103 protein-coding genes, 3 tRNA genes and 4 pseudogenes (2 of these 110 running past the window's edge) are annotated in these 111,456 nt (G+C 59.9%); 49 read left to right on the forward strand and 61 right to left on the reverse strand.

Going from position 1 to position 111,456, the window contains the following annotated elements; genetic code table 11:
- Together ACQKEN_RS01070 and ACQKEN_RS01075 are read right to left on the reverse strand one after the other, a co-directional pair.
- A protein-coding gene (locus ACQKEN_RS01070) for a GspE/PulE family protein (RefSeq protein WP_427683033.1) crosses the window boundary here: on the reverse strand, positions 1–406 show its beginning. It extends 1,379 nt beyond the left edge of the window; 406 of the gene's 1,785 nt are visible here — the first part of the coding sequence; it begins with the start codon at positions 404–406; its stop codon lies off the left edge, out of view.
- Positions 407–518: 112 nt separating this feature from the next.
- On the reverse strand, positions 519–866 hold the full coding sequence (locus ACQKEN_RS01075) for a hypothetical protein (protein WP_427683035.1): 348 nt from the start codon (positions 864–866) through the stop codon (positions 519–521).
- Positions 867–1,013: 147 nt separating this feature from the next.
- Between ACQKEN_RS01075 and ACQKEN_RS01080 the strand changes: the two genes are divergently transcribed.
- A complete protein-coding gene (locus tag ACQKEN_RS01080) occupies positions 1,014–1,484 on the forward strand; it encodes an Lrp/AsnC family transcriptional regulator (protein WP_065987447.1) in 471 nt (156 codons plus the stop codon).
- 180 nt (positions 1,485–1,664) lie between these two features.
- Here ACQKEN_RS01080 and ACQKEN_RS01085 read toward each other — a convergent pair whose 3' ends face one another.
- Positions 1,665–3,032 (reverse strand): inorganic triphosphatase, encoded by a 1,368-nt coding sequence (locus ACQKEN_RS01085; RefSeq protein WP_427683037.1) that lies wholly within the window; start codon positions 3,030–3,032, stop codon positions 1,665–1,667.
- A 166-nt stretch (positions 3,033–3,198) separates the two neighbouring features.
- Between ACQKEN_RS01085 and argE the strand changes: the two genes are divergently transcribed.
- Together argE and argA are read left to right on the forward strand one after the other, a co-directional pair.
- A complete protein-coding gene (gene argE / locus ACQKEN_RS01090; RefSeq protein ID WP_427683039.1) occupies positions 3,199–4,347 on the forward strand; it encodes an acetylornithine deacetylase in 1,149 nt (382 codons plus the stop codon).
- A gap of 149 nt (positions 4,348–4,496) precedes the next feature.
- Complete coding sequence (gene argA / locus ACQKEN_RS01095) at positions 4,497–5,795, forward strand: amino-acid N-acetyltransferase (RefSeq protein ID WP_427683041.1); 1,299 nt, start codon at positions 4,497–4,499, stop codon at positions 5,793–5,795.
- A gap of 304 nt (positions 5,796–6,099) precedes the next feature.
- Here argA and gshA read toward each other — a convergent pair whose 3' ends face one another.
- The 3 genes from gshA to ACQKEN_RS01110 form a co-directional block, all read right to left on the reverse strand.
- Positions 6,100–7,686, reverse strand: a complete 1,587-nt coding sequence (gene gshA / locus ACQKEN_RS01100) for a glutamate--cysteine ligase (RefSeq protein ID WP_427683043.1) — start codon at positions 7,684–7,686, stop codon at positions 6,100–6,102.
- Positions 7,687–7,883: 197 nt separating this feature from the next.
- A complete protein-coding gene (locus ACQKEN_RS01105; protein WP_427683045.1) occupies positions 7,884–8,267 on the reverse strand; it encodes a PaaI family thioesterase in 384 nt (127 codons plus the stop codon).
- On the reverse strand, positions 8,267–10,591 hold the full coding sequence (locus ACQKEN_RS01110; protein ID WP_427683047.1) for a Tex family protein: 2,325 nt from the start codon (positions 10,589–10,591) through the stop codon (positions 8,267–8,269). The genes ACQKEN_RS01105 and ACQKEN_RS01110 overlap by 1 nt, the downstream gene beginning before the upstream one ends.
- 280 nt (positions 10,592–10,871) lie before the next feature.
- Between ACQKEN_RS01110 and ompR the strand changes: the two genes are divergently transcribed.
- Both ompR and ACQKEN_RS01120 read left to right on the forward strand, forming a co-directional pair.
- Positions 10,872–11,612, forward strand: coding sequence for a two-component system response regulator OmpR (ompR, locus tag ACQKEN_RS01115; protein WP_065987440.1), 741 nt, complete (start codon positions 10,872–10,874; stop codon positions 11,610–11,612).
- Between the two features lie 166 nt (positions 11,613–11,778).
- Entirely contained in the window at positions 11,779–13,092 is a 1,314-nt protein-coding gene (locus ACQKEN_RS01120) for an ATP-binding protein (RefSeq protein WP_065987439.1), read from the forward strand.
- 81 nt (positions 13,093–13,173) lie between these two features.
- On the opposite strand, the gene rimK is transcribed toward ACQKEN_RS01120, so the two are convergent.
- From rimK to ACQKEN_RS01135, 3 genes are read right to left on the reverse strand one after another with little or no spacing between them, the layout of a single operon-like run.
- On the reverse strand, positions 13,174–14,079 hold the full coding sequence (gene rimK / locus ACQKEN_RS01125) for a 30S ribosomal protein S6--L-glutamate ligase (RefSeq protein WP_133773681.1): 906 nt from the start codon (positions 14,077–14,079) through the stop codon (positions 13,174–13,176).
- Positions 14,076–14,531, reverse strand: a complete 456-nt coding sequence (locus ACQKEN_RS01130) for an ATP-dependent zinc protease family protein (RefSeq protein WP_427683777.1) — start codon at positions 14,529–14,531, stop codon at positions 14,076–14,078. The genes rimK and ACQKEN_RS01130 overlap by 4 nt, the downstream gene beginning before the upstream one ends.
- A 42-nt stretch (positions 14,532–14,573) precedes the next feature.
- The gene (locus tag ACQKEN_RS01135) at positions 14,574–15,347 is read right to left on the reverse strand and encodes an EAL domain-containing protein (protein ID WP_427683051.1); all 774 of its coding nucleotides are present in this window, start codon (positions 15,345–15,347) and stop codon (positions 14,574–14,576) included.
- Between the two features lie 119 nt (positions 15,348–15,466).
- Here ACQKEN_RS01135 and ACQKEN_RS01140 point away from each other — a divergent pair, with 119 nt between their 5' ends.
- Positions 15,467–15,868 (forward strand): RNA-binding S4 domain-containing protein, encoded by a 402-nt coding sequence (locus tag ACQKEN_RS01140; protein WP_122534069.1) that lies wholly within the window; start codon positions 15,467–15,469, stop codon positions 15,866–15,868.
- A gap of 65 nt (positions 15,869–15,933) precedes the next feature.
- Here ACQKEN_RS01140 and ACQKEN_RS01145 read toward each other — a convergent pair whose 3' ends face one another.
- Positions 15,934–16,743, reverse strand: coding sequence for a phosphatase PAP2 family protein (locus ACQKEN_RS01145; RefSeq protein WP_427683053.1), 810 nt, complete (start codon positions 16,741–16,743; stop codon positions 15,934–15,936).
- A gap of 99 nt (positions 16,744–16,842) precedes the next feature.
- On the opposite strand from ACQKEN_RS01145, the gene hslO reads away from it, so the two are divergent.
- Together hslO and ACQKEN_RS01155 are read left to right on the forward strand one after the other, a co-directional pair.
- Positions 16,843–17,745, forward strand: coding sequence for an Hsp33 family molecular chaperone HslO (gene hslO, locus ACQKEN_RS01150; protein ID WP_427683055.1), 903 nt, complete (start codon positions 16,843–16,845; stop codon positions 17,743–17,745).
- Between the two features lie 191 nt (positions 17,746–17,936).
- On the forward strand, positions 17,937–19,478 hold the full coding sequence (locus ACQKEN_RS01155; RefSeq protein WP_427683057.1) for a phosphoenolpyruvate carboxykinase: 1,542 nt from the start codon (positions 17,937–17,939) through the stop codon (positions 19,476–19,478).
- Between the two features lie 268 nt (positions 19,479–19,746).
- Here ACQKEN_RS01155 and ACQKEN_RS01160 read toward each other — a convergent pair whose 3' ends face one another.
- The 3 genes from ACQKEN_RS01160 to ACQKEN_RS01170 form a co-directional block, all read right to left on the reverse strand.
- On the reverse strand, positions 19,747–20,466 hold the full coding sequence (locus ACQKEN_RS01160) for a hypothetical protein (protein WP_427683059.1): 720 nt from the start codon (positions 20,464–20,466) through the stop codon (positions 19,747–19,749).
- A 96-nt stretch (positions 20,467–20,562) separates the two neighbouring features.
- Entirely contained in the window at positions 20,563–21,213 is a 651-nt protein-coding gene (locus ACQKEN_RS01165) for a hypothetical protein (protein ID WP_427683061.1), read from the reverse strand.
- Between the two features lie 72 nt (positions 21,214–21,285).
- A complete protein-coding gene (locus ACQKEN_RS01170; RefSeq protein ID WP_427683063.1) occupies positions 21,286–22,092 on the reverse strand; it encodes a hypothetical protein in 807 nt (268 codons plus the stop codon).
- 242 nt (positions 22,093–22,334) lie between these two features.
- Between ACQKEN_RS01170 and ACQKEN_RS01175 the strand changes: the two genes are divergently transcribed.
- Together ACQKEN_RS01175 and ACQKEN_RS01180 are read left to right on the forward strand one after the other, a co-directional pair.
- Positions 22,335–24,266 (forward strand): RecQ family ATP-dependent DNA helicase, encoded by a 1,932-nt coding sequence (locus ACQKEN_RS01175; protein ID WP_427683065.1) that lies wholly within the window; start codon positions 22,335–22,337, stop codon positions 24,264–24,266.
- Between the two features lie 53 nt (positions 24,267–24,319).
- Positions 24,320–24,748 (forward strand): acyl-CoA thioesterase, encoded by a 429-nt coding sequence (locus ACQKEN_RS01180; RefSeq protein ID WP_427683067.1) that lies wholly within the window; start codon positions 24,320–24,322, stop codon positions 24,746–24,748.
- Between the two features lie 70 nt (positions 24,749–24,818).
- Here ACQKEN_RS01180 and ACQKEN_RS01185 read toward each other — a convergent pair whose 3' ends face one another.
- The 4 genes from ACQKEN_RS01185 to ACQKEN_RS01200 all read right to left on the reverse strand — a co-directional run bounded on the left by ACQKEN_RS01185 (position 24,819) and on the right by ACQKEN_RS01200 (position 29,739).
- Positions 24,819–25,280, reverse strand: a complete 462-nt coding sequence (locus tag ACQKEN_RS01185; RefSeq protein WP_037016408.1) for a glycine zipper domain-containing protein — start codon at positions 25,278–25,280, stop codon at positions 24,819–24,821.
- 304 nt (positions 25,281–25,584) lie between these two features.
- Entirely contained in the window at positions 25,585–27,915 is a 2,331-nt protein-coding gene (locus ACQKEN_RS01190) for an FdhF/YdeP family oxidoreductase (RefSeq protein WP_427683779.1), read from the reverse strand.
- 2 nt (positions 27,916–27,917) lie between these two features.
- Positions 27,918–28,757, reverse strand: coding sequence for a formate dehydrogenase accessory sulfurtransferase FdhD (gene fdhD, locus ACQKEN_RS01195; RefSeq protein ID WP_427683068.1), 840 nt, complete (start codon positions 28,755–28,757; stop codon positions 27,918–27,920).
- A gap of 94 nt (positions 28,758–28,851) precedes the next feature.
- The gene (locus tag ACQKEN_RS01200) at positions 28,852–29,739 is read right to left on the reverse strand and encodes a LysR family transcriptional regulator (RefSeq protein ID WP_427683069.1); all 888 of its coding nucleotides are present in this window, start codon (positions 29,737–29,739) and stop codon (positions 28,852–28,854) included.
- A 172-nt stretch (positions 29,740–29,911) separates the two neighbouring features.
- On the opposite strand from ACQKEN_RS01200, the pseudogene lysM reads away from it, so the two are divergent.
- Positions 29,912–30,357, forward strand: a pseudogene (gene lysM / locus ACQKEN_RS01205) (peptidoglycan-binding protein LysM).
- A gap of 187 nt (positions 30,358–30,544) precedes the next feature.
- On the opposite strand, the gene yrfG reads toward lysM, so the two are convergent.
- Entirely contained in the window at positions 30,545–31,207 is a 663-nt protein-coding gene (gene yrfG / locus ACQKEN_RS01210; RefSeq protein WP_427683071.1) for a GMP/IMP nucleotidase, read from the reverse strand.
- A 96-nt stretch (positions 31,208–31,303) separates the two neighbouring features.
- On the opposite strand from yrfG, the gene nudE reads away from it, so the two are divergent.
- On the forward strand, positions 31,304–31,870 hold the full coding sequence (gene nudE, locus ACQKEN_RS01215; RefSeq protein ID WP_122623475.1) for an ADP compounds hydrolase NudE: 567 nt from the start codon (positions 31,304–31,306) through the stop codon (positions 31,868–31,870).
- Positions 31,867–32,709, forward strand: a complete 843-nt coding sequence (gene cysQ, locus ACQKEN_RS01220; protein ID WP_427683073.1) for a 3'(2'),5'-bisphosphate nucleotidase CysQ — start codon at positions 31,867–31,869, stop codon at positions 32,707–32,709. Before nudE ends, cysQ begins: the two co-directional genes overlap by 4 nt.
- A 164-nt stretch (positions 32,710–32,873) precedes the next feature.
- Here cysQ and ACQKEN_RS01225 read toward each other — a convergent pair whose 3' ends face one another.
- The 7 genes from ACQKEN_RS01225 to rfbB all read right to left on the reverse strand — a co-directional run bounded on the left by ACQKEN_RS01225 (position 32,874) and on the right by rfbB (position 39,982).
- Positions 32,874–33,341 carry a YiiD C-terminal domain-containing protein gene (locus ACQKEN_RS01225; RefSeq protein ID WP_427683075.1) on the reverse strand — a complete coding sequence of 156 codons (468 nt, stop codon included), beginning with the start codon at positions 33,339–33,341 and terminating at the stop codon, positions 32,874–32,876.
- A complete protein-coding gene (locus ACQKEN_RS01230) occupies positions 33,334–34,710 on the reverse strand; it encodes a sigma-54-dependent transcriptional regulator (protein ID WP_427683077.1) in 1,377 nt (458 codons plus the stop codon). Before ACQKEN_RS01230 ends, ACQKEN_RS01225 begins: the two co-directional genes overlap by 8 nt.
- Positions 34,707–36,521 carry a sensor histidine kinase gene (locus tag ACQKEN_RS01235; RefSeq protein WP_427683078.1) on the reverse strand — a complete coding sequence of 605 codons (1,815 nt, stop codon included), beginning with the start codon at positions 36,519–36,521 and terminating at the stop codon, positions 34,707–34,709. Before ACQKEN_RS01235 ends, ACQKEN_RS01230 begins: the two co-directional genes overlap by 4 nt.
- A gap of 89 nt (positions 36,522–36,610) precedes the next feature.
- The gene (rfbD, locus tag ACQKEN_RS01240) at positions 36,611–37,492 is read right to left on the reverse strand and encodes a dTDP-4-dehydrorhamnose reductase (protein WP_427683080.1); all 882 of its coding nucleotides are present in this window, start codon (positions 37,490–37,492) and stop codon (positions 36,611–36,613) included.
- Positions 37,489–38,034: a dTDP-4-dehydrorhamnose 3,5-epimerase gene (gene rfbC / locus ACQKEN_RS01245; RefSeq protein WP_427683082.1), complete on the reverse strand. Its 546-nt coding sequence runs from the start codon at positions 38,032–38,034 to the stop codon at positions 37,489–37,491. The genes rfbD and rfbC overlap by 4 nt, the downstream gene beginning before the upstream one ends.
- Positions 38,031–38,906: a glucose-1-phosphate thymidylyltransferase RfbA gene (gene rfbA, locus ACQKEN_RS01250; protein ID WP_192171323.1), complete on the reverse strand. Its 876-nt coding sequence runs from the start codon at positions 38,904–38,906 to the stop codon at positions 38,031–38,033. Before rfbA ends, rfbC begins: the two co-directional genes overlap by 4 nt.
- Complete coding sequence (gene rfbB, locus ACQKEN_RS01255; protein ID WP_133773633.1) at positions 38,903–39,982, reverse strand: dTDP-glucose 4,6-dehydratase; 1,080 nt, start codon at positions 39,980–39,982, stop codon at positions 38,903–38,905. Before rfbB ends, rfbA begins: the two co-directional genes overlap by 4 nt.
- A 296-nt stretch (positions 39,983–40,278) precedes the next feature.
- On the opposite strand from rfbB, the gene ACQKEN_RS01260 reads away from it, so the two are divergent.
- The 7 genes from ACQKEN_RS01260 to ACQKEN_RS01290 all read left to right on the forward strand — a co-directional run bounded on the left by ACQKEN_RS01260 (position 40,279) and on the right by ACQKEN_RS01290 (position 49,075).
- Complete coding sequence (locus ACQKEN_RS01260) at positions 40,279–43,197, forward strand: aminotransferase (protein WP_427683085.1); 2,919 nt, start codon at positions 40,279–40,281, stop codon at positions 43,195–43,197.
- A 162-nt stretch (positions 43,198–43,359) separates the two neighbouring features.
- A complete protein-coding gene (gene aguA / locus ACQKEN_RS01265) occupies positions 43,360–44,466 on the forward strand; it encodes an agmatine deiminase (RefSeq protein WP_133773629.1) in 1,107 nt (368 codons plus the stop codon).
- Between the two features lie 280 nt (positions 44,467–44,746).
- Positions 44,747–44,875, forward strand: coding sequence for a hypothetical protein (locus ACQKEN_RS01270; protein ID WP_427683087.1), 129 nt, complete (start codon positions 44,747–44,749; stop codon positions 44,873–44,875).
- A gap of 251 nt (positions 44,876–45,126) precedes the next feature.
- Positions 45,127–46,395, forward strand: a complete 1,269-nt coding sequence (locus ACQKEN_RS01275) for an OprD family porin (protein WP_427683089.1) — start codon at positions 45,127–45,129, stop codon at positions 46,393–46,395.
- 598 nt (positions 46,396–46,993) lie between these two features.
- Entirely contained in the window at positions 46,994–47,770 is a 777-nt protein-coding gene (locus ACQKEN_RS01280; RefSeq protein ID WP_427683090.1) for an AraC family transcriptional regulator, read from the forward strand.
- 133 nt (positions 47,771–47,903) lie between these two features.
- Positions 47,904–48,077: a DUF1427 family protein gene (locus ACQKEN_RS01285; protein ID WP_133773621.1), complete on the forward strand. Its 174-nt coding sequence runs from the start codon at positions 47,904–47,906 to the stop codon at positions 48,075–48,077.
- A gap of 38 nt (positions 48,078–48,115) precedes the next feature.
- Complete coding sequence (locus ACQKEN_RS01290; RefSeq protein ID WP_427683093.1) at positions 48,116–49,075, forward strand: quinone oxidoreductase family protein; 960 nt, start codon at positions 48,116–48,118, stop codon at positions 49,073–49,075.
- 32 nt (positions 49,076–49,107) lie between these two features.
- Here the strand turns inward: ACQKEN_RS01290 and ACQKEN_RS01295 are convergent, their stop codons facing one another.
- From ACQKEN_RS01295 to ACQKEN_RS01330, 8 genes are all read right to left on the reverse strand, one after another.
- Positions 49,108–49,857, reverse strand: a complete 750-nt coding sequence (locus ACQKEN_RS01295) for a substrate-binding periplasmic protein (RefSeq protein ID WP_427683095.1) — start codon at positions 49,855–49,857, stop codon at positions 49,108–49,110.
- A 142-nt stretch (positions 49,858–49,999) separates the two neighbouring features.
- Entirely contained in the window at positions 50,000–50,320 is a 321-nt protein-coding gene (locus ACQKEN_RS01300) for a hypothetical protein (RefSeq protein ID WP_037016364.1), read from the reverse strand.
- Positions 50,321–50,492: 172 nt separating this feature from the next.
- The gene (locus ACQKEN_RS01305; protein WP_427683781.1) at positions 50,493–50,750 is read right to left on the reverse strand and encodes a DUF6124 family protein; all 258 of its coding nucleotides are present in this window, start codon (positions 50,748–50,750) and stop codon (positions 50,493–50,495) included.
- A gap of 159 nt (positions 50,751–50,909) precedes the next feature.
- Entirely contained in the window at positions 50,910–51,758 is an 849-nt protein-coding gene (locus ACQKEN_RS01310; protein ID WP_427683097.1) for a hypothetical protein, read from the reverse strand.
- A gap of 2 nt (positions 51,759–51,760) precedes the next feature.
- Positions 51,761–51,858, reverse strand: a tRNA-OTHER gene (locus ACQKEN_RS01315).
- Positions 51,859–52,128: 270 nt separating this feature from the next.
- Positions 52,129–52,848, reverse strand: a complete 720-nt coding sequence (locus tag ACQKEN_RS01320) for a hypothetical protein (protein WP_427683099.1) — start codon at positions 52,846–52,848, stop codon at positions 52,129–52,131.
- The gene (locus ACQKEN_RS01325; RefSeq protein ID WP_427683101.1) at positions 52,832–53,437 is read right to left on the reverse strand and encodes a transglycosylase domain-containing protein; all 606 of its coding nucleotides are present in this window, start codon (positions 53,435–53,437) and stop codon (positions 52,832–52,834) included. Before ACQKEN_RS01325 ends, ACQKEN_RS01320 begins: the two co-directional genes overlap by 17 nt.
- Positions 53,438–53,774: 337 nt before the next feature.
- Complete coding sequence (locus ACQKEN_RS01330) at positions 53,775–55,205, reverse strand: IS1182 family transposase (protein ID WP_427683102.1); 1,431 nt, start codon at positions 55,203–55,205, stop codon at positions 53,775–53,777.
- A 113-nt stretch (positions 55,206–55,318) separates the two neighbouring features.
- On the opposite strand from ACQKEN_RS01330, the gene ACQKEN_RS01335 reads away from it, so the two are divergent.
- Entirely contained in the window at positions 55,319–55,780 is a 462-nt protein-coding gene (locus ACQKEN_RS01335) for an NUDIX hydrolase (RefSeq protein WP_416199807.1), read from the forward strand.
- Positions 55,781–55,853: 73 nt separating this feature from the next.
- On the opposite strand, the pseudogene ACQKEN_RS01340 reads toward ACQKEN_RS01335, so the two are convergent.
- The 9 genes and pseudogenes from ACQKEN_RS01340 to ACQKEN_RS01380 all read right to left on the reverse strand — a co-directional run bounded on the left by ACQKEN_RS01340 (position 55,854) and on the right by ACQKEN_RS01380 (position 63,103).
- Positions 55,854–56,126, reverse strand: a pseudogene (locus ACQKEN_RS01340) (hypothetical protein).
- A pseudogene (locus tag ACQKEN_RS01345) lies at positions 56,123–57,103 on the reverse strand (integrase domain-containing protein). The pseudogenes ACQKEN_RS01340 and ACQKEN_RS01345 overlap by 4 nt, the downstream one beginning before the upstream one ends.
- Before the next feature lie 508 nt (positions 57,104–57,611).
- Positions 57,612–57,902: a DUF6124 family protein gene (locus ACQKEN_RS01350; RefSeq protein ID WP_427683104.1), complete on the reverse strand. Its 291-nt coding sequence runs from the start codon at positions 57,900–57,902 to the stop codon at positions 57,612–57,614.
- Positions 57,903–58,366: 464 nt separating this feature from the next.
- Positions 58,367–58,442 (reverse strand) — tRNA-Thr (locus ACQKEN_RS01355).
- A gap of 295 nt (positions 58,443–58,737) precedes the next feature.
- Positions 58,738–59,943, reverse strand: coding sequence for a methyltransferase (locus tag ACQKEN_RS01360; protein ID WP_427683106.1), 1,206 nt, complete (start codon positions 59,941–59,943; stop codon positions 58,738–58,740).
- A gap of 156 nt (positions 59,944–60,099) precedes the next feature.
- The gene (locus tag ACQKEN_RS01365) at positions 60,100–60,789 is read right to left on the reverse strand and encodes an ABC transporter permease (RefSeq protein WP_133773605.1); all 690 of its coding nucleotides are present in this window, start codon (positions 60,787–60,789) and stop codon (positions 60,100–60,102) included.
- Positions 60,786–61,481, reverse strand: a complete 696-nt coding sequence (locus ACQKEN_RS01370; RefSeq protein ID WP_065987400.1) for an ABC transporter permease — start codon at positions 61,479–61,481, stop codon at positions 60,786–60,788. The genes ACQKEN_RS01365 and ACQKEN_RS01370 overlap by 4 nt, the downstream gene beginning before the upstream one ends.
- 67 nt (positions 61,482–61,548) lie before the next feature.
- The gene (locus ACQKEN_RS01375; protein WP_427683108.1) at positions 61,549–62,316 is read right to left on the reverse strand and encodes an ABC transporter substrate-binding protein; all 768 of its coding nucleotides are present in this window, start codon (positions 62,314–62,316) and stop codon (positions 61,549–61,551) included.
- A gap of 13 nt (positions 62,317–62,329) precedes the next feature.
- Complete coding sequence (locus ACQKEN_RS01380; protein ID WP_427683110.1) at positions 62,330–63,103, reverse strand: ABC transporter ATP-binding protein; 774 nt, start codon at positions 63,101–63,103, stop codon at positions 62,330–62,332.
- Between the two features lie 496 nt (positions 63,104–63,599).
- Here ACQKEN_RS01380 and gabP point away from each other — a divergent pair, with 496 nt between their 5' ends.
- Entirely contained in the window at positions 63,600–64,991 is a 1,392-nt protein-coding gene (gabP, locus tag ACQKEN_RS01385) for a GABA permease (RefSeq protein ID WP_427683112.1), read from the forward strand.
- A 173-nt stretch (positions 64,992–65,164) separates the two neighbouring features.
- Here gabP and ACQKEN_RS01390 read toward each other — a convergent pair whose 3' ends face one another.
- The 3 genes from ACQKEN_RS01390 to ACQKEN_RS01400 form a co-directional block, all read right to left on the reverse strand.
- On the reverse strand, positions 65,165–65,716 hold the full coding sequence (locus ACQKEN_RS01390) for a cytochrome b (protein WP_427683114.1): 552 nt from the start codon (positions 65,714–65,716) through the stop codon (positions 65,165–65,167).
- 90 nt (positions 65,717–65,806) lie between these two features.
- Positions 65,807–66,301 (reverse strand): hypothetical protein, encoded by a 495-nt coding sequence (locus tag ACQKEN_RS01395; RefSeq protein ID WP_427683116.1) that lies wholly within the window; start codon positions 66,299–66,301, stop codon positions 65,807–65,809.
- 64 nt (positions 66,302–66,365) lie between these two features.
- The gene (locus ACQKEN_RS01400; RefSeq protein ID WP_427683117.1) at positions 66,366–67,025 is read right to left on the reverse strand and encodes a hypothetical protein; all 660 of its coding nucleotides are present in this window, start codon (positions 67,023–67,025) and stop codon (positions 66,366–66,368) included.
- Positions 67,026–67,332: 307 nt separating this feature from the next.
- Here ACQKEN_RS01400 and ACQKEN_RS01405 point away from each other — a divergent pair, with 307 nt between their 5' ends.
- Positions 67,333–67,752, forward strand: a complete 420-nt coding sequence (locus ACQKEN_RS01405) for a glycine zipper domain-containing protein (RefSeq protein ID WP_427683118.1) — start codon at positions 67,333–67,335, stop codon at positions 67,750–67,752.
- 242 nt (positions 67,753–67,994) lie between these two features.
- Here ACQKEN_RS01405 and ACQKEN_RS01410 read toward each other — a convergent pair.
- The 4 genes from ACQKEN_RS01410 to ACQKEN_RS01425 form a co-directional block, all read right to left on the reverse strand.
- Positions 67,995–68,070: transfer RNA gene (locus tag ACQKEN_RS01410), tRNA-Phe, on the reverse strand.
- A 102-nt stretch (positions 68,071–68,172) separates the two neighbouring features.
- Positions 68,173–68,445 (reverse strand): oxidative damage protection protein, encoded by a 273-nt coding sequence (locus ACQKEN_RS01415; RefSeq protein ID WP_427683120.1) that lies wholly within the window; start codon positions 68,443–68,445, stop codon positions 68,173–68,175.
- Positions 68,442–69,509, reverse strand: a complete 1,068-nt coding sequence (gene mutY / locus ACQKEN_RS01420) for an A/G-specific adenine glycosylase (RefSeq protein WP_427683122.1) — start codon at positions 69,507–69,509, stop codon at positions 68,442–68,444. The genes ACQKEN_RS01415 and mutY overlap by 4 nt, the downstream gene beginning before the upstream one ends.
- A gap of 237 nt (positions 69,510–69,746) precedes the next feature.
- The gene (locus ACQKEN_RS01425; RefSeq protein WP_427683123.1) at positions 69,747–71,975 is read right to left on the reverse strand and encodes an AsmA family protein; all 2,229 of its coding nucleotides are present in this window, start codon (positions 71,973–71,975) and stop codon (positions 69,747–69,749) included.
- A gap of 330 nt (positions 71,976–72,305) precedes the next feature.
- Between ACQKEN_RS01425 and ACQKEN_RS01430 the strand changes: the two genes are divergently transcribed.
- From ACQKEN_RS01430 to ACQKEN_RS01460, 7 genes are all read left to right on the forward strand, one after another.
- On the forward strand, positions 72,306–73,967 hold the full coding sequence (locus ACQKEN_RS01430) for an OFA family MFS transporter (protein WP_122534021.1): 1,662 nt from the start codon (positions 72,306–72,308) through the stop codon (positions 73,965–73,967).
- Between the two features lie 270 nt (positions 73,968–74,237).
- Positions 74,238–74,831, forward strand: coding sequence for an imidazoleglycerol-phosphate dehydratase HisB (hisB, locus tag ACQKEN_RS01435; RefSeq protein WP_065987388.1), 594 nt, complete (start codon positions 74,238–74,240; stop codon positions 74,829–74,831).
- Positions 74,831–75,469: an imidazole glycerol phosphate synthase subunit HisH gene (hisH, locus tag ACQKEN_RS01440; RefSeq protein ID WP_427683125.1), complete on the forward strand. Its 639-nt coding sequence runs from the start codon at positions 74,831–74,833 to the stop codon at positions 75,467–75,469. The genes hisB and hisH overlap by 1 nt, the downstream gene beginning before the upstream one ends.
- Positions 75,469–75,729: a DUF2164 domain-containing protein gene (locus tag ACQKEN_RS01445; protein WP_427683127.1), complete on the forward strand. Its 261-nt coding sequence runs from the start codon at positions 75,469–75,471 to the stop codon at positions 75,727–75,729. Before hisH ends, ACQKEN_RS01445 begins: the two co-directional genes overlap by 1 nt.
- A gap of 84 nt (positions 75,730–75,813) precedes the next feature.
- Positions 75,814–76,551 carry a 1-(5-phosphoribosyl)-5-[(5-phosphoribosylamino)methylideneamino]imidazole-4-carboxamide isomerase gene (gene hisA, locus ACQKEN_RS01450; protein ID WP_427683128.1) on the forward strand — a complete coding sequence of 246 codons (738 nt, stop codon included), beginning with the start codon at positions 75,814–75,816 and terminating at the stop codon, positions 76,549–76,551.
- Between the two features lie 86 nt (positions 76,552–76,637).
- The gene (gene hisF, locus ACQKEN_RS01455) at positions 76,638–77,408 is read left to right on the forward strand and encodes an imidazole glycerol phosphate synthase subunit HisF (protein WP_427683130.1); all 771 of its coding nucleotides are present in this window, start codon (positions 76,638–76,640) and stop codon (positions 77,406–77,408) included.
- Positions 77,409–77,524: 116 nt separating this feature from the next.
- Complete coding sequence (locus tag ACQKEN_RS01460; RefSeq protein WP_427683132.1) at positions 77,525–78,280, forward strand: substrate-binding periplasmic protein; 756 nt, start codon at positions 77,525–77,527, stop codon at positions 78,278–78,280.
- 34 nt (positions 78,281–78,314) lie between these two features.
- Here ACQKEN_RS01460 and ACQKEN_RS01465 read toward each other — a convergent pair whose 3' ends face one another.
- The 4 genes from ACQKEN_RS01465 to gpmI form a co-directional block, all read right to left on the reverse strand.
- Positions 78,315–79,115, reverse strand: a complete 801-nt coding sequence (locus ACQKEN_RS01465) for a divergent polysaccharide deacetylase family protein (RefSeq protein WP_427683134.1) — start codon at positions 79,113–79,115, stop codon at positions 78,315–78,317.
- A 1-nt stretch (position 79,116) separates the two neighbouring features.
- Positions 79,117–80,448 (reverse strand): S41 family peptidase, encoded by a 1,332-nt coding sequence (locus ACQKEN_RS01470; RefSeq protein WP_427683136.1) that lies wholly within the window; start codon positions 80,446–80,448, stop codon positions 79,117–79,119.
- 30 nt (positions 80,449–80,478) lie between these two features.
- A complete protein-coding gene (locus ACQKEN_RS01475; protein ID WP_427683138.1) occupies positions 80,479–81,801 on the reverse strand; it encodes a murein hydrolase activator EnvC family protein in 1,323 nt (440 codons plus the stop codon).
- 138 nt (positions 81,802–81,939) lie between these two features.
- Positions 81,940–83,475, reverse strand: a complete 1,536-nt coding sequence (gpmI, locus tag ACQKEN_RS01480) for a 2,3-bisphosphoglycerate-independent phosphoglycerate mutase (RefSeq protein ID WP_427683140.1) — start codon at positions 83,473–83,475, stop codon at positions 81,940–81,942.
- A gap of 161 nt (positions 83,476–83,636) precedes the next feature.
- Between gpmI and ACQKEN_RS01485 the strand changes: the two genes are divergently transcribed.
- From ACQKEN_RS01485 to secB, 3 genes are all read left to right on the forward strand, one after another.
- The gene (locus ACQKEN_RS01485) at positions 83,637–84,050 is read left to right on the forward strand and encodes a rhodanese-like domain-containing protein (protein ID WP_065987378.1); all 414 of its coding nucleotides are present in this window, start codon (positions 83,637–83,639) and stop codon (positions 84,048–84,050) included.
- Between the two features lies 1 nt (position 84,051).
- Entirely contained in the window at positions 84,052–84,306 is a 255-nt protein-coding gene (gene grxC / locus ACQKEN_RS01490) for a glutaredoxin 3 (RefSeq protein WP_065987377.1), read from the forward strand.
- Positions 84,307–84,382: 76 nt separating this feature from the next.
- The gene (gene secB, locus ACQKEN_RS01495) at positions 84,383–84,877 is read left to right on the forward strand and encodes a protein-export chaperone SecB (RefSeq protein ID WP_108122750.1); all 495 of its coding nucleotides are present in this window, start codon (positions 84,383–84,385) and stop codon (positions 84,875–84,877) included.
- 77 nt (positions 84,878–84,954) lie between these two features.
- On the opposite strand, the gene ACQKEN_RS01500 is transcribed toward secB, so the two are convergent.
- The gene (locus ACQKEN_RS01500; protein ID WP_427683143.1) at positions 84,955–85,410 is read right to left on the reverse strand and encodes a tRNA (cytidine(34)-2'-O)-methyltransferase; all 456 of its coding nucleotides are present in this window, start codon (positions 85,408–85,410) and stop codon (positions 84,955–84,957) included.
- Here ACQKEN_RS01500 and ACQKEN_RS01505 point away from each other — a divergent pair.
- The gene (locus ACQKEN_RS01505) at positions 85,409–85,849 is read left to right on the forward strand and encodes a hypothetical protein (protein ID WP_427683145.1); all 441 of its coding nucleotides are present in this window, start codon (positions 85,409–85,411) and stop codon (positions 85,847–85,849) included. The genes ACQKEN_RS01500 and ACQKEN_RS01505 overlap by 2 nt on opposite strands.
- A 499-nt stretch (positions 85,850–86,348) precedes the next feature.
- On the opposite strand, the gene tauD is transcribed toward ACQKEN_RS01505, so the two are convergent.
- From tauD to tauA, 4 genes are all read right to left on the reverse strand, one after another.
- Entirely contained in the window at positions 86,349–87,182 is an 834-nt protein-coding gene (gene tauD / locus ACQKEN_RS01510; RefSeq protein ID WP_427683147.1) for a taurine dioxygenase, read from the reverse strand.
- A 67-nt stretch (positions 87,183–87,249) separates the two neighbouring features.
- Positions 87,250–88,095, reverse strand: a complete 846-nt coding sequence (tauC, locus tag ACQKEN_RS01515) for a taurine ABC transporter permease TauC (RefSeq protein WP_427683149.1) — start codon at positions 88,093–88,095, stop codon at positions 87,250–87,252.
- Entirely contained in the window at positions 88,092–88,883 is a 792-nt protein-coding gene (gene tauB, locus ACQKEN_RS01520; RefSeq protein ID WP_427683151.1) for a taurine ABC transporter ATP-binding subunit, read from the reverse strand. Before tauB ends, tauC begins: the two co-directional genes overlap by 4 nt.
- Before the next feature lie 274 nt (positions 88,884–89,157).
- The gene (gene tauA, locus ACQKEN_RS01525; RefSeq protein ID WP_427683153.1) at positions 89,158–90,135 is read right to left on the reverse strand and encodes a taurine ABC transporter substrate-binding protein; all 978 of its coding nucleotides are present in this window, start codon (positions 90,133–90,135) and stop codon (positions 89,158–89,160) included.
- A gap of 797 nt (positions 90,136–90,932) precedes the next feature.
- Between tauA and ACQKEN_RS01530 the strand changes: the two genes are divergently transcribed.
- The 6 genes from ACQKEN_RS01530 to ACQKEN_RS01555 all read left to right on the forward strand — a co-directional run bounded on the left by ACQKEN_RS01530 (position 90,933) and on the right by ACQKEN_RS01555 (position 96,398).
- On the forward strand, positions 90,933–92,318 hold the full coding sequence (locus ACQKEN_RS01530; RefSeq protein ID WP_427683155.1) for an OprD family porin: 1,386 nt from the start codon (positions 90,933–90,935) through the stop codon (positions 92,316–92,318).
- A gap of 142 nt (positions 92,319–92,460) precedes the next feature.
- Positions 92,461–93,099 (forward strand): peroxiredoxin, encoded by a 639-nt coding sequence (locus ACQKEN_RS01535; RefSeq protein WP_427683157.1) that lies wholly within the window; start codon positions 92,461–92,463, stop codon positions 93,097–93,099.
- Positions 93,100–93,543: 444 nt separating this feature from the next.
- Positions 93,544–94,509, forward strand: coding sequence for a sulfonate ABC transporter substrate-binding protein (locus ACQKEN_RS01540; protein WP_427683159.1), 966 nt, complete (start codon positions 93,544–93,546; stop codon positions 94,507–94,509).
- Between the two features lie 27 nt (positions 94,510–94,536).
- Positions 94,537–95,325, forward strand: a complete 789-nt coding sequence (gene ssuC, locus ACQKEN_RS01545) for an aliphatic sulfonate ABC transporter permease SsuC (protein ID WP_427683161.1) — start codon at positions 94,537–94,539, stop codon at positions 95,323–95,325.
- Positions 95,322–96,131: an aliphatic sulfonates ABC transporter ATP-binding protein gene (gene ssuB / locus ACQKEN_RS01550; RefSeq protein ID WP_427683163.1), complete on the forward strand. Its 810-nt coding sequence runs from the start codon at positions 95,322–95,324 to the stop codon at positions 96,129–96,131. Before ssuC ends, ssuB begins: the two co-directional genes overlap by 4 nt.
- 51 nt (positions 96,132–96,182) lie before the next feature.
- Complete coding sequence (locus ACQKEN_RS01555; protein WP_133773552.1) at positions 96,183–96,398, forward strand: TOBE domain-containing protein; 216 nt, start codon at positions 96,183–96,185, stop codon at positions 96,396–96,398.
- Between the two features lie 340 nt (positions 96,399–96,738).
- On the opposite strand, the gene ACQKEN_RS01560 is transcribed toward ACQKEN_RS01555, so the two are convergent.
- On the reverse strand, positions 96,739–97,377 hold the full coding sequence (locus ACQKEN_RS01560; RefSeq protein WP_427683165.1) for a TetR/AcrR family transcriptional regulator: 639 nt from the start codon (positions 97,375–97,377) through the stop codon (positions 96,739–96,741).
- Between the two features lie 158 nt (positions 97,378–97,535).
- Positions 97,536–98,912, reverse strand: coding sequence for a glutamine synthetase family protein (locus tag ACQKEN_RS01565; RefSeq protein WP_065987362.1), 1,377 nt, complete (start codon positions 98,910–98,912; stop codon positions 97,536–97,538).
- A gap of 351 nt (positions 98,913–99,263) precedes the next feature.
- Here ACQKEN_RS01565 and ACQKEN_RS01570 point away from each other — a divergent pair.
- From ACQKEN_RS01570 to ACQKEN_RS01605, 8 genes and pseudogenes are all read left to right on the forward strand, one after another.
- Positions 99,264–99,362, forward strand: a pseudogene (locus tag ACQKEN_RS01570) (gamma-glutamyl-gamma-aminobutyrate hydrolase family protein); the annotation flags it as partial.
- Positions 99,363–99,563: 201 nt separating this feature from the next.
- Complete coding sequence (locus ACQKEN_RS01575) at positions 99,564–100,922, forward strand: glutamine synthetase family protein (RefSeq protein ID WP_037016227.1); 1,359 nt, start codon at positions 99,564–99,566, stop codon at positions 100,920–100,922.
- A gap of 92 nt (positions 100,923–101,014) precedes the next feature.
- On the forward strand, positions 101,015–102,379 hold the full coding sequence (locus ACQKEN_RS01580) for an aspartate aminotransferase family protein (RefSeq protein ID WP_427683168.1): 1,365 nt from the start codon (positions 101,015–101,017) through the stop codon (positions 102,377–102,379).
- 72 nt (positions 102,380–102,451) lie between these two features.
- Positions 102,452–103,549, forward strand: a complete 1,098-nt coding sequence (locus ACQKEN_RS01585) for a polyamine ABC transporter substrate-binding protein (protein ID WP_369306951.1) — start codon at positions 102,452–102,454, stop codon at positions 103,547–103,549.
- A 276-nt stretch (positions 103,550–103,825) separates the two neighbouring features.
- Positions 103,826–104,920 (forward strand): polyamine ABC transporter substrate-binding protein, encoded by a 1,095-nt coding sequence (locus ACQKEN_RS01590; protein ID WP_427683170.1) that lies wholly within the window; start codon positions 103,826–103,828, stop codon positions 104,918–104,920.
- 56 nt (positions 104,921–104,976) lie between these two features.
- Entirely contained in the window at positions 104,977–106,119 is a 1,143-nt protein-coding gene (gene potA / locus ACQKEN_RS01595) for a polyamine ABC transporter ATP-binding protein (protein ID WP_074889771.1), read from the forward strand.
- Entirely contained in the window at positions 106,116–107,036 is a 921-nt protein-coding gene (locus ACQKEN_RS01600; protein WP_427683173.1) for an ABC transporter permease subunit, read from the forward strand. Before potA ends, ACQKEN_RS01600 begins: the two co-directional genes overlap by 4 nt.
- Positions 107,033–107,923 (forward strand): ABC transporter permease subunit, encoded by an 891-nt coding sequence (locus tag ACQKEN_RS01605; RefSeq protein ID WP_427683175.1) that lies wholly within the window; start codon positions 107,033–107,035, stop codon positions 107,921–107,923. The genes ACQKEN_RS01600 and ACQKEN_RS01605 overlap by 4 nt, the downstream gene beginning before the upstream one ends.
- A 406-nt stretch (positions 107,924–108,329) precedes the next feature.
- Here ACQKEN_RS01605 and ACQKEN_RS01610 read toward each other — a convergent pair whose 3' ends face one another.
- Positions 108,330–110,729, reverse strand: a complete 2,400-nt coding sequence (locus ACQKEN_RS01610; protein ID WP_427683177.1) for a penicillin acylase family protein — start codon at positions 110,727–110,729, stop codon at positions 108,330–108,332.
- A gap of 165 nt (positions 110,730–110,894) precedes the next feature.
- Between ACQKEN_RS01610 and ACQKEN_RS01615 the strand changes: the two genes are divergently transcribed.
- Positions 110,895–111,456 carry the 5' portion of an alpha/beta hydrolase gene (locus ACQKEN_RS01615; RefSeq protein WP_427683179.1) on the forward strand. 380 nt of this gene lie beyond the right edge of the window, so 562 of the gene's 942 nt are visible here — the first part of the coding sequence; it begins with the start codon at positions 110,895–110,897; the stop codon falls past the right edge of the window.

Raw genomic sequence — 111,456 nt, forward strand, 5'->3', positions numbered from 1 at the left:
CCCACGCATTCACATAGGGTTGCGCGCTGGCGATGGTCACCGCGTCGCGATCGACGTCCACCGCAAGAATCTTGTGGCGTTGGGCGAAGGCGTAGGACATCAACGGGGTCACCGCGGCAACGTTGATCTTCAGCGGGTCGATGCGCATGTACGGCTGGCCGGATTGCTCCGCCAGCCAGGCGGTCAAGGTTTCGAGGTCGAGTTTCTTGCCGGGCCGCTTGTGGTTATCGAACTGCTGGGTGGCGATGAGTTCGAGCGGGTGGGCGTGGAGATTCTGCGCGGCTCGGCGCAGCGTGAGCGCATATTCGGCGTTGTCCTGATCGAGGTATCCCTGCGCGACGAGGTCACGCAATACTTCGTTCAGATCCAGCCAGCGGTCCTGAGATGATGAGGCGAGGACGGACATGCGGGCTCCTTCGGACGAGACGACTTACTTCGGTGTTGAGCAAGAGTAGTCCCAAGCGTGCCAGTTGTTGCGCCCTGCCGGTAGCGAAGCGTTGCCAATATTTTCGGAGCACTCAACTGGCGGCGAGTGAGACGGCCTCGGTTACGACGTGTAATTCGCCCATGGGTTCAAGTTCGACCGAGCACACACTGACCATGTTGCGCATTTTTTCGCCAATCACCTGAGCGCGGTGCCACGTCATGCCGCCGACTTCGACGCTCACCATCAGCATGCCTTTCTGCTGCAAGACGCTGACCTGTTGGGGAATCAGGTACTGCATGGCGAACAGGTTGAGCAGCCTGCAGAGTACGTCAGCTTCCGCCTCGGCGAGGATTTGATAACGCGACAGGCAGTGAGCGTTTGCCACGGACCAGGCATCGTGGCGAAAAGGTGCAGGGCTGGCGGGTTCAAAATTCGGCATGGGGATCTCCTGACAATCTCGTCGTAGCAATGACGTTCAATGGCAGGAATTTTTACACGCTGAAAAAGAAATATCTGATCGAAGATACGCTGTATTAGGCTATATGAGACTTGTTTATGTGCAGCAGCCTACCTTCAGGAATTAACTATGCAAATTGAGCTTGATGCCTACGACCGGAAGATTCTGGCGCTGCTGCAGGAGGATGCGTCGCTGTCCAGCGCGCAGATCGCCGAGCAGGTCGGCCTGTCGCAGTCGCCTTGCTGGCGGCGCATTCAGAGGCTCAAGGAGGAAGGCGTGATCCGGCGGCAGGTGACACTGCTGGATCGCAAGAAGATTGGCCTTAATACACAGATTTTTGCCGAGGTAAAACTCAACGCCCACGGTCGGTCCAACTTCACCGAATTCACCGAGGCGATCCGTGGCTTTCCCGAAGTGCTGGAGTGCTATGTGCTGATGGGGTCTGTGGACTTTTTGCTGCGCATCGTCACGCCGGACATCGAAGCGTACGAGCGATTCTTCTTCGAAAAGCTCTCCCTGGTGCCGGGCATTCAGGAGGTGAATTCAACGGTCGCGCTGTCGGAGATCAAATCCACGACCAGCTTGCCGATTGGCAGATAGGGAGCCAGTTCCCGGCGGGAGCGCGTCCCACTGACACACCGCGTGCCTTTCGTAGGACTGGCTTCAGCCGGGAAGGCGTCGGTAGATACACCGCAAAACTGAGGGTGCTGCCACTCGCCTCTTCCCGGCTAAAGCCGATCCTACCAAAACAGCGTCAGCCGGTCCTATGCGTACGGCGTCTTACAACTTCAGCAATGTCTTCCACGCCCGGCTTTGCAGCACGGTGATGGTTTGCTGAACGCGGGCATCGAGGATTTCGTCGGTGATGTCCAGGTGCGCCAGTTGCTCGAGCTTGTTCAACTCGCCGTACAGGCGATCCAGCTCAGGCAGGTCAAGGGCCTGGCGGGCGTAATGCAGCCAGACCTGAATGCGCTCGATGCGCGGCAATTGCTCGGCCAGATCTTCCGGCTGCTGCTGATAGCGCGGCAGGTTCAGCGCGGTGGCTTCATCGCCCAGGAAACGCGGTACCCAGCTGCTGAGCATCGCGTGGCCCTGACGATTGCCACGGTTGTTGCGCTCGACCGTCCAGCTGCGCGCCATCAGCCAGCGCGAGGTGGTCAGCGAGAACAGGCCCCAGCGGGTGTCCTGCAGCTCTTCGATGAACTGCTCATGGGCAGCGGCGCGTACATCGCCATCTTCCTGACCGGCGAGCACCAGCGTGCGCCAGTCTTCCAGCAAGGCGTCCAGCGCGGCGCGCAGGTCATGGGTCGTTGCGCGAGGAGCGGCCTGACCGAGGCTGCCGGCCAAGGCGCGCAGCTCAGCGAGCACTTCTACCCACTCCTGCAACAAGCTCCAGTGACCGTTGAAACGGTATTGCTCGGCCAGACGCTGGCTGCTGCCGAGCAGGAACCAGGCGATGGCGCTGAAGGCGTCGTCTACCGAGAGCTCGCCATGCAGCTCAGGCGTCGGCAGTTTGATCGAATAGCTGCCGGCGTCGAACAGGCGATAGCCACGTTCGGCCTTGCTGATATCGCACGGCATCAGCGGCAGTTTCTCGGCCAGCTCTGCGGCCAGTTCCAGCAGCGCGGCAGGGTCGCCTTCGCGCAGCTCAAGCTCCAGTTCGCAGATTTCTTCCTGCTGCTTGCCGGCGACAACCTTGCCCAGGTCCAGCGCCGCTTCGATCACCACCTTGGTCTTGCCACGACCCCAGGCGATTTCCGCTTTCTCGCGGACGAAGTCAGTGGTGAACACCGGCTTGATGGTTTTCTTGTCCAGATCCGCCAGTTGCTCAGGCCAGCATTCGCCGTCGAGCTTCTTCAGGTCCAGCTTGGCCTTGGGCACATCCCAGTTGTATTCGTTTCGCTCGGACAGGCCTGCGACGCTCTGGCCGCGGGTCTTGAGGGTCTGAATGATTGCGTCGCCATCGCGGCGCAGGCGCAGCGCAACCTTGGCATGGGCCAGCTCGCGCTCGGGGGTGTCGAAGTACTGATTGAACAGCTCCAACCGCTCCCAGCCGCTCTTGTTGCGCTTCTTCAGCAACGGGTGCTCGCGCAGGGCTATGAGGGTTTCGCGGCTGACGCGGAGTTTGATTTCGGTTTCTTTCTGCATGGCCGGAGAATCCAAACGCTCTATCGCTGATAACAGGGGTCGCAGCCGGAATCGACACAGCTGCGTGGGCCGTGCAGTGTACAGGACATCAACCGCGACAGTTTATTCATGCGGGCCAATCGACCTATGATGGCTGGCGTGTCGCACCCCATCCCCGGAGTCGCCTATGCCGTTGCCGTCCATGAAAGACCAGTTCGCCGCCCTGATCGCCGCGCCGTCTGTGAGCTGTACGCAGCCTGCGCTCGACCAGTCCAATCGCGCCGTGATTGACCTGCTGGCAGGGTGGCTTGGCGATCTGGGTTTCGCCTGCGACATTCAGCACGTGAGCCCGGGCAAGTTCAATCTGCTGGCCACTTTCGGCACCGGTCCCGGCGGGCTGGTGCTGGCGGGGCACAGCGACACGGTTCCGTACGATGACGCGCTGTGGAAGACCGATCCGCTGAAGCTGACCGAGGTCGATGGCAATTGGGTAGGACTGGGCAGCTGCGACATGAAAGGCTTCTTCGCCTTGGCCATCGAAGCGCTGCAGCCCCTGCTCGATCAACCGTTCAAGCAGCCGCTGATCATTCTCGCCACCTGCGATGAAGAAAGCTCGATGGCCGGTGCCAAGGCGTTGGCTGCGGCCGGCGGTGTGCTGGGCCGCGCGGCGGTTATTGGCGAGCCGACCCGCCTCAAGCCGGTCCGCCTGCACAAGGGCGTGATGATGGAGCGCATCGAGATTCTCGGCCGCAGCGGTCACTCCTCGGACCCAAGCCTGGGGCGTAGCGCCCTGGAAGCGATGTACGACGCCATTGGCGAGCTGAAAGGCCTGCGCCGAGAATGGCAGGAGCAATACCGCAATCCGCAGTTCAGCGTGCCGCAACCGACCCTGAACTTCGGCTGCATCCATGGCGGCGACAACCCGAACCGGATCTGCGGGCAGTGCTCGCTGGAGTTCGACCTGCGCCCGCTGCCGGGCATGGACCCTGAAGTGCTGCGCGCGGCGATTCGGCAGAAGCTGCAACCCCTCGCCGAACTGCATCAGGTGCAGATCGATTACGCACCGCTGTTTTCGGAAGTGTCGCCGTTTGAAGAAAGCGCCGATGCGGAACTGGTGCGAATCGCAGAGCGTCTGACCGGTCATACGGCCGAAGCAGTGGCATTTGGCACCGAAGCGCCTTATCTTCAGCGCCTTGGTTGCGAAACCATCGTGATGGGGCCCGGTGATATTGCCTGTGCGCACCAGCCCGGTGAGTATCTTGAAATGTCACGTTTGCAGCCTACAGTGCGTCTGTTACGTCAATTGATCGAACATTACTGCCTGGCTACCCCTTGAGCGCGCCCATGCGCTGCTTGAGTCAGGGCCTGTCTCAGAATTAACCGAAAAGGAGAGTACGCGTGTTGCGATGCCTGTTCCGACGATAAAGCTCATGCCGTCTTGAGTGTTTCCACCCTTCGTCCATCCACTACAGGCTCCTTTCGGATATGCCCGATTACGTCAATTGGCTCCGCCACGCGTCTCCCTATATCAATGCCCACCGGGATTGCACCTTCGTCGTCATGCTTCCGGGCGATGGCGTCGAGCACCCGAACTTCGGCAACATCGTCCACGACCTCGTGTTGCTGCACAGCCTCGGCGTGCGCCTGGTGCTGGTTTACGGCTCCCGCCCGCAGATCGAAAGCCGCTTGCAGGCCCGTGGCCTGACGCCGCATTTCCACCACGACATGCGCGTGACCGATTTCGCCACGCTCGAATGCGTGATCGACGCCGTCGGCGCCCTGCGAATTGCCATTGAGGCGCGTTTGTCGATGGACATGGCCGCTTCGCCGATGCAGGGCTCGCGGCTACGCGTGACGGGCGGCAACTTCGTCACGGCGCGTCCGATCGGCGTCCTTGAAGGCGTCGATTTCCAGCACACCGGCGAAGTGCGCCGCATCGACCGCAAGGGCATCAGTCGTCTGCTCGACGAGCGCTCCATCGTGTTGCTCTCGCCGCTGGGGTATTCGCCCACCGGCGAGATCTTCAACCTGGCCTGCGAAGACGTGGCGACGCGCGCGGCGATTGATCTGGGGGCGGAAAAGCTGCTGCTGTTTGGCGCCGAGTCAGGCTTGCTGGACGAGCAGGGCCGATTAGTCCGTGAGCTGCGTCCACAACAGGTCCCCGCGCACCTTCAGCGCCTGGGCAGCAACTACCAGGCGGAGCTGCTGGATGCCGCGGCCCAGGCCTGTCGCGGGGGTGTGGCGCGCAGCCATATCGTCAGCTACGCCGAAGACGGCGCGCTGCTCTCCGAGCTGTTCACCCGCGCGGGCGGCGGCACGCTGGTGGCCCAGGAGCAATTCGAGCTGGTGCGCGAAGCATCGATTGGCGATGTCGGTGGGCTCATCGACCTCATCACGCCGCTGGAAGAGCAGGGCATCCTCGTGCGTCGTTCGCGGGAAGTGCTGGAGCGGGAAATCGAGCAGTTCAGCGTGGTCGAGCGCGAAGGCCTGATCATCGCCTGCGCCGCGCTGTATCCGATTGCCGATTCCGAGGCGGGTGAGTTGGCATGTCTGGCGGTGAACCCCGAGTACCGCCACGGTGGGCGCGGCGACGAGTTGCTTGAACGCATTGAAGAACGCGCCCGGGCATTGGGTCTGAAAACCCTTTTCGTCCTTACAACCCGTACGGCGCACTGGTTTCAGGAACGCGGCTTCGAGGCCAGCAGCGTTGATCGCCTGCCCAGCGCGCGCGCGTCGCTGTACAACTATCAGCGTAATTCGAAGATTTTTGAGAAGTCGATCTAAGGCGTGATGCCGGATTCAACACCGGCATCGACCCGACCCCCTGTAGGAGCGCGCTTGCCCGCGAACGCATTTCGGCTGCGACGGATCGGTTGATTGACACGCCGCCTTCGCGGGCAAGCGCTCCCGCAGCGGTCGTAGTGCACCTGTGATCAGCGTTGGATGCAAAACCTGTAGGAGTGAGCTTGCTCGCGAAGGCGGTGGGTCAGCTGCTCAGGTGCTGAACGACCGAAATCCAATGTAGGAAGGGCGTGGTACTTCCTCAGGGTTAATCGGGTCGTGTCAGTGATGACACGACCCACTTTGATCAGTTGCTGATCGCCAGAATGCTCGCCTGATACGCACCCACAAACGTATCGAAATCCACTTTCTCTTCGGTCTGTTCCAGCTCCGCTTGCTGAGCCAGGGACTCACGCGCTTTGCTCTCGAAGTGGGTCTGGTCCTCGGCGCTCAGCGGATTGCTGCGGAAATGGTCAGCGTGAACCTGTGACTGGCGCAGCGAGAAGGCCGTGAAGCCTTCCTTGTGCTCGGTCATCGCAGCCAGCACTTGTGCCGAAGGCGTCAGAGAGGCGTCCGCGACTTTCGCCCGCTGAACGTCCAGCGACTTGACGTGCTGATCCGTGCCCTGGCTGGCATCCAGCAGTTCACAGATCGGCCTGATCGTGTCCAGCATCTCGTTGGCCCAGACTTTAAGGTCGATCGTCGTGTCGTTGCGGTTCAGTTGCAGGCCGGGACGACGACCTTCCTTGACCACGGTCAGGAAGTTTGTGCTGGCGTTGCCGCACTCGTTGTTCGCCAGCTGCGGGCTGTCGTGCAGCGCGCAGTACAGAATGAACGCATCAATGAAGCGCGATTGCTGAAGGTCGATGCCGACCGGCAGGAACGGGTTGATGTCCAGGCAGCGGACTTCCACGTACTGCACGCCGCGCGCAACCAGCGCCTGAATCGGGCGTTCGCCGGAATAGGTGACGCGTTTCGGGCGAATAGTCGAGTAGTACTCGTTCTCGATCTGCAGCACATTGGTGTTGAGCTGAATCCACTCGCCATCCTTGTGCGTGCCGATTTCGACGTAAGGCGCGTAGGGCGTTGCCACCGCACGGCGCAGGCTGTCGGTGTACGTCAGCAGGTCGTTGTAGCAAGGCGTCAGGTCCGCCTGGGCATTGCTCTGGTAACCCAGATCGCTCATGCGCAGGCTGGTGGCGTAAGGCAGATACAGCGTTTCGGCGTCGAACTGCTCCAACTGATGCGAACGGCCCCGCAGGAAGCTGGCGTCCAGCGCCGGCGACGCGCCGAACAGGTACATCAGCAGCCAGCTGTAACGGCGGAAGTTGCGAATCAGGCCGATATAGCTTTCGGACTGGAAATCACGGTCATCGCCTTCGAATTTCGCGTCTTGCTTGAGCACGGGCCAGATGGCCTCGGGCAACGAGAAGTTGTAATGGATGCCGGCGATGCACTGCATGGCTTTGCCGTAACGCAGGGCAAGGCCCTGACGGTAGACGTACTTGAGCTTGCCGATGTTGGAGGTGCCGTAATAGGCGATCGGGATATCCGCTTCGGCCGGCAGCGGGCACGGCATCGAAGGGCTCCAGATGTATTCGCTGCCCAGTTTGCTGTACGCGAAGCGATGGATCTTATCCAGGCTGTCCAGCGTATCAGCAGGGTTGGCCAGAGCCGGAGTGATGAACTCCAGCAGCGACTCGGAGTAATCGGTGGTGATTTGCTCGTTGGTCAGCGCCGCGCCGAGGGTTTCGGGGTGCGGTGTTTGCGCCAGACGGCCTTCGCCCGTAACGCGCAGGCATTCGCGCTCGATGCCGTGCAAGCACTTCTCCAGAAGGGAGAGGTTGGAGTGCTCGCCAAGCAGAGTCAGGCGGCGGTTGAGAAGTTCGCTCAAGTTGGAATCCTTCACGCGTCAGTCGGCCCTATATGGGGGCGATATGGCGGTCTACAAGGGTGAAGAAAGGAACTGGCGTTTTCGCCTCGTCGATGGCCCTAACGCCGATGCCCGTCGCTGATCGTTCCTGCAAGGAAATCAGATAATTTCGACACTGCCTAACAGTGCCGAAATTAACTCATAACGCTATCGGACAGCTAGACGATCGCAAACGTGCCCTGCGCTTTGGCAACCAGCTTGTCGTTCTGGCGAACGTCAGCTTCGACCACCAGCGTTCGGCGTCCGGCATGCAGCACCGTGCCGGTGCAGATGACTTCGCCCTCGGCCACGGCGCGCATGTAGTTGATTTTGCATTCCACGGTGACGCTTTGCTTGTCGAAGCCATGGGCGCTGGAGCAGGCCAGCCCCATCGTGATGTCGACCAGACTGAACAGCGCGCCGCCATGCATCACATTGCCGCGATTGCGCAGGTGCGGCTCCAGCGGCAAGGCCACGATGGCGACACCTTCGTTCAGTTGCACCACTCTGCATCCGAGGGTCTTGAAGTAAGCGCTCTGAGTCAGTTCGTCAGGGATATCCATCAGCGCTTCTTCAATTGCTTGGCGTTGGCGAACAGCGACGCCATCGGGTTATTGCTCGGCGCCGGCGTGGAGGCTTCCTTGCGAGGGGCATTGCTTTGCTGCTGACGCGGCGCTGCTCCCGGACGGGCACCGCGAGCGCCATCAACTTTCTCGCCCGGCGTGTCGCTCATGCGCATCGACAGGCCGACGCGCTTACGCGGGATGTCCACCTCCATCACCTTGACCTTCACCACATCGCCGGCTTTGACCGCTTCACGAGGGTCCTTGATGAACTTCTCCGAAAGCGCGGAGATGTGCACCAAACCGTCCTGATGCACGCCGATATCAACGAACGCGCCGAAGTTGGTGACGTTGGTGACCACGCCTTCGAGAATCATGCCCGGCTGAAGATCCTTCAGGTCTTCAACGCCGTCCTGGAACTCAGCGGTCTTGAACCCCGGACGCGGATCGCGGCCCGGTTTTTCCAGCTCTTGAAGAATGTCAGTGACGGTCGGCAGACCGAAGGTTTCGTCGGTGAATTTCTTCGGATCGAGACGCTTCAGGAAGCCTGCGTCGCCGATCAGGGAGCGGATGTCGCGATCGGTCTGGGCGGCAATGCGCTGCACCAGGGGATAGGCCTCAGGGTGAACGGCTGACGAATCCAGCGGGTTGTCACCGTTCATGACGCGCAGAAAGCCTGCGGCCTGTTCGAAGGTTTTCTCGCCCAGACGCGGGACTTTCTTCAGCGCCGCACGGGTCTTGAACGCGCCGTTCTGGTCGCGGTGGGTAACGATATTCTGCGCCAGCGTGGTGTTAAGGCCGGAAATCCGCGCCAGCAGGGCCACGGAAGCGGTGTTCACATCCACACCGACGGCGTTCACGCAGTCCTCCACCACCGCGTCGAGGCCGCGGGCCAGCTTCAGCTGCGATACGTCATGTTGGTACTGGCCAACGCCGATGGATTTCGGGTCGATTTTTACCAGCTCGGCGAGCGGATCCTGCAGGCGGCGGGCGATGGACACGGCGCCACGGATCGAAACGTCGAGGTCCGGGAATTCCTTGGCGGCGAGTTCCGACGCCGAGTACACCGAAGCGCCGGCTTCGGAGACCATGACTTTGGTCATCTTCAGGCCTGGATACTTTTTGATCAGATCGCCGGCCAGCTTGTCGGTTTCGCGGCTGGCAGTGCCGTTACCGATCGCGATCAGGTCGACAGAATGTTTGGCGCAAAGGGCTGCCAGCACGGCGATGGTCTGATCCCACTGGTTTTTCGGCACATGGGGGTAAACGGTGGCGTAGTCCAGCAATTTGCCGGTGCTGTCGACGACGGCGACCTTGCAGCCGGTGCGCAGGCCCGGGTCAAGACCCAGCGTGGCGCGTGGCCCCGCCGGTGCGGCCAGCAACAGGTCGTGCAGGTTATGAGCGAATACGTTGATCGCTTCGGTTTCGGCACCTTCGCGCAGCTCGCCGAGCAGGTCGGTTTCAAGACTGGAGTACAGCTTGACCTTCCAGGTCCAGCGCACGACTTCGGCCAGCCACTTGTCCGCAGGGCGGTTCTGATTCTGCAGGCCGAAACGCTCGCTGATCATCATTTCGCAGGGGTGCAGCGTGCCGGGCAGTTCTTCACCGACTTTCAGCGCCGAGCTCAGGACGCCCTCGTTGCGACCCCGAAAGATCGCCAGCGCGCGGTGGGACGGCATGCTCTTGAGCGGCTCGTCGTGTTCGAAGTAATCGCGGAACTTGGCGCCTTCTTCCTCTTTACCCGGCACTACACGGGCACTGATCACGGCCTCGTGCTTGAGGAAGCTGCGCAGCTTCTCCAGCAGCGTCGCGTCTTCGGCAAAGCGCTCCATCAAAATGTATTTGGCGCCTTCGAGCACGGCCTTGACGTCGGCGAAGCCTTTTTCGGCATCGACGAACCGCGCGGCTTCGGCTTCAGGGGTAAGCGTCGGGTCGTTGAAGATCCCGTCGGCCAGCTCGCCCAGGCCGGCTTCCAGTGCGATCTGGCCTTTGGTGCGACGCTTCTGCTTGTACGGCAGGTACAAGTCTTCAAGGCGGGTCTTGGTGTCGGCAAGCTTGATATCGCGAGCCAGTTCAGGGGTCAGCTTGCCTTGCTCTTCGATGCTGGCAAGGATGCTGATGCGGCGCTCGTCGAGTTCGCGCAGGTAGCGCAGGCGCTCTTCCAGATGACGCAGTTGCGTGTCATCGAGGCTGCCAGTGACTTCCTTGCGGTAGCGAGCGATGAAAGGCACCGTGGAGCCTTCATCCAGTAGCGCGACGGCCGCTTCGACCTGTTGCGGGCGGACGCCGAGTTCCTCGGCGATGCGGCTGTTGATACTGTCCATAAAACCACCTGGCAAATGTGTGTGCATTAAATCAGCGGCTGGCGAACCGCCTTGAACGAGCGTTGCCTGACCTTGAAGGCGGCGCATTATACCCAGTGAGCCCTTAATAGGGGATTGCCCGGTCGATACGCTACTTTCAGCCCGCGCAGATGCTGTGAATTGCCCCCGGGTGACTCGACGAGAGCACCCATGTGGATTCAGGAAAAATCTGCTAACAATGCACACGGTGCGCATAACTGCAGCTACGCCATAATGCGCGCCGAGATCAAAGGAGCTTCCAATGAGCAGCACTGCACAAACGGCTGAAGGCGAGAAAATCCTCATCGTTGACGATGACCCGGGCTTGAGCAGCCTGCTAGAACGCTTTTTCAACAGCAAGGGCTATCGCGCCCGGGCTGTGCCCAACGTGGAGCAAATGGATCGGCTGCTGGCGCGCGAAGTGTTTCACCTCGTGGTGCTGGACCTGATGCTGCCGGGCGAAGACGGCCTGTCCGCCTGCCGCCGTTTGCGCGCCGCGAACAATCAAGTCCCCATCATCATGCTCACCGCCAAGGGCGACGAGCTCAGCCGCATCAAGGGCCTCGAGCTCGGCGCTGATGACTACCTCGCAAAACCTTTCAACCCTGACGAGCTGATGGCCCGCGTTCGCGCCGTGCTGCGTCGTCAATCCGCCCCCGTACCTGGCGCGCCTGCCACGGAAGACGAAACCGTCACCTTTGGCGACTACGCGCTGTCGCTCGCTACACGCGAGCTCAAGCGTGGCGACGAAGTGCACATGCTCACCACCGGTGAATTCGCCGTATTGAAGGCGCTGGTCATGCACGCCCGTGAGCCGCTGACCCGGGACAAACTGATGAACCTGGCCCGTGGCCGTGAGTGGGACGCGCTGGAGCGCTCCATCGACGTCCAGATATCCCGTCTGCGTCGTCTGATTGAAGTGGACGCTGCCAAGCCGCGTTACATTCAGACGGTCTGGGGAGTGGGTTATGTTTTCGTGCCAGACGGTGCCAACAAGCAGTAACAGCAAGTTAGACGGTAACCTGCCGGGCCTGTTTTACGCCCGCCTCCGTTAGCCAGTCACCTCGATGTTCGCGAAAGCGGCCATTGGCGTGACTGGTTTTTGCTGTGTCATGTGTTCCGCAAATTCGCGAGCCCGGCTCGCTTCCGCAAAGTGTGTAGCTGCTGTTATGAAGACACCGCTCTGGTTCCCGCAAAGTTTTTTCTCCCGCACCCTGTGGCTGGTGCTCATTGTCGTGCTGTTTTCGAAGGCGCTGACCCTTGTCTATCTGCTGATGAACGAGGATGTTCTGGTCGATCGGCAGTACAGCCACGGCGTTGCGCTCACTTTGCGGGCTTACTGGGCGGCCGATGAGAGTGACCGGCAGACCATCGCCGACGCCGCCGGGCTGATCCGCGTGGTGGGCGGCGGTGTGCCGGAAGGCGAGCAGCACTGGCCGTACTCCGAGATCTACCAGCGGCAGATGCAGGATGAGCTGGGCGCGGACACCGAAGTGCGTCTGCGTGTCCACGCGCCCCCGGCGTTGTGGGTGAGGGCGCCGAGTCTCGGCGATGGCTGGCTGAAAGTGCCGCTGTACCCGCATCCGTTGCGCGGGCAGAAGATCTGGAGCGTGTTGGGCTGGTTCCTGGCGATCGGATTGCTCTCGACGGCTTCGGCATGGATCTTCGTCAGCCAGCTCAATCAGCCGCTCAAACGCCTGGTTTTTGCCGCCCGCCAGTTAGGCCAGGGCCGTAGCGTGCGGTTGCCGGTGGGCGACACGCCCAGCGAGATAACCGAGGTCTACCGCGCGTTCAACCAGATGGCAGAAGACGTGGAGCAGGCAGGGCAGGAGCGCGAGCTGATGCTGGCCGGGGTGTCCCACGATTTGCGAACGCCGCTGACCCGGCTGCGTCTGTCACTTGAACTGATGCCGACCAATAACGAGTTCATGGAGGGCATGGTTCGCGACATCGAAGACATGGATGCCATCCTCGATCAATTCCTGGCATTCATCCGGGACGGGCGTGATGAAGAAGTCGAAGAAGTCGATCTGGTCGAGCTGGTCCACGAAGTCGTCGCCCCGTACAACAACCCGGTTGAACAGGTGCGGTTGTGCCTGGAGTCCATTCCGCCTTTCCCGTTGCGACGGGTTTCCATGAAGCGGCTGCTCAACAACCTCATTGGCAATGCGATGCACCATGCCGGTGACGGCGTTGAAGTAGCGGCCTACGTTTCCGGCGACAGCGGTGCGCCCTATGTGGTTCTGAGTGTGCTGGATCGCGGCATGGGTATCGACCCTTCGGAGCTGGAGGGCATTTTCAATCCCTTCATCCGTGGCGACCGCGCCAGAAGCGGCAAGGGGACAGGGCTTGGTTTGGCGATCGTCAAGCGAATCGCCGCGATGCACGGCGGCAATGTCGAGTTGCGTAATCGTTCGGGAGGCGGGCTGGAGGCCAGAGTTCGCCTGCCCTTGGGGTTATTGCTGCCGCGGGATGCTGATTGATTCGTTCGTGATTCTGCCTGGAGGCCTTGGGCGGGCGACGTGCTCGCGACCAACGCCTTCGTGCAGAAACGGGACTGGGCTTTAGCCCTTGCCCTTGGTGCGGGTCATGTGCGGCCCGCCGTTTTTCTCTATGTACTCGATGATTATCCCCGCGACATCCTTGCCGGTGGTGGTTTCAATGCCTTCAAGACCTGGCGATGAGTTCACCTCCATCACCAGCGGCCCGTGGTTGGAACGCAGGATGTCGACGCCCGCGACACTCAGGCCCATGACCTTGGCCGCGCGAATGGCCGTCATACGCTCTTCCGGGGTGATCTTGATCAGGCTGGCGGTGCCGCCGCGATGCAGGTTGGAGCGGAATTCCCCGGGCTTCGCCTGACGCTTCATCGACGCAATGACCTTGTCACCCACCACGAAGCAGCGGATATCGGCGCCACCGGCCTCCTTGATGTACTCCTGCACCATAATGTCCTGCTTCAGGCCCATAAAGGCCTCGATCACGGATTCAGCCGCCGTCGCGGTTTCGCACAGCACCACGCCGATACCTTGCGTCCCTTCGAGCACCTTGATCACCAGGGGTGCGCCGTTGACCATCTGAATCAGGTCAGGGATGTCATCCGGTGAGTGGGCGAAGCCGGTGACGGGCAAGCCAACGCCGCGTCGCGACAAAAGTTGCAGCGAGCGCAGCTTGTCACGGGAGCGCGCGATGGCGACGGATTCGTTGAGCGGGAACACGCCCATCATTTCAAACTGACGCAACACGGCACAGCCGTAGAAGGTCACGGAGGCGCCGATGCGGGGTATGACCGCATCAAAGCCTTCCAGGGGTTTTCCTCGGTAGTGGATCTGCGGCTTATGACTGGCAATGTTCATATAGGCGCGCAGGGTATCGACCACCACGACCTCGTGGCCGCGCTGAATGCCAGCTTCGACCAGACGACGAGTTGAATACAGACGCGGGTTTCGCGAAAGCACAGCGATCTTCATGCAGCACCTGTGGCAGAGAGATTTGAAGCCGGGAACACCGGCTTGTCCTGAATATAAGTAACGCCCGGATTGACCACCAACTGGCCATCAATCAGGGCTTTGGAACCCAGCAGCAGCCGGTAGCGCATGGCCTTGCGGCAGGCCAGCGTGAACTCCACCGGCCAGACCCGATCCCCCAGCGCCAGCGTCGTGCGAATGACGTAGCGAACCTGGGCGTGACCGTTGGAGCTTTTGATGGTTTTCATCGCCACCAGTTGTGCCTCACAGCGACGATGACGCAGCTGCACCACCGTCCCCAGATGAGCGTTGAAGCGCACCCATTTCTCACCGTCCCGTTCGAACGGCTCTATTTCTGTCGCGTGCAGGCTGGAAGTGCTGGCACCGGTGTCGATTTTCGCGCGCAGCCCGGCGACGCCCAGATGGGGCAACGCCACCCATTCGCGAAGGCCGATGACTGTTAGATGGTCAAATGTTTTCAAAGCGGTTCCGTTCGTTTACACGTTCTGCCAAGCACCGGCATCGATCTGCGCCAGCGCCTGGAATGCAGGCTTGGCGAACCAGTAGCCCTGCATGAGGTAAATGCCGCAGTCGGCGAGGAAGTCTCGTTCGCCTGCCTGTTCAATGCCTTCGGCGATCACTGTAACGTTCAGGTCCGTACACATTGTGACAATGCCGCGCACGATGGCCTGTCGTGCGGGGTCCAGATGGACGTTGCGCACCAGCGCCATGTCGAGCTTGATCAAATCAGGCTGAAAGTCGGCGAGCAGGGTCAGTCCCGAGTGCCCGGCGCCAAAATCGTCGATGGCGGTCTTGAAGCCAAACTGGCGGTATTGGCGAAGAATGTTGGTCAGGTGGCTGTTGTTGCAAATGTGCTCGGTTTCGACGGTTTCAAAGATCAGTCGGTCCAGCGGAAAGTTGTGGGCCCGGGCGGATTCCAGGGTGCTGCGAATGCACAGTTCGGGGCGATAAACCGCATTCGGCAGGAAGTTGATCGACAGGTGTTCGTCCATTCCCAGCCGGGCGGCAGTTGAAATCGCGCGGGTTCGGCACAATTGATCGAAACGGTAACGGTTGGTGTCGTCAACCCGGTTCAGCACAGACAAGGCACCCTCGCCGTTGACGCCACGTACCAACGCCTCGTGGGCAAATACCGAGTGGTCGCGGACGTCCACGATAGGCTGATAGGCAAATTCAAAGTCGAAATCCAGCGCGGAGCTTTCTTTGCAGCCCTGGCACCCACCAGTCAATGACGTTGGGAAGTCTGTCACGTCGTTCTCCTGAAGCCGGTGCTTTAGTCTTGGTGGGCAGTGTAAACGAGGGTGGCGGTTACTGCGTCCCCGGCGTGACGTAGTACGGTTTCTGACCATTACACGATTGAGGAATTCAGATGACACAGAAGTCAGACGAGGACGACAAAGTCCGTCTGGACAAATGGCTTTGGGCGGCACGCTTCTTCAAGACGCGCGCCCTGGCGAAAGCCGCCATTGAAAGCGGGAAGGTTCATTGCCGCGGCGAGCGTTGCAAGCCGGGGAAAGAGCCGCGTGTGGGGGATGAGTTGCAGATCAGAGCAGGCTTCGATGAGCGGACCGTCGTCGTCCAGGCATTGTCGATTGTCCGCCGTGGCGCGCCTGAGGCTCAGCTGCTGTACAGCGAAACGCCGGAGAGCCTTGCCAAACGCGAGCAAGCCGCCGAGATGCGCAAGGCCGGAAGCCTGGGCGTGACGACTGACGGCAGGCCGACCAAGAAGCAGCGCCGGCAATTGTTTCATTTTCGTTCGGGTGACGACTGACAATCTCGCCGCTTTCCGGGATCGTGAGTTAATCGACCCCGGACGGCTCGGTAGCGACAGGCAGCTTACAAATGAGAGCCCTGCTTCATGATGCTCAGGCATTTGAGCAGCGGCAGGCGGTTCAGCGCATTGAAGACGGGCGCGGTCAGTCGAAACAGAAATCCGGTGGCAGTGGCCACGAACGGGGTGTAGCAGCTCCAGCCCAGCGCGAGCAACGCGATCATCACGCCGCCGATGTAGTCGTCCTGCCCCCAGTGTGCGCCGGCAACCAGGCGCGGCATCATAAACAGGAACGCCAGCGCCCAGATGACCACGCGCTGGCCGACCGTACGGCTGTAGACGCTCATGAACATCGCCCAGATCAACAGCACCGAAGCGTGGTCGCCCGGGAAGCTCTGGCTGGAGCGATCCTTGAGCTGCCACTTGTCTTCAAGCCCCGGGAATATGTCGCTGAGCTTGATGGCATCAGGGATCATCATCGATGCGCTGTCATGTTGCAGCGCGCTGTGGTCGATGATCTTGGAAAACACCGTCCGGATGATCAGCAGCAGGATCAGCGTCAGCACAAAGCCAATCAGCGCGGCACGGGTTTGCAAGGATTTGAACACCCAGTCGCCCTTTATAAGCAGCGTGAGAAGAATCAGGCCGACGACAATGTCGAAGGGCCGCATGCTGGCAACCGCCCAGATCCACAGCCACGCTTTGTTTTGCTCAAGCGGGCGGTTCAGGAGGTGAAACAGGCCTTCGTCGAAGTGAGTGAAAGCCGCGTGGCCCGTGGGCCAGATCCACAGCAGTAGCAGTGCGAGCGCCACCAGATTACACAGCAAGAATTTTTTGGCGTTCCACTTGGGTTGGAACAACGCGGGATAGTCCATAAAATGCCCCCATCGGCATGACAGTGCACCAAGCGGTGCTTAAACCGCGCTTTATAGGCGGTTGTCATCATTTTGTCATCCATTCAGATACCTTCTCCTATGTCAGACTTTGCGGATACCGATTACACCCAGCGCTTCATCTTTGACGAGAGCGACGTGCGCGGCGAGCTCGTGGCCCTTGAGCGCAGCTATGCCGAGGTCCTTGCCAAACACCCGTATCCCGAGCCGGTCGCTCAGTTGCTCGGCGAAATGCTCGCCGCCGCCGCGTTGCTGGTGGGCACGCTCAAGTTCGACGGTCTTCTGGTCTTGCAGGCCCGGTCGCTGGGGCCGGTGTCGCTGCTCATGGTCGAATGCTCCAGCGAGCGGGAGCTGCGCGGCATCGCGCGCTACGACGAGACCCTGGTCAAACCGGACGCCACGCTGCTCGACCTGATGCCCGAGGGTGACCTGACCATGACCATAGACCCGCGTCAGGGCAAACGCTATCAAGGCATCGTGGGCCTGGACGGCGCCGACCTGTCGGCGTGCCTGTCCGAGTACTTTGTGATGTCGGAGCAACTGCCGACGCGCTTCTGGATCAAGGCCGACGGCAAGCGCGCGCGCGGGCTGCTGCTGCAACAGCTGCCGGCCGAGAAGCTGAAAGACCAGGAAGAGCGCGAGGCCAGTTGGCAGCACGTCAATGTGCTGGTCGACACCCTGACCGCCGAAGAACTGCTCAGCCTGACCAATGAAACCGTGTTGAAACGGCTGTTCCACGAAGACGTCGTGCGCATGTTCGACGTCCAGCCACTGGTGTTCCGTTGCAGCTGCTCGCGCGAACGTTCTGGCAATGCGCTGGTCAGTCTTGGTCTGGAAGATGCACAGCAGTTGGTGATCGAGCATCACGGTGCGGTGGAGATCGACTGCCAGTTCTGCAATCAGCGCTATCTGTTCGATGCAACCGATGTAGCGCAGCTGTTTGCAGGGGGTGGGGTAGATACCCCTTCCGATACCCGCCATTGATGTAGTGCGGGTCCTGCGCTGAAAGCTTTCCGCCCGGCCCGCTTGACTCTTCTTCATGTAGTTCTGACAGGAGGGCCCTACCTTTTTTGGGCTTTTCTGGCATAATCCGGCCACTTTTTAGCTGTAGTAGTGTTTTTTTTTCTACTACAAAACGTTTGGAGCACTCGGCCATCGAGCCGACGGGGAATCTCATGACGCAAGCCAATAACGCCGTTCACACCGATCTCAGTGTCGACGATCTGGTTAAAGAAGCCCTCAAACGCGAAGAAGGCGTGCTGTCCGATACTGGCGCACTCGTCGTGGAAACAGGCCACCGTACAGGCCGCTCGCCTGTCGACCGCTTCATCGTAGACGAACCCTCCACTCAGGCCGCGATCGCCTGGGGCCCGATCAACCGCAAGTTTCCGGCCGACAAGTTCGACGCCCTGTGGGCACGTGTCGAGGCGTTCAACGACGCCCAGGAACACTTCGTTTCCCACGTTCACGTAGGCGCAGCCGAAGACCACTACCTCGCGGTCAAGATGACCACGCAGACGGCCTGGCAGAACCTGTTCGGTCGCTGCCTGTTCATCAACCCGGCCCAGTACAACCCGGCCGGTCGTGAAGAATGGCAAGTGCTGAACGTGGCCAACTTCGAGTGCGTGCCTGAGCGTGACGGCACCAACTCCGACGGTTGCGTCATCATCAACTTCGCCCAGAAGAAGGTCCTCATTGCCGGTATGCGTTACGCCGGTGAAATGAAGAAAGCCATGTTCTCGGTGCAGAACTTCCTGCTGCCGGCGTCCGACGTGCTGCCAATGCACTGCGCAGCCAACATCGGTGAAGAAGGCGACGTGACACTGTTCTTCGGTCTGTCCGGCACCGGTAAAACCACGCTGTCCGCCGACGAGACCCGTTACCTGATTGGTGACGACGAACACGGCTGGGGCGAAGGCGTTGTCTTCAACATCGAAGGCGGTTGCTACGCCAAGTGCATCGACCTCTCCGAGAAGAACGAGCCGGTCATCTGGAAAGCTATCAAGCACGGCGCCGTGTTGGAAAACGTGGTGCTGGACGCAGCCGGTCATGCCGACTACGCCGACAGCAGCCTGACTCAGAACAGCCGCGCCGCTTACCCGCTCGAGCACGTTGAAAAGCGCTCCGAGAAGAACCTGGGCGGCGAGCCAAACGCGGTGATCTTCCTGACCTGCGACCTGACTGGCGTGCTGCCACCGGTGTCGATCCTCAGCGAAGAACAAGCGGCCTACCACTTCCTGTCGGGCTACACCGCACTGGTAGGCTCCACTGAAATGGGTTCGGGCGCCGGCATCAAGTCGACGTTCTCTACCTGCTTCGGCGCACCGTTCTTCCCGCGTCCGGCGGGCGAATACGCAGAGCTGCTGATCAAGCGCATCCGCGGTTTCGGCTCCAAGGTCTACCTGGTCAACACCGGCTGGACCGGCGGCGGCTACGGTGTCGGCAAGCGCTTCAACATTCCGACCACCCGTGGCGTCATCGCAGCCATTCAGAGCGGCGCGTTGATCGGTGCAGAAACCGAGCACCTCGACACCGTCAACCTGGACGTCCCGACTTCCGTGCCAGGCGTCGAAACCGGACTGCTCAACCCACGTAATACCTGGGCTGACAAAGCGGCGTACGACGAAGCAGCCAAAGCGCTGGCCGGTCTGTTCATCGAGAACTTCAAGAAGTTCGAAGTGAGCGATGCGATCAAGGCAGCGGGTCCGAAGCTGTAAGATCGGAACCTGCTCAAAAGAAACCGCCCTTCGGGGCGGTTTTTTGTTGGCGGGTGTTTATGCCGTCAGAAGTTTGGGGCATGTGCACGCGGCAGTCTTGACACCAATCCCTTGTAGGAGCGCGCTTGCCCGCGATCGCGGTGTATTTGTGACGAAGATGGAAGCTGACAGATTGCTATCGCGGGCAAGCGCGCTCCTACAGTAAATGCGGTTCAGTCAGCGAGTCGGGCTCTTGCCGTAGGCGAACAAGCACTGCGGACGGATAGATCTACCCATCAGCTTTCGTCGTCACCGGAAAATCCTGAGTGATGTCGAAGCTGCCCTTCGCCACAACGCTCTTCGCATTACACAACTTCGCGTCGAACCCCGGATGGCGTTCGCCGTGCTCGGCCGCGTACGCAGCGGCTTCCCGTGTGCATTCGTCGGTGGGCTGTTCAGGGGACAGCGCTGCGTTGAACTGAAACGTACCGATCAACCGGTAGCGGTCGAGCAGTTTGTTGGGAGAGCTGAGTTTCTCGATTTTGCTGAAGACGAGCTGGACGTTGCTGTTGTTGCCGCCCTTGTCCGCGTCGAAATATTGATAGTACGAACCGGTGTCGTAGGACGCGCTGTTTTCATCGTGGGCCACTTCGACGCGGCCACCCTGAAACATGATCGCTTTCTTCTCCTGATCAGGGTTGTCGAAGGAGAACCCAAGGATTGGCCCGATGCTCACCTCATTGCGGTCGCCTTCGGCTTCCTGGTCCGCGCTCAGTGTCAGCCAGTTGGAGCCAGGCAGTTTGCCGGGCAGGAAGCCAACGGCTACCTGATCCCCCGTCGCCTGGTAGTGCAGATTGAGAGCGCCGCTCACGTCCACCGTCATTGACTTCGACAAACCACGCGCGTCGGCAGTGGCCGGAGCGGGTTTATCGGCGTCGCTGTCGCCGCACCCCGCAAGCGTGGCAATCGTGGCAGCGAGCAAGAACGGCAGGTAGCGGGTGTGAATCATGGGGTCTTCCTGAAGTGATCGGCGTGAAAGCCTCTGCTTGGCGAAAGGTATGACCATGAATTCGGAGGGAGGATCGCAACGTCGCGTAAAAAGTTGCTAACCCATGGGGTTGAAGCCGCTCGCTGCGCTGCAATAGCGCTGATGGGAAACGTCATCGCCGCCTTTGCGGCACTCATTCCGGAACCAGATTTTCGCGCCTTTGCGGCACTCACGGAACTCGATTGAGCCGCGCCGCAGGTTTGCGCAGACGCTGGTGCTGTCGATCTGATTATCCAGAACCAGCCATTGTGCGGTGTACCAGCCTTTGCCGTCCCACTGCTGGACAAGCCTGGTTTCGCTGAACTGCTCATGCTGTCTGGCGACCCGCGGCTGGCCCGCTTTGAACTGTGCCATATACGCCGCAGAAACCATGCCCTGAGCTTGCGGGTTGTCGCGGGGTTGTGGGTGTTGGCCGAAGCGGCAACGCACGACGGACTCGTCAATCACGTTGCCTTCCTTGATGCAGTCCGCCAGAGGCTGCGGGACGTCCGCCCGGGATTGCGTGACAGGGCGGCGTGCTTCAAAGGGTGTTGGTTTGACCTCGACGTCGCGGAGGGCGGGAGGCGCGATCTGTTCGGGACGCCGCTCATGCAAGAAGAGGTAAGCACAGCCGGCAATGGCGACCATCAGCAGGAAAACGTTACGGTACAGCGTCGAGCCAGCAACGACGCGGCGGCGGGGCCGGAGATCGTCATCGTCAGCACTCATACGCTCGCCGCGTGTCCAGTCGTCCGGGTCATGCTTCATCCGGTCTGGCCCTTTCAACGCGATGAGGTGACATCAAGGCTGATACGTCCGCGCGGCTTCACAATATTGCGCTTGGGCCAGTTTGTTCTTGTCGCTCTTGTCTTTGGCGACGCGTTTGCTCCAGTCGCTGCACATGTCTTTGAAGTACGGCGCAGCGGCGCGGCGGCATTCGCGGTGCTCCACGCTATCGGCGAGAAAGTTCATGCACACGCTGCTGACCTCGACGTGATTGTTGTAGATGCGATAGCGGGCTTCGTAACGGTTGCGGCCGTCAATTTCACGGATGAACACACCTGCCACTTCATAGCGTCGCGCGGGCTCGGTTTTGGGCTTGGCGGCAACGGTCTTGTAGTTGGCGAGGTAGCGTTCAGAAACCATGCCCTGGGGGCGTGGGGCTTTGTAGTCAGCAGTCTGGGCCTCACCAAAACGGCAGTTTATGACGTCTTGATCAATCACATTGCCTTCTTTCAGGCAGGTGTCGAGCGGCCGTGCGCTGGCGGTTTGCGCGGCATCAGCCTTGGGTGCGATGTAAACGACTTGTTCGACGTTACGCACTTGAGCGACGGGCTGTGCCGGCTCGGGCTCGCTCACGACTTCCGGGATGGGCGGGGTGGGAATGACCGTTGCTGCCGGCTTGGGTGTGCGAAACATCTGGGCGATCAGAAAGATGATTGCGATCAGCAACGCCAGGCAGATCAAAAGGCTGCTCAACGGCCAGTTGCTTTTGCCCGATAGCACCGTGCGCCGGGCGGGGTGAGAGCCGAGCACAACGTCGAACTGGTCGGGGGCCAGTCGTTGCATGATGAGCCCGTCATCCTCGGGCTGGGGCGTGGATTGCATTGCCTCTCCTTGGCGAATCTTGGGTTGTCGAGCGGTTTGCAGTCGAACGGGGGGCCTGACGTGCAGCGCTTGAAAGCGTCGCGCGAGATTAATCGTCGCAATGACGTTTTGCCAGCACTGCGCGCGGTGTTCGTATCCGGGATGTATCCTGTCCGATATTTCTGTAATGGTTTAGGTGTATTGCGCCCGGACCCACCGCGCTATGGTTCACGCCCTTGCGACGGTCAAAGGAGTGGCAGCACATGCATCAAACCCTCGAGCAGGTTTTCGGTTATCGGCAGTTTCGCGCCGGACAAGAGGCCGCCATCAGTGCGGTGTTGGCAGGGCGGTCCGCCGCGGCGATATTTCCCACGGGTTCCGGTAAATCCCTCTGCTATCAGCTGCCGGCATTGCTGCTGCCGCATCTGACGTTGGTGGTGTCACCGCTGTTGGCGCTGATCCAAGACCAGTTGGCCTTCCTTCAGCGACACGGCATTGCGGCGGCGAGCATCGACTCGGCGCAAAGCCGCGATGACGTGGCCGATGTCATGGCCAGGGCGCGCTCCGGTGAGCTGAAAATCCTGATGATTTCCGTCGAGCGCCTGAAGAACGAGCGTTTCCGGCATTTCATCACTCAGGTGCCGATCTCCCTTCTGGTCGTGGACGAAGCGCACTGCATCTCCGAGTGGGGCCACAACTTCCGGCCCGATTACCTCAAGCTTCCTGACTACCAGCGCGAGTTCAATATCCCCCAGGCGCTGCTCCTGACCGCGACCGCGACGCCTCAAGTCATCGATGACATGCAGAGCAAGTTCGGCATCCTGCCGGACGATGTGGTGACAACCGGTTTTTATCGGCCCAACCTTACCCTGCGGGTTGAGCCCGTTGCCGGCCGGGACAAGCGCCGGCGTCTGGTGGAGTGGCTGGGAGAACGGGCCGGGCAGCCGAGCATTGTCTACGTCACGCTGCAGAAGACCGCCGAGTTCGTGGCAGCTCATCTGTCGCAGAACGGTATTCCGGCGTACGCCTACCATGCGGGCCTGCCCCACGATAAGCGCGAGTCGATCCAACGCCAGTTCATGGACGGGCGTCTGAACTGCATCGTCGCCACGATTGCTTTCGGCATGGGCATCGACAAGAGCGACATCCGCAACGTCGTGCATTTCGATTTGCCCAAATCCATCGAGAACTACAGCCAGGAAATCGGTCGTGCGGGCCGGGACGGGGCGACGTCGGAGTGTCTGGTGCTCGCCAATCGCGACAGCCTGAACGTGCTGGAGAATTTCGTGTACGGCGACACACCGGAGCAGGAAGGCATCCTCCGGGTGCTGGAAGACCTGCAAGGCGCGCGTAACGACAGTCAGTGGGAGTTTCTGCTGGCGCCCTTGTCCGACCTCAGCAACATTCGCCAACTGCCGCTCAAGACGCTGCTGGTGCAGCTGGAACTGCGCGGGATCATTGCGCCGCGCTATTCGTATTTCGCGGAATACCGGTTCAAATACCTGATCGAACCGCAGGTGTTGGTGCAACGGTTTCAGGGGGAGCGACGCGAGTTCGTGCAGGCGCTGACCGAAACATCAAGCCGGGCGCGCACCTGGGCAACCGTCAACTTCGACGCGATGTATCAGCAGTATCAGGCCGAGCGCGGGCGTGTTGTGACCGCGCTGGATTTCTTTCAGGAGAAGGGCTGGATTGAACTTGAAAGCAAGCAGATGACCGAGGTCTACAGCCTGATCGCCGCCGACTTCGACGCGCAGGCGCTGAGCGAGGAGTTGCATGACTACTTCGTCCATCACGAAAAGACCGAAGTCGCGCGCATCCACGCGATGCTCGAACTGTTCGCCAGCGAGCAGTGCCTCAGTCATCGTCTGGCTCACTACTTTGGCGACGACCGTGCGCCTGAGCATTGCGGTCATTGCTCGGTGTGCGAGGGGCATGTGGCCGTGCTCCCCGAGCCGCCAGCCCTGACGCCTTTGAGCGAGCAGGACTTCGCGGATCTGTGCAGCGAGTTCGTCGGCAAACACCTTGAAGCCCGAGGGCATGAACCGGGCGCGGAGTGCCTGACGCGGTTTCTCTGCGGGATCAGCGTGCCAATGTTTACCCGGCTAAAGGCCCGCAACATCGGCGGGTTTGCGGCGCTGGAGGCGTATCCGTATGCCGAGGTGCGTGAATGGATTCAGAGCCAGATTCAATAGCGGTCACGGATTTCATGAGCGAAAAAAACGACAGACAAACCGGAGGGAGCCACATGAACGACACCCCGCAGCGCGCCGACTACCGCCATTTCCAGCCGATCGTCACGCGCTGGCACGACAACGATGTGTACGGCCATATCAACAATGTCACCTACTACAGCTTCTTCGACAGCGCCGTGAATACCTACCTGATCGAGCAGGGCGGGCTGGATATCCATGACGGTGAGGCGGTGGGCTTTGTGGTCAGTTCGTCGTGCGACTACTTTGCGTCGATTGCCTATCCGGAGCTGATCGAGGTTGGGCTGCGGGTTGGCAAGCTCGGTAACAGCTCGGTGCAATATGAGCTGGCGGTGTTCAAGGCGGGGGAAGACGAGGCGCGGGCGGCAGGCCGCTTCGTGCATGTGTTCGTGAATCGGGCGTCCAATCAGCCGGTGCCGATCCCGTCGGGGTTGCGGCAGGCGCTTGAGCGATTGGTGATCTGAAAATGAAACCGGCCGCTTTATGGGCGGCCGGTGTTCATCGTTTCAGATGCGCGCGTCAGACTCGACGGCATCAGTCACGATGGTGCTTGCGATGACCGTACGCGTGACCGCGACCGTGTTTGTAGTCGCGGCGATCGCCACGGTAGCCGCGGCCTCGGTCGTCGTCACGGCGGCTTTCGTCGCCCATGTAGTTGCCGAGTGCGCCGCCTGCGCCGCCGCCTGCTGCGGCGCCGATCAGGCTGCCAGTGCTGCCACCGACACTGCGGCCAATCACGTTGCCGCCCGCGGCACCCAGGCCGCCGCCGATTGCGGCTTCGGTACGGTTCCGGCGGTTGGCGCCCACTGCGCCACCGGCCGCGCCGCCAAGGCCGGCACCGATTGCCGAACCTGTGCTGCCGCCGACCTGTTGGCCAACGACAGAGCCGAGTACCCCACCCAATGCGCCGCCCACGCCGGCCGTCACGTTATCGCCTGCTGAGGCAAAACCGCTGACCAGTGAGAACGACAACAACAGAATCGAGGAATACTTCATGTATGGATGCTCATAGGGATGACGCCGCGATCCTGCAAGGATGAAGAAAATGTCACAATCTAAATCCGACGAATAGCACGACCTGTATACAAAACGCTAACTTATTGTTTTGGCTTGGGAACCTAAGTCAGGTCGGCGAGTCATACGCTACTTGATAAAGGCCCGAATCTCGCGATTCGGGCCTTTTTTTGTGGCTGCGAGGAGGGTGAGCTTTCTTGCGATGAGGGTCGCCACATCCGCTAACTATCCAGCGGTTGATAGATTCCCTTCGCGAGCAAGCTCACTCCTACAGGACATGCGCAGATCAAATGATCCGCGCGGTCTCCGCATGTCGCTCCAGCTTGATTGCGACGAACTTGGACGTTGGCGTGCTGCTGCCGTCGCCCACGCTTTCCAGCGGCACCAGGGGGTTCACTTCCGGGTAGTACGCGGCAGCCTGGCCGGCCGGGATGTCGAACGGCAGCAGCGTGAAGCCTTTCACGCGACGCGTGATGTCATCGCCCCAGATCGACACGATGTCCACCTTCTGACCGGGTACGAAGCCCAGACGAATGATGTCGGCCTCGTTCACGAACATCACGTCACGCTGACCTTTCACGCCGCGATAGCGGTCGTCCAGGCCATAGATAGTGGTGTTGTACTGATCGTGAGAACGCATCGATTGCATGATCAGGTCCGGCACGATGCCTGTTCCACGCACGCTTTCGTGCACCAGATCGCTCGGCAGCACGTTCGCCTTGAAGTTGGCCCGCGCACTTGGCGTGTTCCAGCGGCGGGAGCCTGCGGCGTTGCCCAGATAGAAGCCACCCGGGTTCTTGATCTTCTCGTTGAAGTTCTGGAACGACGGAATGGTGTCGGCGATCAGGTCGCGAATACGGCTGTAGTCTGCCACCAGCCACAGCCAGTCCACCGGCTGCTTGCCCAGCGTTGCATTGGCGATGCCCGCCAGGATCGCAGGCTCGGAACGCATCTGCGGCGACAGCGGCTTGAGCTGACCGTTGGACGCATGAACCATGCTGAACGAGTCTTCAACCGTTACCGCTTGCGGGCCTTCGGCCTGGATGTCGATGTCGGTACGGCCGAAGCACGGCAGAATCAGCGCTTCCTTACCGTGGGCCAAGTGGCTGCGGTTGAGCTTGGTGCTGATCTGGACGGTCAGGTCGCAGTTGCTCAGGGCTTCGAAGGTGCGCGGGCTGTCCGGGGTTGCCTGGGCGAAGTTGCCGCCCAGACCGATAAAGACCTTCGCGCGGCCTTCCAGCATCGCGTGAATCGCTTCGACGACGTTATGGCCGTTTTCACGCGGCACCTTGAACTGGAAACGTTTCTCCAGCGCATCAAGGAAGAACGCCGGTGGACGCTCGTTGATGCCCATCGTGCGGTCGCCCTGCACGTTGCTGTGGCCGCGCACCGGGCACAGGCCTGCGCCAGGCCGGCCGATGTTGCCGCGCAGCAGCATCAGGTTGGAAACTTCCTGGATGGTCGGCACCGAATGGCGATGCTGAGTGATGCCCATCGCCCAGCACATGATCACGTTCTTGCCTTTGGCGTACATCCGCGCGGCGAGCTCGATGTCGGTCAGTGGCAGACCCGACTGCTCGACGATGAACTCCCACGAGGTGTCGTCGATGGCGGCCAGGTACTCCAGCACGCCATTGGTGTGTTCGTTGAGGAACGTGTGATCGAACACCGATGGCTCGTTGTTCGCCTGGGCTTCACGTTCCCACTGCAGCAGAAACTTGGCCATGCCGCGCAGCAGGGCCATGTCGCCGCCCAGTGCCGGACGGAAATACGCCGTGTTGGTCGGCTCGGAGCCGTTGCTGAGCATTTCCAGCGGGTGCTGAGGGTGCTGGAAACGTTCCAGGCCACGCTCTTTCAGCGGGTTGACGCACACCACTTGGGCGCCACGTTTGACCGCTTCACGCAGCGGCTCCAGCATGCGCGGGTGATTGGTGCCCGGGTTTTGGCCGAGCACGAAAATCGCGTCCGCGTGTTCGAAGTCTTCGAAGGTCACCGTGCCTTTGCCGACGCCCACGCTTTGGGACAGCGCAACACCGCTGGCCTCGTGGCACATGTTCGAGCAGTCGGGGAAGTTGTTGGTGCCGTAGGCACGCACGAACAGCTGATACAGATAGGCCGCTTCGTTGCTGGCACGGCCCGAAGTGTAGAACTCGGCCATGTTCGGGTTCGGCAGATTGTTCAGGTGCTTGGCAATCAGCGCAAAGGCGTCGTCCCAGGCAATTGGCTTGTAGCGGTCGGTCTGGGCGTCGTAGACCATTGGCTCGGTCAGACGGCCCTGATATTCCAGCCAGTAATCACTTTGTTCGAGCAGCGCGCTGACGCTGTAGCGGGCGAAGAAGGACGGGTCGACGCGGCGCTTGGTCGCTTCCCAGTTCACCGCCTTGGCGCCGTTCTCGCAGAACTTGACCATGCCGCTTTCCGGCGAATCGCCCCACGCACAGCCCGGGCAGTCGAAGCCGCCGTTCTGGTTGGTCTTGAGCATCGTGCGGATGTTCTTCAGGGCGTTGTCGCTGGTCAGCCAGAAGTGGGCGACGCTGATCAATGCGCCCCATCCGCCGGCCGGCCCTTTGTAGGGCTTGTAGCGAGGGGTCGATACTTTGTCGGCTTCTTTATGCATGCTCACGCTTGATTCTCCAACGCAGGACTGTAAACCCGCGGCGCACTGTGTTTAGGCAGATGAATGAGGTTGAGGTTGTGGCGGCGAGCCCATTGCAGCGCCAGGCCGGTCGGCGATGACAGGCTGACAAGGGTCTGAATGCCGGCACGTAATACTTTTTGAATCAGTTCGAGACTGCAGCGGCTAGTAACGATAGCCAGCCCGCCCGTGGTCGGGATGTTCTGGCGAATCAGTGCGCCGATCAGCTTGTCTAGAGCGTTATGTCGGCCGATGTCTTCACGACCTAAAAGAATTTCGCCCTTGGCGTCCATGAACATAGCGGCATGAACCGCGCCGCAGTGTTCGCCCAACGGCTGAAACTCCCCCATGCGCGCGCGCAGGCCTTTCAGCCATTCAGCGGGGGGAAGGGGCGCGCCGGGCAGGACGTTGAGCTCGGGCAATGCCTGCTCGACGGCTTCGACGCCACACAATCCGCAACCGCTGGTGCCAGCCAGTTGCCGACGCTGGGTCTTCAGGTTCCAGAAGGCACGGCTGGCGATTTCGACTTCTGCGGTCTGCGCAGAACCGCAACCACCGAGCTTGATGTCGTAGATCTCGTCCGGTGATTCAATGAGCCCGCTGCCGATGCTGAAGCCGACGATAAAGTCTTCCAGATCGCTGGGCGTGACCAGCATGACGGCCTGACTGATGCCGTTATAGGCGATCGCCAGCGCGACTTCCTCGGCAAGCACGTTGGGCTCGCTGACGTCGTGTTCGAGGTTCGAGTAGCTGTAGGACTGGCTTGCGGCGGGCGCGGGCAGTTGCTGTGCGGGCGCCGTGATATCCATGTGCTTGGCGTGCATCGGGAGTAACCGGCAGATTGATTAGGCTTAAGCCTAGGCCTCCGGTCGGATAACGTCTAATCGCTAGTACTGATGCACCGATAGATGACGTCGATCAACTCTCTTCCATCATCGTGTGATAGAGCGCCAGACAGGCTTCAGCCAGTGCCGACCGCGGCGCTGAGCGACGCATGATCAAGCCCAGCCGAGCCAGGGTCTGGGCGTCTTCGATAGGTTGCAAACGCAGATGCTCGGTGAGCGATTCCAGCCCGCCGTCCAACGGCATGATCGCGCAGCAGAAGCCGCCATGAACCGCTTGCAGCAGCTGATGGACCGCATCGGTCTGAATGATCGGCTGCGGATGGAGGCCGCGGCTGTGGAAGTTGTGATCGATGGACTGCCGAAAGTGCATGCCGCTGGTGAGCAGACCCAAGGGGAGTTCGGTGAGGCTTTCCCAGCTTGAAGTGGCTTCGGCAAAGCTGAAATAACGCTGGTCGTACATCACGCCCATACGGGTTTCGGCCAGTTGCAACGAGTCGAAGCGCTCGGAATCCAGTCGGTCCAGGTACGAAACCCCGAGGTCCAGGCGGTTGCTGGCGAGCTGATCGAGGATCTGCTCGGAGCTCAGCGATGAAAGCTCGAAGCGCATGTTTGGGTGCAGGGAATGCAGGCGTTGCAGCAGTGGCAGCGGATCGAAGTTCGAGAGCGGCACCACCCCCAGTCGCAACGTGCCGACCAGATGCCCGCGACAAGCGGCCGCTTCAGCCTGCAGACCGTCGTAGGCTGCCAGCACCGTGCGCGCCCATGCCAGAACGCGTTCGCCCGGCGCGGTGAACCCTTCGAAGCGTTGGCCGCGATTGACCAGCGGCAGATCCAGCTCTTCTTCAAGGCTGCGCAGACGCATCGACAGTGTCGGCTGCGTGATATGGCAGCGCGCAGCGGCTTGCCCGAAGTGTCGGGTCTCGTCGAGGGCGATCAGAAATTTCAGCTGTTTAATGTCCATCTTCATTCCTTGAGGCACTGGCTGGCCCGGCGAAGTCTATCGCGACCGAACGTCGAATGGCTTGAAACCTTGGGGCGCGGCATCGGGTGGCAGTTTTGTCGGGCAATGTCAGCGGATTAGATGTTGCGCGGGGAAACCACAACGACATCACAAGGACACCAAGGAGAAACCCATGAGTCTGTTCAGTTTTGTGAAGGAAGCCGGCGAGAAGCTTATCGACCGGCTCACCCCAGGAAACGCCAATGCCAGGATGAGCTGAAAAAGCACATCGAGTCTGTCGGGTTGGGCAATCCCAACGTCCATGCAACGGTCGACGGCGACAAGATTACGTTGACGGGCGAAGTCGCCAGTCAGGAAGAGAAAGAGAAGGTTGTATTGGCTGCCGGCAACATCGCCGGTGTAGGCAGTGTTGATGATCAACTGACTGTCGCCGCCGGCGCACCTGCCGTAGTTGCCGCGACGTTTGTCACTGTCCAGAAGGGCGATACGCTGAGCGCTATTTCGCTGCGCGTTTATCACGATGCCAACAAGTACCAGAAAATCTTCGACGCCAACAAGCCGATGCTGAAGGACGTCAACAAGATCTATCCAGGTCAGGTTCTGCGTATTCCTGAGTAAGGGCAGTCGTGCTAGCCGTACGGCAATCACGTCCCACTGGCCGTACGGCAATCACCGTTCGCGCTGGCCGTACGGTGATTAATTGTAGGAGCGCGCTTGCCCGCGAAAGATTTGTACATCCAATGCAGATGAGTCGGATGTACCATTTTTCGCAGGCAAGCGCGCTCCTACAGTTGTTTTGCGGTGCTTATAAGCCCTGTATCAACGACCGATAATCCTCCACGGCTTCGAATTCTTCGGTGTCCTTCGGGCCTTTGCGGCTGTCCGGCTCGCGCACGGCCAGCAAATGACCGATCCCGTATCGTCCTGCGCTGCGCAAGATCGGCAAGGTGTCGTCAATGAAAAGACTGCGCGCAGGATCGAACTTGATGTCGTTTTGCAGCGCGTCCCAAAACTGCGGGTTTTCCTTGGGATAGCCGTAGTCATGGGAGCTGATCAGACGCTCGAAGTAGGGCGCCAACTCCAGTCTTTCCATCTTCAGTGACAGCGAGTCGCGGTGAGCATTGGTGATCATGATCACCCGTTTACCGGCCTGCTGGACGGCTGCCAGAAACGTCTCGGCGTCGGGGCGCAGGGCGATGAGGTGGGCGATTTCGACTTTCAGGTCTTTCACCGGCAGGTTCAGCTCCGAACTCCAGAAGTCGGTGCAGTACCAGTTGAGGGTGCCGGCGTTTTTTTCGAACAGCGGCATCAATTCCAGTTGCGCCATCGCCAGGCTGACCCCGTGCACCTCGGCATAGCGCTTGGGCAGATGCTCCAGCCAGAAGTGATTGTCGAAATGCAGGTCGAGCAGCGTGCCGTCCATATCCAGCAGAACGGTGTCGATATCGCGCCAGGGCAAAGAAGGCATACAGGTCTCTCGGCGTTGGATGAGTCGCGTGGGTTTGCGGCGAAGACATCCGCAAAAGCCACGGTATAGTAACCCGTCTACGCCAAGGAGCTCGTCATGCAGCAGAAACCTACCGTCCTCTCTCGCGAAATCGTCGCGAGCAGCCGTCTGTTCCGCGTTGAAGAAGTGCAGTTGCGCTTTTCCAACGGCGTCGAGCGTACCTACGAGCGGCTGGTCGGCAGCGGCAGTGGCTACGGCGCGGTGATGATCGTGGCCATGCTTGATGCAGATCACGCCGTACTCGTCGAGGAGTACTGCGGCGGCACTGACCAGTACGAGCTGTCGCTGCCCAAAGGGTTGATCGAACCGGGCGAAGACGTCCTTGCCGCCGCCAATCGCGAACTCAAGGAAGAAGCCGGTTATGGCGCGCGTACCTTGGTGCATCTGACCGAGCTGTCGCTTTCGCCGGGCTACATGAGCCAGAAAATCCAGGTCGTACTGGCCACCGATTTGTATGAGGAAACGCTGCCCGGCGACGAGCCTGAGCCGATGCGCGTGGACAAGGTCAATCTGCGTGAGCTTTCCAGTCTGGTTCAGAACCCGCAGTTCACCGAAGGGCGCGCGCTGGCTGCGTTGTACCTTGCCCGCGATCTGCTGGCCGAACGGGGTGATTTCTTGCCATGAACCCGACATTCGCCCATTTGCCGCACCCGCTGCTTGCCCCCGTCATTGAGCTTTGCCGCCAGGCCGGCGAAGTCATTCTGCCGTTCTGGCGCTCCGGCGTGGAGGTTACGGTCAAATCGGATGACTCGCCTGTCACGGCCGCTGACCTGGCGGCCCATGAGCTGTTGGTGGCGGGCCTCAAGGCGCTGGACCCGAGCATTCATATCCTGTCCGAAGAGGACGCGAACATCCCGTTGAGCGAACGCAGCCAGTGGCAACGCTGGTGGCTGGTGGACCCGCTGGACGGCACCAAGGAATTCATTGCCGGCAGCGAAGAGTTTACCGTCAACGTGGCGCTGATCGAGAACGGTCGCGTGGTGTTTGGCGTGGTGTCGATGCCGACCAATAACCGCTGCTATTTCGGTGGCGCCGGGCTGGGTGCGTGGCGCAGTGACGACGCGCAGCATCTGGCGCCGATCAGCGTGCGCAGTGAACCGGGCGCGGGGGAAGCGTTCACGGTGGTCGCCAGCCGTCGTCACTCCAGCCCCGAGCAACAGAGGTTGCTGGCCGGTTTGTCGGATGTGGTGGGTGAGCTGCAACTGACCAACATCGGCAGCTCGCTGAAGTTTTGCCTGCTGGCCGAAGGGGCAGCAGATTGCTACCCGCGTCTGGCGCCGACGTCTCAGTGGGACACCGCTGCTGCACAAGGTGTGGTGGAAGGCGCGGGCGGCGTGGTATTGAACCTGGACGGCACGACCTTCGATTATCCGGCGCGCGAGACGTTGCTGAATTCGTTCTTCCTGGCGCTGCCGGGGGAAGCCACGTGGCGTGGCGCGTTGCTGGCGCTGGCGCTGACCTGAAGCTTTCGGTTCCCTCGTAGGAGCGTGGCTTGTCCCGCGATCGGCGACGCAGTCGTCGCAGATGCAGCGCTGGGTTTTCCAGAGCGAATTGCACCGATCGGATTTGCGACCGCTTTGCGATCGATCGCGGGACAAGCCACGCTCCTACAGGTGGAAGGATGTGTTCAGCGATGCAGCACGAACTGCCCGACGAACTCCACAGCCGTTTCTTCAGATCCATCAGCCACGATCCAGGTGTGCAGCGCCAGTCGCGCGCGGCCGCGGCGTTGGTAGAGCTTCAGAAATTTCTCCCAGTTCGCTTCATCCGGTGCGTCGCAAATGGCGACGCCATCGCGAGTGACCGGCAGGGGATAACTGATCTGGCCGTCCTGGATCACGATGTGCCCGTCGTCGATCCCGACTTCCTTGAGCCGCAAATACAACCAGCCCCAGCCCGCCAGTACCGCACCGCAGTACAGGCTACCGCCGAACAAGGTGTTCTTGTGATTGACGTTAGGTGCCAGCGGCAGGTGCAGGCGGAGCTGGTGGTCTCGCCAGCCCAGCACCTTGATGCCCATCTCACGGGTGAGGGGAATGTCCCGGTGCAGCACCGTTTCCAGGCCTTCAGCGGACAAGCAGTCCCGATCATTCATTGTCGTCGGACCCCGCACCGTTGAAGGTCAGCCCGTGCTTGCGCAGTTTGTCGTGCAGGGTTTTGCGGGGCAGGCCCAAGGCTTCGGCGAGGCTGCGGACCGAGCTGTGCGGGCGGGTCAGTTCGGCGGCAATCAACGCCCGTTCAAACGCTTCGACCTGCTCGCTCAGGCCGCCATTGGACGCCACCAGATCCGGCTGCGCGGCGCCTTCCAGTTCCAGCTCAAGGCCCAAGGCGAAACGCTCGGCGGCGTTCTGCAGTTCGCGCACGTTGCCCGGCCAGGTGTGACGCAGCAGCAGCGCCCGGTGCCCCGGCTGCAATTCGTGGCGTGGCAGGCCGTGGCGCAAACTGGCGGTGTCGGCGAAATGCTGGAACAGCACCAACGCGTCTTCGCCACGCTCGCGCAACGGCGGAATGCGCAACGGCGCGACGTTGAGGCGGTAATACAAGTCGGCCCGGAACCGTCCCTGATCCGCCGCCTGGCGCAGGTCCTCCTTGGTCGCCGCGATCACCCGGATGTCCAGCGGGATCTGCTGGTTGCCGCCCAGGCGCTCGACCACGCGCTCTTGCAGCAAGCGCAGCAGCTTGACCTGAACGTCCATGCTCATGCTTTCGATTTCATCAAGAAACAGCGTGCCGCCATTGGCGAATTCGAACTTGCCGATGCGACGCTTTTGCGCGCCGGTAAAAGCCCCCGATTCGTGGCCGAACAGCTCGCTTTCCACCACCGACTCGGCCAGCGCCCCCGCATTGATGGCCACAAACGGACCGTTACGGCGGTTGGACAAATCGTGCAGCGCGCGGGCGACCACTTCCTTGCCGGCGCCGGTTTCGCCAAGAATCAACACGTCGGCCTTGGTCGCGGCCAGCGCGCCGATCTGATCGCGCAGGCGCTGGATGGGGGCGGACAACCCCACCAGTCGAGTGCTCAATTGCTGACGGTCGCTCAGCTCAAGGCGCAGGCTGCGGTTGTCCAGCACCAGCCGGCGCAGCGCCAGGGCGCGCCGCACGCTGTCGAGCAGTGCGTCGCTGGCGAAGGGTTTTTCCAGAAAATCGTAGGCGCCCGCGCGCATGGCCTGCACCGCGAGCGGCACGTCGCCGTGGCCGGTGATCAACAGCACCGGCAACTCCGGATCCTGGACGTGGAGCTGATTGAGCAGTTCGAGGCCGTCAATCCCCGGCATGCGAATGTCGCTGACGATCACCCCCGGCCAGTCGCGCTCGATGCGCGCTTGCAGGCCTTTGGCGTCGCTCAGCGGCAGGATTTTCAGACCGGCGAGGTCCAGCGTCTGGCTCAGGGCCTGGCGCAGGTGCGGGTCGTCGTCGATCAGCACCACCTGAATGCGGCTGTCGATGGCGTCGATGCTCATGCAGATAAGTCCTCAGACGGTTGAAGGTTGACGCCCGAGGCGCCGGTGCGCATGCGCAACGTCAGCAGCGCGCCGCCTTCCGGGTGATTGGCAAACAGCAACTCCCCGCCCAGTGCGCGCATCAGCGTATCGCAGATCGCCAGCCCCAGTCCGAGGCCCTGAGTGCGCGTCTTGGTGGTGAAGAACGGCTCGCGGGCGTGTTCCAGTGCCTCTTGTGAAAACCCGGGGCCGTTGTCGCGGATGAACAGATTGACGCCTTCGGCGTTGTACTCGGCGCTGATCCACAACTTGCGCGGCGGGCCTTTTTCGGTGAGGGCGTCCAGCGCATTCGCCAGCAGATTGCCCAGCACCTGACGCAGGCGCGTCTCACCGGCCTGTACCCACAAGGTCGCGGCGGGCAGGTCACGAATCAGCTCCACCTCCATTCCGCGTCGACGCTTGGCGAGCAGGGCCAGCGCATCGTCCAGCGCCGGCTGCAACGCCACGCTTTCAGGTGCATGGCGGTCGCGCCGGGCGAAGGCGCGCAGGTGCGCAATGATCGACGCCATGCGTCCGGTGAGTTCGCTGATCAGCTTGAGGTTGCCGCGGGCGTCCTCCGTACGCTGATGGTCGAGCAGCACTTCGGCGTTTTCGGCGTAACTGCGAATCGCGGCCAGTGGCTGATTGAGTTCATGGCTGATGCTCGCCGACATCGTGCCCAGCGCCGACAGCTTGCCGGCCTGAACCAGTTCGTCCTGGGCGCGAAACAGTTCCTGCTGCGCCTGCTCGCGTTCGAGGACTTCCTGGCGCAACCGCTGGTTGACGCCTTCCAGGTCACAGGTCCGCTCGGCGACGCGCACTTCCAGTTCACGGCGCGCCTTGGCCTCGAAGTTGATGCGATCCAGATAATGCCGCCGGCGCTGCATCATCAGCCCAAGCAGGAGTATCAGCACCAGCAACGCACCACCGCCAATGGCAACCACCGTCCGCACCGGCCTCGACACCAGCATCTGGGGTGCGAGGATGTTCACGCTCCAGCCGGTCTCGTCGATCTGCTGGGTCTGCTTAAGCCAGCCGTTTTCATCCAGCTGCAGCGGGCGCGGATCGCGGGTCGGGTAGGGCTGGATGGCGACGATGGCCTGCTTTTCTTCCTCGCTGAGCGGGCGCGTGGCGCGGAAACGCCAGGCGGGGTTGGAGGTCAGGATCACCACGCCGTTGTGGTCGGTGACGAGCAACTGCTCCGGCGTCTTGCCCCACAACGTCTCGGTGAGGTCCAGGTCGACTTTGACCACCAGCACGCCGATCACGGTCTCGCCATCGCGCACAGCGGCAGCGAAGAAGTACCCGCGTTTGGCTGACGTTGTGCCCAAGCCGAAGAAGCGGCCAAGGTTGCCGGCCATGGCGTTGCTGAAATACGGGCGGAAGGCGAAGTTGCGGCCAACGAAGCTGTCGCGCTTGTCCCAGTTTGACGCAGCGAGGGTGTCGCCGTTCGGGGCCATCAGGTAGATCACCTCGGCGCCGGTCTGCCGGGCGGTGTTCATCAGCAGCACGTTGGCCTGGGCCTGGGCGTGCTTGTCCTGGGGGTTCGCCAGCATGGCGCGCAGGCCGGGCAGGTCGCCAAGAATCTGCGGCAGGACTTCATAGCGGTGCAGCGTGCCCAGCAGGTTGGCGACGTACAGGTCGAGGGTCTGGCGATTCTGGCTCAGCAGCTCATTGCGGTAATAGTGTTCGGCCAGGCGTTCGAGTGGCCACAACAGCGGGGCGAGGATCAGCGCCAGCAGGGCAAGGCTGCGCCAGCGGGGACGGCGGGGAAGGGCGTTAGTGCTGATCATGGAATCGCCGGTGGGTTCGTTGCGGTGTAGCGCGGCTGCGGATGAATCATTATTCCGCAGCCGCTCAACATCGAGTCGGCCCATTATGCCTACCGCTGCTGCGCTAAGCACTCCAGCAACGCATCGTGCCAGTCGGGCTGGCTGACGCCCCATTCTCTCTGCAACAGGCTGCAATCCAGGCGCGAATTAAGCGGGCGTGCGGCCGGCGTCGGGTAAGCGCTGGAAGCAATCGGCTCAAGCGTCGCGCAGGGTTTGCCGCTGTTGATCAATTGCTGACCAATGGCTTCAGCGAACCCGAACCACGACGTCTCGCCGCTGGCGGTCAGGTGATAAACACCCCAGGCACCTGGCGCCCCGTCACGCCAGCGTTCAATCAGCGCAGCGGTGCTGGCGGCGATGGTACCGGCCCAAGTGGGTGCGCCGATCTGGTCCGCAACGATCGACAGCTTCTCGCGCTCCTGCAGCAAGCGCTGCATGGTCAGCAGAAAGTTGCGCCCGGTCAGGGAGTAAACCCAGCTCGTGCGCAAAATCAGATGCTGCCCGCCCGCTGCAGCGATGGCCCGCTCGCCCGCCAGCTTGCTGCTGCCGTAAACGCCCAGCGGATTCGGCGCGTCGGACTCAACCCACGCGCCATCCTTGCTGCCATCGAACACGTAATCGGTGGAGTAGTGGATCAGCGGAATGCCCATGGCTGCCGCTTCTTCAGCGAACACCCCGGGGGACGTCGCGTTGATGGCGAAGGCCAGGTCCGGCTCGCTTTCGGCCTGATCCACTGCCGTGTGCGCGGCGGCGTTGATGATCAGGTCCGGCTTGATATCGCGAACCACCGGGCGGATGGATTCCGGCTGACTCAAATCCAGCTGATCACGGCCCAGCACGATCAGCTCGCCCATGTTCTGCAGGCGTTGCTGCAGCGCCTGGGACACCTGGCCCTGTTGCCCGCTGATCAGAATCCGCAGCGGCGCACTCATGGAAACAGGTCCGCGTCTTTCAGGAGCTTGCCGACCTGATCCTTGGCCGACAATTGAGGCGCTTCACTCAAGCCCCAGTCGATGCCCAACTCAGGATCGTCCCAGCGAATGCAGCGCTCGGCCGACGGCGTGTAGTAGTCGGTGGTCTTGTAGAGGAATTCTGCGTAGTCGCTCAACACCACGAAGCCATGGGCGAAACCCTTGGGAATCCATAGCTGACGAGCGTTCTCGGCAGACAGCTCCAGACCGAACCACTGGCCGAACTGCGGCGAACTGCGACGGATGTCGACAGCGATGTCCAGCACGCGGCCAACGGTCACGCGCACCAGTTTGCCCTGCGGGTTGTCGATCTGGTAATGCAGCCCGCGCAGGACGCCTTTTTGCGAGCGCGAGTGATTGTCCTGCACGAACTGATCGGCGACGCCGGTGGCCTCGGCAAAGGCCCGGGCGTTGAAACTTTCGTAGAAGAAGCCACGCTCATCGCCGAACACCTTGGGTTCGATGATGAGGACTTCAGGCAACTTGCTGGCAACCACTTTCACTGACTTTCCCCTGCGATCTTGAACAGGTACTGACCGTAGCCGGTCTTGCCGAAATAGTCAGCCCTGTTCAACAGGTGAGCGCGGTCGATCCAGCCGTTCTGGTAGGCAATCTCTTCCAGGCACGCGACTTTCAGGCCCTGACGGTGCTCGATGGTCTGCACGTATTGCGACGCGTCCAGCAGGCTGTCATGAGTGCCCGTGTCGAGCCAGGCGAAGCCGCGGCCGAAACGTTCGACGCGCAGGTCGCCGCGCTTGAGATAGGCGTTGTTGACGTCGGTGATCTCCAGCTCGCCGCGCGGGGACGGCTTGACGTCCTTGGCGATCTGAATGACTTCGTTGTCGTAGAAATACAGACCGGTCACGGCGTAGCTGGATTTCGGCGCCTTGGGCTTCTCTTCGATGGACAGCGCGTGGCCGTGCTCGTCGAAGTCGATCACGCCGAAACGCTCCGGATCCTTGACCCAGTAGCCGAACACGGTCGCGCCGGAGGTGTTGTCCGCCGCACGCTTGAGCTGCTCGCTGAAGTGCTGACCGTGGAAGATGTTGTCGCCGAGAATCAGGCACACCGAGTCATCGCCGATGAACTCTTCGCCAATCAGGAATGCCTGCGCGAGGCCGTCCGGCTTGGGCTGCTCTTCGTAATGAAAGCGCACGCCGAACTGACTGCCGTCACCCAGCAGCGCCCGGTATTGCGGCAGGTCCAGCGGCGTCGAGATGACCAGGATGTCCTTGATCCCGGCCAGCATCAGCACCGAGATCGGGTAGTAGATCATCGGCTTGTCGTAGATCGGCAACAGCTGTTTGGAGACCCCGAGGGTGATCGGGTGCAGGCGCGTGCCCGAGCCGCCGGCCAGTACAATTCCTTTAGTCATGCGATCAGTTCCTTCACGTTGGTGCCCAGGCGTTCGCCCTGATAACTGCCGTCTTGCACGTTGCGGCACCATTCAAGATTGTCGAGATACCACTGCACGGTTTTGCGCAGACCGGATTCGAATGTCTCTTCCGGCGTCCAGCCCAGTTCGCGTTCGATCTTGCTGGCGTCGATGGCGTAGCGCATGTCATGGCCCGGGCGGTCGGTCACGTAGGTGATCAGGTCCGCGTAGTGGGCCACGCCTTTGCGCTGTTCCGGCGCCAGCTCTTCGAGCAGCGCGCAGATGCCGCGCACGACATCGATGTTCTTTTGTTCATTGTGGCCGCCAATGTTGTAGGTCTCGCCGACCTTGCCCTCGGTCACCACCTTGAGCAGTGCGCGGGCGTGGTCTTCGACGAACAGCCAGTCACGCACCTGCAAGCCATTGCCGTACACCGGCAGCGGCTTCCCGGCCAAGGCGTTGAGAATCACCAGCGGGATGAGCTTCTCGGGGAAGTGGAACGGGCCGTAGTTGTTCGAGCAGTTGGTGACAACCACTGGCAGCCCGTAGGTGCGTTGCCAGGCGCGAACCAGATGGTCCGACGCCGCTTTGCTGGCCGAATACGGCGAGCTTGGCGCATAGGGCGTGGTTTCGGTGAACAGGTCGTCCACGCCATGCAGATCGCCATACACTTCGTCCGTGGAGATGTGATGGAAGCGGAAGGCTGCGCGCTCGGCTTCGGGCAAGGTCAGCCAGTAGCTGCGGGTCGCCTCCAGCAGGCTGTAGGTGCCGACGATGTTGGTCTGAATGAACTCCGACGGGCCGTCAATCGAACGGTCAACGTGGGATTCAGCCGCCAGGTGCATGATCGCGTCGGGCTTGAAGCGCGCCAGGACTTTGCTGACTGCAGCCTGGTCAACGATGTCTTCTTGCACGAACTCATACCGAGTGTTCGTGGCAATGCCCCGCAGCGACTCAAGATTCCCTGCGTAGGTCAGCTTGTCGAAATTGAGGACGTCGTGATCGGTGTTGTTGATCAGATGACGGATCAGCGCAGAGCCAATGAAGCCGGCGCCACCGGTAACAAGTATTCGCATGGATAAACCTTCTTCCCTGGAAAGACGTAAGACGATATAGACGTAGGGCGATGGAGCATAGCTTGTGGGGCCTTGCTGACCGGCGCAAGGAGCAATCCACCGACAAGCGATGATATTAATTGATGGCCCATCGCAATTAGCGCCATAAAACCGCCGCAGGTGTTTCACGGACTTAACGCCTGCCTTATCTATCGGTCTTTCAACGTATTTCTTTATTGGCAAATGACGCGGGGTTGATTAACGGTCGCGCAACTGGCGATATTGTTTGCGCACTTCTATCCCTCAGGACTCCCTCCATGTCGCTCGACACCTTGATTCGCCGCTCCAGCCTGCCATGCCCGGACGTTGACGCCGCGCAGGCCGCCGAATGGCTGGCGACGCATTACGGGCTGTCGGGCACGTTGAAAGAGCTGGGCAGCCATCAGGACCGAAACTTCCTGCTGGACTGCGCTGACGGGCGACGGTTCGTACTGAAGATCTGCCACGGTGCTTACTCGGTCACTGAGCTTGCCGCGCAACACGCAGCGCTGCGGCATTTGAGTAGAGAGCCGCAGGTGCGCGTGCCGGCAGTACTGCCGGCGCTGAAGGGCGAGGATTTGCTGTCCGTCGAGCACAATGGGAATGCCGTGCACCTGCGCCTTCTGGAGTTTATCGACGGGCAATCACTGGCCCATGTGGCGCATTTGAACCGGCACATCGTGACCGGATTGGCGCAGCTCTGCGCCCGAGTCGATGCAGCGCTGGCCGGGTTCGAGCACCCAGGCCTGGACCGTGTGTTGCAGTGGGACCCGCGACACGCCTTCGCGTTGATCGAGCACCTGCTCCCGGTCATTGCCGATGCCGATAAGCGCTCCTGCATCGCCGAGGCCGCCGAGCAGGCCCAGGCCTATTTGCTGCCGCTAGTGGCGTCGCTGCCGGTGCAGGCGATTCACATGGACATCACCGAGTACAACGTGGTCTGGGCCCGGGATGCCCATCGCCAGTGGCAGCTTCAAGGGCTGATCGACTTCGGTGATCTGGTTAGCACGTGGCGCATCGCCGATCTCTCGGTGACCTGCGCCGCGCTGCTGCACCACGCCGGGGGCGATCCGTTTTTCATCCTGCCCGCCATTCAGGCCTATCACCAGATCAACCCGCTTCAGAGCGAGGAGCTGCTGGCGCTTTGGCCGTTGATCGTTGCGCGCTCGGCCGTGCTGGTCTTGAGCAGCGAGCAACAGGCGAGCATCGAGCCGGACAACGGTTATATCCAGGCCAATCTGGCCAGCGAGTGGAACATCTTCGATGTCGCCACCTCCGTGCCGATTGCGCTGATGGAAGCGGCGATTATTGACGCGGTGGGTGAATGGGAAGTGGACGAAGAGGCCGAGCCGTTCTCGCCGCTGTTGCCGAGCTTGAGCGGGCAGGCCTTTACCCTCCTCGATTTGGGTGTGCTCAGTGAGCATTTCGTAGCGGGCAATTGGGAACACAGCGGCATCGACGAGCGATTGCTGAAAGACGCCGCTCAACGCCACGGGCTGGCCGCCAGTCGCTATGGCGAATACCGGCTGTCCCGCACGCTGCCAGACAGTGCAAAAGAGCCGGACACCTTCGCACTGCATACCGAATTGCAAATCCCCCACGGGACCGCTGTTCATGCGCCGTTTGCCGGCAGCCTGCGTCACACGGCCGACGGCGCGTTGCAGTTGGTGGGCGCCGAAGTGAACCTGCGTCTGTGGGGCGTGCGCTCTGATTTTGACGCCGGCGTCGAGTTCGGCGCGGGCGACGTGATCGGGCAGGGCGGCGGCGCGTTGATCGTGCAGCTGTGTTCGGAGCCGAATGTGAGCCCGCCGCTGTTCACTACGCCTTCGCGGGCAGCCGCCTGGCGTGCGTTGTGCCCGTCACCCAAGGGGCTGCTGGGTTTCGATTGCGATGCGCCTGCGTTGGCAGATTCTGCTGCGCTGCTTGCCCGTCGCGATGCCAGTTTTGCCCGTTCGCAAAAGCATTATTACCAGGCCCCGCCGCAGATCGAGCGCGGCTGGCGCAACCACCTGATCGACATGCAGGGCCGTTCTTACCTGGACATGCTCAACAACGTCGCGGTGCTCGGTCACGGCCACCCGCGCATGGCCCAGGTTGCCGCGCGGCAATGGTCGCTGCTCAACACCAACTCACGCTTTCATTACGCGGCGATTGCCGAGTTTTCCGAACGGCTGCTGAAGCTGGCGCCTGCCGGGATGGATCGGGTGTTTCTGGTGAACAGCGGCACCGAGGCGAATGATCTGGCGATTCGTCTGGCCTGGGCCTACAGCGGCGGGCGCGATGTCTTGAGCGTGCTGGAGGCTTATCACGGCTGGTCGGTGGCGACCGATGCCATCTCGACATCCATCGCCGACAACCCGCAAGCGCTGAGCACGCGGCCGGACTGGGTGCATCCGGTGGTCGCGCCGAATACCTATCGGGGCGAGTTTCGTGGCGCGGACAGCACGCCGTTCTACCTGCGCAGCGTCGACGCGCACTTGACCGCGCTAAAGGAGCAAGGTCGGCAAGTGGCGGGCTTCATCTGCGAACCGGTGTACGGCAACGCCGGCGGAATCTCGCTGCCGCCGGGTTACTTGCAGCAGGTGTACGACAAAGTTCGCGCCCAGGGCGGCGTGTGCATCGCCGATGAAGTGCAGGTGGGTTATGGCCGTCTCGGTCACTGCTTCTGGGGCTTTGAGGAGCAGGGAGTAGTGCCCGATATCATTAGCATGGCCAAAGGCATGGGCAACGGTCATCCCCTCGGCGCCGTCATCACCCGTCGCGAGATCGCCGAAGCGCTGGAAGCCGAGGGCTATTTCTTTTCGTCGTCCGGCGGCAGCCCGGTGAGTTGCCGCATCGGCATGGCAGTGCTCGACGTCATGGAAGAAGAAAAGCTGTGGGAAAACGCCCGCGTGGTGGGCGGCTATTTCAAGGAGCGCCTGCTGGCGCTGATCGACAAACATCCGCTGGCCGGCGCCGTTCACGGCTCGGGCTTCTATCTGGGGCTAGAACTGGTACGCGACCGCGAAACGCTGGAGCCTGCAACCGAGGAAACGACCTACCTGTGTGATCGTCTCCGTGAGCTGGGGATCTTCATGCAACCTACGGGGGATTATCTGAATATCCTCAAGATCAAACCGCCGATGGTGACCAGCCGCCGGAGCGTGGACTTCTTTGTCGACAGCGTGTCGAAGGTGCTGAGTGAGTTAGAGGGTTAAGTTGACTCTCCCCATTTGGAATTGGCCGATATATATCGGCGTTAGCTGCCATGGCAGACGCCGAAAGCGTGATTAATGTTTTTAAATCCGATTTTTATCGTCTATAACGTCTGTCTTCTTTTGCCGTAGACGCCCTCGTCGTTTCATGGAGCTCTGATACCTGTGACCACTCTCAACAGCACCCCACGCGCCGATGGCTTCTACATGCCTGCCGAGTGGGCGCCGCAGACGCAAACCTGGATGATCTGGCCCGAGCGCCCTGATAACTGGCGTCTGGGCGGCAAGCCGGTGCAGAACGATCACGTTGCCGTGGCCAAGGCCATCGCCCGTTTCGAGCCTGTCACCGTCGGCGTCTCGGCTGCACAGTACGACAACGCCCGCGCACGACTGAATGTGCCCAACATTCGTGTCGTCGAGCTCAGCAGCAACGACGCCTGGGTGCGCGATAGCGGCCCGACATTCGTCATCAACGACGCGGGCGAGGTGCGTGGTGTCAATTGGGGCTTCAATGCCTGGGGCGGTTTTGACGGCGGGCTGTACGCGCCATGGAACCTGGATGAACAGGTCGCCAGCAAAGTGCTGGAAATTGAGCGCTGCCCGCGCTACGTCACCGAAGGGTTTGTGCTGGAAGGCGGCTCGATTCATGTCGATGGCGAGGGGACGCTGATCACCACCGAAGAATGCCTGCTCAATCGCAACCGCAACCCGCACCTGTCCCGCGAAGACATCGAAGCCGTGCTGCGCGATCACTTGTCGGTCGAAAAAATCATCTGGCTGCCGGACGGTTTGTACAACGACGAGACCGACGGGCATGTGGATAACTTCTGCTGCTACGTGCGCCCCGGTGAAGTGTTACTCGCCTGGACAGATGATCCGAAAGACCCCAATTTCCCGCGTTGCCAGGCGGCCATGGCGGTGCTGGAAAATGCCCGTGACGCTAAAGGACGTCCGTTTGTCGTGCACAAAATGCCGATCCCGGGCCCGCTGTTTGCCACCGAAGAAGAGTGCGCCGGCGTGGATCAGGTGCATGGCAGTCAGGAGCGCAACCCATCGGTGCGCCTGGCCGGTTCGTACGTGAACTTTCTGATCGTCAACGGCGGCATCATTGCTCCGTGTTTCGACGATCCGATGGATGACACGGCCCGCAAAATCCTCCAGCAACTGTTCCCGGAACACGAGGTGGTCATGGTCCCGGGCCGCGAAATGCTGCTGGGCGGCGGCAACATTCACTGCCTGACGCAGCAGCAACCGGCCCCCCACCGCGGCTGAGTTGGTTCGCTTCTTGCTGTTATCAAGCCCATCAGACGATGGGCTTTTTTATGGGCGGACGGTTTGCAGTCAGCCAGATGAAGATGGGATCCCGGCGGCGCGTAATGCCTTGCGGGGTCGTCCATCTGTAACAAAAGCTCCGTAGATTTCGCAGTCCACGACATAAGAGGTTGTCCTTATGAACGCAGGTCATGAGTTGCGAGTGACTCGAGGTTTTTCTGCGAGCAGTGAAGCACGGCAGATGATGGCGGACTGGTTACGGACGACCCGGATCCCGATGGTGCGTATGCACGACGCGCAGACGCTGGAGCAACGCGGCGATTTCCGAAAGATGCTCTCCAAGCGTTACCCCATCGGGCTGATCAACGACGCAGAGATCGAGGCCATGCTGGGTCTGCTTCACAGCTGACAACGGTGTTGTGAAGGCGATCAAAGAGACCGCCTGCCTCGGTTTGACTCCCATCAAATTGACACCCTCGATAGACGGGGGATAGCATTCGCGCTTCCACCGCCTGTGGCCTAGCGCCATGTACGTGCATCAGTAGTCCACTGCGATGATTTCGTGCGGGCTTCCGGAACTGCTCAAGTCCCGGAAGACGCAACTGCCCACCCCGGGCATTTGCCACAGCGCGCGATTAATCCGCTCACAAGGACAACAAGATGAAACAGCGTATCGGCCTGCTCGCCCTGAGCATTCTCGCCGCCACTCACGCCATGGCGGACGGTCAGGCAGATTCCAAAGGATTTGTTGAAGACAGCAGCCTGAAGATCAACCTGCGCAACGCCTACATCAATCGCGACTACAAAAACGGACCGCAGGACCGCTCGGAATGGGGTCAGGCATTCATGGCTGGCTACACATCCGGTTTCACCCAGGGCCTGGTGGGCGTTGGTGTTGACGCCTTCGGCCTGTACGCAGCGCGTCTGGACGGTGGCAAGGGCAAGAGCGGCGCAGGCGGTATCGACTTCTTCAAGCAGGGCGACAGCGGCAACGCGGCGGATGACCTGTCGCGCTTTGGCGGTGCGGTCAAATTCCGGGTGTCCAATACCGAGCTGAAGTACGGCGACATGATGCCGGAGCTGCCGGTGCTCAATTACGACAACTCGCGGCTGCTGCCTGAGTCCTACACCGGCACGATGATCACCTCCAAGGAGATCAAGGGCCTCACGCTGGTGGCCGGCCGCTTTACCGCCGAAACCCGCAAGAGTGCCGAAGGCCGCGACAGTGGTGACCTGAAGAGCATCAACGTCTACGGCGGCAGCTACAAATTCACCGAAGCCTTCAGCGCCGCGTTTTACGCCTCCGACGACGAAGACGTCTTGAAGAAGCAGTACGTGAACCTGAACTACGTCTGGGCGATGCCGAAAGATCAGTCGCTTACCTTCGACTTCAACGGCTACAAGACCAAGCTGGACAAAGACTTCGCCGTCGATGACGCCCGCGACAACAAGATCTGGAGCCTGGCGGCGACCTGGGCGGTGGGTATCCACTCGTTCACCCTCGCGCATCAGCGCAGCACCGGCGAGACCGGTTACACCTACGGCGGCTACCGCAACGCAGGCGGCACCGGCGATGGCGGCAACACCATCTACCTGGCGAACTCCTACTGGTCGGACTTCAACGGCAAGGATGAGCGTTCGTGGCAGCTGGGCTACGGCGTGAACCTGGGCACCGTCGTGACCCCGGGCCTGAGCTACCGCGTGGCGTACGTGCGCGGCGACAACATCGACGACGGCAGCGGTCGTGGGCGTGGCGAAGAGCGTGAACTGTTCAGCCAGTTGACCTACGTGGTTCAGAGCGGCCCGGTCAAAGACCTGTCGGTGCGCCTGCGTAACTCGTTCCTGCGCGTCTCCAATGACGTGGATCAATACAACGTTGGCGGTAACGAAACGCGGATCTTCGTCGATTACCCGATCAACGTGTTCTGATGTGTTGAAGTCTTCTCGCTGACATTAGCTCTGGAGGAGCCGGCTTGCTGTCGAACCGTGCACGTCATTCACCACTACGGTGGCTGAACAAATGCGTTCGCCAGCAAGCCGGCTCCTACGGATTTGCACACAACCCAGACGTAAGGTTTGACGCCGACCCACTGTAGGAGCGCGCTTGCCCGCGAATGCGTCAGCTCAGACAACGCGGCTGTCGCTGACCCACCGCCTTCGCCAGCAACCCGGCTCCTACGGATTTGCGCACAACCCAGACGTAAGGTTTGACGCCAACCCACTGTAGGAGCGCGCTTGCCCGCGAATTCGCCGGCTCAGACAACGCGGCTGTCGCTGACCCACTGCGTTCGCCAGACCATCAACATTGATTGCTGGCTCAACCTCAACCTGTAGGAGCCGGCTTGCTGGCGAACCGTGCACTTCATTCACCACTACCGTGGCCGAACAAATGCGTTCGCCAGCAAACCGGCTTCTACGGACTTCGCCAGTCTCACCATCGACAAAAGCAGTCGATGATCCACCGCACTGGCGATTCGGCCCGCTCTGCCGCTACCATCGCCGCATCCCCACTCCAGCCGGTTTCACCATGGCAATCGCCGCGCCCCCCGACCTCTCCAATACCGCCGTCCCTGTGCAGCCTTTGTCACGGACGTATCCGCGCGGTTTGTACATCGAGCCCCATGAGCATGAGTGGGGGCAGGTGCTGTATGCGATGTCGGGCGTGATGTGGGTCGAGACGCCCAATGAAGCGCTGGTCGTGCCGCCGCAGCGCGCGGTCTGGTTGCCGCCCGGCGTGCCCCATGGCATTCGCGTGGTGTCGGATCTGGAAATGCGCAACATCTACCTGCGCCCGGCGCTTGCCCAGACCCTCGACACCACCGTTCAGGTGCTGGAAGTCGGTCGCTTGTTGCGCGAATTGATCGTCGGTCTAGTGGCCGAGCAGGACAAGGGATCGGATTATTACGACGCCGTGGTCAATTTGGCCCTGCTCGAACTCAAACGCGCCCGGCGTTCACTGCTGAAAGTGCCGATGCCCGATGACAGCGACCGCAGGCTGATGAACGTCTGTCAGGCGGTGATGATCGAGCCGTCCATTGACGTGTCGTTCGAGCAGCACGCGGAAAACGCCGGCGCCAGTGTGCGAACCTTGTCCCGGCTGTTTCAGGCGGTGCTCGGCATGGGCTTCGCCGAATGGCGGCGGCAGGTGCAACTGGCGACCTCGGTGGCGGAGATCATTCAGGGCGTGCCGGTCAATGCCATTGCTCGGTCGATGGGGTATTCGCCGAGCAGCTTCAGCGACATGTTTCGCCGCGAACTGGGCATGGCGCCCTCTCAGTACCCGGTCGTTGATCCAGCCAGCTAACGCGTGCGCCGACTCTGTCCGAAATTCAGAAGCTCTTGGCCGGTAGCCCTTGCCGTCCCTCCCTACACTCTGGTCATCGCTTAACGCCGTCGCGCCGCCATTGAGCCGCGCGTCCCACGCACCGGAGTTTGCCATGAGCTACGTCATTTCCCTCGCCATCGGCATCGCCGTCGGTTTGCTGTACGGCCTGCTGGATTTTCGCTCACCCGCACCGCCTCTGGTCGCACTGGTTGGCCTGCTCGGCATGCAGGCGGGTGAATGGCTGTGGCCGGTGGGCAAGCAGTTCTTCTCCAATCTGGCCTCCTGAACCGACGATTTCCCTTCCCCACTCTGGATAAACCCATCATGAAAGCACTGCAATTCTCCCGCACCGGCGACCTGGCTGCGCTGGAAGTCGTCGATCTGCCCACGCCTGTCCCGGCGGCCGACGAAGTTCTGGTGCAGATCAAAGCCGCAGGCCTGAACCCCAGTGATGTCAAAAACGTGCTTGGCCGCTTCCCCTACACCACGATGCCACGCATTCCGGGCCGTGACTTCGCGGGCGTGGTCGTCGAAGGCCCGCAGGAACTGATCGGCAAGGAGGTGTGGGGCACCGGCAAGGAAATCGGCTTTGTCCGCGACGGCTCCCACGCGGGCTACATCACCCTGTCGGCTAAAGGCGTGGCGATCAAACCGGCGTCGCTGAGTTTCGCCCAAGCCGCCAGTCTGGGCGTCCCGTACACCACGGCGTGGGACGCGCTAGAGCGCAGCCTCGTGCAGGCCGGTACCCGGTTGTTGGTCATCGGCGCCAATGGCGCAGTCGGAAGCGCCGCCATTGCACTGGCGAAAGTGCGCGGCGCTCAGGTGCTGGCAGCGGTGCGTAAACCCGACCAGCTGAAAGCGCTGCAAGAGCAAGGCTTCAACGCGATCCAGCTCGACAAACCGGAAGACCTGGGTGCTCAAGTGAACGCCGTTTTTCCAGGCGGCGCCGACGTGATCTTCGACACCACCGGCTTCTGGCTGCCGGCGGCTGTGCCTGCATTGGCGCAGTTCGGTCGCATCGCAATCATCGCCGCGCCAGTGGACGGCCACGTGCAATTGCCGGCGCTGGCGCTGTACCGCAAGGGCGGTTCGGTGGTGGGGATCAACTCGCTGCTGTACGGCGTGGAAGCCTGCGCGCGGATGCTGGAGCAGTTCGGCAAGCTGTTCGATGAAGGGGCCTTGCCGCTGCCAACCGGGCTGATTGAATCGCCGCTGGAAGAAGGCCTGGCGCGTTACGCAGAAGTGAATCAGGGCGGCGCCGACAAGGTGATTCTGCTGCCGTGACAGGCAAGCACAAGCCTCGGAGCAAGGCCGCCTTACTGGACGGGTAGCCCTTTCAGGTAGTCATGCTGGGCGCGTTTGATCGCGCCGTTGGACTGCAGCGTCTCGATCGCGGTCTTCAGCTTCTCGACCATCTGAGGATCGCAGTCCTTCGAGCAGGCCAGATACAGATCGGCGGTCATCAGTGACCGGCTCATCATCAGCGGGCGGTCGCTGATCTGCTTCCAGATATAAAGCGTTTCCGGCACGCCGTTGAACCACGCATCCACCCGGCCCTTGAGCAGCATCAGCGCCGGGTTCTCGCCAATCTTCAGCGGATAAATCTGAGCGGCGGAAAAACCTTCCTCACGTAGACGCGTTTCCTGCGCCGAGCCACTGCCGACGGCGATCATCTTGAAGGTCCTGCGCGCCTCTTCAAAACTCTCGACATGACGATCAAGGCTGAAAAACGCCCGGTCCATCGTCATCAGCGGCGCGATCCAGGTGAAGCTGTCTTCCCGGCTTTGGGTGCGAGTCAGCGGCGCGATGAGCTTATTCGCCCCAAGCTCCACATCGCGTTGCGCGCGCGGCCACGGCGGCGACAGCAGGTGGGCGGAATACCCGGCCATCGCCATGGCCTGGAGGCTGATGTCGCCCGCGATGCCATGCTGGTCGCCTTGACTGGCCATGGTCAGCGGTGGCGCTTCGGCCACGTACAAGTCAACGACCGGCAGCGCAAACGCCGCTGACGAGCACGCCAGCAGCGCGCCGGCCGCGTAACGGATACAACAGGAAATCCATTTCATGGCAGTGATGCTCAAAGGGAATAGGGCGCCGGGACAGTCCTTGTGCCAGGTGTGCTATCCAGTCTGGCATCAGTTTGTCATCTCTGCCGGGCGCAGTGCGCATCCTGCGTCAATTCCGGGGGAATAGTTGAGCGAAGGCGAATCAGGTCTTGTTGTGCTCATTGGTGTAGCGCCCGCTCAGCACCCAGCCACATTCCAGCAATGTCTCGATCCAGTCCTCGTACGAGTCATCGACATCCAGCAAATTCATGAACTGGTCCTCGATATGGCAGCGGAAGGTCTGCTCCTCGACGTTCCACTCGACATCCCGAATCCGCCAGACACGCTGCATCGGCAGCTGAATGTTCAAGCCATGGAAGGGGACGAACGGCAGTTCCACTTCGTAGAGCAGCTTGGACCATTCAGACGAAATCTCCGGGGTCTGGTGGGTCCAGACGTACTTGATCAATCGGACTTTGTGCACGGTTGGGCCTTCTATCGTGATTCTGATGGCGGGTCGCTGTCCTGACGCAGACGCGAGGGCCCGTTGGATGGGTATACGTTACTCGATGGGGGCGGGATGGGGGAGGGGGCGTGCTGAATCTAACGGGCGCCATATGAGCATGGCGCCTTGGCTTAATTGGGTTTGGGTCGTATTAGATGTTTCGTGCGAGCCGCGCGGCGTCATCGAGGCCGGCGATAGAGGCTTCAACCAGCGCCTTCGCGGCTTCTATTTGATGCACGACCACTCTGGCAAGGGGACGAAACTCGGCTGAGGTGTTGTCCGCTGACTCGTAGGCGGTGGCTGCGGCGCAGTTGAGGTATTCGGATACAAGGACCAGCGCGTCTTCGACTTTGATGCCGGGTTGGACGGTGAAGAGACTTCGACTGCCGAAGTTGACGCCGACGGGGATGGATTTGGTGACGGGTGGGTGGGGGGGTGGATCTGATCAGGTTGGCTCTTCAATACGGTTGAGCCGACACCCTTCCTGCTGTCAATCAGAGTGAGTGGCAGCCGTACGCGGGTTGAGGAGGTTGCGCACGAGGCATATTGGGATGGGCTAGTGGCCGAGTCAGGAGGAATGCTTAGGATTGTTTGGCTTTGGGATATTTAAGCATGCGTCGATGAGTTTATCTTCAACATTGGCAAAGCCATGAATATTTTGAAACCACGTTTTCAAAAAACTTCGCCGCTGCTCAGGAAGAAGACCATAATATTTTGCAGCGAATCCATTCCCTTTGTTCCTTAAACTTATAGCATCTTCAACAACCGACAAGCAAAAAGCCAGCGCATCAAATTTTTTGAGTAGTGCCTCGTCAACTTCTTGAACAAAATTATGTGCAGCATTTATGAGAGAGGCAGTCTCTTTAAATGAGAGAGAGCCGCCCTCTTCAGCTTTTTCTGCAAGATGGCTAATGTCAAGGCCACGATAATTCTCTCTTATAAACTCTGCCTTATCTATAAGGGCTAGACGGCTTTCTTGAGTGATTTTATTGTCGGCCAACTCGTGAAATACATTGTTCCGCCAAGTTACCAAAACATCCATTAAGGCTTGAGTGGCTGGTGATACTTTATAATGCTCCGAGTAGATGCGGATTTTCCTAAGAACGGAGCGGCCAGCACCGTCAAGCTTTGAAGATAGTGCTGCCGACTGCAAATAGTCCGGCTTTCTGTTTAGCAATGATAAATACATGTCAACAGAGTCAACTGCCCAGCCAAGAAACGATTGAAGAACAAATATTCGACTGCGATTCGTCGACGAGGTTTTATTTTTTGGACTCCAGACAGTTCTTAGCTCTGCAGGAGCCATGATCACATCACTTGCTTCAAGAGTGTGAAGAGCAACCAGTGCAGTAACCAAGTGGTGGTTAGCTTGTCCGAAGTGTTTTTTAAACTGGCTACGAGGCAACGTTTTTTTCATGATGGTGCACCAAGCAAGACTCGAACTCGCGTCTTTCCCTCTGAGAGAGGCTGAAAAGCCTGAATGAAGGGGAACGTCTTTCCTATAAGACCACAGGTACTTATTTCGATGCTAATCTTAGACTAGAACACAGTCAAAGAAAACCCTTTAAGCCAGCGCAATCGTCCTCTAATGTGTAATGTTGAACTGCCTTTTGAGTAGCCCGGCTCTTCATGCACGCTCGGATGACTCCTTCTAGCAGACTGTAGCGCTCCACCAACGGTTGCATTGGGCCGAAAGCTGCCGGTCGTGCTTGACCGCTTTCGACCCAAAGCGGCCCTTCGCTCGGTAGGGATCGTGAAGGAGTCTTTTTGTTACTTAGGATGGATAGTTAACTTTGAGCGACTAGCGTGACTTCGCCCTGTGATTCAAGGTGTTTCGTTAGGCGATACAGGCTGCGTGCTACTTGATCGACCATAGATTGCCAATCTCTGTAAAATCGTATAGAGATTGACTTAAAATCTGGAATGTTTTTGGTGCTTTGAAGGCGTAACGAAACAAGGTAAATGTTTTGCTTGATGCTGCATATGCAATCGTATTTTCCCGATATTGCGGGGATTTTTTTAATGTCTATGAAACCCTTGCGAATATTGTCCGGGAGACGTTCGCAACTATCAATCCAAAATTTTTGAGTGTGAAGACTGCTAGCTGTTGTGACGCTAGTTTTTACGTCTTCTATGAATTTTTCTGTGTCAGCTTTTATACTGTCAAACAGCAAACTGTTTACTACGCACAAATCTAAATCAGATCCCTTGCCAAACTCTTTTCCAAACTTATAATCAGCTAAAGAATAACCCATTCTGCTGCTTCCTACAACACTGATATCCTTCACTCCAATGTGTAGTTTTCTGGAAAGCTCTGACCGTAACTGCTGGTATACCGCTGGGGACGACATAAAAGCGTGAGGGATGCCCTCTGATAGCCACAGGTTGGCTAGTCCGAGCCGCTCTGGCTGCCCCCCCGATAAAAGCGCCTTTCTCAGTAGATGAGGCTCAGGGTGAGGCTGAAGAGAATTAAGGTCTATATGTAAGTCTTCAAACGGTTTCGACATGGGAAAAAATCCTTGTATTTTTAAGCTCTTTGTATTTTTTTAAAAGAAACTTTTCGCGCCTCGATATCAGCGCCTGCTTGGTGAAGCTTACTTTTCTAGGTTCAGGATATTTTAGTCTGGCTACTGCCATGGCGGCAGCATGTAAATCATCTTCGGAGCTGGTTATTACCTTTGCGATAAGTTTGTCGTAGCTTTCCATGTCAGCGCCGTAGTAAGCGATTGAAAGATATACGCGCGGGTAAATAGAGCGATCAACCCTGCCTGCCACCAAATATGCAAGCAAGATTTCCGAAAGTTTTCTTCTTAGTGTCCGCTCGTATCGCCCGGTTATGGTTCGAATCAATTGCTGTAAGATAGTGCTACCGCCATGTGGTTTTCCTATCAGCGTTAGCGCGATCGATCTTAGTATTGCCAAAGTGTCAATTCCGCGATGTCTGCAGGCGCGTTTATCTTCTGCCAATATAAGCATTTTTTGACAGGCTAATGACGGCATCAGGCGTTTCTTTCCCAACTGAGCGTCAATCTGTAGTATTTCCTTGGATACCAAGTCAGCTTTATCGCTAAAACAGCGAATGATGCGCAACCCCATTATTCGACCTAGGTTTGATAATTTGTTAAAGGGCGTATAGCGAAAGCTCATACTAGCAGGTTTATTTTTTCGCGGCAGGTGCTTCCGTCTCACACCCAATGTCAACTCCGAGCTTCGGGACATCCTTAAGCTCATATGCTGCTGCAAACTGCTGCTGGTGTGAGCGTCAGCTTTCGGTCGAGAGTGTGTAAAAACGCGGTGGTGTACTGTCGGCGCGCAGCGCCGACGGTTGTTAGCCGCGTAGTTGCTCGCAGCAAGCTTGCGGGTCGTCACTAGGGGGGCGTGGAGGCTTCAGCGAGGCTTCTGGCGAACCATGTAGGCAACGAAGCCAACCCTTTCAGGCCGACAACGCCTTCATTAAGCTGGTGGTGCCGAGGATTTTCATAACCCGCTTCATGTTGTAGGCGAGTACGTTCAAGCTCATTTCTGCACTGACGCCTTCCAACCTTCGCGTCAAAAAATGTGTTGCGCCCATCCATTGTTTAAGCGTCCCAAAGGGATGCTCCACTGTGCGTTTGCGGATTCGCATCATGTCCGGCGCTTTGCTCAGCCGAAGCTGCATCTCCTCTAATATCGCCTCATGCTCCCAGCGTCGGATTCGCCGCTCCTTACTCGGTGTGCACGACAATTTCAATGCACAGCCCTGACATTTTGAACTCCAATATCGATGCAACTTCATGCCTTTCTCAACGCTGGAGAAACGCCATATCAGCGTTTCTCCGGCTGGGCATACATACTGATTTTTCGCCGCGTCATAAATAAAAGCGTCGTTGTTAAAACGCCCATCAGCTTTGGCTGCTGATGTCATGGGCTTGGACACATACGCGGTGATATCCGCATTGTGACAAGCCAGGATTTCCTCACCTTTGAAATAGCCTCGGTCAGCCACCACCGACAAAGTATCCGATGCCATGGCCTCGCGTGCTTGCTTAGCCATTGAGCTGAGCTGATCGCGGTCGGAACCGACATTGGTCACCTCATGAGCAACGATCAAATGGTGCTGAGTATCGACGGCTGTCTGTACGTTGTAGCCGACGATGCCCGTACCGCGCGTCATCATTGAACGGGCGCCTGGATCGGTCAGTGAGACCTGTTTGTCTGGTGACTCGTTGAGCTGTATTTCAATCGCCTGAAGCTCCTTCATCTGCACTTTCAGCTTGGCGATTTTCTCCTCCAGCCGCACCACCTTGGCTTCAGAGTATGTGGGCTCTTGCCGATCCGCAGTATCGAGTGCCGTCAGGTAACGGCTGATGCTCGATTCGATTTCCTCCATGCGCCGCTTCAGTTTGGCGCTGGTGAAGTTACGGTCACGGTTGTTGACGGCTTTAAATTTGCTGCCATCGATGGCGACCAGATTCTCACCGAACAATCCCAACTGCTGACAGAGCACTACGAACTGGCGACAGACACCTCGGATAGCCTTGCTGTTGTCTTTTCGGAAGTTGGCGATGGTCTTGAAATCCGGCATCAAACGCCCAGTCAACCACATCAGCTCAACGTTGCGTTGAGCTTCTCGCTCCAAGCGTCGGCTCGACTGGATGCGGTTGAGATAGCCATAGATGTAGATCTTCAGCAGGACCTCAGGATGGTAAGCAGGCCGGCCAGTATCAGCAGGAACAGCACCTTCAAAACCCAAATTGACCAAGTCCAGTTCGTCGACGAAGACGTCGACTATGCGCACGGGGTTGGTATCGCTGACGTAGTCGTCGAGGCTCTCGGGAAGCAATGTGCTTTGGCCGCGATGTTCACCTTGGATGAAGCGCTTCATGGGCAGCCCTGCTGAAGTATCATTACCCCATCATAACGCTACGAGCTAGGTGGGCGCCCCCGCCAATCAGGACTGCACTCCATATCTCAAATTTTAGGGAAGATATACGTTAAATGCGTGAGCGAAAGGCAGCACGATTACTAGTTATAAGCCCCTCTCGAGATGTCCTGCTTTTCAAATTTCTTCACAAAGACGGTGCCTTAGCCGGGAGAAATTACTGGGCCACCCCTGGCGGTGGCCTTGAGGATGGAGAAACATTTCACGCCGCGGCAATACGTGAACTGCGTGAGGAGACCGGTATTCAAGTCAACACTGTTGTGGGGCCTGTGGCAGATCGCAGGTTTTCAATGCTCCTGCCCAGCGGCGAGACGGTATTGGCAGTTGAGCAGTATTTCGTTGTGCACGCAGAAAACCTTGTCCTTTCCAGCTCCGAATGGACCTTACACGAGACTCAGGTCATGGCAGATCATCACTGGTGGTCCGCTCCCGAGCTGAGATCTACTGGAGAAACGGTATGGCCAGAGGCATTAGTTGAGATGCTCGTGGATGCGGGTGTCTTCGAACCGGATGCGTAACCGTCACCGCGAGTCCATATGCGTTTTTACACACTCTGGGTCGATTGCGGTCGGTTGTTAAAGTTAGACGTCCTTAGCACTTGAAGCCCCATGCTTTTTCTAAACGACGAGCCAGCACCCTCAGGGTCAGCAGGTAGTAATATCGATTTGCCTTGCATCGCCTCGCTAGTCGTTGGTCGAAACCAAGCAACATGTTTTTTCTTCCAACCCCAAGGTGTTTGTAGCTGCCAGCGTTCAGATATCTCCGCTTGGATGAGCTTTGCTTGCCGTAATGGCGCTGCCGAGTTGCGGACGATCCCGTCAGCACCGCTGCCAAGAACAGTTCCATATTGAATGGCTTACTCATATGCGCCCTCCAATGTGGGCCGCGACCACATCGATCCGACCGTGCCCCAACGCATAGCTGATTTGCCTTCGGGCCTCACGATCTAGGTTCCTATCTGCCTGGCGACATTGACCGCCGTTGATAGGCGCGGGGTGTTGGGTGATTTGCTCATAGCGTTCATATGCGTACGCGGCTCGTAGCTCATGGAAGCCTTTGAGGTTGTGTGCATGCAGGACGTCCCGCGCTGGGCGGATGATTTCCTGCAGCGCATTCAGATAGCTTTCGTCTGGCGCAATCAGATTGCGGCTACCTGTAGGCGACACCTGCCGTGCAAACTCAGGTGCGTCTTGAACATGGTGGTCCACCGCAATCCATCGTGGCGCTGAGACGCCAGCTCGGCCGCCTTTGGTACCATCCTGGATGTTGATCCTGTCTAGGTCGTTAGCCTCACGGCTCAGCCGAGGCAAGTCGGCTAGGATGGCCTCACGCAAGCGCATGCCGGTGGCTCGCGCCAACAGAACGATCGCTGCAGCTCTTCTCTGATCACGGCTGCAAAGCTCATCGACGATCTTCCTAACCTGTTCACGGTCTTGGCCTTGTGGCGTCAACTGGCGAACTCCAGTGCAATGTATACCCAATGCCATGCTCAAACTTGCCAGCTTCACGTACTGATCACCGCGAAGCGCCGCCATGGTCCTGTTAACGCTGGATAGCCAGTTTTGTGGGGTGCTGACGGCGAGGTTAGCGTGCCGAACTAGGTCGCGCAGCTACCCCGCATAGTCGGCCAACACCTCCCGATCAATCTGCCGCGCATCATTGATTCCGGGCTCCTGTTCGGAGCGGCACCATTTCACGAATGCGAACCATCGATCACTGTCCGCCTTGACCGTGCCCTTGGTGGCCACCGCCGAACATGTCTTTCAGCGCCTGCAGCCCGTGTAGCTCAATTGCCTGCCGTAGCCGAAATTCCGGCCATCACGTCTACCTACCAATGCCATATCGGTCACCTCATCTTCTGCTCTCCAGTCCTCGCCCCACGTCATCTCGCCAAGAATGTTGAGTGTTATCAGGGATCAAGGCCCCTGCGACCTGTGAGGGTTGTCCACTAACGCGGGACTGGCGGCTCCTTACGACCGGGAGCTTGGGCATCTCATGATCTGGCCTCCTGAACACTTCCGAAGATGTGGGCGGGTGGAGGCTGCACTGGCTGACAAGACCAGTGCCGCGAGAACCTGAGTCGGGTGAAGGCAGTGATGCGATGACCGGGGCATGCCTGACTGTCAGTCAGGTGCAGTCCATTCCGTGGGCTGCGGGACCATCATCTGCGTCGCTGTTGCTGGTGACTCCGGTGTTTGTCACGCCGATTGTCACGCGGGGGGAATGCCGCAATGCCTTGTACGAGGTGGGCTGCAGCAACGGTAGGAGCGCCCGTCTCTTTCCGGGAGCAAGAGACGGGCGCAGGTTGGCGCAAGGAAATGCCTACGCGAATAGATCGCAGCAGGGCAGCTACAAAGACGAACCGCCCACCTTGGCGATCGACACCTCAATCAACGCCCGCGCCGCATCAAGCTGATGCACCACCGAGCGCGCCAACGGGCGGAATTCCAGCGTGCAGTTATCTGCGACTTCGTAGGCGGTGGCTGAGGCGCAGGCGAGGTATTCGGAGGCGGTGAGCAATGCGTCCTCAACTCTAACGCCGGGCTTGACCGAGAACAGGCTCAGGTTGCCGAGGTTGGCGTTGGTGCAGGTTGATTGTGGAGCGGGTGTTTCGGGTGGGTGAGGGGTGGATCTAATCATGGTGTCTCTACTGACTTGGATGAGACCGACACCGTTCGCGACTAAACGAATAGGTGGCGGCTGTACGCGGGTTAGTCGACCGGGAAGTCAGGCACCCGGCGCACCCGAAGGTGCCCCTCGTACAGCCACCATAAAAGAACAGAACCGATGTCGATGACAGCGGCTCAGGTTATGGGGCGTTACGCGCCTGACGTGTTCGGGCGACTAAACCCGGTCGTTGTTTGCAACGACACGCGGGAAGGTAGTCGCCGGATCAGACACGTTCAAGCGGTCGAGAGGATATCGCTTAATTTCAGAAGCGTCCTACGGGATTTCGGACTTTTTGTGGGGGTTGGGCGGGGAGGTAGGACGGTAGTGCGGCGAAGGGCGGTTTCGCGGGCAAGCGCGCTCCTACGGGGATTGGCGATATGGCATTTGGCACAAACAAAAAAGGCCCACCTTTCGGTGAGCCTTTTTGCTAAATCTGGTGCCGGCACCAGGAGTCGAACCCGGGACCTACTGATTACAAGTCAGTTGCTCTACCAACTGAGCTATACCGGCGTTGTGGGCGCTGATTATAGGGATTTGATCTGGCGAGTAAAGCCCTAATTTCAGTTTTTTCGCGGCCCTTATGCCGGAAGGTGATTACCGTTATTCACAATCAGCACAAGCCGAAGGCGACGATCGGTCAGATTCAGGAACCATTCTCAATCGTTCGCAAGCTACTGTTTTAGCGCCAATTTTATGCTGGCCAAAAAATGAACAAATGGTTACATCCCCTCCAAAGCAGGATTTCCGGGCGTTCGCCGGAATTTCATCAACAGACTTATCCACAGGGGCGCGCGTCAAAAAACGCTCATGGTCGCTCTGCAAGAATGAGCAGATTGCGTGGAGTGACTTGGCTGTCGCAGAAGGTGCCGATGTGCACGTCGTACCCGCGCTCAGTCAGATAAAGCGCGCGATCGAGGATGAGCCACATTTCCAGCGGTCGGCGGAAGAGGTTGCGCAGCAGTTCGAGGTTGCGCACTTCGGCCAGACGCGCCCAGCCCGCGGCTTCAAGGGCCGTCCAGTCCTGAATGCCGGGGGAGGGCAGTTGCTTGAGCTCGGCGAGGTCGCGGCAGTAGTCGGCGAAGGGTTTGTCGAGCCAGGCGCTGGGTAGCGATGGCGTTGGCAGGTAGTCGTCGACGCCGCGAAGTTGTCGCTGTAGCAGGTCGAAGCCGAGGCGCCGGGCCATGGAGGTGTCGCGCTGGCGGCGTATGCGGGCGCCGGCGGTCACGGTTTCGCTGAGGGGCAGGCCGAGGTCGTCTATGGAGAGCGTAAGGCCGGACGTTTTGCCCTGCTGGGAGATCGGCAGGTAGTGTTCGCCGGCGATGCGGTTGTAGCAGCAGGGCGCGATGGCCAGTTGTTGGCAGCGGGCGTCGCTGGCGAGGTGCATGAGGCGCATATGAAGGTCGCCGCAGGCGTGGAGGGCGACGGGCGAGTGATGCGCTTCGAGGCGCGCGCCGGCATCGGCGGCCATGACGTCTTGATGCAGATGGTTCGCGGTGATGCCCAGTTTGTCGCTGAGTTGCCGCCCTGCTTCAACCAGTTGCGCATCGTATTCCAGGCAGGTGAGCGCTTGGCCGCCATGGGCGAGGCGTCGACCGAGGTGGCCTTTGCCCGAGCACCAATCCAGCCAGTGGGTTGGCTGCTGTTGGAAGCTCAGGCTGCTGGCGAAGGCTTCGATTTGCTGCCACTTGCGGCCGGGCACGTCGACGCTCATGCGCGATGACACAGGCTCCAGGCTAACGGGTGGCAGCGCGTCGACCTCGCTTAACGTTTTCGACTGTAAAGCTAGCTGAGCAACGGGCTGCGGCGCATCGAGATGTTCGGGATGGTTGTGCGCCGCTTCTGCCTCTTCAAGCGAACGTTGTCGCAGCCAGTGAGACAGCTCCGGATGCTGCAGCTCCCACGGCAGGTGGCGATGGGTGAAGGGGCGCGGGCGCCACAGGGCCTGATGCTCAAGCAGGAAGGCATCGAGCGCGGCGAATCGGGACTGGAGTTGTGCGGGTGTGAGTGGCATTTGATTAGGGCAGTTTGGATATGCGTTGCAGCATACGGTGAATCAGTGCCTGAGCGCGTTTATCAGGCACAGCGATCTTTAGTGGCTGAAATGACGCTTTCGCGAGCAAGCTCACTCCTACAGGGACCGTATTCTTTGCGGGGGTGCGCAGTAGCCTCACCGCCCTTGGCTGGCGTCCACTCGCAAATAGCGCTCCAGCAGTTTGAAGCCTTGCACCAGGACGAACGACATCACCAGATAGATCAACCCGGCGATGAGGAAGGTCTGCTCCGGCATGTAGGTCCGCGCGTTGATGGTGCGGGCCATGCCGGTGATGTCGAGCAGGGTCACGGTGCTCGCCAGTGCGCTGGCCTTGAGCATCAGAATGACTTCGTTGCTGTACGCCGGCAGGCCGATGCGTGCGGCGCGGGGCAGGATGATGTACAGCAACGCTTTGCCTCTGGACATGCCCAGTGCGCGAGCCGCTTCGATTTCGCCGGGCGGCACGGCCTGAATGGCGCCGCGCAGGATCTCCGCGATGTAGGCGGTGGTGTGCAGCGTCATGGTCAGGGCGGCGCAGAAGAACGGGTCGCGCAGGTAAGGCCACAGCGGCCCCTTGGTGACGACGTCGAATTGCGCCAGACCGTAATAGACCAGAAACAGCTGCACCAGCAGCGGCGTGCCACGGAAAAAGAAGATGTAGGCGTAAGGCAGCGCTCGAACATAGGCGTTACGCGACGCGCGGGCGATGCCCAGCGGTATGGCGAGAATAAGGCCGGCAATCACCGCGACGGCGACCAGCTCCAGCGTGACGGTAGCGCCGTGCAGCAGTTTCGGCAGCCATTTGAGGACGAATTCCCAGCTCATGACGCACTCCTCGCAAAACCCACCGACGCGCGTTTCTCCAGCCATGCCAGGCCGATCATCGACAGCGCGGTCATGCACAGGTACATCAGCGCCGCGACCATATAGAAGGTGAAAGGCTGCTTGGTGGACGTGACGGCGATCTGCGCGTGACGCATGACCTCTTCAAGGCCGATGACCGAGACCAGCGCCGTGTCCTTCATCAGGATCATGAACAGGTTGCCGAGCCCCGGCAGCGCAATGCGCCACATCTGCGGCATCACCAGTTTGAAGAAGATCCGCGAGCGCGACATCCCCAGCGCCAAGCCGGCCTCGCGATGACCTTTCGGGATCGACAGCATGGCGCCGCGAAACACCTCGGTCGCGTAAGCGCCGAAGCACAGGCCCAGGGCAATGACGCCAGCCGCGAACGCACTCAGCGACAGGTTGGGGATGTCGAACAGCTTGCCAATCGCCCGCATCGAGCTGACCGTGCCGAAGTAGATCAGCAACACCCACAGCAATTCGGGGATGCCGCGCACCAGCGTGGAATAGGTGCCGCCCAGCCACTGCAAGGCACGATTCGGCGAAGTCTTCGCCAGCGCCCCGAGCAGGCCGAGGACTAACCCCAGGCACAGGGCCGACAGCGCGAGTTGGAGGGTCATCAGCATGCCGGCGGCCAGGGCCGGGCCGAATCCATAGAGATCGAAGTTCATGGCGTTGTTTGTCTAGAGGGCAGACGCCGCCGTCTGCGCGGGCAAACGGCGGCGATGGTCAGGCAGGTCAGAGGATGCTGAACGGGAAGTACTTGTCGTTGATCTTCTTGTAGGTGCCGTCGGCGATGATTTCTTTCAGGGCTTCGTTGAGCTTGTCGCGCAGGGTCGTGTCGTCTTTGCGCACTGCGATGCCGATCTTGTCGTCAACCGGGAGGGCGTCACCCTTGAACTCGAAGCTCTGACCTTCCTTGCCTTTGAGCCACTCGTAGCTGGCGTATTTGTCGCCGAGCAGTGCGTCGAGGCGGCCCGAAGCCAGGTCGAGGAAGGCGTTTTCCTGGGAGTCGTACAGCTTGACGGTCACATCGTCGCCCCAGTTGTCTTCCAGCCACGAGCCAGAAAGTGTCGCGCGTTGGGCGCCGATGGTCTTGCCCTTCAACGTTTCCTTGATGGCGGCCAGGTCGCCGCTGAGGTTGGTCGTCTTCGGCGCGACGAACTGCAGCTTGTTGGAGTAGTACGGAATGGTGAAATCCACGGCCTGCTTGCGTTCTTCGGTGATCGACATCGACGAGATCAGGAAGTCGAACTTCTGCGCGTTGAGCGCCGGAATGATGCCGTCCCAATCGGAGGTGACGGTTTCACAGGTCACTTTCATCTTGGCGCACAGGGCATTGCCGATCTCCACGTCAAAGCCCACCACCTGACCGCTGGCGTCCTTGTTGTTGAACGGCGGGTAGGCGCCCTCGATGCCCATTTTCAGGGTGTCGGCAGCAAAAGCGCTGGAGGCCATGGCCAGGGTGGCGGCAGCGGCCAACAGAATGTTTCTCAGGGTCTGCATCGATGTTGCTCCGTTAGCGATTGCTGGACATGAATTGTTTGCAGCGCGCCGACCGTGGGTCATCGAAGACCTGGTCTGGCGATCCTTGTTCTTCTATCAGCCCTTGGTGCAGGAAGATCACTTCGCTGGACACCTGGCGGGCGAAATTCATTTCGTGGGTCACCATCAGCATGGTCCGGCCTTCTTCGGCCAGGCCGCGAATAACACTAAGCACTTCTTGCACCATTTCCGGATCGAGCGCAGAAGTAGGCTCATCGAACAGAATCACCTTGGGCTGCATCGCCAGCGTGCGCGCAATGGCGGCACGTTGCTGCTGACCGCCCGACAATTGTGCGGGATACGCATGACGCTTGTCGGCGATCCCCACCTTGGCCAGCAATGCTTCGGCAACTTCGATGGCTTCGGCCTTGCTCTGCCCCAGTACGCGGCGCGGCGCCTCGGTGATGTTATCGAGGACGGTCATGTGCGGCCAGAGATTGAAATTCTGGAAGACAAAGCCGATCTCGCTGCGCAGGCGGTTGATCTGACGGTTGTCGGCGGCGATCAGTTCACCCTTGCGGGTGGCTTTGAGCTTGAGTGCTTCGCCGGCAACGAGAATCTCACCCTGATGCGGGTTCTCCAGCAAATTGATGCAGCGCAGCAGCGTCGACTTGCCTGAGCCGGAGGAACCCAGAATCGAGATCACATCGCCATCGCGGGCACTCAGCGAAATGCCCTTGAGCACGTCGAGTTCGCCATAGCGCTTGTGCAGATTGCGGATTTCCAGGGCGGGCGTGGCCACGGCCATGTTCAGTCCTCGTGTGTTCGGTGGGCTCATCGGGTCGGTCAGTGGGATGACGCCTGGCGGTCGCAACAGGCGCACTGCGCGACGGCTTATGTAGATGAGCTTGATGAGCGCCGGCTCGGAACGCCGTTGCGCAAAAAGGGCGCGATGGTGCCAGCTTTAACCGCCGTGGGGAAGGGTGTTTCGGCCATGGGCGCGATCGGCGGCCGTCCTTATGCGCTTATTTGGTGCCATTTCGTCTGAAGTGTGTATTTTCGGTGCGGCTAATCGTCTCCCTCCTGTTGCGCTAGGTAACGTTTCCTACATGACTGGCGAATTGCTATTGCATTCATGGACTTGCGGAAATCGTCTGGAACGGCCGTATCCCGCTGCGACGTCGTATCTGAAACATTCTGGCGTAATTCTTGCGTAAAAAATAAATAACAGAGCTGTTGTGTTCTCTTTACGAAGAGCCGCCAGACGTCCTGATCCGTACAAAAATCCTTCTAAGGTTGGTTCCATGAGCAGTACACCCAACGCTTCAAACCTTGAACAAGGGCTCAAGCCGCGTCACATCACCATGCTCTCGATTGCCGGCGTCATCGGCGCCGGCCTCTTCGTCGGTTCCGGCCACGCGATTGCCGAAGCGGGGCCGGCCGTGCTTCTGGCCTACGGCGCCGCGGGTACGCTGGTGGTGTTGGTGATGCGCATGCTGGCGGAGATGGCCGTCGCTTCGCCGGACACCGGTTCTTTCTCGACCTACGCCGACCGTGCGATCGGGCACTGGGCCGGCTTCACCATCGGCTGGTTGTACTGGTGGTTCTGGGTGTTGGTCATTCCGCTGGAAGCCAACGCTGCAGCAACGATTCTGCATGCGTGGTTCCCGAACGTCGCGATCTGGGCGTTCACGCTGGTGATCACGCTGCTGCTCACCGCGACCAACCTGTTCAGCGTGAAGAACTACGGAGAGTTCGAGTTCTGGTTCGCCCTGATCAAGGTCATCGCGATCATTGGCTTTGTGCTGCTGGGCATTGCGGCGGTGTTTGGTCTGCTGCCGAACAGCCAGGTCAGCGGCGTCAGCCACTTGTACGACACGCAGGGTTTCCTGCCTAACGGCATGGGCGCGGTGCTGGCGGCGATGCTGACCACCATGTTCTCGTTCATGGGAACTGAGATCGTCACCATCGCGGCAGCTGAATCGAAGAATCCTGGCGAGCAAATCACCAAGGCCACTAACTCGGTGATTTGGCGGATCTGCCTGTTCTACCTGCTCTCGATCTTCCTTGTCGTCGCGCTGGTGCCGTGGAACGACAGCCGTCTGGCCGAAGTGGGTTCGTACCAGACCGTGCTCGATCTGATGGGCATTCCGAACGCCAAGCTGATCGTCGACATCGTCGTGCTGGTCGCAGTGACCAGCTGCCTGAACTCGGCGCTGTACACGGCTTCACGCATGCTTTTTTCCCTCGGCAAACGTGGCGACGCGCCTGCTGTTTCCCAGCGCACCACCAAAGCGGGCACGCCTTACTGGGCGGTGCTGCTGTCGACCGGTGCCGCGTTTGCCGCTGTGTTCGCCAACTACGTCGCACCCGCCGCGGTGTTCGACTTCCTGCTGGCAAGCTCCGGCGCCATCGCGCTGCTGGTGTATCTGGTGATCGCCGTGTCCCAACTGCGTATGCGCCGCAAGCGTGAAGCAGCAGGCCAGGCCATCGACTTCCGCATGTGGCTGTTCCCTGGTCTGACCTGGGCGGTGATCGTGTTCATCGTCGCCGTGCTGACCATCATGTTGTTCCAGGAAGGCCACCGCATGGAAATCATCGCCACCGGGCTGTTGAGCGTCCTGGTCGTGGCGGCCGGTTTGATCGTTTCGAGCCGTCGCAAGGCGGGGAAGGCAGGGAAGGTTGTGTTGAATTGATGGGGGAGTGAGTCGGTTGTGACCGACCGCTGTCGAGAAGCCGCTATCAGGGATGATGGCGGTTTTTTTTACGTCGATGATTCGGTCCTGAGGAGCGGGGGGATGCTCGCGATTGTGGCCTCGCAGGCCCCTCTCTATTGAATTTGGATAAGTCATCGCGGACAAGCGCGCTGCTACAGTGTTCCGCGCATTCTCCCTAACACCGATTTCCCCCGCACTTGGTGCAATACCACCGCCGCCAGGTGCAGCGCCACCAAACCTGCCAACGCCGCACACAGAACGTGATGCACCTGATGCAGCTCCAGCAGCGCGATTTTCGAGTGGATGAGCTGTGGCAGCGGCACCAGCGCCAGCAGCATGACCGGATGGCTCATCATCAGCACGCCGGTAATCAATACGCCCGCCACCGCCCCATAGATCGCCTTGTGCGCAGCGCTTGCCAGTCGCGCCTGAACGTTTTTAGCGGTGGAAGGTGAGGGCGCCTTGACCGCGAGCCACAAACGCCAGACAAAGAACGGAATAAACAGGCTGGTCAGCTGCGGGTTGAACGACTCGACCCATTGCCGGAAAGGGTCGCTCTCATCCAGCAATGCCACGCCGAAGCCGCTGAACGTCGCCCACAGGATGACGGCCGCAGACAGCCAATGCAGGAAGATTCGGGTTCGGGAGTAAGCGCTCGTTCCGCCTGAAGCGGGTTCAGGCAGAGGAGTGTTCGGGAGTGTCAAAACGGCCAGCCTTTAGTTGAGAAGGAGTTGCATTCTCGTAATGGCGCAAAGCTACCGTTTTGACGGGGGTCATGTAAATCAAAAAACGTTTTAAGAACGCCCGCCTGCGCCGTGCGCGTTCTTTTTCTGCAGGATCACCGACGCTTCGTTGTAGGCGGTCTGGAAGGCGTCGCTGCCAATCCATTCAACGGCCGAGTCTTCGTCTTCTTCATGGAAGAGCCCGCGGTAGGTGATTAGCAGGCCCATCATGAAGTCGGTCGCCGGCTCTTCGTCTTCTTCGGCAATCACCAGCTCCAGCACCGGGTACTGCAGGAAGACCACGCACAGCGCCAGCAGGCTTATCGATTCGGCCTGCTTCATTGCTTCGAACAGGTCGTCGAAGTCCGCCGGGTCGAAACCGTTCTCTTCGATGTCTTTGAAATCGAACGTGCTCAGGTCGATTTCGACGTCGTCGAAGGGCTCGTTGACGAAGGCATGGTTGAGCACCGGGTGAATGACGCTCGGCCTGGCTTTGCCTGAACGGTTCTGCTTGGCCTTGGCCTTTGCACGCTGGGCGCGTTTTTGCTGTTTGTCGGGGGAGGCCATGACGGCGGTTCCTTGTGCGGTGCAGCCATTCGCATGGCCCAGGATCATCGGGCGCGTATTGTATTCAGTCTTGCGCTGGTTCGTCGTGATTGTTGCGGTCGAGCTCCAGCATCTCCATCGTGGATTCCATTTCGATCTCGCCGAGAATGGCGCGGAAGGCCTCATAGAAATCATCGTCGTGGATGCGCGCCCGAACGGTCGCCTCGTCCAGTCCGTGGGCCCACATCAAGTAGGCGCCGAGCGTGTTCACAAGAACATCAAGATAGTCGTCGAAGTCGATGTTGTAGAAAGCGTGGGCGGCTATCGGACCTCTGGCGAAGGCATCGAGCAAATCCAGGAATCCTTGCTGCTCGGCAAGCTTGAGCGCTTCGTAATGCGCGAGGCGTTGCGCCTGAGACGGCTCTGGCGCCGGGGTCTGGTAAACCTCCAATAACAGCATTTCGTCTTCAGTGAGCGACATTCCGATGTCCTCGCCCCTGATCACCGCCGCCATCGCCTCCCGCTCTTCTTCGTCCATGTTCTCGAGGATGTCGGGCTCTACGAAATTCTTTAGCAGGGTATCGTCGTCCAACAGCGCTGCTTCGTCGTCCGAGAAGAAATCAGGCATGAAGTAATCCGGGACGATCGGATCGTGGGTCTGCGGGTGCTGGCGAGCGACTCGCTGCGCCTTGGCTTTGGTCTTGGCGCGCTTGGCGCGTTTCTGTTGCTTGCTGACAGATGCCATGACGGGCTCCTTGGTCGGCTCGGGTCAACGATGTTAATAAATCGCGCCCAATAAAAAACCCCTGAATCTTTCGATGCAGGGGTTTTTCGGTGTTTATGTTTAATCTTTTTGCCTGTCCATCCCGGCGCTGGCCACCCGCCAGGAGGTCTACCCTATCAAGATTTATCCACGGCAGCCGATGTGTGGGTATGAGCATCCCGTTGGACATACTCTGAGTTGAATCTCCCCTAGCCCAGTCCAGCACCGCCGTTTTAGTCCTGCTCGATGCTTCTCCGAGGGACTACTTCACCCACTTGAGATTGAATCCATGCGAATAACTGTACCGGTACTGCTTTTAGGAATGCTTGGCGCTCAATGCGCGCTGGCGGCTGGGGATGGAACGTCTGCAGTGGGCGGAGGCATTGGCGGCGCGCTCGGGAATGTCATTGGACAGCAAATGGGCGGAAGCACCGGCGCCGCGGTTGGTGCTGGGGTAGGCGGAGCCGCTGGCGGAGCTTTAGGCGCCAAAAAAGGAAGCAAGACCGAAGCGGCTATCGGCGGGGGGCTGGGATCAGCGGGTGGGTCTGTCATTGGTAACCAGTTGGGTGGCTCAACAGGGTCAACCATAGGTGCCGGCTTAGGCGGCGCTGCCGGAGGCGCAGTGGGTAGCAACTTGGCAGATGACGGCGGCGACAATCGATCTCACGGCAAGCGGCATGGGCACAAGAAAAACAAGCATGATCGATAGCCCGGCGATCTGCTCCCATATCTCCAATCGAGCGATTTGAGCGACGACACACGCGCGTTTGTCGGAGACGCCGGCCAGCACCTGGGCGTCTTCACCCATACCCGGCGCTGAACTCACGAATCCATTCACATCTACCCGGGCTAACAGGGGAGCGGTGGGAAACCATTGAAAGCAAAAAGCCCGCACGAGGCGGGCTTCTTGTGTGTTTTCAGATGTGCTTGGCATCACCTGAAAACGAAAGGTGGTGCCCAGAGACGGAATCGAACCGCCGACACGGGGATTTTCAATCCCCTGCTCTACCGACTGAGCTATCTGGGCAACGGGGCGCATTAAACGTGTTTTTCAGGAGGTCGTCAAGCACGCTGTCAAAAAAAATCTGAATTATTTCCTCCGCTTACGACGAACACTGTCTGCGAAGGGTTATTCGGCAGGGGGAACGTAGCCGTCGGCCTTGGCGTATTCCTCGCCGGACAGGTATTTGTCCATCTCGGTCTGCAGGAATTTGCGATCTTCGGCGTTCATCATGTTCAAGCGACGCTCGTTGATCAGCAGGGTCTGGTGTTTCTGCCAGTCGGCCCAGGCTTTCTGCGAGACATGGTGGTAGATGTCTTCACCTTTGGCGCCCGGATACGGCGGACGGTCCAGGCCAGGCAATTCTTCTTTGTATTTGCGGCACATCACGGTGCGGGTCATGAGGACTCTCCTGCATTCAATACGTCGGCTGCGTTTTTCAGCAGTTTCTTCACCGGGGCGGCAAGGCCCAGGCGCGGCGGGGTGGCGAGGTTATACCAGAGCCAGTCGTCCTCGGCCACGTGATGAGCTGACTCACGGACCCGGACCAGCCAGGGCTCGATGCTCAGCTGAAAGTGGCTGAATGTGTGAATCAGGCCCGGCAAGGCTTGAGGCTCGCCCAGTTCGAGGGCGTGCTGATTGGCCAGGTGCTGCATGTCGTTGAAGTCGTCCAGTTCCGGCAAGCTCCACAGCCCGCCCCAAAGCCCGGTTGAAGGGCGGCGATACAGCAGAATCGCGCCTTCGTCGTTGGCGAAGATGGGCATCAAGGTGAGTTTTTGCGGTACGACCTTGCGCGGTTTAGGGATGGGATAGCGGGTTTCCTGACCCAGCATGTGCGCTTCGCAGCCACGCTCAAGGGGGCAGAGCAGGCAGCTGGGTTTGGTTCTGGTGCAGAGCGTGGCACCCAGATCCATCATCGCCTGGGTGTAGTGATTGACCCGGCTGTGCGGCGTGTAGCGCTCGGCTGTGGCCCACATCTGCTTCGCCACTTTGGGCTCGCCCGGATAGCCTTCCTGGGCAGTGAAGCGGGCGAGTACGCGCTTGACGTTGCCATCAAGGATCGGCGCGCGCAGGCCCATGCTGATGCTGGCAATCGCGCCTGCCGTCGAGAGGCCGATACCGGGCAGCTCGACAAGCTTTTCCACGTCGCGCGGAAATTCACCGCCGTGCTCGGCCACCACGATTTTCGCGGCTTTCTGCAGGTTGCGCGCGCGGGTGTAATAACCCAGCCCGGTCCACAGATGCAGGACCTCGTCTTCCGGCGCGTCGGCCAGAGCCTGCACGGTGGGCAGCGCTTCCATGAACGTGTCGAAATAGCCAAGCACGGTGCTGACCTGGGTTTGCTGCAGCATGATTTCCGACACCCACACGCGGTACGGGGTGATGTCGCGTTGCCAGGGAAGATCGTGACGGCCGTGGCGGTCGTACCAGTCGAGAACGGCGGAGGAGAACTGCTCGGGTTGCATCAAGGGTTCCGGTGATCAAATAGAGGGTTAAGGTTAATGCTGATCTGCGGGAGATTACCCGCGGAAAGACGCCGCGCGTTCAGGCAAAAAACGAAATCCCTGTGGGAATGACCGGGATGGCGCTCCACCTTGCTCGCGAAGACGGCGTTCCGACCGCTGGGACTTCAGCGGATGTACGGGCCTCTTCGCGGGCAAGCGCGCTCCTACAGTTCGTTCTGCAGCGCCTGTTGAATGGGGTTAACGCTTGAACAATCCCTTGATCGCATCCTTGAGCTCGGGACTGACCTTCTCCCCCAGCTTTTCATCGATCTTGTCGCCAATCCGGTCGCCTGCCAGTTTTGCGGCGACCTTGCCCAGGCCGTCATTATCCAGACGGCAGGCCTTGGCGCCCATCTCCAGCGGGCCACGGCAAAGCACCGGCCATTCGATGCCGACAAAGCGCGGGTTCACTTCGCAGGCGGGGTCCGGCATGTCGCTCTTGTCGCCTTCGATGATCACGCCGACACGGTAATTCATGCCCATGACGCGCAGGTCGATGTCGCCGTCGCCGTTGACGGTCAGGCCCGGCGTGCGGACTTTCAGGTCCGGGTTGCTGGCCACGCCATTGCGGAACACCAGATTGCCATTCAACTGCTGGAAGGGCGTGTCCTTGCCGCGCGGCTCGCCGCTCAAGGTCTTGCGGTTAAGCGTCGAGATGCCACGGCAGAGCTGCTGCTCAAGGTTCGCGTTAACCAGCACGCCGTCGTTCAGCGCAAAACTGGCGGTACCGTTGAGGCTCTCGACCAGCGCCTTCTCGCTGTTGCCCTTGGAGGTCACGTCGCTGGTGAGGTTGAGCAGGCCGCGCAGAGGCGGCGTGGTGCCCTGGCTCTGAATGAAGTGTTCCACCGGCACCTTGGCGATGCGGGTCTGCACGCTCGCCAACGGCACTTCGGGACGCGCGTCGAGATTGCCTTTGACCTCGAAATTACCGTTGTACAAATCCCCGCGCAGGCTGTTGACCGTGATCACGCCATCAAGCGCCGACGTTTTCAGCGCCGCATTCTGGATCGGTAGCTTCTCCAGGGTCAGCTTGCCGAAGCTCAGATCGGCGTCGACGTCCAGTTTTCGCAGGCGCTCAAGGGGCAGCAGCTTCGCGTCACTCCAGGCCCCTTGGGTCGGCTGGTTCGGCAGCGGCGAGGTGCCCGACGCCACCATGGCTTCGGCCTCGGCACCCTGAACTTCGGCTCTGCGAGCGGCGCCGGCGCTCTTCGCCTGTTCGCCTTCTGGCATGCGATAACGGTCGGCGTTGAACGTATCGGCCTTGAGTTGAAGACGAAGGGACTGTTTGGCGAAGTCTTCCACGGCGACGCGGCCGGTGATGGTGCTGTCGTCGAGTTTCACTGTGAGGTCATCCAGCGAGACGCTGCCGGGCGTTGCCGCGATGCGGGTGACCAGTTCCAGTTTGTTCAGGCTGCCGTCACCAAGGGTCGGCGCATGCTGGCCGACACCGTCGAGGAAGTCGCGCAGGTTGAACTGCGCAATCGAAATGCCCCCCGTGAGTTGCGGGGTCTTGTCCAGATCACGCACATGCAGCTCGCCGATGGCGCGCAGCTGGTTGGCGGACAGCTTCAGATTGGTCCATTCCGCGACGTTGGCAGACATGTCTGCCAACAACTGGCCCTGGGCCGAGAACGTCAGGGTCTTGCCCTGCAGCGGATCGCCCGTCACATCGCCGGAGAAGCGCATGTCATCAAGCTGATAACGCTTGAGCGCGCGATCGAAGCGCAGCTTGCCGGTCAGTTCGGTTTTGGTGCGCACGACGGGTTGATTGGTGCTGAGGAACGCGGTCAGTTTCAGCGGGATATCAGTCGCGTTGTGGATCGGGCCGGTACTCAGCTGAATGCTCTCGGCGGTGAACTGCCGGGCCTTGGGAATATCGTTGAAATCGATCCGCGCGTTGTTCACGGTCAGGCTGTCGATGTCCAGCTTGAGCGGCTGCCATTGCTTGTCGGGCTTGGCGGATGCGGTGTCGGCGGGCGAAGACGGCGTAGCGGGCGGCTGGGCTGGATTGGCCGCGGTGGCGGGCACTTTGCCGATGTCTTCCCAGTTGCCATGGCCGTTTTCATCGCGGGTCAGCGTCAGGTTCAGGCCCTCGACACGCACGTCGCTCATCTGCACTTCCTTGCGCAGCAGCGGCAGCACGCGCACGGACAGCCCGAGCATCTGCAAGTCAGCGAAGGGTTTGGTCGGCTCGCTCAAGGTGGCGACGCTGGCGTCGTGCAGCTCCAGGCCAAGCCACGGAAACAGGCTCCAGCCGATATCGCCATTGAGCGTCAGCTCGACATGGGCGCGATCGCGAACCAGTTTTCGAATCTCGTCTTTGTAGTCGTTGGGATCAAAAAAGTGGGTCAAGGCAAAGCCGAGAGCCACGATGATCAGCAACAGCCCGAGAAGGGTGAGCCCCAGGATTTTGCCGAACGCTTTCATGGGCGAGTCCTTGTGTCGAGTCGTTCAAAATTTAGCCCGCGAGTATAGCGTTCTCACGCAAGCACCGGGTTTTGGATCGCCACAGACGCCGCCGATCAAATGGGCGGCACCCTGCACAGTGACAGATGGCACGAAAAAGGTAGTAGCAGAATGCTTTCTTTTAAGCCGCAAATGGTAATCTCGCGCCATTCGCCAGCTTTGCTGCGTCGAATTGTCACGTAAAGAGATGTTCTGCCGATAAACCACCAAGGCCTGCGTGCTTTAAGAGTGGTGGTGGGGCTATGTCGCTGTTCTTGCGGGATACAACTATAAATTGGGGGCAACAATAAAATGACTACGAGCACTGCTCTGGGCGGTACTGCCGCTCAGCCTGCGTTCTTGTCCAAAGAGCGCATTATCGCCAAACGCGGTTTCAACCGTTGGCTGGTTCCACCAGCTGCATTGGCAATCCACTTGTGTATCGGTATGGCCTACGGCTTCTCGGTGTTCTGGTTGCCGCTGTCCAAGGCAATCGGCATCAAGACCGCTGTCGCCTGCCCGGCTGACATGGGTTTCTTCGAGCAAGTCATTTCGTCCAGCTGTGATTGGCCGATTTCCATGCTCGGCTGGATCTACACCCTGTTCTTCATTTTCCTGGGTTGCTCCGCAGCCATCTGGGGCGGCTGGCTGGAACACGCAGGCCCGCGCAAGGCCGGTGTGGTATCGGCATTGTGCTGGTGTGGCGGTCTGCTGATCTCGGCGCTGGGCGTTTATACGCACCAGATCTGGCTGATGTGGATCGGCTCGGGCGTGATCGGGGGTATCGGTCTGGGCCTGGGTTATATCTCGCCGGTCTCGACGCTGATCAAGTGGTTCCCGGACAAGCGCGGCATGGCGACCGGTATGGCGATCATGGGTTTCGGCGGTGGCGCGATGGTTGGCGCTCCGCTGGCAACCGCTTTGATGAGCCACTTCGCCACGCCTGATAGCGTCGGTGTCTGGCAGAGCTTCGCGGTGATGGCGGTGATTTACTTCATCTTCATGATCGGCGGCGCACTCTCCTATCGCGTTCCGCCTACCGGCTGGAAACCTGAAGGCTGGACCGCTCCGGCTAAGAAAGCCAACAGCGCGATGATCACCAATCGCCACGTGCACGTCAGCGTTGCGTGGAAAACCCCGCAATTCCGTCTGGTCTGGCTGGTGCTGTGCCTGAACGTTTCGGCGGGTATCGGCATCCTCGGCATGGCTTCACCCCTGCTGCAGGAAGTGTTCGGCGGCAAGCTGCTGGGCACCGATCAGCCGTTCGGGCAGCTGGATGCTTCGCAACTGGCGGCCATCGCGGCCATCGCGGCGGGCTTCACCGGTCTGCTGAGCCTGTTCAACATCGGCGGTCGTTTCTTCTGGGCATCGTTCTCGGACTACATCGGCCGTAAAGCCACCTACTTCGTGTTCTTCGCGCTGGGCTTCTTGCTCTACGCGTCGGTGCCGACCCTGGGTCACCTGGGCAGCGTTGCGCTGTTCGTGGCGGCGTTCTGCGTCGTGCTGTCGATGTACGGCGGCGGTTTCGCGACCGTTCCGGCTTACCTGGCTGACCTGTTCGGTACGCAAATGGTCGGCGCGATCCACGGTCGTCTACTGACCGCATGGGCTGCCGCTGGCGTGCTGGGCCCGGTGCTGGTGAACTACCTGCGTGAGTATCAGTTGAGCCACGGTGTTGCACGAGCCGATGCTTACGACATCACCTTGTACATCCTCGCGGGTCTGTTGGTGTTGGGCTTTATCTGCAACCTGCTGGTGCGTCCGGTAGCCGACAAGTACTTCATGACCGACGAGCAATTGAAGGCTGAACAAGCCATCGGTCACGATGCCGGCGCCGACCACAGCACTTCGCTGGAATGGAAAGCGGACCCGAGCACCAAGCCACTGGCGATTCTGGCCTGGCTGGCAGTGGGCATTCCGTTGGCATGGGGCGTGTGGATCACCCTGCAGAAAACTGCGGTGTTGTTTCACTAAAACCCTGGCGGGATCGGCCTGAAGATTTCAGGCTGACCCCGCACCCTGCAGGAGCCGGCTTGCTGGCGAACCTTGATGTGTCAGGCAAATCATTTGAACTGACGCACCGCGTTCGCCAGCAAGCCGGCTCCTACAGTCCGTTTGTACAGACATGTACATCCTCGCCAGTGCCATTCCCCTCGGTCCGGCATTGCTCGCTTCATGTTTCTGTTTCCCCGCCACACGCCTATAATGGCCGCCTTTTCGCCCAATGATTTTGCGGAGTTGGTGATGGCCGAACGTATGGTGTTCGTCGAGCGCGACACCCTGGAAACCCAGATCAAAGCCTCGATCAACCTGGATGGCACCGGAAAGTCCCGATTCGATATCGGCGTTCCTTTCCTTGAGCACATGCTCGACCAGATCGCCCGTCACGGGCTTATCGATCTGGACATCGAATGCAAAGGCGACCTGCATATCGACGATCACCACACTGTGGAAGATGTCGGCATCACACTGGGTCAGGCGTTCAGCAAAGCCATCGGCGACAAAAAGGGCATCCGTCGCTACGGCCACGCCTACGTCCCGCTGGATGAAGCGCTGTCGCGCGTGGTCATCGACTTCTCCGGTCGGCCTGGCCTGCAAATGCACGTCCCGTACACTCGCGCTACCGTGGGCGGTTTTGATGTGGACCTGTTCCAAGAGTTCTTCCAGGGCTTCGTCAACCACGCCAACGTCACGCTGCACATCGACAACCTGCGCGGCCACAACACCCACCACCAGATCGAAACCGTCTTCAAGGCGTTCGGCCGTGCGTTGCGCATGGCGGTAGAACTGGACGACCGCATGGCTGGCCAGATGCCGTCGACCAAAGGCGTGCTGTAATGCAGACCGTTGCCGTTATCGACTATGGCATGGGCAATCTGCACTCGGTGGCCAAGGCGCTGGAGCACGTCGGCGCCGGTCGCGTGCTGATCACCAGCGATGCCGATGTCATTCGTGAAGCAGACCGTGTCGTGTTTCCCGGTGTCGGCGCGATTCGCGACTGCATGGCGGAAATTCGTCGCCTGGGCTTCGACACGTTGGTGCGTGAAGTCAGTCAGGACCGTCCGTTTCTCGGAATCTGCGTGGGCATGCAGGCGCTGATGGAGCGCAGCGAAGAGAGTGGCGGCGTCGATTGCATCGGCGTTTTGCCCGGTCAAGTGCGCTTCTTCGGCAAGGATCTTCACGAAGATGGCCAGCACCTGAAAGTCCCGCACATGGGCTGGAACGAAGTGGCGCAGGCCGTGGATCACCCGCTGTGGGCCAACATTCCGGACATGGCGCGGTTCTATTTCGTACACAGCTATTACATCGAATCGCCGCACCCGCAGCAGATCGTCGGTCGTGGCCACTACGGTCATGACTTCGCCGCCGCTTTGGCCGATGGCTCGCGTTTCGCCGTGCAATTCCACCCCGAGAAGAGCCACACCCATGGCCTGCAGTTGCTGCAGAACTTCGCGGCGTGGGACGGCCGCAGGTAATGAGCAAGAAAATCAAGCCGCCGATCCTGACCCTCACTCCCGAGCAGGAGAGCGAGGCGTGCCACACGATCAAGCGGTTCATGGAAGACCGTTTCGAGCTGGACCTGGGTTCGTTCGAAGCGGCTGAAATTCTGGAATTGTTCACCCGCGAGATCGCGCCGCATTACTACAACCGGGCGATCTTCGATGTTCAGACGCACCTCAAGGAGCGTTTCGAAAGCATCGAAAGCGACCTGTGGGCGTTGGAGAAGAGCAGCTAGAAGCGTCAAGCCTCAAGCTGCAAGAATTAGTAGAGATGCCACTTGCAGCTTGCAACTTGCAGCTCTTTTGACGAAGGAAAAAGCATGCTCATTATTCCCGCGATCGACCTTAAAGACGGCGCCTGTGTACGACTGCGCCAGGGTCGGATGGAAGATTCCACGGTGTTCTCCGATGATCCGGTGAGCATGGCTGCCAAATGGGTCGAGGGCGGCTGCCGTCGCTTGCACCTGGTGGACCTGAACGGCGCGTTCGAAGGCCAGCCGGTCAATGGCGACGTTGTGACGGCGATTGCGCGCCGCTACCCGAACCTGCCGATCCAGATCGGTGGCGGTATCCGCTCGCTGGAAACCATCGAGCACTACGTCAAGGCCGGTGTGAGTTACGTGATCATCGGCACCAAGGCGGTCAAGGACCCTGACTTCGTCGCCGAGGCCTGCCGCGCGTTCCCGGGCAAAGTGATCGTGGGCCTGGATGCCAAAGACGGCTTCGTCGCCACCGACGGCTGGGCTGAGGTCAGCACCGTGCAGGTGATCGATCTTGCCAAGCGCTTTGAAGCCGACGGCGTCTCTGCCATCGTTTATACCGATATCGCCAAAGACGGCATGATGCAGGGCTGCAACGTCCCGTTCACCGCCGCGCTGGCCGCCGCGACCCGCATTCCGGTGATCGCCTCGGGCGGCATTCATAACCTGGGCGACATCAAGGCGCTGCTCGACGCCAAGGCGCCGGGCATCATCGGCGCAATCACAGGCCGTGCGATCTATGAAGGCACGCTGGATGTGGCTGAGGCCCAGGCGTTTTGTGATTCGTACAAAGGCTGACTGGCACGCTTCGCTGTAGGAGCGTGCTTCAAATCAGAATGTTGTGATGTTGGGCAGATTCCCAACCGTTTTCGGAGAACCGGCCCATGGCCCTCGCCAAACGCATCATCCCTTGCCTCGACGTCGACAACGGCCGCGTGGTCAAGGGCGTGAAGTTCGAGAACATCCGCGACGCCGGTGATCCGGTCGAGATCGCCCGGCGTTATGACGAGCAGGGTGCGGATGAAATTACCTTCCTCGACATCACCGCCAGCGTCGATGGCCGCGACACCACGCTGCACACCGTCGAGCGCATGGCCAGTCAGGTGTTCATCCCGCTGACCGTGGGCGGCGGCGTGCGCACGGTGCAGGATATCCGCAACCTGCTCAACGCCGGTGCCGACAAGGTGTCGATCAATACTGCGGCAGTGTTCAATCCCGAGTTCGTCGGCGAAGCCGCTGCCCGTTTCGGCTCGCAGTGCATCGTGGTGGCCATCGATGCCAAGAAGGTGTCGCTGCCCGGCGAAACCCCACGCTGGGAAATCTTCACCCACGGCGGTCGCAAGCCGACCGGACTGGACGCGGTGATGTGGGCGAAGAAGATGGAAGACCTGGGCGCTGGCGAAATCCTGCTCACCAGCATGGACCAGGACGGCATGAAGAACGGCTTCGACTTGGGTGTGACCCGGGCGATCAGCGATGCCCTCGGCATCCCGGTCATCGCTTCCGGTGGTGTTGGCAATCTGCAGCATCTGGCAGACGGCGTGCTGGAAGGTCATGCCAGCGCGGTGCTGGCGGCGAGCATTTTCCACTTCGGCGAATACACCGTGCCTGAAGCCAAGGCGTTCATGGCCAAGCAGGGGATCGTGGTTCGTTAACACACTGGGCTTAAAAGGTAGGCCTGCTCTGAAAACGACCATGCCTACCGCCGAACTGGACTTTGCAAACCGTTAGCGGCACTCTTTTGCCGTCGTCAGGATCAGGTGCCAGGGATATGTTCAAAGGTGTTTTTCTTGCAATGGTCAGCGTGTTGACATTGCTGTCAGGAGTCGCCCGGGCCGACGATACGCCAGCCCATTCAATGGTCCTGCTGACCGAAAACTTTCCCCCTTACAACATGGCCACCGACGGCAAAAATTTCGCCCAGGAAGCCAACATCAAGGGCATTGCCGTCGAGGTGGTGCGCGAGACCTTCAAGCGCGCCGGTATCGGCTACAACCTTACCCTGCGTTTCCCCTGGGATCGCATCTACAAGCTGGCGCTGGAAAATCCCGGTTACGGCGTGTTCGTGACCGCGCGATTGCCCGAGCGCGAAAAGCTCTTCAAATGGGTCGGCCCCATCGGCCCTGACGACTGGATTTTACTGGCGCGGGCTGACAGCCCAATCCAGTTGAGCACGCTTGAGGCCGCACGGGCGTACCGGATCGGCGCCTACAAGGGCGACGCCATTGCGGTGGAACTTGCGCGTCAGGGCATGAACCCGATCACCGTGCTCAGCGACAAAGACAACGCCAGGAAGCTGGTCGACGGCCAGCTCGATCTGTGGGCCACCGGCGATCCGGCGGGGCGATACCTGGCGCGGCAGGAAGGCATCACGGGATTGAAAACCGTGCTGCGCTTCAATAGCGCGGAACTGTTTCTGGCCTTGAACAAAGACACCCCGGACGCCGTGGTCCAGCGGCTGCAAGGCGCACTGGATCAACTGCGCAAAGAAGGCGTGGTCGATTCGATTTTCGCCAAATACCTCTAATGACTTCCAGCACCTCTGGCGAAGCGCCTTCGGCCTAGCGATAACGCCCGTTCTTGCCGTGGCCGGCCATTGCCTCATTTCCGCGCTCAGTGACCATGTGGCGGATTTCGATCAACTCTATCCCTTGGGATTTAAGCGTGGGCAGCTCGCGCTCAAGCACATCCAGCGTCACTGGATACGGGTGACCGATCATCACGGCCGAGCCTTGCTTGTGAGCGAGTCTGATCGCCGTCTGTAGCTGGCCGCTGATGGCCGCTGCGGTGCGCTCGTCGTCGAGGAAGACATCGCGGGACACACTGGCCAAACCGATTTTCTGAGCCTCGGCGGCGGCAACGGTTTTGGCGCTGGTGCGGCTGTCCACCAGAAACAGATGTCGGCGTTGCAACTCACCCACCAGCCAACCCATGGCCACCGGCTCGGCCGTCATGCGACTGCCCATGTGGTTGTTGATGCCAGCGGCATAGGGGACTTTCAGCAGCGCGGCGTTCAGACGCGATTCGAGTTCGGGCAGCGGCAGTTCGGGATGCCAGGCATACGGCCCGGTCGCCGGGTCCATGGGCATGTGCAGCATGACCGTCTTGCCAGCCTTGTGCGCCTGACGGGCAAAATCGGTGGCGTGGGGCGTGTCGGGCATGATCGCCAGCGTCACGGGGCCGGGAAGGGCCAGCGCGCGGCTGTCCCGTTCAGGATTCTGTCCGAGATCGTCGATGATCAAACTGAGATAGGCGACCTTCGGCGCTTTGCCGGCGGTCGCTGAGGATTCGGCGGGCGCTGCGTGTGCAGCACCCGCTGTGACGGCAAGGGCGCAGATGAGCCCGGTCAACCAGACGCGCATCTCAATTGCCGCGCGTGACACTCAAACCCTTGAGCAAGCTGAGGGCCTGGTTCATCTGGTAGTCATCGTCCTGCGGACGCGCCTTGCCAGCCTTGGCCTTGGTGGTCGGTTTGTCCGCGCCGCCGTTGCCGTTGCCCAAGTGGCCGAGCAGATCAGCCTCTTTGTAGTTGTCGCCATCGGCTTCGGCGGTGAGCTTGGCGCGTCTGACTTCGATGTCCGGGTTGATGCCCTGGGCCTGAATCGAGCGGCCGTTCGGCGTGTAATACAACGCAGTGGTGATCTTCAGCGCGCGGTCGTTGGCCAGCGGCAGAACGGTTTGCACCGAGCCTTTGCCGAACGTATCGGTCCCCATCAAGATGCCGCGCTTCTGGTCTTGCAAGGCGCCGGCGACGATCTCCGACGCCGAAGCGCTGCCGCCGTTGATCAGCACAACGAGAGGCACGCCCTCGCTGGCGTCGGCAGGGTCTGCCGAGAAGCGCAGTTCGGAGTTGGCGATGCGGCCTTTGGTGTAAACGATCAGGCCCTTGGTCAGGAAGTGGTCAGCCACTTCGACCGCCGCCTGCAACACACCGCCCGGGTTGTTGCGCAGGTCGAGGATCAGGCCGCTCATCTTCTTGCCGTTGTCCTTGCGCAGCTTGGCCAGTGCCTTGCCGACTTCCTCACCGGTCTTGACCTGGAACTGGGTGATGCGGATGTAGCCGTAACCCGGCTCCAGCATCTGCGCCTTCACGCTTTTGACCTGAATGGTCGCGCGCGCCAGGGTCACGTCGAACGGAGTGCCGCCGTCACGTACCAGCGTCAGGGTGATTTTCTCGCCGAGCTTGCCGCGCATCTTGTCCACGGCCTCCTGCATCGTCTGGCCCTGGGTCGGCGTGCCGTTGATCTTCACGATCAGGTCACCAGCCTCAATGCCAGCCTTGGACGCAGGGGTGTCATCGATGGGAGAGACGACTTTTACAAAGCCGTCTTCGACGCCCACTTCGATCCCCAGCCCGCCGAATTCGCCGCTGGTGCTTTCCTGCAGCTCCTGGAAGTCTTCCGGGCCCAGGTAAGCGGAATGCGGATCGAGGTTGCTGAGCATGCCCTTGATGGCGTTTTCCAGCAGGGTTTTGTCATCCACGGGTTCGACGTACGCGGCTTTGATCCGGTCCATGACCTCGGCGAAGGTGCGCAGCTCGTCGAGCGGCAGCGGCGCCTTGATGTTCGCGGCGTTGGCGGGCGCAGTAGCGGCGGGCGCAGGAGCAGGTGCGGCACCGGCAGCCTGGGCCAGAGGAGCGCCGATAACCACGGCGATAGTCAGGGCCAGCGAGGTGAGGCGGGACGAAAACAGCATGTCTTACGAACTCCTGAGTGAGGTGTCGACTTATCCTTGAGTGCGACACCATTGGGCCGGATCACTAGGGCGACCCTGCTGACGAATAGCGAAATACAACGCCGGAGTGTCCTGACCACCACCACTGTTACCGACAGTGGAGATCGCTTCTCCGGCTTTTACGACGTCACCGGCCTCTTTCAACAGGCTCTGGTTGTGACCGTACAGACTCAAATAACCATTGCCGTGGTCGAGGATGACCAGAAGCCCGGCGCCGCGCAACCAGTCGGCGAAGACCACCCGACCGCCGTGCACCGCACGGACCTGGCTGCCTGCAGCCGCGCTGATCATCACGCCATCCCACTTGGTGCGTTCATCATCGCCACGGCTTTCACCGAATCGCGCCAACAATCGACCATCGACCGGCCAAGGAAGTTTTCCCTTCGCTTGCTCAAAAGCGCCGCCGTAGGACTGACCGGCACTGGAAACCATCGCCCCGGGCGCTTTGGTCGGGCGACGAGGTGCCTCATCGCTGTCGTCCTTCGCATCGTCTTTAGCCCGGTTTTTCGCCAGCGCTTCCTGCTCGCGCTGCCGTTTCTCGGCCTCTTGCTGCGCCAATAGCGCTTTCTGACGGGCCTCTTCGGCTTCGCGGGCCTGGCGGGCGAGGGTTTCTTCGATGGTCTTGAGGACCTTGGTCAGATCGGCCTGATCCTGCTGCCGTGACTGCAGCTTCTGGTCGCGGGCTTTGTAATCCTGATTCAGCTTGGCCAGCGCCACCTGACGTTCCTGCCGGACGGTATCGAGCTGGGCTTTCTGATCATCCAGTGAGCTCTTCTGCACCAAGAGCTGTGCTTGCTGCAGGTCAATGTCTTTCTCGACGCCGGCCAGCTGGCGCAGGGTTTCATTAAAGCTGCGCAGCTGCTCCAGGCGGGCCTGGCTCAGGTAATCGTAATAGGTGAGGGTGCGGGCGAATTTTTCGGGGTTCTGCTGATTGAGCAGCAGTTTGAGGTATTCCTGGCGGCCGCTCTGGTAGGCAGCGCGGGCCTGAATGGCGATCAGTCGTTGCTGTTCAACGCGTGCGCTCTGGAGTTTTTTTTTCTCCTGGTCGAGCCGTTGCAGCTCGCTTTCAGTCTTTTTTAGTTCTTTTTGCAGGGCCTCCACCTGCTTTTCCAGCTTGCCCATCTCCGTTTCAGTGGAGCGCAGGTCTTTCTGAACGCCTGACTTTTCTTCCTGCAGCTGGCTCAGCGCTTTCTTCAGTTCGGTGATGTCCTGACGCGTGGCATCCAGCTGTTTCTGCGTTTGTGCGCGATCATCGTCGGCGAAGGCCGGATTGAGCATACAAATCAAAGCGAAGGTGATCAGGGCGCGAAGCATGAGGTTGGGCGATACCAGGAGTGAAGACGGGCCTAGTATGCCCGGCGGTGGCTGCAAAAAAAACGCTCGGACGACGTGGCCGTCAGAGATTTCATACAAAACCGGCCCGCCAGCGACTGGCGGGCCGGTTAGAGGGGCTTACTTGGCGACCAGAATCGACGTACCGGTCATTTCTTCCGGGATTCCAATGCCGAGCAGCGTCAGCATGGTCGGCGCCACGTCCGCCAGCACGCCACCTTCGCGGACCTTCAGGTCACGCTTGCCGACATAAATGAACGGCACCGGCTCGGTGGTGTGAGCAGTGTGAGGCTGGTGGGTCTCCTCGTTGGTCATCTGTTCGACGTTGCCGTGGTCAGCGGTGATCAGCGCTTCGCCGCCAACTTTTTCCAGCGCCTGGGTGATACGCCCGACGCAGACGTCCAGGCACTCAACGGCCTTGACCGCCGCTTCCATGATTCCACTGTGGCCGACCATGTCGCCGTTGGCGTAGTTGACGACGATCACGTCGTAACGCTGATGCTCGATGGCGTCGACGATTCGGTCGGTGACTTCCGGCGCGCTCATTTCCGGCTGCAGGTCGTAAGTGGCCACTTTTGGTGAAGGGATCAGGATGCGTTCTTCACCGGGGAAGGGCTCTTCACGGCCGCCCGAGAAGAAGAAGGTCACGTGGGCGTACTTCTCGGTTTCGGCGATGCGCAGCTGCGTTTTGCCGTTATTCGAGAGGTATTCACCCAGCACGTTGTGCAGGCCAGCCTTTTCGAACGCCGCCGGTGCGTCGATGTTGGCTGCGTACTTGGTCAGCGTGACGAAGCCGGCCAGTCTGGCCTGACGACGTCGGGCGAAGTCTGCGAAATCGTCTTCGACGAATACGCGGGTCAGTTCGCGGGCACGGTCGGAGCGGAAGTTCATGAACACGACTGCATCGCCGTCTTCAACTTTCACCGGCGCGCCAATACCGGTGGCTTTGACGAATTCGTCGTTTTCCCCGCGCTCATAAGCGGCGTCCAGCGCGGCTTTGGCGTTGTCGGCGTGGAATTCCGAAGTGCCGTCGACGATCAGGTTGTAGGCCGACTCGACACGGTCCCAACGATTGTCGCGGTCCATGGCGAAGTAACGGCCGATGATCGTGGCGGTGCGACCCTTGCCCAAACGCGCGTAGGCCGCTTCCATGGTCTCAAGGTATTGATGGGCGCTGCGCGGTGGCGTGTCGCGACCATCGAGGAAGGCGTGCAGGTAGATCTTGTCGGCGCCGCGCTTGGCGGCCAGTTCGACCATCGCCACCAGGTGATCTTCATGGCTGTGAACGCCGCCGTCCGACAACAGGCCAAGGATGTGCACGGCCTTGCCGGCGCCGACCGCTTGATCGACTGCTTTACAGATGGCGGGGTTTTCGAAGAACTCGCCGTCGCGGATCGCTTTGGTCACGCGGGTGAAGTCCTGATACACCACACGGCCGGCGCCCAGGTTCATGTGGCCGACTTCGGAGTTGCCCATCTGCCCGTCAGGCAGGCCGACATCCATGCCGGACCCGGAGATCAAGCCGTTTGGCATGGTCTGGTACAAGCGATCGAAGACCGGCATCTTCGCTGCGTAGACCGCATTGCCGTGGTGGCTGTCGCTGTGTCCGAAGCCGTCCAGGATGATCAGAACCAAAGGTTTAGGCGTGGTAGTCATGAATCCCACTCTTGGCTAATAGGTGAAGTAGAAAAAAGATCGACAGTTTAGGGACAAGTTCAAATCAGCGACAAGCTAAACGGCGTCACTGCCGTACGGGCTTTGGCCCACCTTGGGGGCTGTGTATACTGGCCGACATTTTAACGCCCTGGAACCTGATGATGGTTGCTCACCTGATTGAATTTGCCACGAATCACTATTTGCTGACGGGTGCTTTCGTCATCCTGCTGGGCCTGCTGATTGCAACGGAGCTTAGCAAAGGTGGCCGCAGCCTGAGCACCGGCGAATTGACCGCGATGGTCAACCGCGATGAAGCCGTTGTCATCGACGTCCGCGCCAAGAAAGACTTCACTGCCGGCCACATCGTCGGCGCCGTGAATTTCCCCCAGGACAAGATCCTGACCCGCACAGCGGAACTGGAGAAGTTCAAGCCTAAAACACTGATCATCGTCGACGCCGCTGGCCAGCACGCCGGCCATACCGCTCGTGAACTGCTGAAAGCGGGCTTCAATGCCGCCAAGCTGTCCGGTGGTGTTTCATCATGGCGCGGCGACAACTTGCCGTTGGTGAAGTGACATGACCGACGTCGTCGTCTACTCCAGCGATTACTGCCCTTATTGCTCCCGCGCCAAGTCGCTGCTGGCGGGCAAGGGTGTCGGCTTCCAAGAGATCAAGGTCGACGGCAAGCCACAGATTCGCGCTGAAATGACCAAAAAATCCGGGCGTACCTCGGTTCCGCAGATCTGGATCGGCTCGGTCCATGTTGGCGGTTGCGATGACCTGTTCGCGCTGGAGCGCGCCGGCAAGCTGGATAAGCTGCTGAGCGCCTGAATTCGAACCGGGATGTGGAAGCGATGGCTTTTTGCGCACCCCGGAAGCCTACAAGACCTCAATGTAAGGATTTGAGATGACTGATCAACCGAATAACGGCGCCATTTCCAACGAAGAAGAAGCACCGCAGTTTTCCCTGCAACGCATCTACGTTCGCGACCTGTCGTTCGAAGCGCCAAAAAGCCCGGCGATCTTCCGTCAGGAATGGACCCCGAGCGTTAGCCTGGACCTGAACACCCGCCAGAAGCAGCTGGAAAATGACTTCTACGAAGTCGTGCTGACCCTGTCGGTCGAAGTGAAGAACGGCGATGAAATCGCTTTCATCGCTGAAGTCCAGCAAGCCGGTATCTTCCTGATCAAGGGCCTGGATGCCAGCTCGATGAGCCACACCCTGGGCGCGTTCTGCCCGAACATCCTTTTCCCGTACGCTCGTGAAACCATCGACAGCCTGGTTGTCCGTGGTTCGTTCCCTGCGCTGATGCTGGCACCGGTGAACTTCGACGCCCTGTACGCGCAAGAACTGCAACGCATGCAGGAAAGCGGCGAAACGCCAACGCCTACCGTTCAGTAAGCGTTGTCGCTGCAATAAAAAAGCGCCTGTGATGGGCGCTTTTTTGTGGGCGGCGTATGACTTTCGGCGCGTGGCCGCTACTTAAAATCCAACTGCCGCCAGCCTTCATACACCGCCACCGCCACGGTATTCGACAGATTCAGGCTGCGGCAGCCTTCGCGCATCGGCAGGCGCAGGCGTTGCTCGCTGGACAGCGGATCCAGCACCTCCGGCGGCAGGCCCCGGCTTTCCGGGCCGAAGAGGAAGGCATCACCCTCCTCGAATTGCGCATCGTGGAAAACCCGCGAGCCCTTTGTGGTAAAAGCAAACAGCCGCGGGTGGCCGATGCTTTCAAGGCAGCTCGGCAGGTCGGCGTGACGATGCAGCGTGGCGTATTCATGGTAATCAAGGCCGGCTCGACGCAGGCGCTTGTCATCCAGCTCGAAGCCCAGCGGCTCGATCAAATGCAGGCTGCAGCCGCTGTTGGCGCAGAGCCTGATGATGTTGCCGGTATTCGGCGGAATTTCTGGTTGAAAAAGGATCACGTGAAACATGCACGGCTCCGAACGAAAGGACGGGATGCATTCTACCCCTGAAGAAGACCCCAGACCGAAGCTGTGGCCCAAGTTTCTGGGCTCGGTGGCGATTGTCGGGGTCATGGTCGGTCTGATGATCGGCCGCGTGACGACCCCGGACCCCATCCAGTTGCAAACCATTGAAGCGCTGCCGAACGGCGTTGCCGTGTGGTTCAACCGCGAGCCGCAACTCCATGGCGAACACATCGACGGCGCGGTGGCATTGCTGTTCAACGCCCAGGGTCAGCCGCAAAAAGGCGAGTTGAAGCTCAACGGCAAAGACGTACGCTGGAGGGTGCAACGAAGCGATAAGGGATTGTTGCTGAACCTGCTGGCGGCCCGTCCTCTGCACGGCGACTGGCGCGGTGCAACCCAGGACGGGCGCTGGAGACTGGAGATCAGTCTCCGGGAGGAATAAAAGAGGGGAATCCCCGGCCTGCCTGTACCAAGGTCCCCAAAACTGGTGATGTATAACCTATTGCAGCGTGCGTGCCAGTTTTGGGAAATGCCCGTAGGAATATTCGCAATGTCCTTCAGGTATCGGATTTAGGGCCTTTTGGACCGCGCCATTTCACGGCCTGCATCGGGCTGAGGTTCGGATCAGCTTTCGGAGTTGGACGTTTGGTGAGCGTTTTTGCACGCTATTCGCGCACTTTCCGAGGCTGAGAGACCAAAGTGATGCACGCCCTAAAGCGGCGACAAGTCTACAGCACACCTAGCGGCCCCTTCCCGGCTGAAGCCGGTCCCACCGAAAGCATTGCGTGCATGCAGTGGGCTCGCTGACCCTCGAATTTGTGGGACCGGCTTTAGCCGGGAAGGCGTCAGGCGTTACGCCGCAAATCTACAGCGCACCTAGAGGCCCCTTCCCGGCTGAAGCCGGTCCCACTAAAAGCGTCAGCGCGCCTGCCGGCCTCTTGTCAAAACGGCGCATCACCCAGAATCGTCGCGCGGTGCATCACACGGCGTTGCGGGCGGTAATCGTCGACCGCGTAATGCTGGGTCACGCGGTTGTCCCACATGGCCACGTCGTTTGCCTGCCAGCGCCAGCGCAGGGTGAACTCCGGTCGCGTGCCGTGGGCGAACAGCAATTTCAGAATTGCCTCACTTTCGGCAGCTTCCAGTTCATTGATCCGGGTGGTGAAACCGTCGTTCACGAACAAGGCCTTGCGACCACTGACCGGGTGCGTGCGAATGACCGGGTGCGACAGCGGCGGGTTCTTGCGGCGGGTCTCCTCCCAACGCGCGAGGTCTTCAGCCGTATTGCCAAAGCGCTCTAGCGGGAATGACCGGGTGAAGTCATGGATCGCGGTGAGGCCATCGAGCAACGTCTGCATCGGCCGGGACAGCGCCTCGAACGCAGCGATGCCGCTCGCCCACAACGTATCCCCACCGTAAGCCGGCACCTGCTTGGCGCTGAGCACCGCGCCCAGCGCAGGGGTCGGCAAAAAGGTGACGTCGGTGTGCCAGATGGCGTTGTCGCGCACGTCGGTGACCGCGGTATCGAGGATCAGCACTTCAGGCTGTTCCGGCACATTGGGGTAGATCGGATGAACGTGCAGGTCACCAAAGTTGGCGGCGAATCGCGCTTGTTGCTGCGGCGTGATCGGCTGATCGCGAAAGAACAGCACCTGATGATCAAGCAGCGCCCGTTCAATGACGTTGCGTTGTTCACCGGTCAGGTCGCGGCTGAGGTCAACGCCGCTGATGTGTGCGCCCAATGCCGGGCTGAGCGGGTGGATGTCGATGCTCATGAGGGTCTCGAGTGTTCTCGTTTGTTCGGCGCCGAGGTGTCGGCGTAGTCAATGTGAGGTGTTCGACTCAATGATTCTGGCCGTGCCAGGGCACAAGCCTGCGTTGCAGCGCGCGCAGGCCCATTTCCAGCGCGAAAGCGATCAGCGCGATGACCAGAATTCCCAGCACCACCACGTCGGTCACCAGAAACTGCGCAGCGGACTGAACCATGAAACCCAGGCCGCTGGTGGCGGCGATCAACTCGGCCGCCACCAGCGTCGACCAACCCACGCCGAGGCCGATGCGCACGCCGGTCAGGATGTCGGGCAGGGCGCTGGGCAGGATGACGTGACGGATGAGCTGCCAGCGGCTGGCGCCCAGAGACTGAGCCGCGCGCAGTTTTGCGCTGTCGACCGTGCGCACACCGGTCGCGGTGGCGATGGCGATCGGCGCGAAGATCGCCAGATAAATCAGCAGGACCTTGGAGAATTCGCCAATGCCGCACCAGATCACGATCAACGGCAGGTAGGCCAGGGGCGGCACCGGGCGATAGAACTCGATCAGCGGGTCGAAAATCCCACGCGCGATTCGGTTATGACCAATGGCGATGCCGACCGGAATGGCCGTCAGCACGGCGAAGAACAGCGCCAGGCCGATGCGTTGCAAACTCGCCCCCAGGTGCTGCCAGAGTGTGGAGTCCATATAGCCCTTGGTCATCAACAACCAGGCTTTTTCCAGCACAGCGGAAGGCGGCGGCAGAAACAGCGGTTCGACCCACTCAAGGGCTGTGACCACCCACCAGCCACCCAGCAGGACGGCGAGGGTCAGCACGCTGATGGCGCGCGTGCTCACATAGAAAGAAGAGGGCTGACGCGGCGCGGTTTGCACCGGCGCGCGAGTGAGCGCTGGCTCCGGTGATTGATAAAGACTCATGCCCGTTGCTCCCGCACGCTTTGACGCTGGGAAAATACGCGCGCCAATACGTGCTCGCGGGTTTCGATGAACCGAGGGTCGGACTTGATGGCGCGGGCCGACTCACCTGCGCTGTAGCGCTGACCGAAGTCGAGCTTCAGGTGCTCGACGATATGACCGGGATTGGGCGCAAGCAGAATCAGATCCGTCGAAAGGAATACCGCTTCTTCAATGTCGTGGGTGATCAGGAAGACCGGCTTGGCGCTGCGTTGCCAGACTTGCAGCAGCAGCTCTTGCATCTGTTCGCGGGTGAAGGCGTCCAGCGCGCCGAAAGGCTCGTCCATCAGCAGCACACGTGGATCGGCCGCCAAAGCACGGGCAAGGCCCACACGTTGTTTTTGCCCACCGGACAATTCCCAGATACGCCGCTTCTCGAAGCCGGCGAGATCAACCAGCGCCAGCATGTCCCGCGCTTTGGCCTCACGTTTTTCACGGGGTACGCCTGCCAGCTCCAGCCCGAATGCGACGTTGGCCAGTACATCCTGCCAGGGCAGCAGAGCGTCATCCTGAAACACCACGCCGCGCTCGGCGCCGGGCCCGAGCACCGGCACGCCATCAAGGGTGATGCGGCCGGCGCTTGGCGCGACGAACCCGGCAATCAGGTTGAGCAACGAAGTCTTGCCGCTGCCGGATGGGCCCAGGGCAACCAACAGTTGCTGCGGACCAAGGGTCAGGGAAATATCCGACAGCACCGGTTCGGCTGCACCGGGATACTGTGCGCTGATGCGCTCCAGCTTTAAAAGGGCCATAGCATGGACTCCGCTTCTAATAGATGTGCATGCACGGTTAATGGATGACGGCGCTGTGAGGGATTTCTCGCATTCTTCGGTGCGTCGTTAAATTCATTTGTAGGAGCCGGCTTGCTGGCGACCCCGACCTTTCGCTCGATACGAGGTGACTGACCTGACGAGTTCGCCAGCAAGCCGGCTCCTACAGATGTTGGTGCGTCGTGGGAATGTGTAAAAGGTGGATAGGCCGTGAGGTACGTGGCGATATCACACTCATGTATGGGCTCCGGACGGATCACTGGGTGACGAACTTCGCGCTCACGTAAGGGGTGTAATCGGCCAGCACGGCGTCGACCTTGCCCTGTTCCTTAAGGAACGCGGCGGTCTTGGTGATCGCGTCGGTGGTTGGCGCGCCCAGTTCAGTCACCTGATCAGCCGCCAGCGGGTAGACGTTGCCCTGCAACAGGCCGGGGATGTCACCAGGCTTGGCGCCGGACAGCTTCACCAGTTTGTCGACGTTGCCGGCATCGGCCAGCCAGGCCGCAGGATCCTTGCGGTACGCGGCGTAGGCGTCGAGGGTGGTTTTGGCGAAGGCTTTGACAACCTCAGGATGTTTGTCGGCGAAGTCCTTGCGCACGATCCACGCATCGAAGGTCGGCGCGCCGACCTTCGCCAGCTCGCCCGACGTGATCAGCACTTTGCCTGTCTCCTTGGCGACGCCGAGCGCTGGGTCCCAGACGTAAGTGGCGTCGATGTCACCGCGTTTCCACGCCGCCGCAATGGCGGGTGGGGCGAGATTGAGGATGGTTACTTTCGCCGGGTCGATCTTCCAGTATTTCAGGGCAGCGAGCAGGCTGTAGTGGCCGGTCGAAACGAATGGCACGGCGATCTTCTTGCCAATCAGATCCTGTGGGCCGTTGATACCGGAGCCATTACGCGCAACCAGCGCCTCGGCAGCGCCGATCTGGGTGGCAATCAGGAACGTTTCCACCGGTACTTTGCGCGTCGCCGCCGCAGTGAGAGGGCTGGAGCCGAGATAGCCGATCTGGACGTCGCCCGACGCGATCGCCGTGATCACGTCCGCGCCGTTATCGAATTTACGCCATGAAATCTTCGAGCCCGTCGCCTTTTCATAGGCGCCATCGGCCTGGGCGACCTTCGCCGGATCCACGGTGGTCTGGTAGGCGACGGTAAAGTCGGCGGCCTGGGCGAACAGCGCGGAGCCGGCGAGCGACAGGGCCGCCAGGACGCGTAGGGGGTTGAGCAATTTCATGGTGACGCTCCGTGGAAAGGCACACCGCCTTCGAATGCCGCAGAGCGTAAATGATCTAAGAAAATCGAAATAAATAACCTTTTGGAATTTGCTTAGCGTTAATTTCCATACGCGAGGTCTTGATGGCTTCGCATCACCGAAACAAAAGCACTGATCTCATAGACGGTTCATCGAATCGTCACAATTTGTAAATACGATCGCGACGCCCGTTCGAGGATGCCTCGGGAGGGATGGGGATGGTCGTCCTCTGATCAGATTTGGACGGCCCAGCTGAGCGAGCAGCCGATGAGCACGGTGACTGACGCGCTTCGCTCATTTTTTCCCGACATCAGCACAAAGTGACGAACAGCAGGGTGACAACTGCAATATTTACGACTACCCCGCATGAAAGTTTATTACTTTCAGTGGGTTAGGCAGGCAATTCTCACCCAGTTTCGCAGGGTGACCGTGACTTGGCGGTCAAGTTCCGGTTGTACGACGCCCCTAAACGTATCGATCTGACGAACGGCACTGAAATATGTTTTGGGAATTAGGGATTAGGGCCGATACACTCCGCAACGGACGGCTGAAACGGCTTGTGACATATAACTGCTTGGCATAAAAGCAGGTCGATCAAGTCTTTTTAGGTTTAAAGGATTTCCCTTACCTTGCAGCCAGCTGTAACGCGGTCTAGTCAATTAGTCTTGGGGCCATTGACTCGCCGAGTCAGGTCCGGCGCTAATCGCGCATCCTCGGTTTTGAGCCTTAGGCTCTGGCCCGGGAACTACAAAAATTAGATTCATGAGGAGCGATACACAATGAAGAAGTCCACCCTGGCCTTGGCCGTATACGCAGGTGTCTTGGCTACTCAGGCTGGTGCAGCCGGTTTCCTGGATGACAGCAAAGCGACACTCAGTTCCCGTACTTTGTATTTCGAACAAGATCCGCGCGAGCCTGCGTCGAACGGTGCTAAAGCGCAGGATCAGCGCCAGACCACCCAGGGTTTCCTGTTCAACTTCATTTCCGGTTACACCCCGGGTACCGTTGGCTTCGGTCTCGACGTTCAGGGTATGTACGGCATCAACCTGAGCGGTGGTATCGATAACCGCAACCCTAACGGCAGCACGGCGAACACCGTTTCCCCAACGTCTTCTGACGGTACGCCGGTGGCTGACTGGGCCCGCGCTGGTGCCAACGCCAAGGTCAAAGTTTCCAAAACCGAGCTGAAACTCGGTAACGCTCTGCAGCCTAACCTGCCTATCCTCGTGGCGAACGACGGTCGTCTGCTGCCGCAGACCTTCCAGGGTGGCATCGTTACTTCCAAGGAACTCGACGGTCTGACGCTGACTGCCGGTAAGCTGACTCAAGCTGCCAGCCGTGCTTCCAGCAACTACGCTGACATGTCCCTGGCCGGCGGTTACAAAGGTTCGAACAACTTCCAGTTCGCTGGCGGCGACTACAAAGTCACCAAAGACCTGACCGTTCAGTACTACTACGCGAACCTGGAAGACTACTATAAGCAGCACTTCCTGGGCCTGGTCCACATTCTGCCGATCGCGGAAGACCAGTCGTTCAAGACTGACCTGCGTTACTTCCACAGCACTTCGGATGGCAAGAACGGCCATCAGGAAGTCAACGGCGGTTACCGCTTCGCCAACGGCTACAGCAAAGACGGCCAGGGCGAAGTGGATAACGACACCTGGACTGCCATGTTCACCTACACCCTGGGTGGCAACGCATTCCTGTTGGGTTACCAGTCGGTGAGCGACGACGGCGGCATGCCGATCATGAACAACGGCAACGTCACCCGCAACGGCCAAGCCGCCGGTCGTAACGAAGGTGAAGGCGGTAACAGCGTTTACCTGTTCACCGACAGTATGATCACCAACTTCACCCGTGCCGGTGAGCAAACCAAGTTCGGTCAGTACTCGTACGACTTCGCACGCCTGGGCGTTCCTGGTCTGAAAGCTGCCATCGCTTACCTGTATGGCGATCAGATTCGTTTGCAAAACGCAGCGTTGGGCCGTGGTTCGGAGTGGGAACGTGACATGCGTGTCGACTACGTGTTCCAGGACGGCTTCATGAAAGGCTTCGGCGTCACAGTCCGTCGCGCGAACCTGCGCTCCGATACCGACCTGTACGCTTCGCAAGCCAACACCGACCAGACTCGTGTGGTCCTCAACTACACCTACGCGTTCAAATAAGCGTGATGTGTTGAAAAGAGCCCCGCTTCGGCGGGGCTTTTTTATGCCTGAAACAATGTCATCCAGCACCAATCGTTCCTTTTGTTTTCAGATGCTGGCATGCACAGTGATTGATAACTCATCCTCCAAGGAGCACGACTGAATGGGCCTTAAACTTGGCGACATCGCACCCGACTTCGAACAGGACTCCAGCGAAGGACCGATCAGGTTTCACGAATGGCTGGATGGCAAATGGGCGGTGCTGTTCTCACACCCCGCCGACTTCACGCCCGTCTGCACCACCGAACTGGGCTTTACCGCAAAACTCAAAGACGAATTCGACAAGCGCAACGTCAAGGCGATTGCCCTGTCCGTAGACTCGGCTGATTCCCACACCAAGTGGATCGGCGACATCAACTCCACGCAAAACACCGTCGTGAACTTCCCGATCCTGGCGGACGAAGATCGCAAGGTTTCCGAGCTGTACGACCTGATTCACCCCAATGCCAGCGAAACCCTGACGGTGCGTTCACTGTTCGTGATCGACCCGAACAAGAAGATCCGCCTGACCATCACCTACCCGGCCAGCACCGGCCGCAACTTCCACGAGATCCTGCGGGTGATCGATTCGCTGCAGCTGACTGACAACTACAAAGTTGCCACACCGGCGAACTGGAAGGACGGCGAAGACGTTGTCATCGTGCCGTCGATCAAAGACGAAGCGGAGATCAAGGAACGCTTCCCTAAAGGCTATACCGCCGTTACCCCTTACCTGCGCCTGACGCCACAGCCAAATCGCTGATACGCCCCTGTTTCAACCACGACATTCGGGCCGATTTATCGGCCCTTTTTTTTACAACTATCAGTGATCGTCGACGCACATTCTGTAGGAGCCGGCTTGCTGGCGAAATCCGATTCATCAGTGAGGGGCACGGTGACTGTCACGCCGCGTTCGCCAGCAAGCCGGCTCCTACATATCGATGTAAATCAGTGAATCTCATGGTAGGCGAGCTAATGCATTCGCGGGCAAGCGCGCTCCTACCAAGTAAGCGCGTCTTAAAACGAGATCTCGTATATTCCTTTTGGTGCTAACCAAATGAATAAATATGATTTTAGAGAATAACCATCCCCTGTTATGGTCTTTCCGTCCTGGCGAGATCGCCGGCCATGAATCCCTTCCCGCCTTACTGGTCCGCCATCGGACGAGCAGGTGCCACCTGTTAGCTACACAGCAAAGGAGCGTGCCATGGGCACCGTTATTTTGCGTCGAGGCCTGGTCGCTCTGTTTGTTGCGGCGGTTTCCTTCGGCGTCCTTACTCAGGCCCAGGCCGACACCTTGCGCATCGGTTATCAGAAATACGGCACGCTGGTTTTGCTCAAGGCCAAAGGGTCGCTCGAGAAAAAACTCGCTGACCAAGGCGTGCAGGTTCAGTGGACCGAGTTTCCCGGTGGCCCGCAGTTACTTGAAGGCCTGAACGTCGGCTCGATCGACTTTGGCGTAACCGGCGAAACACCGCCTGTGTTTGCCCAGGCCGCTGGCGCTGATCTGCTGTATGTCGCCTCCGAACCGCCAGCGCCCACCAGCGAAGCGATTCTGGTGCCCAAGGATTCGCCGATTACTTCGGTCAAGGACCTCAAGGGCAAGAAGGTCGTCCTCAACAAGGGCTCCAACGTCCATTACCTGCTGGTGCGCGCGCTGGAAGATGCCGGCCTGAAATACACCGATATCCAGACCGTATTCCTGCCGCCCGCCGATGCGCGTGCGGCCTTCGAGCGCGGAAGCGTCGATGCCTGGGTCATCTGGGATCCGTACCAGGCCGCCGCCGAACAGCAATTGCAGGCACGAACCCTGCGCGACGGCAAAGGCATCGTCGACAACAACCAGTTCTATCTCGCGACCAAGCCCTATGCGCAGCAGCATCCCAAGGTCATTCAGACCCTGGTTGAAGAAGTGCGCGCCGTCGGCGAATGGTCCAGGGCCAACCCGGAGGAGGTGACCAAACAGGTCGCGCCGCTGCTCGGCCTGCCGGAAGACATCACCCGCACGTCGGTCAAGCGTCAGGGCTATGGCGCCTCGTTCATCACGCCTGAAACCGTCGCCGCGCAACAGAAAATCGCCGACACCTTCTACCAGCTCAAGCTGATCCCTAAACCGTTGCGCATCGCTGATGTGATCTGGACGCCACCCGCTGCTGTCGCGAAAGCGCAGTAAGCCTGGCAATTGGAAGGAGACAACTCCATGAGCGTGGAACGAATCACCCACAGACTGGCGCCCTGGCTGCTACCGGTCCTGCTGTTGGCGATATGGCAACTGGCGGTCAGTGCGGGGTGGCTGTCGACCCGCATTCTTCCGGCGCCGAGCGCCGTGATCGAGGCTGGCGTGACGCTGGTGCGCAGCGGAGAAATCTGGACCCACTTGGCGATCAGTGGCTGGCGTGCCGGAATCGGCTTTGCCATCGGCGGCGGGATCGGTCTGGCCCTCGGCTTCATCACCGGCCTGTCGAAATGGGGCGAACGCCTGCTCGACAGCTCTGTGCAGATGGTCCGCAACGTGCCCCACCTGGCGCTGATTCCGCTGGTCATTCTGTGGTTTGGCATTGATGAGACCGCGAAGATTTTTCTCGTCGCGCTGGGCACGCTGTTCCCGATTTACCTGAACACGTACCACGGCATTCGCAACATCGACCCGGCGCTGGTGGAAATGTCCCGCAGCTACGGTTTGAGCGGCTTCGGACTGTTCCGGCACGTGATTCTGCCGGGCGCGATGCCTTCGATTCTGGTCGGCGTGCGGTTCGCGCTGGGCTTCATGTGGCTGACCCTGATCGTCGCGGAGACCATATCGGCCAGTTCGGGCATCGGCTATCTGGCGATGAACGCCCGAGAGTTTCTGCAGACCGACGTCGTGGTACTGGCGATCGTCCTCTACGCCGTACTCGGCAAATTGGCAGACCTCGCGGCGCGCGGTCTGGAACGGGTCTGCCTGCGGTGGCACCCGGCGTATCAAGTGGCTAAAGGTGGCGCGCAATGAGCAATCTCCAACAACCGGCAAACCTGTTGCGCGGGATTCCCTTGCAGGTCCGCAAGCTGAAGAAAACATTCGGCTCGCGGGAAGTACTGAAAGACATCGATCTGCACATCCCGGCCGGTCAGTTCGTGGCAGTCGTGGGCCGAAGCGGCTGCGGCAAGAGCACGTTGCTGCGCCTTCTGGCAGGCCTTGATCAGCCGTCGAGCGGCCAATTGCTGGCCGGTCATGGCTCGTTGGCGGATGCGCGGGAAGACACGCGATTGATGTTCCAGGAGGCGCGTTTGCTGCCCTGGAAAAAGATCATCGACAACGTCGGCCTCGGCCTCAGCGGCGACTGGCGTGGCAAAGCGCTGGAAGCGCTGGAAGCCGTGGGTTTGGCCGAGCGCGCCAATGAATGGCCGGCGGCATTATCGGGTGGGCAAAAACAACGGGTGGCGCTGGCCCGTGCGCTGATTCACCGGCCGCGTCTGCTGCTGCTCGACGAGCCTCTCGGCGCGCTGGATGCCTTGACCCGAATCGAGATGCAGCAGCTGATCGAAAACCTGTGGAAGAAGCACGGCTTCACCGTATTGCTGGTGACCCACGACGTCAGCGAAGCGGTCGCCATTGCCGACCGGGTGTTGCTGATCGAAGAGGGCCGTATTGGCCTTGATTTGCAGGTTGATCTGGCCCGTCCGAGGGCGCGCGGCTCCTACTCACTGGCCGCGCTGGAAACCGAAGTGCTCAACCGCGTGTTGTCGCTGCCAGGCAATCCGCCCGACCCCGAACCGACTTCACCGCTGCCCACGCAACTGCGCTGGGCCAACTAACTCCAGAGGCAATCTTGCCCCCGGAACTGATCTCACAAAGGAAGCCTTACCATGACTATCAAAGCCATCAACGTACGTAACCAGTTCAAAGGCACCATCAAGGAAATCGTCTTCGGCGACGTATTGTCCGAAATCGACGTGCAGACCGCGTCGGGTGTGGTCACGTCCGTCATCACCACCCGCTCGGTAAAAGAGCTGGAACTGGTGGTCGGCAGCGAAGTGATCGCGTTCGTGAAATCCACCGAGGTGTCGATCGCCAAGTTGTGATAAATGCTGGATCGCAAGCGACGTCCCTACGTGTAGGAGCGCGCTTGCCCGCGAATGTGGGGTGTCAGTCACGGATTATTTAACTGACCCACCGCAATCGCGGGCAAGCGCGCTCCTACAATGGATCTCGATCCAAACCCCAGGTCTGCGTTGACCTCGAATCTGTAGGAGCCGGCTTGCTGGCGAAGGCGGAGGGTCTGAAATGAAGATGTCGACTGACCCACCGCAATCGCGGGCAAGCGCGCTCCTACGTTGGATCTCGGCCACGCACGCAATCGTCGGCGCACACAAAATCCGTAGGAGCCGGTGAATCCTCAGCGTCTGCGTCGTTTAGCAGGGCTTATAGATGTTGTGATCGCTTCGGCAAATACGGCGGCAGGTACAAACCCAGATACGCATCAAACACCCGCAGGCCTTCCTCGGCCATGCGCGGGGTGATCGCGTTGTGCAGCTGCACCGAGCGCGCATACACCCGATCCGCAAGTTCCAGCGCCAGGGCAAACACCTCGACATCATCGGGCAGCGTCGGCAGTTGAAAATGCCGGGCGAACAGCTCATGCATGAGGTTGCCCAGTTCAATGTCGTGCTGACGATCTGCCTGAGTGACTTCGGTCAAACCGTGCTGGGCGAGGATCAACTGCCGCGCGGCAGCGTCATCGCTGTAGATCGCGAGCATGCGCGATTCCACCACGTGGGACAGATCACGCCACTGGTTTAACTGATCATGATCGATGGGCTGCTGCAGGCTTTCGCGAAACGCCTCGTGGACATCAGCCGTGAGCGCTTCGAGCAGCGCGGGAACGCTGGCGAAGAAGTGATACACCGAAGAGGGCGGTATCTCGGCCCGCTCGGCGACGCTGTAGATCGATAGGCTCGCCACGCCGTCCGAGGCCAGCAGCGCACGTGCGGCATCGAGGATCGAGTCGATCCGCGCCTGACTGCGTGCACGAGGTTTGCGGGGTGGGGCGAGGCGGGTCATCAGTGCTCTCTTGGTCGGGGCCGCCGGCATTCTACAGTGGCAGCCGGGAGATTGCCTTCCCGGCTGAAGCCGGTCCCACAGGGTGTCCACGCAGCTCATGAATGAAAAACGCCACCGATTCTCTCGAAAAGGTGGCGTTTTCTTAACTCGTGCAGCCATCAAACCGTGTGCAGATACCAGTTGTATTCAAGGTCGGAGATGGAGTGCTCGAACTCCTCCAGCTCACTTTCCTTGCACGCAACGAAGATATCGATGTACTTCGGATCGATGTATTTGGCCATGACTTCGCTGTCGTCCAACTCGCGCAGTGCGTCACGCAGGTTGTTCGGCAGGCTCTGCTCGTTCTGCTCGTAGGAGTTGCCTTCCACGGGCGGACCGGGCTCGATCTGGTTGGTCAGGCCGTGGTGAATGCCTGCCAGCACCGATGCCATCAGCAGATACGGGTTGGCGTCCGCACCGGCAACCCGGTGTTCGATACGTACCGAATCGGCCGTCCCGGTAGGCACGCGCACGGCCACGGTGCGGTTGTCCAGACCCCAGCACGGCGAGTTAGGAACGTAGAACTGAGCACCAAACCGGCGATACGAATTGACGTTCGGGCAAAGGAACGCCATCTGCGCGGGTAGGGTCTCGAGCACACCGCCGATCGCATGACGCAATGCGGCGTTCTGCTCGGGATCCTCGCTGGTGAAGATGTTTTTGCCATCGCGATCGAGGATCGAAATGTGCACGTGCAGACCGTTACCCGCCTGGCCTGGATAAGGCTTGGCCATGAAGGTGGTGTCCATCTCATGGTCGTAGGCGATGTTCTTGATCAGGCGCTTGAGCAGTACTGCGTAATCGCAGGCTTTCAGCGCGTCGGCCGTGTGGTGCAGGTTCACTTCGAACTGCGCCGGGGCACTTTCCTTGACGATCGCGTCGGCCGGAATGCCTTGCTCTTTCGCACCTTCCAGAATGTCCTGGAGGCAGTCGACGTACTCGTCCAGGTCGTCGATCAGGTAAACCTGTGTCGAGTGCGGACGTTTACCGGAGATCGGCGAGCGCGGCGGTTGCGGACGGCCGTTCACGTTTTCCTGATCGATCAGGTAGAACTCAAGCTCGAAGGCAGCGCAGATGGTCAGGCCCATCTCGTCGAACTTGCTGACAACCTGGCGCAGCACTTCGCGTGGATCGGCGAAGAAGGGCGTGCCTTCCAGCTCGTGCATGGTCATCAGGAGTTGTGCGGTAGGACGCTTCTGCCAGGGCTCATTGCAGAGAGTGTCGGGGATTGGATAGCAGATTCGGTCAGCGTCACCGATGTCCAGACCCAGACCGGTGCTTTCCACCGTCGAGCCGTTGATATCCAGTGCGAATAGGGAAGCTGGGAGGTTGATGCCTTTTTCGTAAACCTTATGAAGGCTGGTGCGTTCGATGCGCTTGCCGCGCACCACTCCATTCATATCTGCAATCAGAAGGTCAACGTATAGAACCTCAGGATGTTCCTTAAGGAACGCGTTCGCTTCGTTGAGCTGAACGGCACGCGGGGGTACCGACATGATGCAACACCTTTGTTGTTGAAAATATCAATCATCGAGCATTACGGGTTTCAGTCAATCCGAAAGGCCAGACGAAGTCAAGGGAGCCCTGATTTGCCCTAAAAGGGCGCCGGAACGCTAATTTCGCCGCACTTTAGGGCAAATTTTTTGCGCTAAGGGTCATGGAAACTGCGGGCTTGAGCAGGGCGTTTTTTATTTTTTACGGGCGTGTTGTGGAAAAAAATGAACAACGCTAAGCTCGATTGCAACCCATAACAGCAATAATACCGGGGGTCTCATGTTTCGCCTTCCGCTGATCGGCCTCGCTGCCTGCACTCAGCCATTCGGGCACCTGCTTTTCACATCACGCGCTTTCAGTGTAGCGGCCCAGCCAGCGCGCCGGGCACAGCGCATGCTTCTGCGCGGCACCTCGACACCTTACTCTTTATCCGCGCAGCGGTTCCAGCGGGCGCGTCTTTTGCTTCGGCTGACGTACCCGGCCCAGGCTTTCTGCGGTACCCACCGCCGCGCGTTTTGCACAGGCACGACTATCTTTGAGTCTTCCAGGCAGTGGGCGATGCCTGAATCAAGCACGCAACACCGTAACGCCAGCGCTTCAAAGAACGCCTGACCGCCATGACGGCGACCAGGAATTAAAACCCTGAGGTATTTATGAGTACCAACCTCGACCAGCTCACCGATTGGTTGAAAGAACACAGGATTACCGAAGTCGAATGCATGATCGCCGACCTCACCGGTATCACACGGGGCAAGATTTCACCGACCAACAAGTTCATTGCTGAAAAGGGCATGCGCTTGCCGGAAAGCGTACTGCTCCAGACCGTGACGGGCGATTACGTCGAAGACGACATCTACTACGAATTGCTGGACCCTGCAGACATCGACATGTTCTGCCGTCCTGACCAGAGCGCGGTGTTTCTGGTGCCCTGGGCCATCGAGCCGACTGCGCAGGTGATTCACGACACCTACGACAAGCAAGGCAACCCCATCGAGCTGTCCCCGCGCAACGTCCTCAAGAAAGTCCTCAAGCTCTACGCCGATCAAGGCTGGCAGCCGATCGTGGCGCCGGAGATGGAATTCTATCTGACCAAGCGCAGCGACGACCCCGACTACCCGCTGCAGCCACCGGTGGGTCGCTCGGGTCGTCCGGAAACCGGTCGTCAGTCGTTCTCCATCGAAGCCGCCAACGAATTCGACCCGCTCTTCGAAGACGTCTACGACTGGTGCGAACTGCAAAACCTCGACCTGGACACGCTGATTCACGAAGACGGCACCGCGCAGATGGAGATCAACTTCCGTCACGGCGACGCGCTGTCTTTGGCGGACCAGATTCTGGTGTTCAAGCGCACCATGCGCGAAGCCGCCCTCAAGCACGATGTGGCCGCGACCTTCATGGCCAAGCCCATGACCGGCGAGCCCGGCAGCGCCATGCACCTGCACCAGAGCATCATCGACATCGAGACCGGCAAGAACATCTTCTCCAATGAAGACGGCACGATGAGTCAGCTGTTTTTGCAACACATCGGCGGTCTGCAAAAGCTGATCCCCGAGCTGTTGCCGCTGTTCGCGCCCAACGTCAACTCGTTCCGCCGCTTCCTGCCGGACACCTCCGCGCCGGTGAACGTGGAGTGGGGCGAAGAAAACCGCACCGTTGGCCTGCGCGTGCCGGATGCCGGCCCGCAAAACCGTCGCGTGGAAAACCGCCTGCCCGGTGCCGATGCCAACCCGTATCTGGCCATCGCCGCCAGCCTGCTGTGCGGTTTCATCGGCATGGTCGAGGGCCTGAACCCCAGCGCCCCGGTGGTTGGCCGTGGTTACGAACGCCGCAACCTGCGCTTGCCGTTGACCATCGAAGACGCGCTGGAGCGCATGGAAAACAGCAAGACGGTCGAGAAGTACCTCGGCAAGAAGTTCATCACCGGCTACGTCGCGGTCAAGCGCGCCGAGCACGAAAACTTCAAGCGTGTGATCAGTTCGTGGGAGCGGGAATTCCTGCTCTTTGCCGTCTGACGTCAAGGGGCGTCGCCAGATCCGAGCCAGATTCGAGTGGATCGCGAGCGGATCGACGGCGCCCCACACGCGATACCACAATGGAGTGATTCATGAGTTCCAACAACCCGCAAACCCGCGAATGGCAAGCCCTCAGCGGTGATCATCACCTGGCGCCGTTCAGCGACTTCAAGCAGTTGAAAGAGAAAGGCCCGCGCATCATCACCAATGCCAAGGGCGTTTACCTCTGGGACAGCGAAGGCAACAAGATCCTCGACGGCATGGCCGGGCTCTGGTGTGTCGCCATTGGTTATGGTCGTGAAGAACTGGCCGACGCTGCCAGCAAACAGATGCGCGAGCTGCCGTATTACAACCTGTTCTTCCAGACCGCTCACCCGCCGGCACTGAAACTGGCCAAGGCCATTTCCGACATCGCCCCCGAGGGCATGAACCACGTGTTCTTCACCGGTTCAGGCTCCGAAGGCAACGACACGGTGCTGCGGCTGGTGCGTCACTACTGGGCGATCAAGGGCCAGCCAAGCAAGAAAGTCATCATCAGCCGCGTCAACGGTTACCACGGTTCGACCGTAGCCGGCGCGAGCCTGGGCGGCATGACCTACATGCACGAGCAGGGCGATTTGCCGATTCCGGGCATCGTGCACATTCCGCAGCCGTACTGGTTCGGTGAAGGCGGCGACATGACGCCCGACGACTTCGGCATCTGGGCGGCTGAACAGCTGGAGAAGAAGATCCTCGAACTAGGCGTGGACAACGTCGGCGCGTTCATCGCCGAGCCGATTCAGGGCGCCGGCGGTGTTATCGTTCCGCCGGACACCTACTGGCCGAAGATCAAAGAAATCCTCGCCAAATACGACATCCTCTTCGTGGCCGACGAAGTGATCTGTGGTTTTGGACGCACCGGTGAATGGTTCGGCAGCGATTACTACGACCTCAAGCCTGACCTGATGACCATCGCCAAGGGCCTGACCTCGGGCTACATCCCCATGGGTGGCGTCATCGTGCGCGATGAAGTGGTCAAGGTGCTGAACGAGGGCGGCGACTTCAACCACGGTTTTACCTACTCCGGTCACCCGGTGGCGGCAGCGGTGGGTCTGGAGAACATCCGCATTCTGAGTGAAGAAAAGATCGTCGAACGGGTGAAGTCCGAAACGGCACCCTATTTGCAAAAGCGTCTGCGCGAGCTGAGCGACCACCCGCTGGTGGGTGAAGTGCGGGGCGTCGGCATGCTGGGCGCAATCGAACTGGTGAAAGACAAGGCCACTCGCGAGCGTTATGTCGGCAAAGGCGCAGGCATGATTTGCCGCACTTTTTGCTTCAACAATGGCCTGATCATGCGGGCCGTGGGCGACACCATGATCATCTCGCCGCCGCTGGTGATTACCTTCGCCGAGATCGACGAGCTGATCGAAAAGGCGCGCAAGTGCCTGGACCTGACGCTTGAGTCATTGCAGGGCTGAATTTTTACCGGGAAATTGCCAGACTGTCCGCCGTCTAGACGCCGCTTACATAAAAACACTGGAGCCGTACGAATGAAGAAATTTGGCAAAACCCTCCTGGCCTTGTCCCTCATGGGCGCAGTGGCCGCCGCTGCACACGCCGATGACAAAGTCCTCCACGTCTATAACTGGTCCGATTACATCGCACCGAACACCATCGCCGACTTCGAAAAAGAGTCGGGCATCAAAGTGGTGTACGACGTGTTCGACAGCAACGAGACCCTGGAAGCCAAGCTGCTGGCCGGTAAATCGGGTTACGACATCGTCGTTCCGTCCAACAACTTCCTGGCCAAGCAGATCAAGGCCGGCGTCTACCAGGAGCTGGACAAGTCCAAGCTGCCAAATTACAAAAACCTTGACCCTGCGCTGTTGAAAGCCGTGTCGATCAGCGACCCGGACAACAAGCACGCGTTCCCGTACATGTGGGGCTCGATCGGCATCGGCTTCAACGCTGAAAAGGTCAAAGCCGCCTTGGGCGCTGATGCACCGGTCAACTCGTGGGACCTGCTGTTCAAGCCAGAGAACGCTGCCAAGCTGAAAGGCTGCGGCATCAGCTTCCTCGACTCGCCAACCGAAATGCTGCCAGTGGCACTGCATTACCTGGGCCTGCCGACCGACAGCCAGAAGAAGGAAGACATCCAGAAGGCCGAGGATCTGTTCAAGAAGATTCGTCCTTCGATCACCTACTTCCACTCGTCCAAGTACATCTCGGACCTGGCCAACGGCAACATCTGCGTAGCGGTGGGTTACTCGGGTGACGTCTACCAGGCCAAGGCGCGGGCTGAAGAAGCAGGCGGCAAGGTCAAAGTCAGCTACAACATTCCGAAAGAAGGCGCAGGCAGCTTCTACGACATGGTCGCCATCCCGAAAGACGCTGAAAACGTCGAAGGCGCCTACAAGTTCATGAACTTCATCCTGCAACCGAAGGTGATGGCTGAAATCACCAACTCCGTTCACTTCCCGAACGGCAACAAGGCGGCAACCGAGTTCGTCGACAAGGACATCACGTCTGATCCAGGCGTCTATCCGCCAGCGGACGTTCTGGCCAAGTTGTACGCGATCGCCGACTTGCCGGCGGCGACTCAACGCCTGATGACCCGCAGCTGGACCAACATCAAATCGGGTAAATAAGCCTGAACGGGTGGGGCGCTTGCCCCACCCGGACTGTGGGAGTGAGCTTGCTCGCGAATGCTGACTGCTTCAAATGAATGCAGGACTGACACACCGCAATCGCGAGCAAGCTCACTCCTACAGGTTTTGCGTTAGCTGTCATGACACCCGCGTCACAAAAAGTTTTTTTGCGAGAAGGGTTTATCGAAGGTAAGTTGCGCGCCGGATGGGTCACAGGCAGTCGTTACTGTCATCGGTACGGGCAACAGGCCCACCTACTAAAAAAGGACTGCACACGTGTCTATTTCTTTATTTTCAAAAGGCTTGCTGCTCGGCGCAGGGCTCACGCTCGCCGCCGGTGCCTACGCGGATTCCACCGTTCGCATTTATAACTGGTCCGATTACATCGGCACCACGACGCTGGAGGACTTCACGTCCACCACCGGGATCAAGACCAAGTACGACGTCTTCGACTCCAACGAAACTCTGGAAGGCAAGCTGCTGGCCGGCCACACCGGGTATGACGTGGTCGTGCCGTCCAACCACTTCCTGGGCAAGCAGATCAAGGCGGGGGCGTTCCAAAAGCTCGACAAATCGCAGCTGCCCAATTACTCCAATCTCGACCCCGAACTGCTCAAGCGCCTGGAAAAGAACGACCCGGGCAACCAGTACGCCGTGCCGTATCTGTGGGGCACCAACGGCATCGGCTACAACGTCGACAAGATCAAGGAAGTCCTGGGTGTCGACACCATCGATTCCTGGGCCACGCTGTTCGAGCCCGAGAACATCAAGAAGCTGCAAAAATGCGGCGTTGCGTTTCTCGACTCTGCTGACGAGATGATCCCCGCAGTCCTGAATTACATGAAGCTGAGTCCGAACAGCACCGACGAGAAAGACTACAAGGCGGCGGAAGCCAAGCTGCTCAAAGTCCGCCCTTACGTGACCTATTTCAACTCGTCCAAGTACATCACTGACCTGGCCAACGGCGACATCTGCATCGCGGCCGGCTTCTCCGGTGACGTCTTCCAGGCCAAGGCCCGTGCCGCAGAAGCCGGCAAGGGCGTCAAGATTGCCTACTCGATCCCGAAAGAGGGCGGCAATCTGTGGTTCGACATGCTCGCCATCCCTTCGGATGCGCCGGACGTGAAGGCCGCCCACGCGTTCATCAACTACATCCTCAAGCCCGACGTGATCGCCAAGGTCAGTGACCAGGTGGGTTACGCCAACCCGAACCCGGCTTCGGGGGCGCTGATGGATCAGGACATTCGCAACGATGAGGCGGTTTATCCTTCGAAGGAGATACAGGAGCGCCTGTATGTCAATTCCGAGCTGCCGCCGAAGATCCAGCGCGTCATGACGCGCAGCTGGACGAAGATCAAAACCGGTAAATAAAGACCTTGGCGCCCGGCCCCATTGGCCGGGCGCAAAAACAGTTGGGAGTTTCACCCATGGCAGTTGCCTCCGGCGCCTACAAGAAATCCCTTGAGGGTGGTCAGCAACCGAAACAGGTGCTGGTCAAAATCGATCGGGTCACGAAGAAGTTCGATGAGACGATTGCTGTGGACGACGTGTCTCTGCAGATCAACAAGGGTGAAATCTTCGCCCTGCTCGGCGGCTCCGGCTCGGGGAAATCCACCCTGCTGCGCATGCTCGCCGGTTTCGAACGCCCGACCGAAGGGCGCATTTACCTCGACGGCGTCGACATCACCGACATGCCGCCGTACGAACGTCCGATCAACATGATGTTCCAGTCCTACGCGCTGTTTCCGCATATGACCGTGGCGGACAACATCGCCTTTGGCCTCAAGCAGGACAAGTTGCCCAAAGCCGAAGTCGAAGCCCGCGTGGCCGAGATGCTCAAGCTGGTGCAGATGACTCAGTACGCCAAGCGCAAGCCCCATCAGTTGTCCGGCGGCCAGCGTCAGCGCGTGGCTCTGGCGCGCTCCCTGGCTAAAAAGCCGAAGCTGCTGCTGCTCGACGAACCCATGGGTGCACTGGACAAAAAACTGCGTTCGCAGATGCAGCTGGAATTGGTGGAGATCATCGAGCGCGTCGGCGTGACCTGCGTGATGGTGACCCACGACCAGGAAGAGGCCATGACCATGGCCGAACGCATCGCGATCATGCACCTGGGCTGGATCGCACAGATCGGCAGCCCGATCGATATCTACGAAACGCCCACCAGCCGCCTGGTGTGCGAGTTCATCGGCAACGTCAACCTGTTCGACGGTGAAGTCATCGAAGACATGGAAGGCCATGCGCTGATCAGCAGTCCTGAGCTCGAACGCAAAATCTACGTCGGCCACGGCGTCACCACGTCGGTGGAAGACAAGCGCATCACCTACGCGCTGCGCCCTGAGAAACTGCTGGTGACCACCGAGCAACCGTCGTTCGAACACAACTGGTCCCGGGGCAAGGTTCATGACATCGCCTATCTGGGCGGTCACTCGGTGTTCTACGTGAAGCTGCCGTCGGGCAAGCTGGTGCAATCGTTTGTCGCCAACGCCGAGCGTCAGGGCACGCGACCGACCTGGGACGACGAAGTCTTCGTCTGGTGGGAAGACGACAGCGGCGTGGTATTGCGCTCATGAAAATCCGAAAAATAAAACGGGCTTTCAAGCGAATAAAACCCACCGGGCGCCAGGCCGTTATCGGCGTGCCGTTCCTGTGGCTGTTCCTGTTTTTCGCGCTGCCGTTTCTGATCGTCATCAAGATCAGCTTCGCTGAAGCAGACGTAGCGATTCCGCCGTACACCGAGATTTTCACCTTCGTCGAGCAGAAGCTCGACATCGTGCTCAACTTCGCCAACTACGCGCTGCTGACCAGTGACGATCTGTACATCTCGGCGTATCTGGGCTCGTTGAAGATGGCGTTCATCAGCACGGTGTTGTGCCTGTTGATCGGCTATCCGATGGCGTATGGCATCTCCATCGCCCGCAAAGAGATGCAGACGGTGCTGTTGCTGCTGATCATGATGCCGACCTGGACAGCGATCCTGATTCGCGTCTACGCGTGGATGGGCATCCTCAGCAACAACGGGCTGCTCAACGCTTTTCTCATGTGGCTGGGTGTGATCAGCGAGCCGTTGCAGATACTCAACACTAACCTCGCGGTGTACATCGGCGTGGTGTATTCGTATCTGCCGTTCATGATCCTGCCGCTGTACGCGAATCTGGTGAAGCACGATCAAAGCCTGCTGGAAGCCGCCTCGGATCTGGGCTCAAGCACCTTCAACAGCTTCTGGAAAATCACCGTGCCGCTGTCCAAGAACGGCATCATCGCCGGCTGCATGCTGGTGTTCATTCCGGTGGTGGGCGAGTTCGTCATCCCGGAACTGCTGGGCGGCCCCGAGACGCTGATGATCGGTAAGGTGCTGTGGCAGGAATTCTTCAACAACCGTGACTGGCCGGTAGCGTCGTCGCTGGCGGTGGTGATGCTGTTGATCCTCATCGTGCCCATCATTCTGTTCAACCGCAGTCAGGCCAAAGAGCTGGAGGGCAAGGCATGAGAGGCTTCCGATTCTCGAACCTGATGTTGGTACTGGGCCTGATCTTCATCTACGCGCCCATGGTCATTCTGGTGATCTACTCGTTCAACGCCTCCAAACTGGTAACGGTCTGGGGCGGCTGGTCGGTGAAGTGGTACGTCGGCTTGCTCGACAACACCCAACTGATGAGTGCGGTCATGCGCTCGCTGGAAATCGCGCTGTACACCTCCGTTGCGGCGGTGGCGTTGGGCACGATGGCGGCCTTCGTGCTGACGCGCATCACCCGCTTCAAGGGCAAGACCTTCTTCGGCGGCCTGGTCACCGCGCCACTGGTGATGCCTGAAGTGATCACCGGCCTGTCGCTGTTGCTGCTGTTCGTGGCGATGGCGCAGTTGCTGGGCTGGCCCGAGGAGCGTGGCATTGTCACCATCTGGATCGCTCACACGACATTCTGTGCGGCGTATGTGGCGGTGGTGGTGTCGGCGCGTCTTCGCGAGCTGGACATGTCCATCGAAGAAGCGGCAATGGATTTGGGTGCGCGGCCGTGGAAGGTGTTCTTCCTGATCACCATCCCGATGATCGCGCCATCGCTGGCGGCGGGGGCAATGATGTCTTTCGCGCTGTCGCTGGACGACCTGGTGCTGGCGAGCTTCGTCTCCGGCCCGGGCTCGACGACCCTGCCCATGGAAGTGTTCTCCGCGGTGCGCCTGGGCGTGAAGCCTGAGATCAACGCGATTGCCAGCTTGATTCTGCTGGCCGTGTCGATCGCGACCTTCCTGGTCTGGTTCTTCAGCCGCCGCGCGGAAAACAACCGCAAGCGCGCGATCCAGCAAGCCATCGAAGAAGCCGCGGCCGACGGCTGGAAACAGCCGGACCTGCGCCGTGCAAAGGTGGTCGAGTCGGTTTGATACCGATCACTGCTCCAGTGAGATGTTCCCACTGAATGCACGCGATGCTTTTAGTGGGACCGGCTTCAGCCGGGAAGAGGCCGGTGAGTGCGCTTTAGATCTGCGGCGTAACGCCCGACGCCTTCCCGGCTAAAGCCGGTCCCACAGTCGAGTTCACTCTCACTGCATGATCTCACTGGACGGATGCATTCCTCTGTAGGAGCCGGCTTGCTGGCGAACGCGGTTGATCATTCACCGTTGCGGTGTCTGGTCCAATGCATTCGCCAGCAAGCCGGCTCCTACCGGAGTGATACCGGCCGTTGATCGTTCCCACGCTCTGCGTGGGAATGCATCTCCTGACGCTCCGCGTCCCGGGCGGCATCCCCACGCGGAGCGTGGGGACGATCATCAATAGGATCTGCCGGGGTTACCGCCCCGGCACCAGCTTCAACACTTCCTTGCTGTTCCCCGCCACATCCCCTTCGCTGAACCGCTCTGGCACGTACTCGCCGTTAATGTAGCGCTGCGCCTGATCGGCGTAGTGCTTGTCGAACAGCACGCCGCTCTGGCCCACCGGATTGATCCCCAGGGCGTGGGCCGGGTCGGCGAAATCGATGAGGCGGCGTGTCGATGGCCCGTACGTCACCGGCCACGGCGCGGGGCCCATGCTCGCTGACAGGTTGTTCGGCACCTCATGGGTACCGGGCGCCGCGAATGGCCCGACATTGAAAAGCATGTCCAGCGGCGGCTGTTTGCCCAGCGGATGTTCGTGGGTCAGCGTGTGCGCCTTGCCCCATGTCCACTCATCCGGGTTCTGCCCGTACAGCGATTTGAGGTGCGAGACCGCCGCATGCCACGCGACCTTCACCGTGTTGTCGCGACTTTCGGGTTCCCGAGAATGTCGATTGTTCCACCATGGTGAGTTCGCGTCGGCGGCCAGTCGCGGCAGCGCCAGGTCAATGAGTCGTGTCGACAGCAGCGTGGTGAACATCCCGTCGCTCAGCTCGTCATGGAAAACCTGATCGGTCAGGTTGAACAGAAACTGATTGAACAGCGTCGCCCCCACCGAATCCACGGAGTAGTCACCGTTCCACGCCGCCAGGCGCTCAAGCAAGTCGTGCTCCTCCGGCTCGCTGACCACCCGGCGCAGCACCGGAATCAGCGGAGTAAGAATCTGTGCGGCGTAATCCGTTCGAGTGCCGAGCTGCAGCGCCTTGCTGCTCTCCAGATTCCATTTCACCTTGTCGTCGCTCAACTGGCGATCCAACTGGCGACCGCGCTCGGCGAGGTTGTAGTAGCCCGGTATCTCCATCCCAGTAGGCGACACCGGCTGGAAGTTCGCCGAGACGATATAACCCCGCGCCGGGTTTTCTTCCTGCGGGTTAGCAGTGAAGGGGTAGAAGCCGTTCTTGTCAGCCTGCTCGGAGCTGCCATCGAGAATGAACGTCGGATTCACCCCCGCAGGCCGCTTCGGCAGTTGCGCCGCAGCCCACCAGCCGATATCGCCCTTGGCGTTGGCGTAAATGATGTTCAGCCCCGGCGACTGAATCTTCTCGGCGGCGCTGCGCATCTTCTCCAGCGTGTCGGCGCGGTTGGCTTCGTAAAAGCCCTGCAGAATCGGATTGTCCGATTCAAGGAACGACCACCACATCGCAATCGGCGTGTCGCTCGGCTGCTGTGCACCACTGGGGCCCAGCGCGTCATTGACTATCGGGCCGTGGGGTGACTGCCGCAAGGTGATTGTGACGGGGGATTCGCCCTTGACCTCGATCTGCTCGGTACGTGACGTCATGTCCACCCAGGCGCCGTGGTACCAGACTTGATCGGGATTATCGGGATTTGTCTTTTCACCGATCAGGTCCAGATCATCGTTCTGGAACATGGTCAGGCTCCAGCCGAAATCCAGGTTGTGGCCGAGCAGTGCGAAGGGGTTGAGGGCCTGAAAATGCCCGTACAGCTCGAAACCCGGCGCGGTCAGCTGGGCTTCGTACCAGACTGCCGGCACCGAAAAACGAATGTGCGGATCACCCGCCAGCAGCGGTTTGCCACTCTGGGTACGGCTGCCGGACACCGCCCAGGCATTGCTGCCCTCGAACTGCGGCAGGCCGGCCTTCTCAAGCGCCTGCTGGCTGAGCAGTGCCAGGTCATTGAGGCCTTTCCAGTCGTTGCTCGTCAATGCAGGGGACTGGCCAAGGCCCCCTTGCGGCTGCCAGCCCATGTCGAAGACTTTCAGGTACTCCGGGCCCAGTTGATCCCGCACATAGGTCATCAATGGCTCGGTGCGAAACGCGGCAGCAAAGCTGTAGGCCAGATACCCGCCAACGCTGAGGGTGTCTTGCGCCGTGAACGGTCGCTCACGAATGCCCAGCACGTCGAACTCGATGGGTTTGGGATGCGTCGCCTGATATTGATTGATGCCGTCCAGATACGCTTGAAGCGCCCTCCACGCCGGCGTGTTTTTGTCCTGGCGGGCGACGTAGGCATCGGCGTGCTCGCGGATGCGCAGGCTGCGGAACAGCCTGTCGGTGTTGACCAGCTTGGGGCCGAGTACTTCAGCCAGCTCGCCGCGCGCCAGCCTGCGCAGGATTTCCATCTGGAACAGGCGGTCCTGGGCGTGGACATAGCCCAGAGCGCGGTACAAATCGTCCTGGTTGTCGGCACGAATATGCGGCACGCCCCGCTCGTCGTAACGTACGGTGACCGGGGCCTGCAGCCCGGTGAGGCTCATCTCGCCATCGCGGAGCGGCTGCTTGCTGTGGATGTACCAGGCGCCCGCGCCCCCGATGAGCACCAACACTGCGACGACGACGTAAAGGCTGCGTTTCATCCGGGGGCTCAAATGAGAATCGTGAAGGTTTTGCAGGCTACAGATTTGTCTCGCGACTGGGTAGACGGACCGCCCATGGATTTAGGCCGCGTAACTTGCCACGCCGCAGCGGACAGATGACACTTCCGTGCGGCCGCTTCCCACACACCCTCATCTGGAATTCTGATGTCCGACACGTTCGATCCCGACCACCTGCGTGCTGAGCTGTTGCCGCTAAGCGTGTCGCAAGCGCCATCTGAAGAGGCGCAGGCTTATCAGCGTTTCTACGGTTTGAACGCGCTCGGCCCGAATGGCTCGATCAGTAGCCGGATCGGGCGCGTTGAAGTGGGCGGTTACGACATCGTCACGCAGCTCTGGAAGCCCGAGCACCCCGTCGGCACGCTGGTGCTGATGCACGGGTTTTACGATCACGTCGGGTTGTATCGTCACGTCATCGACTGGGCGCTGGGGCTCGGGCTGGCGGTGATTGCCTGCGACCTGCCTGGCCATGGATTGTCCAGTGGGGCGCGGGCAAGCATTACTGACTTTGCGGAATATCAGGCGGTGCTGGATCGACTGTTAGTCGAAGCCGATAGCCTCAACCTGCCCAAGCCGTGGCACCTGTGCGGGCAAAGCACCGGTGGCGCGATTGTCATCGACCACGTGCTGCATCACGGCGACGCCAGCCCGGCGCAGGGCCAGATCATCCTCCTGGCGCCGCTGGTGCGGCCGCGTGGCTGGGCCTTGT

Origin of the sequence: Pseudomonas sp. NPDC078416 (genome assembly GCF_050268485.1) — a bacterium.
Taxonomy (GTDB): Bacteria; Pseudomonadota; Gammaproteobacteria; order Pseudomonadales; family Pseudomonadaceae; genus Aquipseudomonas.

What these genes read in the sequence shown, in the direction of transcription:
- ACQKEN_RS01560 (WP_427683165.1), bottom strand. Translation starts at nt 97,377, where the DNA reads ATGACCCGCCTCGCCCCACCCCGCAAACCTCGTGCACGCAGTCAGGCG.
- ACQKEN_RS01365 (WP_133773605.1), bottom strand. Translation starts at nt 60,789, where the DNA reads ATGAGCTGGGAATTCGTCCTCAAATGGCTGCCGAAACTGCTGCACGGC.
- mutY (WP_427683122.1), bottom strand. Translation starts at nt 69,509, where the DNA reads ATGCAACCCGAGCAGTTCTCCTCCGCCGTTCTCGACTGGTACGACCGC.
- ompR (WP_065987440.1), top strand. Translation starts at nt 10,872, where the DNA reads ATGAGCAGCACTGCACAAACGGCTGAAGGCGAGAAAATCCTCATCGTT.
- ACQKEN_RS01470 (WP_427683136.1), bottom strand. Translation starts at nt 80,448, where the DNA reads ATGCTGTTTTCGTCCCGCCTCACCTCGCTGGCCCTGACTATCGCCGTG.
- ACQKEN_RS01605 (WP_427683175.1), top strand. Translation starts at nt 107,033, where the DNA reads ATGAGAGGCTTCCGATTCTCGAACCTGATGTTGGTACTGGGCCTGATC.
- ACQKEN_RS01330 (WP_427683102.1), bottom strand. Translation starts at nt 55,205, where the DNA reads ATGAAGCGCTTCATCCAAGGTGAACATCGCGGCCAAAGCACATTGCTT.
- ACQKEN_RS01575 (WP_037016227.1), top strand. Translation starts at nt 99,564, where the DNA reads ATGAGTACCAACCTCGACCAGCTCACCGATTGGTTGAAAGAACACAGG.
- ACQKEN_RS01585 (WP_369306951.1), top strand. Translation starts at nt 102,452, where the DNA reads ATGAAGAAATTTGGCAAAACCCTCCTGGCCTTGTCCCTCATGGGCGCA.
- ACQKEN_RS01370 (WP_065987400.1), bottom strand. Translation starts at nt 61,481, where the DNA reads ATGAACTTCGATCTCTATGGATTCGGCCCGGCCCTGGCCGCCGGCATG.
- ACQKEN_RS01155 (WP_427683057.1), top strand. Translation starts at nt 17,937, where the DNA reads ATGACGCAAGCCAATAACGCCGTTCACACCGATCTCAGTGTCGACGAT.
- tauD (WP_427683147.1), bottom strand. Translation starts at nt 87,182, where the DNA reads ATGAGCATCGACATCCACCCGCTCAGCCCGGCATTGGGCGCACACATC.
- ACQKEN_RS01600 (WP_427683173.1), top strand. Translation starts at nt 106,116, where the DNA reads ATGAAAATCCGAAAAATAAAACGGGCTTTCAAGCGAATAAAACCCACC.
- hisA (WP_427683128.1), top strand. Translation starts at nt 75,814, where the DNA reads ATGCTCATTATTCCCGCGATCGACCTTAAAGACGGCGCCTGTGTACGA.
- ACQKEN_RS01260 (WP_427683085.1), top strand. Translation starts at nt 40,279, where the DNA reads ATGTCGCTCGACACCTTGATTCGCCGCTCCAGCCTGCCATGCCCGGAC.
- ACQKEN_RS01110 (WP_427683047.1), bottom strand. Translation starts at nt 10,591, where the DNA reads ATGGACAGTATCAACAGCCGCATCGCCGAGGAACTCGGCGTCCGCCCG.
- ACQKEN_RS01475 (WP_427683138.1), bottom strand. Translation starts at nt 81,801, where the DNA reads ATGCTTCGCGCCCTGATCACCTTCGCTTTGATTTGTATGCTCAATCCG.
- ACQKEN_RS01120 (WP_065987439.1), top strand. Translation starts at nt 11,779, where the DNA reads ATGAAGACACCGCTCTGGTTCCCGCAAAGTTTTTTCTCCCGCACCCTG.
- ACQKEN_RS01460 (WP_427683132.1), top strand. Translation starts at nt 77,525, where the DNA reads ATGTTCAAAGGTGTTTTTCTTGCAATGGTCAGCGTGTTGACATTGCTG.
- rfbA (WP_192171323.1), bottom strand. Translation starts at nt 38,906, where the DNA reads ATGACTAAAGGAATTGTACTGGCCGGCGGCTCGGGCACGCGCCTGCAC.
- cysQ (WP_427683073.1), top strand. Translation starts at nt 31,867, where the DNA reads ATGAACCCGACATTCGCCCATTTGCCGCACCCGCTGCTTGCCCCCGTC.
- ACQKEN_RS01140 (WP_122534069.1), top strand. Translation starts at nt 15,467, where the DNA reads ATGACACAGAAGTCAGACGAGGACGACAAAGTCCGTCTGGACAAATGG.
- ACQKEN_RS01530 (WP_427683155.1), top strand. Translation starts at nt 90,933, where the DNA reads ATGAAGAAGTCCACCCTGGCCTTGGCCGTATACGCAGGTGTCTTGGCT.
- ACQKEN_RS01430 (WP_122534021.1), top strand. Translation starts at nt 72,306, where the DNA reads ATGACTACGAGCACTGCTCTGGGCGGTACTGCCGCTCAGCCTGCGTTC.
- ACQKEN_RS01230 (WP_427683077.1), bottom strand. Translation starts at nt 34,710, where the DNA reads ATGAGCATCGACGCCATCGACAGCCGCATTCAGGTGGTGCTGATCGAC.
- ACQKEN_RS01540 (WP_427683159.1), top strand. Translation starts at nt 93,544, where the DNA reads ATGGGCACCGTTATTTTGCGTCGAGGCCTGGTCGCTCTGTTTGTTGCG.
- ACQKEN_RS01285 (WP_133773621.1), top strand. Translation starts at nt 47,904, where the DNA reads ATGAGCTACGTCATTTCCCTCGCCATCGGCATCGCCGTCGGTTTGCTG.
- rfbD (WP_427683080.1), bottom strand. Translation starts at nt 37,492, where the DNA reads ATGAGTGCGCCGCTGCGGATTCTGATCAGCGGGCAACAGGGCCAGGTG.
- rimK (WP_133773681.1), bottom strand. Translation starts at nt 14,079, where the DNA reads ATGAAGATCGCTGTGCTTTCGCGAAACCCGCGTCTGTATTCAACTCGT.
- potA (WP_074889771.1), top strand. Translation starts at nt 104,977, where the DNA reads ATGGCAGTTGCCTCCGGCGCCTACAAGAAATCCCTTGAGGGTGGTCAG.
- ACQKEN_RS01320 (WP_427683099.1), bottom strand. Translation starts at nt 52,848, where the DNA reads ATGTCGAAACCGTTTGAAGACTTACATATAGACCTTAATTCTCTTCAG.
- ACQKEN_RS01360 (WP_427683106.1), bottom strand. Translation starts at nt 59,943, where the DNA reads ATGCCACTCACACCCGCACAACTCCAGTCCCGATTCGCCGCGCTCGAT.
- ACQKEN_RS01405 (WP_427683118.1), top strand. Translation starts at nt 67,333, where the DNA reads ATGCGAATAACTGTACCGGTACTGCTTTTAGGAATGCTTGGCGCTCAA.
- ACQKEN_RS01335 (WP_416199807.1), top strand. Translation starts at nt 55,319, where the DNA reads ATGCGTGAGCGAAAGGCAGCACGATTACTAGTTATAAGCCCCTCTCGA.
- ACQKEN_RS01610 (WP_427683177.1), bottom strand. Translation starts at nt 110,729, where the DNA reads ATGAAACGCAGCCTTTACGTCGTCGTCGCAGTGTTGGTGCTCATCGGG.
- ssuB (WP_427683163.1), top strand. Translation starts at nt 95,322, where the DNA reads ATGAGCAATCTCCAACAACCGGCAAACCTGTTGCGCGGGATTCCCTTG.
- ACQKEN_RS01395 (WP_427683116.1), bottom strand. Translation starts at nt 66,301, where the DNA reads ATGGCCTCCCCCGACAAACAGCAAAAACGCGCCCAGCGTGCAAAGGCC.
- ACQKEN_RS01325 (WP_427683101.1), bottom strand. Translation starts at nt 53,437, where the DNA reads ATGGGGTTGCGCATCATTCGCTGTTTTAGCGATAAAGCTGACTTGGTA.
- tauB (WP_427683151.1), bottom strand. Translation starts at nt 88,883, where the DNA reads ATGGCCCTTTTAAAGCTGGAGCGCATCAGCGCACAGTATCCCGGTGCA.
- ACQKEN_RS01075 (WP_427683035.1), bottom strand. Translation starts at nt 866, where the DNA reads ATGCCGAATTTTGAACCCGCCAGCCCTGCACCTTTTCGCCACGATGCC.
- rfbB (WP_133773633.1), bottom strand. Translation starts at nt 39,982, where the DNA reads ATGCGAATACTTGTTACCGGTGGCGCCGGCTTCATTGGCTCTGCGCTG.
- ACQKEN_RS01565 (WP_065987362.1), bottom strand. Translation starts at nt 98,912, where the DNA reads ATGTCGGTACCCCCGCGTGCCGTTCAGCTCAACGAAGCGAACGCGTTC.
- ACQKEN_RS01165 (WP_427683061.1), bottom strand. Translation starts at nt 21,213, where the DNA reads ATGAGTGCTGACGATGACGATCTCCGGCCCCGCCGCCGCGTCGTTGCT.
- gpmI (WP_427683140.1), bottom strand. Translation starts at nt 83,475, where the DNA reads ATGACTACCACGCCTAAACCTTTGGTTCTGATCATCCTGGACGGCTTC.
- ACQKEN_RS01160 (WP_427683059.1), bottom strand. Translation starts at nt 20,466, where the DNA reads ATGATTCACACCCGCTACCTGCCGTTCTTGCTCGCTGCCACGATTGCC.
- ssuC (WP_427683161.1), top strand. Translation starts at nt 94,537, where the DNA reads ATGAGCGTGGAACGAATCACCCACAGACTGGCGCCCTGGCTGCTACCG.
- ACQKEN_RS01555 (WP_133773552.1), top strand. Translation starts at nt 96,183, where the DNA reads ATGACTATCAAAGCCATCAACGTACGTAACCAGTTCAAAGGCACCATC.
- ACQKEN_RS01180 (WP_427683067.1), top strand. Translation starts at nt 24,320, where the DNA reads ATGAACGACACCCCGCAGCGCGCCGACTACCGCCATTTCCAGCCGATC.
- nudE (WP_122623475.1), top strand. Translation starts at nt 31,304, where the DNA reads ATGCAGCAGAAACCTACCGTCCTCTCTCGCGAAATCGTCGCGAGCAGC.
- argA (WP_427683041.1), top strand. Translation starts at nt 4,497, where the DNA reads ATGCCCGATTACGTCAATTGGCTCCGCCACGCGTCTCCCTATATCAAT.
- ACQKEN_RS01105 (WP_427683045.1), bottom strand. Translation starts at nt 8,267, where the DNA reads ATGGATATCCCTGACGAACTGACTCAGAGCGCTTACTTCAAGACCCTC.
- ACQKEN_RS01085 (WP_427683037.1), bottom strand. Translation starts at nt 3,032, where the DNA reads ATGCAGAAAGAAACCGAAATCAAACTCCGCGTCAGCCGCGAAACCCTC.
- ACQKEN_RS01535 (WP_427683157.1), top strand. Translation starts at nt 92,461, where the DNA reads ATGGGCCTTAAACTTGGCGACATCGCACCCGACTTCGAACAGGACTCC.
- ACQKEN_RS01295 (WP_427683095.1), bottom strand. Translation starts at nt 49,857, where the DNA reads ATGAAATGGATTTCCTGTTGTATCCGTTACGCGGCCGGCGCGCTGCTG.
- ACQKEN_RS01235 (WP_427683078.1), bottom strand. Translation starts at nt 36,521, where the DNA reads ATGATCAGCACTAACGCCCTTCCCCGCCGTCCCCGCTGGCGCAGCCTT.
- ACQKEN_RS01200 (WP_427683069.1), bottom strand. Translation starts at nt 29,739, where the DNA reads ATGGACATTAAACAGCTGAAATTTCTGATCGCCCTCGACGAGACCCGA.
- ACQKEN_RS01380 (WP_427683110.1), bottom strand. Translation starts at nt 63,103, where the DNA reads ATGGCCGTGGCCACGCCCGCCCTGGAAATCCGCAATCTGCACAAGCGC.
- ACQKEN_RS01310 (WP_427683097.1), bottom strand. Translation starts at nt 51,758, where the DNA reads ATGAAAAAAACGTTGCCTCGTAGCCAGTTTAAAAAACACTTCGGACAA.
- ACQKEN_RS01275 (WP_427683089.1), top strand. Translation starts at nt 45,127, where the DNA reads ATGAAACAGCGTATCGGCCTGCTCGCCCTGAGCATTCTCGCCGCCACT.
- ACQKEN_RS01170 (WP_427683063.1), bottom strand. Translation starts at nt 22,092, where the DNA reads ATGCAATCCACGCCCCAGCCCGAGGATGACGGGCTCATCATGCAACGA.
- hisB (WP_065987388.1), top strand. Translation starts at nt 74,238, where the DNA reads ATGGCCGAACGTATGGTGTTCGTCGAGCGCGACACCCTGGAAACCCAG.
- gabP (WP_427683112.1), top strand. Translation starts at nt 63,600, where the DNA reads ATGAGCAGTACACCCAACGCTTCAAACCTTGAACAAGGGCTCAAGCCG.
- ACQKEN_RS01225 (WP_427683075.1), bottom strand. Translation starts at nt 33,341, where the DNA reads ATGAATGATCGGGACTGCTTGTCCGCTGAAGGCCTGGAAACGGTGCTG.
- ACQKEN_RS01175 (WP_427683065.1), top strand. Translation starts at nt 22,335, where the DNA reads ATGCATCAAACCCTCGAGCAGGTTTTCGGTTATCGGCAGTTTCGCGCC.
- ACQKEN_RS01280 (WP_427683090.1), top strand. Translation starts at nt 46,994, where the DNA reads ATGGCAATCGCCGCGCCCCCCGACCTCTCCAATACCGCCGTCCCTGTG.
- argE (WP_427683039.1), top strand. Translation starts at nt 3,199, where the DNA reads ATGCCGTTGCCGTCCATGAAAGACCAGTTCGCCGCCCTGATCGCCGCG.
- ACQKEN_RS01190 (WP_427683779.1), bottom strand. Translation starts at nt 27,915, where the DNA reads ATGCATAAAGAAGCCGACAAAGTATCGACCCCTCGCTACAAGCCCTAC.
- ACQKEN_RS01485 (WP_065987378.1), top strand. Translation starts at nt 83,637, where the DNA reads ATGGTTGCTCACCTGATTGAATTTGCCACGAATCACTATTTGCTGACG.
- ACQKEN_RS01465 (WP_427683134.1), bottom strand. Translation starts at nt 79,115, where the DNA reads ATGCGCGTCTGGTTGACCGGGCTCATCTGCGCCCTTGCCGTCACAGCG.
- ACQKEN_RS01350 (WP_427683104.1), bottom strand. Translation starts at nt 57,902, where the DNA reads ATGATTAGATCCACCCCTCACCCACCCGAAACACCCGCTCCACAATCA.
- ACQKEN_RS01145 (WP_427683053.1), bottom strand. Translation starts at nt 16,743, where the DNA reads ATGGACTATCCCGCGTTGTTCCAACCCAAGTGGAACGCCAAAAAATTC.
- yrfG (WP_427683071.1), bottom strand. Translation starts at nt 31,207, where the DNA reads ATGCCTTCTTTGCCCTGGCGCGATATCGACACCGTTCTGCTGGATATG.
- hslO (WP_427683055.1), top strand. Translation starts at nt 16,843, where the DNA reads ATGTCAGACTTTGCGGATACCGATTACACCCAGCGCTTCATCTTTGAC.
- ACQKEN_RS01400 (WP_427683117.1), bottom strand. Translation starts at nt 67,025, where the DNA reads ATGGCATCTGTCAGCAAGCAACAGAAACGCGCCAAGCGCGCCAAGACC.
- ACQKEN_RS01445 (WP_427683127.1), top strand. Translation starts at nt 75,469, where the DNA reads ATGAGCAAGAAAATCAAGCCGCCGATCCTGACCCTCACTCCCGAGCAG.
- ACQKEN_RS01500 (WP_427683143.1), bottom strand. Translation starts at nt 85,410, where the DNA reads ATGTTTCACGTGATCCTTTTTCAACCAGAAATTCCGCCGAATACCGGC.
- ACQKEN_RS01580 (WP_427683168.1), top strand. Translation starts at nt 101,015, where the DNA reads ATGAGTTCCAACAACCCGCAAACCCGCGAATGGCAAGCCCTCAGCGGT.
- grxC (WP_065987377.1), top strand. Translation starts at nt 84,052, where the DNA reads ATGACCGACGTCGTCGTCTACTCCAGCGATTACTGCCCTTATTGCTCC.
- tauC (WP_427683149.1), bottom strand. Translation starts at nt 88,095, where the DNA reads ATGAGTCTTTATCAATCACCGGAGCCAGCGCTCACTCGCGCGCCGGTG.
- fdhD (WP_427683068.1), bottom strand. Translation starts at nt 28,757, where the DNA reads ATGCACGCCAAGCACATGGATATCACGGCGCCCGCACAGCAACTGCCC.
- ACQKEN_RS01425 (WP_427683123.1), bottom strand. Translation starts at nt 71,975, where the DNA reads ATGAAAGCGTTCGGCAAAATCCTGGGGCTCACCCTTCTCGGGCTGTTG.
- ACQKEN_RS01505 (WP_427683145.1), top strand. Translation starts at nt 85,409, where the DNA reads ATGCACGGCTCCGAACGAAAGGACGGGATGCATTCTACCCCTGAAGAA.
- secB (WP_108122750.1), top strand. Translation starts at nt 84,383, where the DNA reads ATGACTGATCAACCGAATAACGGCGCCATTTCCAACGAAGAAGAAGCA.
- ACQKEN_RS01290 (WP_427683093.1), top strand. Translation starts at nt 48,116, where the DNA reads ATGAAAGCACTGCAATTCTCCCGCACCGGCGACCTGGCTGCGCTGGAA.
- ACQKEN_RS01185 (WP_037016408.1), bottom strand. Translation starts at nt 25,280, where the DNA reads ATGAAGTATTCCTCGATTCTGTTGTTGTCGTTCTCACTGGTCAGCGGT.
- tauA (WP_427683153.1), bottom strand. Translation starts at nt 90,135, where the DNA reads ATGAAATTGCTCAACCCCCTACGCGTCCTGGCGGCCCTGTCGCTCGCC.
- ACQKEN_RS01080 (WP_065987447.1), top strand. Translation starts at nt 1,014, where the DNA reads ATGCAAATTGAGCTTGATGCCTACGACCGGAAGATTCTGGCGCTGCTG.
- ACQKEN_RS01375 (WP_427683108.1), bottom strand. Translation starts at nt 62,316, where the DNA reads ATGCAGACCCTGAGAAACATTCTGTTGGCCGCTGCCGCCACCCTGGCC.
- hisF (WP_427683130.1), top strand. Translation starts at nt 76,638, where the DNA reads ATGGCCCTCGCCAAACGCATCATCCCTTGCCTCGACGTCGACAACGGC.
- hisH (WP_427683125.1), top strand. Translation starts at nt 74,831, where the DNA reads ATGCAGACCGTTGCCGTTATCGACTATGGCATGGGCAATCTGCACTCG.
- ACQKEN_RS01415 (WP_427683120.1), bottom strand. Translation starts at nt 68,445, where the DNA reads ATGACCCGCACCGTGATGTGCCGCAAATACAAAGAAGAATTGCCTGGC.